This window comes from Pseudomonas sp. NPDC089569, from assembly GCF_050280625.1.
Classification (GTDB): domain Bacteria; phylum Pseudomonadota; class Gammaproteobacteria; order Pseudomonadales; family Pseudomonadaceae; genus Aquipseudomonas.
This window is the reverse complement of record NZ_JBNNVQ010000011.1, coordinates 1-111,046: the sequence shown is the minus strand read 5'-3', so window position 1 is coordinate 111,046 and position 111,046 is coordinate 1. Positions and strand designations below refer to the sequence as shown.

The following is a 111,046-nucleotide window of genomic DNA, read 5'->3' as shown; positions in this document are numbered from 1 at the left end:
CGGCGAACGCCAGCGCGTGGCAATCGCCCGGGCCTTGCTGGTCAATCCAAAACTGCTGATTTGCGATGAAATCCTCTCGGCGCTCGATGTATCGGTGCAGACCAGAATCGTCGAACTGCTCATGACGCTCAAGGAGCAGCATTCGGTGGCCATGTTGTTCATCTCCCATGACCTTGCGGTCGTGCGGCAGCTGGCGGACAGAATCGCGGTGCTGTATCGCGGCGAACTGATGCAGATGGTCGATTCAGACGCTCTCTTCAATTCACCTTTGCACCCCTACACGGAAATGCTGCTGCATGCGGCGCCCGGCCTGCGCAAGGACGATTACGTTGCGCAAGCACCGGCGATGCCGGACTCGCGATCCATTGCCGGCAGCGGTTGCCCGCTGGCGGGCCGCTGTCCAAGACAGTTGGGCGAAGTCTGTGCACAAAGCCGTCCGCCAGCGCAAGCCACGCCTTACGGGTTCATCCGCTGCCATATCCCGGTCAGTGAGCTGATTTATCGAACGGACGACACGGCAAACCTGCGATTTCCGCTGGTAACAGGGCGATCATCTCCCACTTTGCAAATCCGCTAAAGCGATTGATCCCAAGGGGGCGAGCTTGCTCGCTCCTACAGGGTTTGGGTTATGGCTTATCAGTCACGCCAACCACATGCTGAGGAACATGCGTACAACTTCCTGGGCGACTGGAACGGTAAGCTGGTATGCGATGACTTCGCTGGTTATGTTGCGGCCTAAGTCATGTTGTGGTGGTCAGAGGCGCCGTCTCCCAATTGGGTGCCCGATCCGTTAAGGGATTAAAGATGCGGAAATAACCCCTAAGACTGTCCCAATTGTGCGCGTTTTTCGATCATAAAATCGATTAATGCTCGCACCTTGGCCGGCATTTGCGCTCGTGTCGGCGTATAGAGATAAAACCCTGCAAACGGCTGGCACCAAGGCTGTAACACCCGCACCAGCTCGCCTGAGGCCAATTGCTCGCGAATGCAGATGTCGAGGTATTTGATCAGTCCCACTCCCTGTAACGCCGCCTTCAGCATGCTCTCGTCGTCATTGAATACGGCGCTTCCGCGTGGCTCGAATACCTGGGTGTGCCCACCAGCATCCGGCGTACTGAAAGACCAGCGATCAATTGTCCCACTGCTCGTAAAGCGATAGGCAAGGCAGTTGTGCTGGATCAGTTCAGCGGGCGTTTGAGGGATACCGTAACGCTTGAAGTAAGTCGGCGACCCGACAACTGCCATCTCAATGCGGGGAGTTATCGGTACTGCCACCATGTGCTCATCCAGACTTTCTCCTAATCGGATACCCACATCCGCACCGTCGGAAATGATATTGGCGAATCCGTCATTGAGCGTCATTTCCAGACGCAAGCCTGGGTAACGCTCGAAGAGTTCGCCCAGATGAGGTTCAAGCAAAGTCCTGGCCGCGATACGGGAGGTATTCACTCTGATCAGCCCGGCCGGAGCGGACTGCACCTCCCCTAGCTCAGTAACGGCGGTGTCGATCATTTTCAGCGCAGGGGCCACCGCATCGTATAGACGTTGACCTTCCTCGGTTAGCGACATGTCGCGTGTTGTACGGTGTAAAAGCCGTACATTCAGCTGTTGTTCGAGTCCTTTGAGGTGTTGTGACAGCGCCGCGCGGGACATCTCCATTTCCATTGCAGCCTTGGTGAAACTGCGGTGACGGGCGATATGGACGAACCAGGCGAGTGCCGGAAGTAATGTGGGATTGATAGACATATTGTTCAGTATTCCTGACGAGTCAGTTCAATTTTTGCTCATTTTTTCATATCAAATCTCAGACTACTATCCTTTCATCGAGCGACATCTTGCCGTTCACACCAGGAGCCAGCGTCATGCAAAACTTCCGTATCCACAGTCTTAACGGCCAGGGCATCACGCTCGCCGCCGTTATCCATCAGCCTGTCGGATTTGATGTAAGCAAACAGTACCCGGTGATCGTCGTTGCGCATCCTGGCGGGGGCGTAAAGGAACAGGCGTCCGGTCTTTACGCTCAAAAGCTGGCTGAGCAAGGGCTGCTGGCCATCGCCTTCGATGCTTCTTATCAAGGTGAAAGTACCGGTTTTCCGCGCCAGCTGGAAAACCCGTATATCCGTACCGAAGACATCAGCGCTGTAGTCGATTACCTGACCACCCTGCCCTATGTTGATCAGAATCGAATTGCTGCCATGGGCATATGTGCCGGTGCTGGCTACGCCGCCAATGCGGCCATCAATGACCGGCGTATCAAAGCCGTCGGCACGGTGAGCGCGGTCAATATTGGCCAGATGTTCCGTAATGGTTGGGAAAACACCGTCAAGGACAGTGAGGCCCTGCCATACCTTGAGCACGGTTCGCAGGCTCGTACCGGCGATGCCAGCGAAACCGAACTGGCCATTCTGCCGCTGGCCCCCATGCGCGAGGAAGATGCCCCCAATGAGGAGTTGCGGGAGGCCTGGGAGTATTACCACACCCCGCGCTGCCAGCACCCTAATGCTCCGGGTTTCATGACAGCTCGCAGTTTGACTCAGATCATCCCTTACGACGCCTACCATAAAGCCGAAGCGTTTTTGACCCAGCCTTTACAGATCGTTGCTGGTAGCCAGGCCGGAAGCAAATGGATGAGCGACGATCTATTCTCCCGTGCCGCCAGCAACGATAAGCACATGCATTTGATCGAGGGTGCCAACCACATGTCACTGTACGACAAGCAGCCCTACGTGGACGAAGCGATCACAGTGCTGACCTCGTTCTTTCTTAGCCGCCTTTGATCCCCTTTTGCCTGGTCAGCGCGACGGGGCTGTGCAGCGCATCATCTCCGTTGCGCTGCATCTTTTTGATGCTCAAATCTTGCTTCGAGCGCTCAAAATTGCACAACTGGTCATGACCAGAGAAAAAGCCAGCACCATCGGTGCGATGCCAAACGTGTGGACGAATGCGCCCAGTACGAGCGGGAAAATAGTCTGAAGGCAGTTGTTAACGGTCATTGATAACCCCACCGATTCATTCACTCGGTCTGCGGGCGCAGCGTCATAAATCATTGCCAAGGAGACCGGGACACCGACGCCCAATGGCATCCCGAGCGCGCAGCTCAGGATGCTGAGGGTCACCATTTGATGGGCAAAGGGTATCACCGCATAGATGGTCGCCCCGGTGATCATCGCAGCGACCAACGTCGCTCGTGGCTTGGCAAATCGAGTAAGGACAGGTGTGAAAAATCTTGAGATAAATGCGCCACCGGCAAAAGCTCCGAGCAACCAACCCGCATCGGTAGGAGAAAGGCCAACGGCCACAGTATGCAGTGACACCACAAACGGGAAGATCGTTTGCGCCGCAAAAAACAGACTGCTCACCAATATCCAGACCATAAGACCAGGTACGCGAAACAAGGGCGAGATGCCTTGGCGTGGCGGACTGACGACAGGCCTACGTCTTTCATGCCGGAAATGATGCATACGAAGACAAATCGCGAGAACCGATAGGATGGAGAACCCTCCTACCAGCGTGATTGCAGCTTTTGAACCATGATGTTGATAGGTTGCTCCCACCAAGACAGGAGCAATCAACTGGAATAACGAGTAACTGAGAACCAGGTATCCCAGATAGCGAGGTCTCTGCTCCTCAGTCGCGATTGAGCCAACAGCGCGGGTGGCAGCCATATGCGTGAAGACCGCCCCCGCACCTACAAGTCCCGAAACAAATACCAGCGCGTACCTGTTCGGGTACAGGCAAAACATCACAGTTGCGACAACGATGAGCAGCGCTGCGCTGATCATCGGTATCAAGGTTCCCGCGCGATCCAGCCAGCGCCCGTATGGCACACTCAGCACCATGGGCACAGCAGTGAAGGCCGCTGCAATGCCCCCCACAAGCGTAGCGCTGGCCCCCAGTGAAAGAGCTATCAGCGGCACCACCAGGCGAGCCGAACCCAGGGCTGAAATATTCAGCCCCGCGATCGCCAACGTGCCCATGAAACTCACCAGACCACGAACATTCAAACAGTCTGGTCGATGCCGATGGATTTGACCCATAAGACTCGCTCCATCTCAATTCACATCGCTACCAGACGGCAGCACTACAACACTTTCTTGGGAATCAGCGCGACGAAGACCGCAGCGATCACCGCCGGAATAGCGAAGGCATAGAAGCTCCATTGCAGCCCCAGGTTCATGCCGATGATCCAGCCCCCCAACATTGGGCCGAGAATGGAGCCCGTTCGACCGATGCCCAGGATGGCCCCCACTGCGGCACCTCGGCAGGATGCGGGGAAATGCGCGGCGATGAATCCGTAGATCAAGGTGTATGCACCGAGGATGCCGAACCCAGCTCCGACCACGGCCGCCATCAATGCGTTGAAGCCCAGCTTCTGGCTCAACAACAGCAGGGACGATGCGCCGACCAGGAACAACGGCACCGCGACTTTTTTTGCGCCAAACCTGTCAGCTAAAGTTGAGCCGCCCAGCATGCCCGCTACTGCACCACATTGGAGTAACAGCAGAAATTGCAAGGACGATCCGAGTGGATAGCCGGCCTCTCGCATCAAGTGCGGCAACCACATGTTGAGGCCATAAATGACCAGTTGTGAACAGAACATGACTACGACGAACATCGCTGTCGCAGGGCGGAAGGCAGGGTTCAACAGCAGTCGGTAGCCACGCGACTTTTGTTGCAGCCGGTGCGAGCTCTCCTCCCTGAGTAATGCGTCCAGGTCAATCGAGTATTGATCCGCCAACTTCCTTGCTTCATCAAGGCGCCCCCGGCCTGCCAGATAGCTGACAGACTCGGGTAGATAGAAATACATCACTGGAAGGATCAGCATATACAAGCCGCCGATACCATACAGGACTCGCCAGCTGTGATCGGGTAGGAGCCAGAGGGCAAGAAGCGCTGAGACGATGCCGCCCACCGAGTAGCCGGTTAACATGAAACCGTTGTAGAGCTGACGGCGATTTCTCGGCGCAAACTCGACCGTTAGGGCGACCGTGCAAGGGATCACGCCGCCGAGACCGATGCCGGTCATGAATCGGGCGATACCCAACGCCTGCGCCGAAGGTGCAAGGGCGCACGCTATCGAACCGATGGAAAACCAGAAAATTCCAGCAAGGATGAGTTTACGACGTCCAATCCGATCGGTGAGCCAACCAGCCAACAAGAACCCTACCATCAACCCTGCCAACGTCCAGCCGCCTATCATGCCTGCGATCGCGGGCGTCATGTTCCAGCCAGGCTCAAGCAAGAGACTTGGAACAGTGGCGCCGTAGACAATAAGATCGTAGCCATCAGCCACGATCGTCATGAAACACAATATCGCCACAAACAGACCACTACGCGTACGGGTAATCGTGTGCTGCATCTCGCCTCCATCCAAGCTTGTCAGATGCGTCAAAGCGCAACGTGATGCCTGGTTATTGTTGTTGGATGGCGAGATGTTTAGCGATTGTGTTTGATTATCCAATTGGCAATGCATGAAGTACCGCTTCTCTCGCTACGAATCGAGCTCGAACCAATGCATGCCAGGCATTCCCTTGCCTAAAGAAGGCCGGGCGCTTAGAGAACGTTGAGAGTGTTTATTTCGAAACGTAAGGTTTGGAGATGTCCCCCGCCCTCTTCGCTTGAGCAAACTTGATCTGAAGGAGGTGTGCTGAAGTGGATACCTGCGAGCAGCGTCGAAGTATCAGCACGTGACGAGAGCAAGGCTGCTCTCGTTATCGTTTAGTGACGTTGATCGTGCGCGCCTACGCTTGCCAAAGCTAACTGGCTACCAGGCAAGGGTGGTAAAACGCGTCGACAGCGACGATGAAGATGATGCTCCACTGCGAACGTCGATCATTACGTGCGGATAGGTATGTCCGCGAGTCGGAAGAATAGATATGCGGTCACTCGGCTTAAGAGGCGCCGCAATGGATGCGAGCGCCCTGCCGATCAATAGCCAGGCACAATCGTCGAAGGTCAGGCCAGTACGATGGTTTTCGATTCCATGAATGCCATCAAGCCTTCTACGCCACCCTCTCGGCCAATTCCCGACTGTTTGAACCCACCAAAGCCGATTGAAAAATCGGTGCGAGGTCCATTGTGGCCTACTGTGCCTGATCGAATCTGTCGCGCCACGTGCAATGCCTTTTCACGGTCATTGGTGAAGACCGCAGCGTTAAGCCCAAATGGCGTGTCGTTCGCCATGCGAATGGCATCAGCTTCACTATCTGCAGGAATGACGCAAAGCACCGGTCCAAAAATCTCTTCCTGGGCAATGGTGGAGCGATTGTCGACATTGGCGAAGACTGTAGGCTCGAAGAAAAATCCTTTGTCCAGATGCTCGGGACGCTTCCCCCCGGTCATGAGGGTGCTGCCCTCGGCGATGCCTTTCGCTACAAATCGCTCAACGGTTTCCCGCTGACGAGCACTTGCAAGCGGGCCTGAGGTGGTATCGGTGGCAAACGGATCGCCGATGACGATCTTGCTCGCGATGTCCGACAGTGCTTGCGCCATTTGATCATGCTTGGCACGTGGCACTATTACGCGGGTCAGGCTATGACAGATCTGGCCGGTGTTGTAGCCAAAGTAGGAGTTACCCAAGGTGGCCGCAGCCGTTGCGATGTCATAGTCGTCGAGTACCAGCGCCGGCGATTTGCCCCCCAGTTCCAAGGTAACGCGCGCGACCCGGTCACCGGCGATGGACGCGATCCTGCGACCGGCAGCCGTGGATCCGGTAAAGGTGATCTTGTCCACGCCCGGATGACGGACCAATTCTTCAGACACATCCCGGTCCGCTGTGACAACGTTGATCACACCAGGTGGAAGCCCGATATCTTCACAGATTTCTGCGAGCAGGTAGGCGGAGCACGGTGCTTCAGGTGGTGACTTGATCACCATTGTGCAGCCTGCCAGGAGTGCCGGTGCTGTTTTATAGGCCATCAATCCCGCCGGACCATTCCAGGGGATTATCTGCCCAACAACGCCGACCGGCTCATAAACGCGATAGGCCGGATTTCCAGTCACTGACCGATGTTCTTCGCTAAAGGCAAAGGTTGAGGCCATCGATGCGTATTGTCGAAACGCTCCACTAATGAACAGGCCGATGCGCGGCTGGGCGATCTTGTAGACAATGCCTGTTTCGATCGACCAGATGCGCGCGAAACTGTCATTCAGTGCCTCGAGACGCTCGGCAATTTTTTCAAGATAGACGCCACGCTCCTGCGGACTCAGGCGAGGCCAGGGGCCTCGGTCGAACGCCTCACGCGCTGCCGCGATCGCCCGTTGCATATCCTGAGAAGACGCTTTTGCCACAGTGGCGACGACTTCCTCGGTTGAGCAATCAAGTACATCAAATGTTTCCGATGTGGCAGGCACAACCCACTCACCGCCAATGAACAGGCGATCGGGGTGTTTCAGTGAAATGGTTTTTTTCGTCATGACAATCTCCAATTGACGCAAATAGCGCTATTGATCGGCTTGGCCGGAGCAAGGTTCAGTCAGAACACGAACACGCCTTTGCCGCCCGTTTGATTGTTGAAGTCGGCATAGGCTTCGCCGGCTTGCTCGAGTGTCCATTCATGGGTAAACAGCCTGTCTACCTCGACACCATGGGCGGCGATAAAGTGCGCGCAGTCCTTCATGCCAACCTCCGATACCGTGAACGAGCCCACCAATGTTCGTTGTTTACCGATCAGATCCTTCATGACATCCAGACTCAGATTTCCGCCTACCGACACCAAGGCAATCCGTCCCCATATGCTGGTACTACGGACGGCCTGGCCCCGGGGAATCTCGCCGCCGGCACACTCCATGGCGCAAGAAACCCCTTTGCCGAGTGTGAGCTTATGGATCTCCTCGACCGGGTCGAATCTGCTGGCATCGATGGCATGCGTTACACCAAACGCTTTCGCGTTACGTAAACGATCGGCATTGATGTCAACGCCAATAACCTCGACACCCATCGCTGCCGCTAGTTGTGCAGCGGAAAGCCCGACAGGCCCCAGGCCGTAAATGGCCAGCGTATCGCGCGCCGTGACGCCAAGGCGCAGCAAAGCGCCATAGGCAGTACCTGTACCACAAGCAATGGCGGCGCCGCCTTTGAACGAAATGTCTTGGGGAAGGTGAATCAGGGATGAAACCGGAACCTTCATGTAGTTGGCGTGACCACCATGGTTCAGCACGCCGTAAATATCGGCGCCGTGATCACACAGCTGGGTCCAGCCGGTACGGCAATGGTCACAGTGACTGCAACCTTTGTAGTGAAAGACAATCACGCGGTCACCGGGCTTGAATGCCCGCTCGTCAACACCGGCGCCGACTGCGGCAATCACCCCACAGGGCTCATGCCCACCAATGATGTCGCCGGCACGTGCTCGATCCTTCAGACCCAGCATGCCGAGGGCTTCATACATGCCATGGCGGTAGTAATGCAGGTCGGTGCCACACATCCCGGAGGCTTTCATCTCAATGATGGCCTCTCCGGGCCCCGGTGTCGGGTCAGCAAAATCCATGACCTCGACTTCGCATTGCCCCTTGAAAATCATGCCTCGCATTTATCGCCCTCAGCATCGTTTGATTATTGTTGGTAGTGACGTGCCGACGCTTTGTTCACGCAATCCTTCAGGTTTGCCCATGAGCGAAATTGGTCGAGCACAAGGCCAGCAGCGGGCCTGGCTATATCTCTTCTGATTTGAGCCTAAGAGCACTCATCACTGGGAAGCAAACGCTATAAATCGAATCGCCGATTCATCAAGCGTGAAGCAGAACCCCCATTACGAAATGTTCAGCCGAAACATCAGCCGTGGCTGACCGCAGAAGTGGCGCCTTGCCTTCTTCCCGCAGAGAGAAACTTCAGCACACTCGAATCAGGACTTCGTAAAGCACAAGTTGGAAGGAAGCGTATCGGGACCTACCCTTGGATCTGCCACTCATCAAAAACCTGCGCGGTGCATGGCACCGGCAGCCTCGACAATGCAGTTAAGGGCTCGTCAGCAATGAACAATCTCGAAGGTAAAGTCGCCATCGTAACCGGCGGTACTGGCGGTATCGGTAAGGGGGTGGCATTGCAGCTCGCTGCTCGTGGTGCTCGGGTCGTCATCAACGGTAGGAATGAAGAGAAGGCGCAGGCCGTACTTGAGCAAATCCGCGCGCTGGGTGGCGAGGGCTGCTTTGTTGCAGGGGACGTGCGATCCAGAAGCGATATGGAGACAGTAGCAGCTGAAGCGGTACGCCGCTTCGGTGGGATCGACATCGTAGTGCCTAACGCCGGGGGCAACGATGATGAAGCTCGGCAACCGCAAGTACGCGGGCGATTCACTGATATCGACCTGGAGCGAGTCACTCAATTTGTTGCACAAGCCGTTTCGGCAAAGCTGCTGGTCGTGCAAGCCGCGGTGCCCTACATGCGCCAGCGTGGTGGCGGTAGCGTCGTGTTCGTAACCTCCGAAGGCGGCAGGTCTCCAACCCCCGGACAAACTGCCATCGCTACATTCTCGGGCGGGTTGATTATGGCGAGCAAGGTCCTGTCAAAAGAGCTGGCCAGAGACAAGATCCGGGTCAACTGCGTCTGTGTCACGGTTGTTCGTGACACCCCCTCGTGGGACGCCGCCTGGGGCCAGGAAGGAGGCATTTCCGAGCATCACCGCAAGCAGTACGAAAAGATCGTGGCCAGCAGCCCATTCGGTGTCGCAGCGCCAGGGGATATCGGTGGGGTCGTGGCGTTCCTGGCTTCAGAGGATGCGGCCTATCTCACAGGCGCCACGATCAGCCCTACAGGCGGCCTGACAATTCATTGAGTCGGCATGTTTACCAGCGCTTGTTGTTTCAGCATTTCGAATGATCGTTCGCAAACTGCAAGTTGGTCTGAATCGCCTCGAAACTTGCGCTGATACCCATCTCAATGCCACGTCAGGTTTTCGCCTGGTGCAATTACAAGAACAGGAGCAATGCGGTATGTCGAATCAATGTGCGAGTGATGCATCCCGAACAGAACAAAACAAACTCTTCGGCCCTCTGACCGGTATCCGGGTGCTGGATCTCACCTCAAATTTCATGGGGCCTTATGCATCTCTCCTTCTGGGGGACATGGGTGCGGACATATGCAAAATCGAGGCTCCTGAAGGCGATACGACTCGAAATGTCGGGCCCAGCCGCAACAAGGGCATGGCGGCAATTTTCCTGCACTTGAACCGCAACAAACGCAGCCTCGTTTTGAACCTGAAGCAACCCAGTGGGCTCGACGCACTTAAACGCATGATCATCACCGCTGATGTGCTTCTCTTTAGCCTTCGTCCCAATGCGATGGCGCGGCTAGGGCTCTCCTATGAGCAGGTTAAGGCACTCAATCCACGGATCATTTACTGCGGTGCCTTCGGGTTTGGACAGCGCGGCCCCTACGCTGAACGTCCGGCATATGACAATTTGATACAGGCCGCCGTTGGTGTGCCGATGGTGCAAAGCCGCAAGACCGATGGTCCTCCCAGTTATGTCGGCACAGCGATTGCCGATCGCATCGTCGGTATGGCCACCAGCAACGCGATCCTGGCAGCCCTGCACTTTCGTGGACAGACAGGCCAGGGCCAATCGGTGTCGGTGCCCATGTTCGAAACATTTGCCCACTTCGTTATGGGTGACCATATGTATGGTCATACGTTTGTCCCACCGCTTGGGGATTGGGGTTATGCGCGCATGACCAGCCCCGAGCGGCGGCCGTTTCCTACCAAGGACAGCTATCTGAGCGTGGAGATCTATACTGACCGTCATTGGCAACGTCTGTTTGAAGCCGTTGGCCGGCCGGATATGGCCCAGGACGAACGTTATATCGACGTTCACAGCCGGGCACAGCATATGAGCGAGTTGTACGAGTTCCTTTCGCACACTTTCAAGACCAGAACCAGCGCCGAATGGGTAGATCTGCTCATAGAGGCAGATATTTGCGTGATGCAAATGAACACGCCTGAATCGTTGCTTGATGATGAGCACATGAAGGCCGTGAATTTCTTTGAAGAGCAGGATCACCCTAGTGAAGGGCGAATTCGCACCATCGGCCTTGCTCACGAATGGAGTGCCAGCCCAGGAACACTGCGTTTCCCCGCGCCACGCCTGGGCGAACATACCATCGAACTATTACGCGAATACGGCTTCGCACAGGACGAAGTCGCAGTAGTGCTGGAAGCGGGAGGTGCCATGGCGATTACCAACTGAATAATCGCGCTAATGAAGCGATAGTCAGCACAACTCATGCTGAGTTACAGGCTATCGCCCTGCTCCACTGTCATCCTGCAATTGCCTTCACCCGCAACCACACGGGTTTACGCCGTGTCCACACTGACCACGTTCTACGAGGTGCATGTCCATGGAAACTGTCAACGTCCCCAACCTGAACTGGAACATCGCGGCCGACATCCTTTTTCCACCCGGTTTCGATGCACAGAAAAAATACCCAGCCATCATCAGTGCCCATCCCATTGGCAGTTGCAAGGAGCAAACCTCCGGTAATGTCTACGGTGCAGCCCTGGCCAAAGAAGGTTTTGTAGTCATCGCGTTCGATGCCAGCTTCCAGGGTGCCAGTGGTGGTGAACCTCGCTTCATCGAAGATCCAAGTCACCGTGTCGAGGATTTCCGCGTGGTGGCCGACTACTTGATGACCCTGCCTTACGTGGACGAACAACGCATCGGGGTGCTGGGTATCTGTGGCGGCGGTGGTTACTCGATCAATGCCGCCATGACCGAGCGACGCATCAAGGCGGTGGCGACCATTACCGGTGTGAACTACGGCCGCCTGATGCGCGAGGGGTTCAGTGGTTTCAATCCGATCGCCCTGCTGGAGTCGATCGCGGCACAGCGCACTGCGGAGGTCAGAGGTGCGGAACGGCGCGTGGACGATCTGTTGCCGCCTTCGCCGGAAGATGCCAAGCGCATGGGGGCGACCGAGATCGACGTGTACGAGGCAACCGAGTATTACCGCACGCCACGTGGCCAGAAGCCCAATGGCCGCAACCGTTCTCTGCTGTCGCATCAGGGCAATGCCGTGGGCTGGGATGCGTTCCACCTTGCCGAGGTGTTGCTGACCCAACCTCTCATGGTCGTCGTGGGCGACAAGGTCGGCGCGTTCGGTGCCTACCGTGACGGCTGCGAGATCATCGGTCGCGCGGCCTCGAAAAACAAAGAACTGGTGGTGGTACCGGGTTGGTCGCACTACGACCTGTACGACAAACCTGAGCCGGTGGGCCAGGCCCTCGCTAAGCTGGTTCCGTTCTTTAAAGACAACCTGTGAAGCTTTGATACTCCCTTCGACAGATGGCACCCGCGGGTGCCATCTGCACAGTTTCTCTTTACATAAAGCCAGGTTTGTCCCCATCCGAGTTGGGCTTATTGACCCCGATGTTCCCCCTGGCGAAGTGCTCCGGGTGCTCAATAATATCGGTGACCAGCGCCGCTACGCTTTTACGCGATACCTCTGTTCCTTTGAAGGAATCATTTTTGCCCGTCGTCTCATAGTCGACCTCGTCCAAGTCGCTCAGCCAGGCAGCCCGGAGAATCGTGTAGTTCACGCTGGACTTCTCGATCAGATCAGCAGACCGACGATAAGGTGGAAGGTACTGTCCGATCTCGGTTCGATTCCACTCACCGAACGCACCCGGTACTTCATCATAAATACCTAAGGAGTTTACAAAGATAAGTCGCGACACTCCCGTAGCCTGCATCGCCGCCAGAATATGCTCTGTCTGTAAATCCACTTCACCTGCCAGGTTGGCATAGACGATATCCTGCCCCTTCATTATCTGTGGGAGCAGGGTCTTATCCAGCACATCGCCGATCACGACGTGCGCGTTCCTGGGTTCGGTACCCGAGAGTTTGCCCGGGTTACGCACCAGCAACGTCATTGCAATATCAGAACGGTCGGCCAGCATCTGGACAACCCATCGAGCAATTTGTCCGCTGGCACCGAGGATGAGTACGTTCTTCATGGTTTGACCTCGTAAAGGGAAATCGGTGGGTTCAGCACCCTCAAAACGGGTATCAATTCAGTCGCCAGCGTGTCGACGCAGAGGAAACCAACCCGTCGTTGCTTGTATTGTCATCCAAAGATTGTCAGGAATATCCAGATCATCTACATCACTACTACTCAGCTCTGTTGTGAGCGGCGCTTGCTGCATGGCTTGTTCAACCCATTGTGGATTCATTACCAGGCCCTTGCCGATCGCGACCAGTGTCAAGCCAAGTGCAAGGGCTTCATCTGCCTGATCTGGAGTCCTGATTTGTCCTGCGGCGATGACAGGGACGCGTTGAGCGACGTGTTCGACAATCAGGCTCGCAGTCAATCGTCCGCTGGCGGCATCGAGCGGCGTGGCACGTAATACATCGACCAGCGACGCGTGGATGTAGTCAATGCCGTTGTCGATCAGTCGGTCGATCAGTGTGCATGTGTCATCGAGACGTAGCCCATCCTCTCCAGACTCTTCAGGAGAAAGACGATAACCCACCAGAAATGGTCGAACGGCATGCGCGTCAATCACACGCTTTACCTCGCGTAAAACTGCGAGAGGAAAACTCAAGCGTCCCTCAAGAGAACCGCCCCACTCATCGTTGCGCTGATTGAATTTGGGCGACAGGAAGTTCTGCAAGAGAAATCCATGAGCGCCATGCAGCTCAATCCCATCGAATCCCGCCTCAATGGCGCGACGTGTCGTCTGGCCAAAGGCACGAACAACTGAAACGACCTCGTCGCTGCTCAGTGCCCGTGGTACCACGTCACCGCTGTTGAAGGGCCCCGTGAAGGCATTCAGAGCGCTGGCGCTGACGACGTCGCCATTGGGAGTCAGGCCTGGATTTGCCTTATTACCGGCGTGGAAGATCTGCAGTATTGCGACCGCTCCTCCGCTCTTGGCCGCCTCAGCCAGACGACGCAGGCTCGGTACGAAGCGATCCTCGTGACCCGCGAACTCATCCGTAAAACCGATGCCGTTATCCATGACATGCGTACATCCGGTAAGAACAAGTCCGACACCCGTTGCACGACGGCGGTAATAAGCGATTTCCTGATCCGAGATGGTTCCATCCGGGTTTGCTGACCAAGTGGTCATGGGGGCCATCGCAACGCGATTGCGCAGGGTAATGCCGTTAGTGAAAACAATGGGGTCGAACAACGATGAAGTGGAAGGTTTCACGCTCATAAAACTCTCTTTGATCGCATACCGCAGCATTACTCAACGGCGGGTATGATCTTGCAAATCGGGGGAAGTACACGGTGAGCACATCAAGCCACTGCTCGGGCTCACCCGCTTGGCCAGTCACAGCTATGCCCGTGTCCGGCTTGCGGGTGAGCCGGTTGCATCACAGGTTGTCTTTGAAGAACGGAACCAGTTTAGCGAGGGCCTGGCCGACTGGCTCAGGCTTGTCGTACAGGTCGTAGTGCGACCAGCCCGGGATCACCACCAGCTCTTTGTTTTTCGAGGCCGCACGACCGATGATCTCGCAGCCGTCACGGTAAGCGCCAAACGCCCCGACCTTATCGCCCACGACCACCATCAACGGTTGAGTGAGCAGCACTTCGGCAAGGTGGAACGCATCCCAGCCCACGGCATTACCCTGGTGCGACGGCATCGATCGGTTAAGGCCATGAGGCTTCTGGCCTCGTGGAGTGCGGTAATACTCGGTTGCCTCGTACACGTCGATCTCGATCGCCCCCACGCGCTTGGCGTCTTCCGGCGAAGGCGGCAACAGATCGTCCACGCGCCGTTCCGCACCTCTGACCTCCGCGGTGCGCTGTGCCGCGATCGACTCCAGCAGGGCGATCGGATTGAAACCACTGAACCCCTCGCGCATCAGGCGGCCGTAGTTCACACCGGTAATGGTCGCCACCGCCTTGATGCGTCGCTCGGTCATGGCGGCATTGATCGAGTAACCACCGCCACCGCAGATACCCAGCACCCCGATGCGCTGCTCGTCCACGTAAGGCAGGGTCATCAAGTAGTCAGCCACCACCCGGAAATCCTCGACACGATGACTTGGATCTTCGATGAAGCGAGGCTCACCACCACTGGCACCCTGGAAGCTGGCATCGAACGCGATGACCACAAAACCTTCTTTGGCCAGGGCTGCACCGTAGACATTACCGGACGTTTGTTCCTTGCAGCTGCCAATGGGATGGGCACTGATGATGGCGGGGTATTTTTTCTGCGCATCGAAGCCGGGTGGAAAGTGGATGTCGGCCGCGATGTTCCAGTACAGGTTGGGGATGCTGACAGTTTCCATTGACGTTCACCTCGTAAAGCGTTGGGAGGCCAACCGTTCGGTGGCCCTGCTGTGTGAACGAAATGGTAGGAGCCTAATTGGCTTTGAACAAGACCATAATAACCACAGCTGTGTTAAGTAATAATTTACAATCTGACGATTTTTTCTCGGGCACGGCACGCTTGCCTTCGCTCTGAACGTTCGCTCAAGTCGCTCGCAACAGAAATATCGCAAACCCTATCTGGAGCAATTCGTCAGCCGCGAATCCAGACTTGCGGAATATTCATTTGTTCGCTGCAGCTGCAAAGCCAACCATCTGAGCAACAACAGATCTGGACAAGCTGAGCGCCCCTATGAACACATCCGTTACCCATCTTCCTCCCCAATCTTTGGACTTGCGCAGGTTCATTCGGCCAGGCGATACCCTCATGTGGGGACAAGCCAACGCCGAGCCGCTTACCCTGATTCGCGAGTTGGTGGCGCAGCGTCATTCCCTGGGCCAAATACGCCTGTTTCTGGGCATTGGTCATAACAGACTGCTCGAACCTGAACACCTCGACACCTTCGACTTTTTGGCCTATTGCGCAACAGGATCGAACCGCAAGCTGGCTGAGGCCGGGGTGTTGGATATCATGCCTGCGCACTATTCGCAGTTCCCCCGCCTGATCGAGCAAGGTCCAATGCGCGTCGATGTGCTGATGCTCCAGGTGTCCCCGCCAGATGCCTTGGGACGCTATAGCCTTGGGATGGCCCGGGAGTACCTGATTCCTGCGATAGAGTCAGCGCGAATGATTATTGCCGAGGTCGATCCCCAAACTCCGTGGACCTACGGGGGCCCTTACTTGCGGGAGGACGATTTTGATCTGCTGGTTCCCTCCACTCTTCAAGCCCCCTCCTCTAAAGCAGTGGTGCCTGGGCCGGTCGAAATCGCGATCGGTCGCAATGTCGCCAGCTTCATCGAAGACGGCGCAACCCTGCAAACCGGCATAGGCAGCATCCCCGATGCCGTACTGGCGCAGTTGAGTGACCGCCGCGAACTCGGCGTGCACTCCGGCGCGATTGGCGATGGGATTGCCGAATTATCATTGGCAGGCGTCATCACCAACAGTTGCAAGAGTATCGATGCCGGCGTATCCATCGGTGGCGTACTGATTGGTAGCGATACAGTACGTCGCTATGCGCACTTGAATAGCGCACTGGAACTACGCAGCACCCAGTACACGCACAACCCTCGTGTACTAGGAAAGCTCAATCGCTTCGTGGCAATCAACTCAGCCATCGAGGTCGATCTTGTTGGCCAGGTGAATTCGGAAGTTGCGGGGGGACGTTACGTAGGCGGGATTGGCGGCATTCTGGATTTTCTTCGTGCAGCCCAATCGAGTCGGGGCGGCGTTCCGATCATCGCCCTGCCCTCCACGGCCGGAAACCGAAGCCGGATCGTCACCACGTTGTCAGGGCCGGTCACGGTACCTCGTAGCGACGGCTGCGTCATCATCACCGAACACGGCATAGCCGACCTTCGAGGGTTGTCGCTCAACCAACGGGCTGCAAGGCTTATTGCAGTAGCGGCTCCTGAGCATCGCGAGGCGCTCGAACGTCAGATACACGCTGGTAACCCCCACGGCAAGTGAGCACCTGATGAGCGCTGGTGTGGCATGGCCGTGGACCGTATCGTCCACGGCACGAAGGATTATTCTTCTCGAGTGACCGGGCTGCTACCTGCCAGGTACTCCAGCAATGTGCGAGCAGCCGGGCTCGGCAAGCGACCGTGGGGCGTGGCGATGGAGATAATGCGGTTAGCCCAGGGTTCTGCAAGATCGAGGACCGCGATGGTGTCCAGCATTTCCCGGCTGACATGGCATTCCGGTTGTACCGTTACACCGAACCCCGCCTGCACGAGGCTGATCGCCACACCAGTGCTTCGAACATTGAACCGTGGCTGGAATTCACGCCCCAGTCGTTTCGCTGCCACCCGGAAAGCCGGCATCATGGCTTTCACCGCAATGACGTTTTCAGATATCAGGTCTTCGAAGGATACGCTCTCCCTTCCTGCAAGCGAGTGCTCACGTGGCACGATGGCCACCATCCGGTCCTTGCGATAGGGTGTTACGTCGACGCCACTCAGATCCATTTCATTAGCCATCGCGAAAACGCCTACGTCCGCTTCGCCATGAGCGACGATGCGCACAATCTCGGAATTTTCCACCTCACTCAGAAGCAGTTCGATCAGCGGATAATCATGGGCATAGCTGCCTAGCTCTCGTGCCAGGAAAGGAGCGATGATGGAACGCGCCGAAGCGACATGAACTTCGCCACGAACGCCCTCGGTGAAAGAGGAAATCTCTGCACGCATATCATCCAGCTGCCCGAAGATCGAACGCAGGTAGCGCACCAACACTGCGCCGGCCGGGCTTGGCTGTACACCCTTGGGATTACGCTCCAGAAGCTTCACACCCGCGATTTCTTCAAGGTCCTGAATTCGCTTTGTCGCTGTCGAAGCCGCAATGTTTTCGCGAATGGCTGCGAGGCCAATCTGCTGCTCTTCAACGGCAGACAGGAACAGCTTCAAGGTAAATAGATCTACCTGACGGATAAGGTGCATCTTGTTGAAAGTCATAGGCGCTCTGAAGGTGTCTTATCTTGTTTTATCGGCAGCCGACGACCTGAACATACGTTAAAGCCATCGTCTTCTGCTGCTTCACACTTGTACCGACTATACCCCTTGGCACGCTTCGTCGCCTATCTATTGCTTGGCGAAAAAACTCAGTGAAAGCATAGTCAGCAGCGCTGATTTCCAGCCTGCACGGGCGATTCACGAACATAGAATCGCAGCTTCAGGAATGGCCACTTGAGCTGTCTTGCTGACGCTCCAATAGTTACCCCGACGGACCGGCCCCATGCGCAGGTGTTTAGTCATCACACCTCGCCCGTTATCCGAAATGAACAGCTGATTCACGCCGGCAATTTTATTTGCCGACGCGGGTATGCGCTCACCTGAAAAAAATAAAAAGAGGGTTGTAACGTGGCTGAATCAAAGCAACTTCCGATTGTCCTGATCATGACGATCGGTCCCTTCCTACCGCTGACCGCCAGTGCGGACTTCATAGCTGACAGCAAACTCAACCTGGGTTTTCGCACGCTTTATTACAACAATGACTACCGCGACAACACCAGTGGCCCATCCAAGACTGCTGAATGGGCGCAAGGCTTCAAACTGGATTTTCAGTCTGGCTACACCGAGGGACCGATAGGCGTAGGTGTAGATGTACTGGGTCTGCAAGGCGTAACGCTGGATAGCGGCAGAGGACGTCACCAAGGTAGCACCATGATTCCCTCGGACGGCGACCATCCTGTGGACGAGTGGAGCAGACTGGGTCTGACCTTCAAGATGAAGGCATCCAAGACAGAGCTCCTGGCGGGCACGCTGTTCCCCAAGCTCCCTATTCTCGTCGCCAATGATGGTCGCCTGCTGCAACAGACTTTTCAGGGCGCAATGATCACATCCAACGACTTTGACGGACTTACCTTAGTCGGGGGCAAACTGAACAAGGTGACAGGTCGCGGCTCAAGTGACCGGACGGGACTCGCTGTTGCTGGCGGGCGTGAACAAAGCGATAACTTCACCTTCGCAGGTGTCGATTACAAGCTGGGTAGCAACCTTCTGCTGCAGTATTACCACTCGTCACTCGAAGACTACTATCGCCAGGACTTTCTTGGGGCGGTGCATGTGCTTCCTATTGGTGACACACAGAAACTCAAGACGGACTTGCGTTACTTCCGTAGCAGAGCACAGGGCGCAAACGCCGCCGACAAACCAGGTTTTCAAGTCGCGGGTTTCACTGAAGGCGGTGACGGTGAAATCGATAACGATACCTGGAGCGCTACCTTCACCTATACCGTCAATGGTCACAGCCTGCTAGCCGGATACCAGAAGGTTTCCGATAACAGTGCGTTCGTCCAGCCTAACCAGGCCAGCTTGGGAGGTGGTGTCGATGCGGGAGGTTCCAGTACTTATCTCTACACCGATCGGTTGGCATCCAACTTCACCCGTGCTGGCCAAGCCACGCGCTACGCGCAGTACGGATTCGATTTTGCCGCGGTCGGAGTTCCTGGATTGAATGCATCCGTCATGTACCTGGATTCAGATTCCATCAAGACTGCAACAGCGAGCAACCTGCGGGAGTGGGAACGTGACATCTCACTTGGCTACGTCATCCAGAGCGGTCGATTGAAAGGGCTCGGTTTCCTGTGGCTCAACGGCCTGCTACACAGTGAAGTCGTACCAAACCAGGATCAGAATCGCCTTCTCGTCACTTACACCCTTTCTCTGTTCTGAATACAACAGCCCCTTGATCGGGGCTGTCTGTTCCCTGTTCCATGTCATGAACGGGTCTGGCGAATGAACTCGATCGCCACGTCGCCGAAGGCATCGTTGTCGTCACCTGTCAGCATGTGCCCTACTCCCGCAACCTCGATATACGAGGCGCAAGGGCACAACGACAAAAACTCCCGCACTGTCTCGGGCGCCAGCACATCAGAGTGTTCTCCACGTACCAACAACGTGGGCACATTGAGCCGGCGGGCGCGCGCTCCAAGCCGCATGGCCCGCTCAACCAAGTCACCGCGCGCATCAAGAAACCGCGGATCCCAATGCCAGTACAATCGTCCATCGCTAGCAAGCCGCAGGTTCTTCCCCACCCCACTCAAACTGCCCGTGGATGAGTGGCTGCCACGGTACCCTGCTATCACCTCGGCCGCCTCTTCCACCGAGGCGAAGCCTTGAGCGTGGCGCGCCATGAAGCCGCGTACCCGACCAACGCCTCCCTTCGATGCCGCATGTGCCACGTCGGCGAGAATCACCGCAGCTGCATCCACCACATTGCTTCCAACAGCCTCGAGGCACGTCATTCCACCCATCGAAGCACCGATAAGAACCGGTCGACCGTTCAGTGTGCGAACTACACAGGCAAGATCTTGCGCCATGGCCTCATCACTGTAGTCGCCATCGTTCAACCAACTGGAATCACCATGCCCGCGTGCATCAAAAGCCACCGCATGGAACCCGGCCAGCGCGAGCCGGTTTGCTGTATGCCGCCACGCATGCCGCGTCTGGCCACCACCGTGCAGCAGTACGACCGGAGGTGCTGAGGGATCTCCCCAACTGTCGCCGTAAAGGCTATTGCCGTGAGCACCAGTCCAAGCGTGCATCGGGATAGGCGTACCGGGGAGTGTTGAGCGTAGGGTCATGGTTCGAAGGACCAATTCAAGGCGTCAAGGGAAGCGGAAACTGCCGAAAATCAATCTGTTGCGCGACAGTCGCGCGTGTTGCAGTCGCCAGCCCGCAGTAAAGGACCATCTTCGGGATTCTGTCTGCCACCTCCAAGTCATGTTTTCCGAATCCGCACTTCAGAAATCATCAAGTCAATCACACTGCGCAGCTTGAATGCTGTCTGCTAGGTTGACTGCCAAAATAAAAACAAGGAGACACCATGGACCATTTCATGGGTCAGGGTGCCAACGTGAATGCCTTGAAGGCCGAGGCTCGCGATGGAAACCTATAACTACATTGTTGTCGGGGCCGGCTCATCGGGTTGCGTCGTAGCGAACCGCCTTTCGGAGGATCCTCGGGTTCGCGTGTTGCTGATTGAAGCCGGCGGCAGCATGAACAATTTCTGGGTCAACACACCTGCGGGTATGGCCAAGTTGTTCGGCAGCGAGCGTTTCAATTGGCGCTTCAAGACCGCCGCCGTGCCGACACTGGAAGGGCGACAGGTGCAATGGGATCGAGGCAAAGGCCTGGGTGGCAGCAGCTCCATCAATGGCATGATTTACATGCGCGGCCAACCTGAGGATTACGACCAATGGGCTGAGCTCGGCAACCCGGGGTGGAGCTGGAACGAAGTGCTGCCCTTTTTCAAGCGCTCGGAAAACAACATACGAGGTGCCGATGCCTTCCATGGTGACCAAGGTCCACTTTGTGTATCGGACCCGGTCGAAATCCACTCTACCGCTCAAGACTTCATCGCTTCCTGCGTGAGTGCGGGCATCGCACCTTCCAATGATTTGAACGCACCGCCATACCCTGCCGTCGGTGTGCGCCAATACACCATCAAGGGTGGGCAACGTCACTCGGCCTATAAAGCCTTTATCGAGCCCGTGCGCCATCGCTCCAACCTTGTAATCCTGACCGATGCGCACGTCTCACGCGTGCTGTTCGACGGCAAAGAGGCCACGGGTGTGGAAATTATTCAGGGAGGTCTGCGTCGCGCAATCTCAGCCACGCACGAGGTGATCCTGAGCGCCGGTGCACTGGCCTCGCCACAGTTGTTGATGCTCTCAGGCGTCGGCGGCATGGAGCAGTTACAACGCCATCAAATTGCCGTTCGCCACGAATTACCTGGTGTGGGCCGCAACCTGCAAGATCATTGGTATGTTTCCTTTACGTGGCGCTGCACCCCAGAAAGCTCGGTCAACCACCGTTTAAGTGGGCTGCGCAAGTACCTGGAAGGCGCACGCTATGTACTGACACATGGCGGCTATCTGGCCTTGGGGGCGGCACCTGTGACGGCCTATGTGAGAAGTGAGCCGGACACTCGCGTCGATTTGCAGCTGTCTCTCAACCCCATGAGTTTCTCGGCTGCACCTTCCGGCGAAGTAGCCGCCGATAGCTACCCTGGCATGTCCGCCTCGGTGTTGCTGCTTACACCAAAGTCGCGCGGGTATATGGATCTGGCGAGCAACAACCCCCTGGATGCACCGCTGCTGTACCCTAACTACTTCAGTGACGAGAGCGATGTGCGCCGTCACGTTGCTGGGTTGCGCCTATTGCGTCAGATCATCCAACTACCGCCACTGGGATTGCGCGTAATCGAGGAAATGAAGCCCGGCCCTGACTGCGCCAGCGATGAACAGCTTTTTGATTATCTCAAACGTTTCGGAAGCACAGGCTGGCACCCGGTAGGCACCTGTAAGATGGGCAGTGATAGTGACGCAGTGGTCGATACCAGGTTACGTGTGCATGGCCTGCGGCGATTGCGCGTGATCGACGCGTCAATCATGCCGGTCATCCCTGCAGGCAACACCAATGCACCTTGCATCATGATCGGTGAAAAAGGCGCGGACATGATCCGCGAGGATGCAATCGCACCACGGAAAATAGCTATCTGACCTTAAGGAAAACGCCCGATAACGACCCCGTCCGGATTGAACATACCTCAAACCAATAGTCGCTTTATGGGCGGTAAATGGGTCGCGCCCTCGCCCCTTGAAACCTCCGCTGTACAAGATTTCGCTACCGATGAAGTCGCCACTCACGTGGGGGTATAAACACGTTCTTTCATTGCTATCCGGATTGCTTATCCGATGGACCAGGAATGTGCGTTAAAACACGAAGAGAGAAACAAATTACAGCCACTTCAAGTTCATAGAAATGCAGCTTCGAAATTCGCAACTTGGTTTGCAAGGCTCTGCGGCCTAGCTTACGGGGTGTCTACTCAACAACACAAAAGGACACCCGGCCATGGCCAACTTCCTCGACCAATCGCAACAGATGTGGCTCGACAGCGTGAACCGTTTCATGGACAACGAAGTCACCGTCGAATACATCCGCAAGTGCGACCAAAATCGCGACTACCCCTACGAGGCCTACGAGAAGATTGCCCAGCAGGGCTGGCTCGGCCTGCTGTTCTCCGAAGAGGAAGGCGGCGCCGGCGGCAGCATCTTCGACTACGTACTGATGTCCGAAGGACTGGGCAAATACGGATTCGACTTCGCCGCCGCCATCCTGGTGCCGACCTTCACAGCGATGAATATCGCCAAGTACGGCACCCAGGCGCAGCGTGACAAGTACATCCAGCCCTTCATCGAAGGCAAGATCCGCTTCTCGGTGTCGATGACCGAGCCCGACGCAGGTTCGGACGTGTTCGCCACCAAGACCCATGCTCGCCGCAACGAGAACGGCGACTGGGTCATCAACGGCGCGAAGATGTTCTGCTCCGGTGCACAGGCCGACAACACCGTCATCGCGATGCTCGTGCGCACCGACATGAAGGACAAGCACGGCGGCCTCACCATGCTGCTCATCCCGAACGACACGCCAGGCATGGTCATCAACAAGCTGCCTACACTGTCTCGCCATGCGACCGGCACCACCGAGATCTTCCTGGACGACGTCATCGTGCCCGGGGACGCGATCCTGGGTGTCGAAGGCCAGGGTCACGAGATCATTCTCAACCACCTGGAGCTTGAGCGCTGCGCCGTTGCCGGTGCCTACACCGGCAACGCGCAGGAAGCGGTGAACAACGCCAATCGCTACGCACACCAGCGCACCCAGTTCGGTCAGCCGATCTTCACCTTCCAGGTGCTCAAGCACATGCTGGCCGAGAACCAGACCCGCGTCGACGCGGCTCGTCTGCTCGTCTACCGCGCTGCAGCGCTCAAGTCCGAAGGACTGCCCGCGCCGAGAGAAACGTCCATGGCCAAGCTGTACGCCTCCGAAACCCTCAAGCAGTGCGCGCTCGACGGCATGCAGATTCTCGGTGGGTTCGCCAACCTGCCCGAGGCGGACATGGAGCGCTACCTGCGCGAAAGTGTCCAATGCACCATCGGTGGCGGCACTTCGCAGATCCAGCGAACCATCATCGCCAAATCCATGCGTCTGAATTAATGCCGTAGTCAGTCACCAACCAAGGAAACAGCCATGAGTCTGATCAACAACCAGATCAACCAGACCTTCGACGAACTAGAAGAAGGTCAGGTCTTCAATTCCGGTGGCCGCACTATTACCGAGACCGACGTAGTGAACTACTGCGCGCTGACTGGTAACTGGATCGCGATCCATTCGAACACCCTATATGCATCCAAGACTCGCTTCGGCAAGCGCCTGGTGCAGGGTGCACTGACCTACTCGATCGCCACCGGCCTGATTCAATTCGGCTTGGGGTTTCAGGCTAACTACGGTATCGACAACATGCGCTTTCTCAAGCCCGTGCTGATCGACGATACCGTGTTCGCCCGCGCCTCCGTGATCGGCAAAAAGGAAAAAGACGACAAGTACGGCGTCATCAGGTTTCTGATGCAGGTCCTGAACCAGGACGGAGATGTGGTGCAGCAAGGTGAATGGAGCCTGCTGATGTTGCGCAAGCGCGAAGACCTCGATGCACTGGTGGCTTCCACCTTGCCAGCACCAAAGGCCTGATTGCCATGAAGACAATCCGTATCGGCTCCGGTAGCGGGTTCTGGGGTGACAACCTCGACCCTGCGATCGAGATCGCCAAGCACGGCAACGTGCAGTACCTGGCTTATGACTTCCTCGGTGAGCCAACCATTCCACTTCTGCAGAAGATGCGCCAGAAGAACCCGGATCACGGCTTCGTGCCGGCTATTCGCGCCGTGGTACGCGGGGTGCTGCCGATCTGCCTGGACAAAGGTATCAAGATCCTCACCAACGCAGGCGCAGCTAATCCACAGGCATGCGCCGACACTATCCTGGCAGCAGCAAAAGAGGTGGGCATTACCAAACTCAAGGTCGGTATCGTCACCACCAACGACATCCAGCAAAAGGTCGAGGATCTGCTCGACAAGGGCATGAAGTTCACCAACCTGGATACCGGGGACAATGACTTGGGCCGGGTGCGCGAACGCATCGTCGGCTCCTACGTCTACTCTGGCGCCTACGGCTACGTGGAAGCACTTCAGGCAGGTTGCGACATCATCATTTCAGACCGCGCGACCGACGACGCAGCCATTCTGGCGCCGCTGGTGTATGAGTTCGGCTGGAAATGGGACGACTGGGATCGACTCGCGATCGGCATCACCGCAGGCCACCTGATCGAATGCGGTGCAGCTTGCTCCGGCGGTATCAGCGGATTGTGGAAAGAAGTGCCTGAGCCGTGGAACATTGGCTACCCCATTGCCGAGGTCAATGAAGAGGGCGAACTGTTCATCACCAAAGTGGACGGTACCGGTGGCCTGATCAACAAAATTACGCTGACTGAACACCTGCTCTACGAAGTGCATGACCCAAGCAACTACCTGATGCCCGAGGTGATCAGCGACTTCACCAACGTTCAGATGGAAGAAGTGGCCAAGGATCGTGTGAAGGTCTGGGGCGCGAAAGGCAAACCCGCACCGGCCACGCTCAAAGCGGGCATTGCCTACACCGACGGATACATCGGTGAGGTCGAATCCTCCGTGACCTGGCCAGATGCCGTGGCCAAGGCACGACGCTCGTTCGAAATCATCAAGAAGCGTTTCGAGATGGTCAATCTCAAGGCCGAGGAAGTGCGTTTCGACATGATCGGCGTTGACTCCTGTCACTGGTCGGCCTCCCCCGAGCCCGACGAGGACATCAACGAGGTGCGCATCCGCGTGGCCGCCAAGTGCGCCAACCGTGCCGAAGCCAGCAAAGTCGCCCGTGAGTGCGTGATGCTGATGGGCACCGGCCCGATCGGATCAACCGGTCAATTGAATACACCTGCCCCGCGCGAGGTATTCGCCCTTTGGCCAACGCTGATCGCACGCGAGCAAGTCGTGCAGAACGTCGAGATACGGGAGCTTTGACATGGCCAAGCTACAACTGAAAGACCTGGTATATGCCCGTTCGGGCGACAAGGGTGACATCAGCAACATAGCCGTGATCGCCAAGGAACCACGCTTTTATCCCTTGCTGCAAAAGCACCTGACGGCAGAGCGAGTGAAGGCGTTCTTCGGCGAGATGTCCAAGGGCTCGGTGGACCGCTACGAGGTCCGGACACTGCACGCGATGAACTTCGTGCTGCGCAACTCGCTCGGCGGCGGCGCTACCCGCAGCCTGCGTATCGACTTCACCGGCAAGACCATGTGTCAGGCAATCCTGCGTATCGTCCTGGACGTCGATGAAAACGATCTGCAGCTGATGCACTGATGGAGAACCGACATGAGCAATAAAGCCAGAATCATTGGCGTCAACATGGTCAAGTTCGCCAAGCCAGGCGCACATGAACCTTACGAGGTCATGGGCGCCAAGGCCATCCGCGGCGCGCTGGAAGATGCCGGCATCCGGTATGACCAGGTGCAACAGGCATTCGCCGGCTACGTGTACGGCGACAGCACCTGCGGCCAGCGGGTAGCCTATAGCGTGGGCATGAGTGGTATCCCGGTGTTCAACCTGAACAACTACTGCGCCTCGGGTTCGTCGGCGCTGTTCCTGGCACGCCAGGCCGTAGAGGCAGGGATCGTCGAATGCGCGCTGGCCTTCGGCTTCGAGGAGATGAAACCCGGGGCACTTGCCAGTGCCTTCGGCGATCGCACCTCCCCCGTTGGCTGGATCTACGAACGGCAGCAGGAACTGGCCCCACAGCTCCCGCAGGATGCGCCACGCGCCATCAAGGCCTTCGGCTCGGCAGGCTGGGAATACATCAATCGCTACGGCGCCAATCCCGACATCTTTGCCAAGGTGGCAGTGAAGACGCGCAGTCATGCGGTAAACAACCCCTACTCGCTCTTCAACAAGCCACTGACCGTTGAAGAGGTGATGGGCGCGACGCCGATGTATCCTCATCTCACTCGCTTGATGGCCTGCCCACCGACCTGTGGTGCTGCAGCTGCCATCGTGTGCAGCGAAGCGTTCGCGGCCAGGCATGGCATCAGCAACGCCGTCGAGATCGTGGCGCAGTCGATGACCACCGACACAGAAGCCAGCAAGCTCGATCTGCTGAATCTGGTAGGTGCCGACATGACACGTCGCGCCGCCCAGGAGGTGTACGAGGCGGCGGGTATCGGCCCGCAAGATGTGAATGTCGTGGAGTTGCACGACTGTTTCACGCCGAACGAGGTCATCAGTTATGAGGGCCTGGGCCTATGCCCTGAAGGGGGCGCCGAGAAGTTCATCGCCGACAGGGACAATACCTATGGTGGCAAGTACGTCATTAATCCTTCGGGCGGCCTGATGTCCAAGGGCCACCCATTGGGTGCCACAGGCTTGGCCCAATGCACCGAGTTGGTGTGGCACCTGCGCGGCCAGGCCGGGCAGCGGCAGGTTGAGAATGCACGAATCGCCTTGCAGCACAACATTGGCCTGGGTGGCGCCTGCGTCGTAACGATGTACCGGCGTACCTGACCCAGCCCCGAGCGGAACGGGCCATCAGGGCCGCTCCGCTCGAACGGCAAGCAAGTAGCCGCTATTTTTGATGTCCCATAACAATAATCGGAGTAAGCGACATGGCAGGACCACTTGCCGGGGTACGGGTACTGGACCTGACCTCGAATTTCATGGGCCCCTATGCCTCGCTGCTAATGGCAGACATGGGCGCGGATATCTGCAAGATCGAGGCGCCCGGTGGCGACCCTACGCGAGGCGTCGGGCCCTGCCGCAACCCTGGCATGAGCGCGATCTTCCTGCACCTGAACCGCAACAAGCGCAGCGCCGTGCTGGACCTCAAGCACCCAGAGGCGGCACAGGCGCTCCAGCACATGCTGGCCTCGGCCGACGTGGTGCTACACAGCCTGCGTCCCAAGGCCATGGCCAAGCTCGGCTTGACCTATGACGAGGTCAGGAAGATCAACCCACGCATCATCTACTGCGGCGCCTTCGGCTTCGGGCAGAACGGCCCCTACGCCGATCGCCCCGCCTACGACGACCTGATCCAGGCTGCAGTGGGCATGCCGGTGCTTCAAGCGCGCAAAGTTGGCCCCCCCTCCTACGTCGCCACCGCCATCGCTGACCGAATCGTCGGAATGGCAACCTGCAACGCGGTGGCGATGGCGCTGTATTACCGCGAAAAGACCGGGCACGGGCAATCGGTGGAGGTGCCCATGTTCGAAACCTTCGCCCATTTCGTCCTGGGCGATCACCTGTACGGCCACACCTTCGAGCCGCCGATCGGCGACTGGGGCTACGCCCGCATGATGAGCGCCGAACGCCGCCCGTACCAGACGCAGGATGGCTACCTGGGCGTCAATATCTACACCGACCGCCACTGGCAGCGCTTCTTCCTCGCCGTCGGTCGCCCCGACATGGCCGACGACCCACGCTACGGCACGATCTTCGGCCGCACGGAAAACATCGGTTACCTCTACAAGTTCCTGGCCGACACCTTCGAGACCAAGACAACGGCACAGTGGTTGAGCATCCTCACCGAAGCCGACATTCCCGTCATCGAGATGAACACCCCCGAAACACTGCTGCATGACCCGCACATGGAAGCCGTCAACTTCTTCCAGGTGCAGCAGCACCCCAGCGAAGGCCTGCTGCGCATGCTGGGCATCCCCCAGCAATGGAGCGAGAGCCACCCCGAGCAGCGCTACCCCGCTCCACGCCTGGGTGAGCACACCGTGCAACTGCTGACCGAGTACGGATTGACCACGGCGCAGGCACAACAGGTCGTGACGTCCGGCGGAGCCGTGCAGGCCCCCGACGAACCCACAGCCAGCGCGTGAACAAGGAGACAGCAATGGAAAATGATCCACGAGCTGACCTGCCCCTGGCAGGCATTACCGTCGTCGAGCTCGGTGACAGTGCTTCTGCTCCGTTCGCCGGCCATGTGCTCACCGGTCTGGGTGCACAGGTCTGGAAGGTGGAGCGCCCGGCCGGTGACTCCTCGCGCGGCTGGGGGCCCAGCCAATGGAAAGGCAGCGGCGCCGCGTTCCACGCCATCAACCGGGGCAAGCGTTCCATCTGCCTGGACATCAAGGACCCGGTGCAACTGGCCACGCTGCACAACCTCATCGAGGGCCACGCCGATGTCTTCCTGCACAACCTGCGCCCGGGCAGCGCCGACCAGTACCACCTCGACCCCGAGAGCCTGCGCCAGCGCAAGCCTGGATTGGTGGTTTGCGAGGTGGGTGCCTACGGGCACCTGGGGCCCTTGAGCAAGCTGCCTGGCTACGACCCGCTGATGCAGGCCTTCTCCGGCATCATGACGCTCACCGGCGAGGACGGTCAGGCGCCTGTGCGCGCGGGTGTCTCCATCTGCGACTTCGGCACCGGCATGTGGGCGGTGATCGGCATCGTCGCCGCCCTCCTGCGCCGTGAGCGCAAGCAGATCGGCGCGACAGTCAACAGCTCGCTGCTGGAGACCGCAATCGCCTGGATGTCCATTGGCATCGCCAACTACGCCGCAGACGGCAACCCTGGTGGCCGCCATGGTTCGGGCGTGGCGTTCATCGTACCGCACCGTGCCTATGAGGCAGCGGACGGCCACGCCATCATCAGTGCTGCCAATGACACGCTGTTTGCCCGCCTGTGCGATGCCCTGGGTCATTCCGAGTGGGCCACCGACACCAGGTTCGCCACCAATGCCGGGCGCATCGCCAATCGCAGGGAAATCGACGGGCTGATCGCCGAGCGCATGAAACAACACACCCGCGCCCATTGGCAGAAACACTTCGATACCCTCGGCCTGCCCTGCGCCTCGGTGCAAACCACCGAAGAGCTCTACGCCCATGAACAGACCCGCGCCCTTGGCATTCTGGGCAGAACGAGCGAAGACGAGATCGAGCTGGTGGGCATGCCCCTGTCGTTCGACCGCCAGCGCCCACCCGCCCTGGGCTCGGCTCCCGAAATCGGCCAGGATAACGCACGCCTCTACCAGTTGCTGCAAGGTGCCTGACCAACGCGGGCGCCGGTGCACCTTCATTCCTCATTGGATGGTTTCATGAACAAGCAAGCTCAAGGCCCGTTGAAGGGTGTCAAGATCGTCGAAGTAGGTGGCATCGGCCCAGCCCCGTTCTGCTGCATGCTGCTGGCCGACCTGGGCGCGGAGGTCGTGCGCATCGACCGGCCAGCGGGCCATGACGGCGGCGCGCCTATCGATGCCCGTTTCGACCTGCTCAACCGCAGCAGGCGCAGCGTACAGATGAACCTCAAGCAACCCGAGGCCGTGGCCGCGGTGATGCGCATGGTGGAACAGGCCGACGTGCTGGTCGAAGGTTTTCGCCCGGGCGTGATGGAGCGCCTGGGGCTGGGCCCCGAGGCCTGTCTGAACGCCAACCCACGCCTGGTATATGGCCGCATGACCGGTTGGGGTCAGGACGGCCCGTTGGCCCAGGCGCCAGGGCATGACGTCAACTACATCTCTCTGACCGGCGCTTTGCATGCCATAGGCCGGGCTGGCGAGGCCCCGGCGATTCCGCTGAACCTAGTGGGCGACTTCGGCGGTGGCTCGCTCTACCTCGCATTGGGCATCCTCAGTGCCCTGCTCGAGGTGCGTACGTCAGGCCAGGGCCAGGTGGTGGATGCGGCCATGGTCGACGGTGCAGCCTCGTTGATGACCTTGGTCTACGGCTTCCATGCCGCCGGCTACTGGAAGGATGAGCGCGGCACCAACCGGCTCGACTCCGGCGCCCCTTGGTACAACGTCTATGAGACCCAGGACGGCAAGCACGTCAGCATCGCCGCCAACGAAGGGCGTTTCTACCGCGAAGCCCTGGGCGTGCTGGACCTGGCGGAGCAAGATCTGCCAGCGCAGCACGACCAGGCCGGCTGGCCACTGATGAAGCAGCGCTTCGCCGAGGTGTTCAAGACCCGCACGCGTGATGAGTGGACCGCGCTGGCCGCTGGCACCCAGTCCTGCATCGTTCCGGTGCTGTCACTCGCTGAAGCGCCGCAGCACACCCACATCCAGCAGCGCGGCAGCTTCCAGGAAGTCGCGGGTGTGCTCCAACCGGCGCCCGCGCCGCGCTTTAGCCGCACCCCGGGGGCCATCCAGAACCCACCGCCTCATCCAGGCCAGGATGCCCAGGCGGTATTGACCGATTGGGGTTTCTCCGCCGATGAGCAACAACGCCTACGCGCGGCAGGGGCCGTGCTGTAGGGCCACCCCTACCCGAGCCGCCTTGCGGCCCTTCGCGGGTAAACCCGCTCCTGCAGCCCAGGTGTTACCCACGATATACGCCGTCACTGCTGGAGCGGGTCTACCCGCGAAGGGCTGCCAACCCGCCTGATTCGAAAACACAACATCGCCGCTGATCGAGGAGACAGCCATGCGCATTGCCATCATTGGAACAAGCGGTTTCATTGGCTCCGCCTTGCTTACCGAAGCCCTCATGCGGGGCCATCAGGTCACTGGCCTGGTGCGTCACCTCGAGCGCTTGGACGCTCACCTACGACTGACCGCGAAACTGTGCAATGCATACAGGTGCATCCGGTGGTCGATGCCTGCGGCGGGCTGAGTGAGCGCACCGAACAGGCCTCGTTGCGACGCATGGAGGCGGCAGGTGTGGTGATGACCTCCGTCGTCTCGATGGCGGGGGGATTTCAGGCGACTTTGTCACCTCGCCGGGCCGTGAAGCCATCGGCGTGGTCTACCAACTGATCGCGGCCGGCTACGGCCGTTGATCCACCAGAGCGGGTAGCCACCATGCAAGAAAACTTTTCGCTGGCCTCTCAATTGCGGGCTCTGTTGCGTCCCGGCGATACCCTTTGGTGGGGCCAGGCCATGGCCGAACCCCTCACGCTCACGCGTGCCCTGGTGCAACACCGGCACGCGCTCGCCCAAGGCGGCCGGCTGAGAATCTTCGTCAGCTACGGCAGCTCCCACACGCTGCTCCCGGAACAGTCCGACGTGTTCGACTTTGCTGGGTGCATCGCCGGTGGCACGCACCGCAAGCTGGCTGCGGCCGGTGTGTTCGATATCTACCCCGGCCACTACTCGCAGATCCCCGAGCTGATTCGCAGCCGGACCCTGGCGGTGGACGTGGTGCTGGTCCAAGTCTCGCCCGCCGATGCGCAGGGCCGCCATAGCCTGGGGCTGATCCAAGAGTACCTGCCCGCCGCCCTGGAGCGGGCACGCGTCATCATTGGCGAGGTGAACCCGGATATCCCCTGGACGCACGGCGGCGTGCATCTGAAGGCAGAAGACTTCGATCTGCTCGTCGATGCCGAATGTGCGCCTCTCGATGCCGAGCGCTCCGATCCAAGCCCGACCGAACAGGCCATCGCACGGCACATCGCCGCACACATCCAGGACGGTGCGACACTGCAGATCGGCATCGGCAAGTTGCCCGAGGCCGTGCTGGCGTTGCTGCATGACCGCCGTGACCTGGGCCTGCACAGCGGCGCGGCCGGCGACGGCATCGTGAGCCTGGCCGAAGCGGGAGTACTGACCAATGCGCGCAAAGGCCGCGATGTAGGTGTCAGCGTGGCCGGCATCCTGATGGGCACCGAGCGCCTGCGTCACTGGGCCGATCGCAACCCCGCCCTGGCCCTGCGCGGCACCGAGTACACCCATGACCCGGCGGTGCTCGCCAGCCTGCAGCAACTGGTGGCCATCAATGGCGCGATCGAGGTGGACATCACCGGGCAGGTCAATTCCGAGGTCGCCGGCGGCTTGTATGTCGGGGGCGTGGGCGGCTCGGTGGACTTTCTGCGTGGCGCGGCGCGTAGCAAGGGCGGACTGCCCATCGTCGCCCTGCCCTCCACGGCCAAAGGCACGACGCGCATCGTGGCGCAACTGAGTGGACCGGTGAGCACACCGCGCTGCGACGCAGGCCTGATCGTCACCGAACACGGCATGGCGGACCTGCGCGGGCAGCCGTTGTCACGACGTGTACAGCGCATGATCGATATCGCAGCCCCCGAGCACCGGGCCGAGCTGCAGCGCCAGGCCGATGAGACCTTACGCTGCTGCGGCATGGCCCGCCTGCTGTAGGTGATTATCTAGCTTGTTGCGCCGCCCCTGCAGGTAGCTGCATAACCTGATAGCTCTCGCCGGGCGGGTGGAGATCCTTGGGGAAGCAACTGTCTTTTGTTGCCTGCCTCGGTCCATTCGCGGGCAAGACCGCTCCTGCACCCAGGTGTGACGTAAAAAAACGCCCCGGGGAAAAACCCCGGGACGCTGGAGCAACCGGTCAGACTTCCTGGCAGCTCTTGCCCACCCCGTCCGCTGCGTCGGGCCTTGAATCAGGGTTTGGGATGAGGGTCACGACCATCGCCGCCACCACCGCCGGCAGCGCGAAGGCATAGAAATTCCACTGATGATCAAGGTTGGCGCCCACGATCCAGCCACCGATCATCGGCCCCAGGATCGCGCCGGCCCGCCCGATGCCCAGCGCAGCCCCCACCGCTGCGCCTCGGCATGAGGTCGGGAAATAAGCGGCGAGGAAACCGTACAGCAAGGTGCTCGAGCCGATGGTGCCCAGGCCAGCGCCAAACACCGCGCACATCAGCCAGAAGGCATCGGGTTTCTGGCTCAATGCCAAGAGCGATAGCCCACCGATCAGGTAATAAGGCACAACCACCCGCTTCGACCCGAGGCGGTCGGCAAACGCGGCACCGGCCAAGGTGCCGATCACCGCCCCCATTTGCAGCACCAACAAAAACTGCAACGAAGACCCCAGCGGATAGCCTGCATGACGCATCAGCTGCGGCAGCCAGGTATTGAGCCCATAGATGATCAGCTGGGTGCAGAACATCCCGCAGATGAACAACACAGCCACACCGCGAAAACCGCTGGAAAACAGCAACCGATAGCCAATCCTCCCCTCGGTGACAGGTTGTGCCTTGTGATGGGAGGCCTGCTCCTGCAGCACCTGGTCGAAATCCATCCCATATCGCTGTGCCAGTGTTCGCGCCTCATCGAGACGCCCACGGCCGACCAGGTAGTTCACCGACTCAGGCAGCAGGAAGTACATGACCGGCAGAATCACGATGTACAACCCACCCAACGCATACAGCGTGCGCCAGCTGTGCTCTGGCAGCAGGGCCAGTGCGGCCAGCGCCGAGACGATCCCGCCCACCGAATACCCGGTCAGCATCAGGCCGTTGTACAACTGCCGACGCTGCCGCGGGGCGTACTCGATCGTCAAGGCCACCGCGCACGGCACTACACCGCCAAGGCCGATGCCACTCAGAAAGCGGAAAATACCCAGCATCTGCGGCGACTGTGCCGTGGCGCACAGGGCCGAGCCCACCGAAAACCAGAGCACGCCAATCATGATCAGGTTGCGACGACCGAGCCGGTCGGTCAGCCACCCCGTAAGGAGGAAGCCCACCATCAGACCGGCCAGCGTCCAGCCCCCGATCATCCCAGCCAACGCCGGTGTCATGCTCCAGCCAGGTTCTTCCATCAGGCTAGGGACAGTCGCCCCATAGATGATCAGGTCGTAGCCGTCCGCCACGATCGTCAGGAAACACAAGATGACCACGAGCAGCCCACTGCGAGTTGAAACCTTTGCTTGCCTCATTGCGCTTGCCTCCGGCCAGGCACGGCCCCCCTGACCGCAAAGGACAAGTAGGACCGGGCCCAACATTTCAGGTATTTGTTTTTGTTGTTCGATGGGTACCGACCAGAAGGCCACCCCACCCTCGTGGCAAACCGTTCTTTGTGAAGCGTGACAAGCGTTCTGCCTATCGCTCCACGCGCTCGAAGATGGCGGCCAAGCCCTGGCCACCGCCGATGCACATGGTCTCCAGGGCATAACGCCCCTGGCGACGCTGCAGCTCATGCAACACCGAGGTCATGATGCGCATGCCCGTTGCGCCCACCGGATGGCCCAGGGAGATGCCCGAGCCGTTCACGTTGAGCCGGTCGGGGTCGTTCCAGCCCCAACCCTTGAGCACCGCCAGCACCTGGCAGGCAAAAGCTTCGTTGACCTCCACCAGGTCCATCTGCTCGAAGCCAAGGCCGGTACGGGCGAACAGTTTGTTCACCGCCGGCACCGGGCCAATGCCCATGGTCGCCGGCTCGCAACCGGCCGCCGCCCAGCTGTGCAGGTAGCCGATCGGCTCCAGGCCCAGCTCGTCCAGCTTGTCCTCGGCCACCACCAGACAGGCTGCCGCGGCATCGTTCTGCTGCGAGGCGTTGCCGGCGGTGACCGTGCCGCCCTGGGTCAAGGTGCGCAGGCCGGCCAGCTTTTCCAGCGTGGTGTCGCCACGCACGCCTTCATCACGGGTCACCAACAGCGGCTCGCCGCGCTTCTGCGGCACGCTGATCGGTACGATCTCGGCATCAAAACGCCCCGCCTCCCAGGCCGCGGCGGCGCGTTGCTGGCTGCGCGCGGCGAAGGCGTCGGAGGCTTCACGGCTGATGCCGTACTCGCGGGCCAGGTTCTCGGCGGTCTCGATCATCCCCGAGATGCGCCCGAAGCGGTGCTCTGGCTGTGAACGTTCACGGCCACGGTCCAGGCGGTCGTGCAGGGTCACGGAACCGGCCTTGGAGCCCCAACGCATGTCAGTGCTGTAGTACTCGATGTTGCTCATGCTCTCCACGCCGCCGGCAAGTACCACGTCCGCGGCACCGGTCTGCACCATCATCGCGGCGCTGACCAGAGCCTGCAGACCACCACCACAACGGCGGTCCAGTTGCATGCCCGGTACGCTAACCGGCAGGCCCGCTTCCAGGGCGATCCAACGGCCAACGCAGGGCGTTTCGGAACTGGCGTAGGACTGGGCGAAGATCACGTCATCGATACGCTCAGGGTTCAATTTGGTCTGTGCCAGGATGGCCCGTACCACCTCGGCGCCCAGACGTTCAACCGGCACGCCGCGCAGGCTGCCGCCAAATGACCCCACCGGCGTGCGCCGTGGTGCCACGATCGCTGCTCTTCTCATGGTTGCCTCTCCTCAGAGCGCGTTTTGTAGTTGAGGCACAATTTCGAACAGATCGCCCACCAGCCCGTAGTCGGCTACTTGGAAGATCGGGGCCTCTTCGTCCTTGTTGATCGCCACGATCACCTTTGAGTCCTTCATGCCTGCCAGGTGCTGGATCGCTCCGGAGATACCGACGGCGATGTATAACTGCGGCGCAACGATTTTGCCGGTCTGCCCGACCTGCATGTCGTTGGGCGCATAACCCGCGTCGACCGCGGCACGCGATGCACCCACTGCGGCCCCCAGCGTGTCTGCGAGACTGTAAAGCAGGCCGAAGTTGTCACCGCTCTGCATGCCCCGGCCACCGGAAACCACAATTTTGGCTCCGGTCAGCTCTGGACGGTCCGACTTGGCCAGTTGCTCGCCTACGAAACGGGACAGACCTTGCTGGAAAGATGCGCCAACCGCTTCAATGATTGCGCTCCCACCTTCTGCCGCCACAGGGTCGAAGCCGGTCGCACGTACACTGATGACCTTGACCGCCGCTGTAGATTGCACGGTGGCGATGGCATTGCCGGCGTAGATCGGGCGCTTGAAGGTATCTGGGCTGACCACTTCGATAATCTCGGAGATCTGGTCGACATCCAGCAATGCCGCTGCTCGCGGCAAATAGTTCTTGCCGTTGGTGGTTGCCGGCGCGAGCACATGGCTAAAGCCCTTGCCCAGCGACGCAATCAATGGAGCAATGTTCTCTGCGAGGAGATAAGCGTAAGCCTCGTTATCAGCCACCAATACCTTGGTGACCGTATCGATCTTTGACGCGACCTCGGCGACCGGCCCGACATGGTGACCCGCCACCAGGATCGCGATGTTATCGTCTATCTTCCGGGCGGCTGCCACGGTGTTCAATGTTACGGCGCTCAAGACGCCATTGCTGTGCTCAGCGATTACCAGGACGGCCATCAGATCACCTTCGCTTCGTTCTTGAGTTTCTCGACCAGTTCGGCCACGGATTTCACTTTGATACCGCCACTGCGAGCTGCTGGAGCCTCGACTTTTAAAACTTTGACCGTTGAGGCGATGGAGACACCAAGCGCAGCTGGAGTAAGGGTCTCCAGTGGTTTTTTCTTGGCCTTCATGATGTTTGGCAGCGACGCGTAGCGCGGCTCATTCAGACGCAGGTCCGTGGTGATCACGGCCGGCAGGCTCAGTTCAATGGTCTGCAGACCGCCATCAACTTCACGGGTGACGTTTAATCTGTCGCCGACCACTTCGATCTTGGAGGCGAAGGTACCCTGGGCGTAACCGGTCAGCGCAGCCAGCATCTGGCCGGTCTGGTTGTTATCACTGTCGATGGCCTGCTTGCCGAGGATCAGTAGTTGTGGCTGCTCCTTATCTGCCACAGCCTTGAGACACTTGGCGATGGCCAGGGCGCTCAGCTCTTCGCCGGTCTCTACCAGGATGGCTCGGTCGGCACCCAGCGCCAATGCGGTTCGCAACTGCTCCTGAGTGGCGCTTGAGCCCACGGCTACTACCACCACTTCAGTGGCTACGCCTTGTTCCTTGAGCCTTACCGCCTCTTCCACGGCAATTTCACAGAAGGGGTTGAGCGCCATTTTCACACTGGCCAGTTCAACGCCGGAGTTGTCCGCCTTGACGCGAACTTTGACGTTGAAATCAACCACGCGCTTTACTGCAACGAGGACTTTCATGTTTCTGAATCTCCAACAGGGCTGGAACGGAAAAGAATGCGGCGAGCGCGTTCGATCAACGGACGATCGACCATTGCGCCATCGACTTGCACTGCGCCGCCATTGCGCACGGCCTCAAGGACTCTGCGAGCCCAAGTCACGGTTTGCGTATCGGGTAGAAAAGCCTTAGTGATCGGCGCCACTTGGCGTGGATGAATAGCAAGCTTGCCGCCAAAACCCAGGTTGCTTGCCCTCAGTGCTTCCTGGTGCACCAGGGACGAGTCATCGAAGCTTGGCGTGACCCCTTCCAGGGGGGGCGGCAAACCAGCCAGGCGTGACTGCAGGACCAGAACGCTACGGAAATAAGCCAACGCCTCCCAGCTCGGCTGACAGGCCAGGTCCAGAGCCAGATCCAGCGAACCAAAAGCGCCTTGGACCACCCCCGGTTCACGTAACAGACTGGCCAGATCCTCAAAGGCCGCGGCGGTTTCCACCAGTACGATCACGGGCACTTGGCGTCCCACCAAGGCATGTATCAGGCGAACGTCGGCTGCGGTTTCGGCCTTCGCCAGCATCAGCGCATCGAAATGAGCATCTTTCAGGGCGATTACATCGGCCTGGAAGTCAGCGGTATTCGTCGCATTGATTCGCACGATGACCGGTACGCTCTCGATGCCATGTCGGACCACCGCTTCACGGGCAACGACCCGATTACCGGCACCCACGGCATCTTCAAGATCGAGGATCACAGCGTCGGCGCCGCTGGCGGCGGCCTTGGCGAAGCGCTCTGGCCGGTCACCCGGCACGAACAGCGGTGCCAGAGGGGCATGGAAGTCAGTCAACATGTCGCGCTGGCCTCCATGTTCAGGTTGCCATCGGTATCCTGTGTCCAGGCCTGCAAGCTGTCGCCCTGCTCTTTCCAGGAAACCGCCGCACGGAACGTACGCCCAGCAATCAGCGGCACCTGGCCACGATAGGCGAAGCGCACTGGCACCCGTCCGGCATGACTGGCCGCCATGTTGAACAACAGACTCGCCTGCAGCGGCCCGTGTACCACGAGACCTTGGTAGCCCTCCACCTCGGTGGCGTAAGGCAGGTCGTAGTGGATACGGTGGGCGTTGAAGGTCAACGCCGAGTAACGCATCAGCAAGGTCGGCGGTGTCTCGACCCAGTGCTGCAACTCGCCCACGCGTTCCGGCCCCCCCACAGGTGCAGTTCCCGGCACGCCGGCTGCACGGTAGACGATGTCCTGCCGTTCCCGAATGGCCAGGATGCCCCCACAGGACAACGCGTGCTCGACGGTGACAAAGCACAGTTTGCCGCTGCGCCCTTCCTTGAAACGGATGTCATGAATGGTTGACAACCGCTGGATAGGTACGCCAATCGGCAACGGTGCGATCGTCTCCACCTCACCACCTGCCCACATGCGTCGTGGTAGCAGCACCGGTGGCAGGAACCCGCCGCGCCGCGGATGGCCATCCTCGCCCAGTTCTTCCATGCTTGCCGCTGCCGGGCTCGGTGCCAGGCACCAGTGCAACCCCGGCGGTGCGTAGCCTTCAGACTCCCACAAATGCGGCGCCAGAGTGGCACGGTAGGCGTCAAGCATTTGTGGTGTGATGATCGCCTCGCAGCGCTCCTGGCGCCCTAGCCAGCTCTGCAATTGGCCCAGATCGTTATCACTCATGATCGTGGCCTCAATAGGAGCGTGGCATGCCCAGCAGGTGCTCGGCGACGTAGCTAAGGATCAGGTTGGTTGAGATTGGTGCTACCTGGTACAGGCGCGTCTCACGGAACTTGCGCTCCACGTCGTATTCGTTGGCAAAACCAAATCCTCCGTGGGTTTGCAGGCACGCATTGGCCGCCTCCCAACTGGCCTTGGCCGCCAGGTACTTGGCCATGTTGGCCGCAGCACCCGCGTTCCGGCCACTGTCGTAGTCTTCACAGGCGCGCCAGCGCATCAGGTCAGCCGCCTCGATCTCGATGTGTGCCTCGGCGATGGGGAACTGAACTCCCTGGTTCTGACCAATCGGACGATCGAATACCACCCGCTCGCGTGCGTACTGAGTGGCCTTCTCGACGAACCAACGGCCATCTCCAATGCATTCGGCAGCGATCAGTGTGCGCTCGGCATTCAAGCCATCAAGGATGTAGCGAAAGCCCTTGCCCTCTTCACCGATCAGGCTGCTGGCAGGTATTTCCAGGTTGTCGAAGAACAGCTCGTTGGTCTCATGATTGACCAGGTTGGCGATCGGCTGGACGGTCAGGCCATTGCCGATTGCCTCGCGCAGGTCGACGAGGAAGATCGACATGCCATCGACCTTCTTCTTCACTTCGGCCAACGGCGTCGTGCGCGCTAGCAGGATCATCAGGTCGGAATGCTGTACACGTGAAATCCAGACCTTTTGGCCGTTGATCAGGTACTTGTCACCCTTGCGCACGGCGGTGGTTTTGATTCTGGTGGTGTCAGTGCCTGTGGTTGGCTCAGTCACTCCCATCGATTGCAGACGCAACTCGCCGCTGGCCAGCTTCGGCAGGTAGTAGCGCTTCTGCTCCTCGCTGCCGTTACGCAGCAGGGTGAACATGTTGTACATCTGCCCATGGATGGTGCCGGAGTTGCCACCGCAGTGGTTGACCTCCTCCAGGATCAACGACGCCTCCGCAAGGCCCAGGCCCGAACCGCCATACTCCTCCGGGATCATCGCTGACAACCAGCCTGCTTCAGTCATGGCCTTGACGAAGGCTTCCGGAAAGCCTTTTTGCTCGTCAATTTTGCGCCAATACTCAGCCGGGTACTCCGCACACAGAGCACGTACGCCCTCACGAATTTCCTGATAGCCCTCGCGAGCACTCATCGCATTCATAAAACTCAACCTCGTAAATTCGTTAACCGCGGGTAGATCAAACAGGGTCCCAACAGAACACGTCAGCGCTGACCTGCAACGGGGTGAAGGAGCCAGACAGAGCCGGCATGCCATGTTCGGCAATGGCTTGGGCAGTCCAGCCGTCGCCCTGCTGTACCGAACGAACCGGGCGGTTCTGACCCATAAGGAAGATTTCATTGCGGCGTACAGTGAATATCTGACCGTTGACGTCCTTGGCCTGGTCCGACAGCAGATACACTGCCAGTGCCGCGTTCTTTTCCGGGGTCATTTGCTTCAGACGCTCGACGCGTGCCTTCTCCTCCGGTGTCACATCCGGGATGGCACTGGTCATGCGACTCCACGCAAAAGGCGCCAGGCAGTTCGAGCGTACGTTGAAGCGCTGCATGTCCAGAGCAATGGACTTGCTCAAGGCAACCATGCCCAGCTTGGCCGCCGAGTAGTTGGCCTGACCGACGTTGCCGATCAGCGCCGAGGTGCTGACCATGTGCACGAAGGCGCCACTGTTCTGGGCGCGGAAGCGCTCGGCGGCCGCACGGCTGACGAAGAAACTGCCGTTCAGGTGCACTTGGATCACGGACTGCCAGTCCTCGACGCTCATCTTGTGGAAGATGACGTCACGGATGATCCCGGCGTTGTTCACCACACCATCGATACGGCCAAAGCTGTCCATGGCGCAGGTGATGATGTTCTGGGCACCGTTCCAGTCGGCGACGCTGTCGGTGTTGATTACCGCGCGACCGCCAAGGGCTTCGATCAACTTCTGCGTTTCCTGGGCCGGGGTGGACGAGCCGCCCTCGCCCCCCAGCGAAACACCCACGTCGTTGATCACCACTGAGGCACCGGCGCGCGCCATCTCCACTGCCAAGGCCCGGCCGATACCACCGCCGGCACCGGTGACCACTACTACTTTGTTGTCGAGCATGTCGTTCTCTCCGTCGTTCGGTTACAGGCCGAGCATCGCCTTGGCCAGGATGTTGCGCTGGATCTCCGAGCTGCCGCCGTAAATGGTCGCGGGGCGCGCCTGGAGGAACAGACCGGTAGGGTTAAGGTTGCCGTTGCCCTCGATCGGGTCCAGGTAAGCCGCGTACTCCCCGGCGATCTCCAACATGTAATCGGTGATGCGCTGGAACAGCTCGGTCTGATGCACCTTGAGCAGCGATACGTCGGCACCCAAGCTCTCACCGCGACGCAGGCGCTCGGCGAAGGTCTCGAACAACAGCTTGTGGTCGTCCAGATCCAGACGCAGTCGGGTCAGGTTGTCGCGAAAACCTGTGTCATCGCACAGGCCCAGGTGCTTGCCCAACACCGCGAGGCGTGTCAGCGCATTCGCCGACTGTTTGGGAGAGCCGAGGAAGATCCGTTCAAAGCCCAGTAGCGCCTTGGCCATGGTCCAGCCGGCGTTCATCTCACCAACCAGGTTGGCTTTCGGCACGCGCACGTCGTCAAAGAACACTTCGCACAGCTCATCGTGTAAATCGAGGTTGAGGATCGGCCGTACAGTCACGCCGGGACTGTCCATTGGCACCAGAAGGAAGCTGATGCCCTCCTGTTTCTTGGCGGCCTTGTCAGTGCGTACCAGGAGGAAAATCCAGTCGGCATCAGTGGCCAGCGTGGTCCAGATTTTTTGGCCGTTAACCACCCACTCGTCGCCGTCCAGCACTGCCTCGGTACGCAAGCTGGCGAGGTCGGACCCTGCGTTAGGCTCGCTGTAACCCTGGCACCAGATGTGCTCGCCCGAAAGAATGCGCGGCAGGAAGTATTGCTGCTGCTCGGGCGAACCGTAACGGATCAGCAGTGGGCCGAGCAGCATCATTCCGTGATCAGGGGTACGGGCCACTCCGTAATTTTCGAACTCCTCGGTGTACACCAGTTGTTTGGCCGCCGACAGGCCCATGCCGCCAAATTCACGGGGCCAACCCGGGCATAACCAACCGTGCTGGGAAAGGGTCATATACCAGCCTTTCACTTCTTCCCAATGCAGGCGCTTGGGCAGGTCGCGCAGTTCTTCAGGGAAATACGCCTGCAGGAACTCACGGACCGCCTGGCGGAACTGGTCGTCGCTCAGGGCATTGAAATCGGGTAATTGCAGTTTGTCGCTCATAGTGGTGTCCTCAAGCGCTGGTCAGGCGTGGCATGCAGGCGTCGTAGCGGCGCCGGTGCTGGTCGGAAGAGCCGTAGAGGTTGGCAAGGGTCATGGCCTTGCGCAGGTAGAGGCCGACATCGCACTCGTCGGTGTAACCAATGGCCCCATGCAACTGGACGCACTGGCGGGTCACCAGCAAAGCAGCATCAGCGGCGCGGGCTTTGGCGCGGGAAACCGCTGCACGACGCTGGGTGGCGGGCGCGCCGACGTCGCAACAGGCGGCCGCTGCTTCCACGCTGGCGCGCCAGAGGGCGAGTTGCAGTTTGAGGTCCACTGCCCTGTGTTGAAGGGCCTGAAAGTTGCCAATGGTCTGCCCGAACTGTTTGCGGGTACGCAGGTAGTCCAGCGTCAGGACGAAGGCCTGTTCGGCGACGCCCAACAGGTAGGCGGCAGTACCCAGCGCGGCTTCGTCGAAGGCGTCGACCAAAGACTGGGTCTGCAGTGGCAGTGCTTCGGCGGGGACATTGTCCAGATGCAGGTTGCCGAAGTGTCCACCGTCTTGGGTGGTGACGATGTCCAGATTCAGGCCAAGCGCGTTGGCTTCCACCAGCGCCAGGCCCTCTGGTGTGCTGACCAGAAAACCGTCGGCCGCGGCGGCCATGGGGATGCTCAGCTTGCGCCCGCTTACCTTGCCTTTGCTCAGGTGGGCCCAGCCCTGCGTGGTGTACAGGCTGCCGATTTCCTCCTGAAGGGCCGGTAGCAACAGGCGTTCACCGGCCAATTGCGCAGCCAGTTGCTCACCGTCAAGCAGACGCGCGGCGAGCACTCCCGGGACGAAGGGTTCGGGCAGCAGCGCGGCGCCGAACACTTCCAGCAAGGCACAGAACTCGGCCATACCCAGACCGGCACCGCCTTTCGCCTCTGGGATCGACAGACCCAGCCAGCCGTTGCCGGCCATCTCTTGCCAGACAGTGTCATCGAACCCAGGCACTTTGTAGCGCAGGCCGCGCACCCGGGCCAGCTCGCCAGCGGGAGCAAAAGCCGCTGCGCTGTCGCGAATCATGCGGATGTTTTCCAAACGTTCATCAACCGAATGCATTTCGATCTCCTGATAGCCTGTAGTGAATTCAGTCATGAGTGGAAGTCGCGGCGAACGTCACCAGGCCGTTGCTCACCACCACGGCGTCACGCTCCAGAACACGTGCTCGGAACGAACCGTCGCGCCAGATCTCACTTCGAATGGTTTCGCCCGGCAGCACCGGAGCAGAGAAACGCAACTCCATGCTGCGCAGGCGTGAAGCGTCGTAGTCACCAAGGGTTTTGAGCAGTGCGTGGCAGACGGTGCCGAAGGTACATAGGCCATGCAGGATTGGCCGACTGAAGCCTGCAGCCATGGCGACAGAGGGGTCCGCGTGCAACGGATTGTCGTCACCGTTGATGCGGTAATAGAGGGCTTGTTCAGGGCGGGTGGGCATATCGACGCAGAAGTCGGGCTCACTGCCTGGCACCTGATGACTGCTCCGTAGAGGCGTGCTGTCGCCACCAAAACCGCCGCCGCCACGTAGAAATATGGTGTTCAGCGTGCTCGCCAGTAGCAGCCCATCCTCGGCATTGCGCACCTCCTTGCGGGTGTAGAGCAAGGCGCCCTGCCCCGGTCCTTTGTCTACCACTCCAATGATTTTCGTCTCACCGATGATCTGACCTTCAACAGGGAGCGCGCCATGCACGGTGATCTCCTGCTCACCATGCACAACACATTTGGGGTCGACGCCCGATCGCGGATCGGCCAACCAGAAGCCCGGATGGCCCAGTACCAAGGCCATTGAAGGCATGGCTCGCAAATTGCGGCGGAAGTCGACGTAATCCAGTTGCCGCTCATCCAATGGATCGTGACCCACCCCAACAGACAGCGCGTAAAACGCCGTCTGGTTCCGGGTCAGTGTCTGACGGACTGCCGGGATCGGGTAATCAAGCAGCTTTTCAATCTCGATGGGCATCGCGCCATCCCCTTGTTCTTGTCGCTGTTCATGACTTGAGGGGATGTTTCAGTAAGAGAACTTTCAATTCAATTTACGAATTCGAAAGTGCCTCCTCGGTGAAATCGCATTGCAATCTGAGGATATTCAGGGTGCCGAAACCTCGTAACTGATAAGGCATCGGTTTAGTTGTTGTTCGCTGGATCGGAAGTGCCACTTTGACTTTCGTAAATTGAATTCCTGCTTTGCCTATCGAATCATTCTGTTCAATGAGCCGAGCCAGAGCATGCACTGGCGGGTATCAAATCGTCACAGAGAGGTCGAGAAGTGGAACGTGAATCAATGGAGTTCGATGTTGTCATCGTGGGCGCCGGTCCCGCCGGTTTGTCTGCAGCTTGCCGGCTGAAACAGAAGGCTCTGGAGTCTGGCCAGGAGATCAGTGTCTGCGTTGTCGAGAAAGGCTCCGAGGTGGGGGCCCATATTCTCTCCGGAGCCATTTTCGAACCACGCGCATTAACCGAGCTCTTCCCTGATTGGCAGGCGCTTGGCGCACCGCTGATCACGCAAGTGAAACGTGACGATATCTACTTTCTTCGCGACGCCGAACGAGCAAACAAAGTCCCTGGCTTCTTCGTTCCCCGCCCGATGCACAACGAAGGAAACTACATCATTTCCCTCGGCAACCTGTGCCGCTGGCTCGCTCAGCAGGCCGAAGCTCTCGGTGTCGAGATCTATCCCGGCTTCGCTGCCCAGGAAGCACTGATCGATGAGAATGGCAGCGTCTGCGGCATCGTCACCGGCGACCTGGGCGTGGACCGCGACGGGCAACCCAAGCCGGGCTACTACACCCCTGGGATGGAACTGCGCGGCAAGTACACCCTTTTTGCAGAAGGCTGCCGCGGGCATCTCGGTAAACAATTAATCAAGCACTTCGACCTTGACGCTGCTGCCGATGCCCAGCACTACGGACTAGGCATCAAGGAAATCTGGGATATCGATCCGGCGCGGCACGAACAGGGTTTGGTCGTGCACACTGCTGGCTGGCCGCTGGACGACGAGAATCCCGGCGGCTCGTTCCTCTACCACCTGGAGAACAACCAGGTGGTCGTCGGCCTGATCGTAGATCTGTCCTACAGCAACCCTCACCTATCGCCGTTCGACGAATTCCAGCGCTATAAGCATCACCCGGTCATTAGCCAGTACCTGGAGGGGGGAAAACGTGTCAGCTATGGCGCCCGTGCGATCTGCAAAGGGGGCCTGAACTCGCTGCCGAAGATGGTCTTCGCTGGCGGCGCGCTGATTGGCTGCGACTTGGGCACCTTGAACTTCGCCAAAATCAAAGGCAGTCACACCGCGATGAAGTCCGGCATGCTCGCCGCAGAGGCCATCGCGCAAGCACTACATGATGGGCGTTGCGGAGGGGATGAACTGCACGAGTATGTCGAAGGCTTCAAGGCCAGCTGGCTCTACGAAGAACTGCAACGCAGCCGCAATTTCGGTGCCGCCCTCCACAAGTTTGGAGCAGTTGCCGGGGGAGCATTCAACTTCATCGACCAGAACCTATTTGCCGGCAAGCTCCCATTCACACTTCGAGACACCCGCCCGGACCACAGTTGCCTCAAACCCGCCAGTGAAGCTCCGAGGATCGAGTACCCAAAGCCTGACGGCAAGCTCAGCTTCGACAAGTTGTCATCGGTATTTCTCTCCAGTACCAACCATGAGGAGGACCAGCCCGTTCACCTCAAACTGTCCGATCCGAATCTGCCAATCACCCATAACCTGTCGATCTACGACGAGCCCGCGCAGCGCTACTGCCCTGCCGGGGTATATGAAATCGTTCCAGCCAATGACGAAGGCAAGCAACTGCAAATCAATGCGCAGAACTGTCTGCACTGCAAGACCTGCGACATCAAGGATCCCGCTCAGAACATTACATGGATCGCCCCGGAAGGCACCGGCGGTCCCAACTATCCCAATATGTAACCTACGCATCACAGGAAGCAAAATATGAAAACGTTCGCAGCCATCATCACAACTTTGGCACTGGCCGGTTGTTCCCAAGGTTTCCTGGAGTCGCACTCCACCGGTTTTACCGAGAAGAGTAAAAAAAGTGCACAGGATTACGTGCAGTGCCTGGAGCCGAAATGGCAAGCCCCTGCCACCTCCATTTCGAAGATCAAGACACGTACGGGTTACTCACTGGAAATTTCCTCGACGCACATCGGGCCTATTGCCCTGGCAGTTGTGACTGAAGAAAACCCGGGGATCAATGTTGACGTCTTTCTACCTACTGCACAGGGCAGAGCCGAACGCTGGGAAGATGCTGCCCGGGCTTGCCTTTAAAACCTGACACGTTGCCCTGCGTCGCGAAGCACGTTGATGGATCACCTCCCTGGGTTGCCGAGCGCCTCGTCAACCCATTGCTGGCCCACCATGACAGACTCTGTAAATACCCATGAATACCTATGCCCCCGTTCAGCCTGGCCCAGCTGAAACCAAATCGACCAGTTGGCGCTCCTTTTTGTTTCCATTGGCAATCGCGCTGTCAGTTGGATTGGACTACTTCGATAACTCGGCTTTTTCGTTTTTCATCGGTGAGATCGCGGGTGGTATTGGCGCACCGCCTGACGAGTTGATCTGGTCATCCAGCGCCTACGCCGTGGCCAGTGTGCTGGGCATCCTGCAACATCAATGGTGGGTGGAGCGTCTTGGCAACCGCAACTACATCGGACTGTGCTTGCTGTTATGCGCTGCTGGTTCGCTTGCCTGCACCTTGAGTGATTCGCCTCTAGAACTGGCCATGGCTCGCGCGCTTCAGGGCTATGTGATGGGACCAATGCTCGGTGCTTGCCGCATCCTTCTGCAACTCGGCTTCGCACCGGTAAGACGTGCCGGCGCAGTACGGATCTTCCTGTTGATGATTTTGCTCTGCAGTGCACTGGCACCCTTGGCCGGTGGTTACCTGGTAGCGGCGTTCGGTTGGCGGGCAATTTTTTTCTGCACGATGTTCGCGGGACTATTGGTCGCCGTATTGGTACTACTGGTAGTCCCTGCCAGCGGCCGGGTGCCGGCTCATGAACGCGAGCAACCACCGCTGTGGCCTTACGTGGGTGCTGCTCTGGCGCTGGCAGCTCTGCAAATTGTGCTGCAACAACTGCGTTATACGCCATTCAGCGAATCGCCGGGGTTAGAGGCGCTAACACTGGCCGGGCTGCTGATGTTGGGAGGTTTCATCTGGCACCAATGGCGTCACCCGCATCCGCTTCTACGCCTGCAAGGCCTTAAGGAGGCAACCTTCCGCACCGGTCTGATTCTCTATGCACTGTATTACTTCATCAGTAACGCACTGGGTTACCTGGTCTCACGACTGCTCCAGGTGGGGCTCGACTATCCGGTGCAGAATGCCGGCCAATTAGTGGGTATGACCTCGCTGGCATCCTTAGGCGCAGCGGTCATCTATTTCCGGTATTCGGGTCGTCTGGCCCGCAAGAAATGGTTGTTCGTACCCGGTTTTCTGCTGGCCGCCGGCATCAGTGGCTGGCTAGCCAGTATGCCCCCCGACGTGAGCATGAGCTGGTTGCTGCTGCCATTGACGCTGCGTGGCCTGCTGCTCTTGTTCGTTGCGCTGCCGGTCGCCAATCTCGCGTATCAATCCTTCACCACCGACCTTTACCCGCACAGTTACCGGATCAAAAACATCGTCAAGCAGGTAGCCTATTCACTGTCGACCGCAACAATAATTGTCGTTGAACAGCACCGACTCGTGTTCCACCAGACAGTCCTTGCAGCCAACGTTTCACCCGGCAACCCGGCATTACGCGAGTTTCTTGCCCCTCTCACCCAGCACTTCGTACAGGCGGGTTATTCCGTTTCGGCTGCCAATGCGCTGGCCATGGCGGAAGTGGAAACGTTAATTACGCATCAGGCTAATTTTATGGGTTTTCTGGATGGGTTCATGCTGCTGGCAGCGTTGTCGGTCGGTGCCGCGCTGTTTGCATTGTGGCAGCGCCGTATCCATTGATTCCTCTGCGGATTTGCGACGCAAGTGGTGCAGTTCGCGAGTGATTGATTGACTGTTTTTGGTAGTCGAAATTGGGCCTTGTCATGTTCTCGCGGCTTGTGTGGGTTCAGCGGTCACCGTATCCCGGACATCACCTTTCGATCTTCATCGATTTCAGGGGGCGTCACACCTGAGAGCCAAGAGTTTTGTGCTCCGCCGAAGTAGAAAAACATGTGTTGCGCTAAATCGTGCATGCAGTTGAACGGCACGCCAAGCGAAGTCGTGACCTTGAACCGCCGCGATGTCGATCAGCTAAGCTTGGATATGGAATTGCAACAGATGGCGGGCAACAGCCTTCCTGCGAGCTCAATCCGTAATTGACCCTGCCTGGCAGCCCGTCTGGCAAACCGGTAGTAGCGGATACATGTGAGGAACGTAGCAACAAGAACCCGGTGCCCCTGCCTCGTGGGTGAGTGAACATGAACATTCGATGCAGTGCCCTGCAGTGTTTGTTTCTCTGTCTACTGCAGTGTGTCATCAACGCCTCGTTCGCTGCGACGCTACTCGACCTGCCTGCTGTCGAACTGGCCCCAGCCGAAGAAGTCGACCTCGGCACCAGCCACGCCCACCCGCTGTACAGAGGTGCCAACGGCACCCTGGACCTCAACCTGGAGGTGACAGCCTCACCCTTCTACAGCTCGTTCGACTACGCAGGTGCCGATGAAACGTCGGTGAAATGGATAGAAAGCTACTTCCGCGGCGGCTTGAGCGGCACCATGCGGGGATTGGGGGGGACCGTCTACGGTGGTGTCGGCATCATCTCCTCCAAGCTGTTTGGCGATGGCGACGCCGCCGGCACCTCCACCGGCCACGAATACCGCACCGACTTTGACAGCGCCTATGCCGGTTGGAAGAACAACTGGCTGGACCTCTCCGCCGGGCGCCAAAAATACTTGATGGGCGACGCCTTCCTGATTGCCGGAGACCAGTTTAACTTCGGTGAGCGCATCGGCAACGGCTTCAACCGCGGCGGGCTGTACTATCTCGCCGGCAGGGCGTCCTTCGCCAACACCGGCATCGTCAGGGTGCTTCCGTTGAAGGGCCTTTCGGTGGAAGGCTTTCACCTTGAGTCCAACAACAACGGTCAGGGTTCGCCGCATCTCGATGGGGTCAATAGTGAATACAGCCCGGCCCCTGGAAACACCCTGGGCGCAGCCTGGTTCCAGGTGAACAACGTCGACACCGAGCGCGCCGGAGGGCTGTTCGCCCTGCGCAAGGACCTGGACGTCTACAACCTGCGCGGTACGACCAACCTGGGCCTCACCCCGCTCTCCATTGCCGGCGGATATGCCGCCGAGCGTTCAAGCGATGTGGACGCCTACGCCTGGTACGCCAGCATCGACTACCAGTTTGCCGATGTACCGCTGGCGCCGCAGATCGGCTACCGCTACTCGCGCTTTTCCGGTGACGATCCCAGCACAAGCAAATCCGAAACCTTCGACCCACTGTTCTATGGTTCTACACTGGGCAATCCGGCATGGGTCCAGGGTGAGGTGGCGGGCAATTTCGCTGGCCCGTTCAACAGCAACGCCCGGGTGAGCCGGATTTCGCTGCAAACCATCATCAATGACAAGCTGGCCATCAGCGCCATGGCTTACCGCTTTGACAGCGAACGGGATTCGGAGCATCTGGCCGACGAACTGGACCTGTACTTCCAGACCGCCCCGACGCCGAATTTGCTGTTCATCCCGATCATCGGCCTGTGGAAACCCCGTCAGGGCGCTGAAGCGGTATATGGCGTCACCGACACACAAACTTTCGTGGCGTTTGTCACTTCCTTCACTTACTAATACTGGGGGGCCGCGATGCGACCACCCTTCGACAATAATTCTCGGCGGATGGGTCCATCACCGGCCTGGCAACCTTACCCAAGTGATGCCACAGATGCGCAGACCTCTCGGCTGCCTCCATTTCGCTGGAAGCGACATTGCGGTGATCGGTGCCGGTGGTATCGAGGGGCCCATCGAGACTGGCGCCAAGGCCGCCTGTGAGATTGCTCGCGCATTGGCTGGAGCTGGCCATTGACCGCACCTGTTGTCGATGGCTTTGGGCACATGCATGACAGGACTTCCTGGAGCAATTCCCGCCACGCGTATGCCATCGCGCGCCAACCTTAAAGCGCACCGGGCATGCCCGTTGTGCGAGAAGATTGCCAGCAGCCAGCACCATGGTGACTCTGCGGCGTACAGGCAGACCTGCATGGATCGGCTCTAGATTTGCCTCATGAGGTTTTGGAGAGTGCCGACGAAACCAGTGAATCCCTCAAGCCTTAATTGAATCATTATTTGATCAAATGGATGCCATGTGCTCACATTTCCTTCACAATAGCCGCACAACATGCCGTGTGGAATATTTTGATGCACCTTCCGATCACCGACGAGCGTCTACTCAAAGCGTTGGCCGATGCGATTGTCGTCCACCCCCGCGCCACATTGAAGGAACTGGCCGAGGCAGCAGGCGTTAGCAAGGCTACTCTGCACCGATTCTGTGGAACCCGTGACAATCTGGTGAGCATGCTGGAAAACTACGGGGAACAGATCCTCAATCAAGTCCTGGGTAATGCAGATCTAAACAGTTCCGACCCGGTAACGGCCCTCCGTCGTCTCATCATCGAGCACCTCAAGCATCGAGAGATGATGATCTTCTTGCTCTTCCAGTACCGTCCAGACTCCTTCGACGATAGCGAGGCAAACCGCCCGTGGCGGGCGTATGCGGACGTCCTGGATACCTTCTTTCTGCGCGGTCAACAGGCCGGAGCTTTCCGCATCGACATCAGCGCTGCAGTATTCACTGAAATGTTCTTGAGTATGGTGTACGGCATCGTTGACGCCGAACGCCGCGGGCGGGCGGCCAGCGCTACGTCCGTACAGACACTTGAACTACTCTTCCTCGAGGGCGCTTGCGCACCCGCTCGCTAAGCTGCCTTCGCGAGTCAAAAAAGGCCCCGGGGCACGACTCCCCGGGACCAAGCGACTGGTTCTACCAACCAGGGGAGGAAGCTTCACCCCTTGTCCGACCACCCGCCGCCGAGTGCGCGGAACAGGTCGACCAGGGCCAGTTGGCGCTGGGTGCTGGCCTCGATGAAGGCCGCTTCGTTCACGTAACTGCTGCGCTGCGCATCTAGGTAGCGCAGGTGATTGTCCACCCCACCCTCGTAACGTGCCTTGGCCAGCGCCAAGGTCGCTCGGCTGGTATCGGCCAGGGCGCGACGCGCGGCCTCCTCGCGACGCAGGGTGTCTGTGGCGGCCAGGGCATCGGCCACTTCGCGGAAGGCGGTCTGGATCGTCCCTTCATAAGCGGCCACCGCCGAATCCTTGCGTGCCTCGGCCAGGCTCAGCCCGGCACGGTTGCGCCCAGCATCGAATAACGGCAGCGACAGCTGCGGCATGAAGCTCCAGCTACGCGAGCCACCATCGAACAGCCCGGACATCTGCGCACTGGAAGTACCAAAGGTACCGGTCAGGCTGATGCGCGGGAAAAACGCCGCCCGCGCCGCGCCGATATCGGCATTGCGTGCCCGCAGTTGGTGCTCGGCGGCGAGGATGTCCGGTCGGCGCTCGATCAGTGCCGACGGCGCGCCCGGCGCGATGTCATGCAGCACCATTGGCTCATCCGGACGCTCACCGGGAATCGCCTTCGCCGCATCGGCACTGCCCAGCAACAGCACGAGTGCATTGTAGGCCTGGCGCTGCTGGCGCACGGTCGACTCGAGTTCCGCCCGGGACTGTTCGACCAGCCCCAGCGCCTCCTGGTGATCCAGCGCTGTGGCCGTGCCGGCGGAATGGCGCTGGCCGACCAGGGCCAGCGAATCCTCGCGGCTGGCCAGGGTCTGGCGGGTTAGCGCCAGACGCCGTTCGGCGCCGTCCAGGGTCAGATAGGCCTGGCTCACCTCGGCGATCAGGGCGATGCGCGCGGCACGGCCAACCTCCTCGGTGGACAAGTACTGCTCCAGGGCCGCATCGCTCAGGCTCTTGACCCGACCGAACAGGTCCACTTCATACTCAGGCAGTGACAGCCCCACCTGATAGGCACTGCTGACGCCAGCGCGGCCATCGTTCGACAGGTCCGAGGGCACATTCTGACGGTTGCCGGAGGCCCCGGCATTCACGCCCGGTACCTGGTCGGCGCGCTGGATCCGGTACTGCGCACGGGCCTGATCGATGTCGAGCAGGGTCTGGCGCAGGGAACGGTTGTTGTCCAGCGCGGTGCCGACCAGATGGCGCAGCGTTGGGTCGACGATGAACGCCTGCCAACCCAACTGTTCCACCGGCCGGCCCTGGTGACCGGCGGCATTGCCCCACTCGGCAGCCACCGGCGCCTCGGGACGCTGATAGGTCGGCGTCAGGGAGCAGCCGGCCAGAGTGAAAACCAGGACGAACGCAAGCACACGATTAGCCATGATCATCACTTCGCTACCTCGACAGACTGTTGCACAGGGGCAGGCTTACGCTTGAACAGCGTCAGCACCCAGACAAAACAGATCGGCACGAACACCACGCCCAGCAAGGTGGCACTGAGCATGCCGCCGATCACGCCGGTACCGATGGCGCGCTGGCTTGCCGCACCGGCGCCGGAGGCGATGGCCAGCGGCACCACGCCGAGGATGAAGGCCATGGAGGTCATCACTATCGGGCGGAAACGCAGGCGAGCGGCTTCGATGGCGGCGTCACGCAGACTGTAACCCTTCTCCCACAGCTCCTTGGCGAACTCGACGATCAGGATGGCGTTCTTCGCGGCCAGGCCAATGATGGTGATCAAACCAACCTTGAAGTACACGTCGTTGGGCATGCCGGTGAGCATCACCGCCCACACTGCGCCCAGGGCACCGATCGGCACGATCAGCATGACCGTCAGCGGAATCGCCCAGCTCTCGTATAGCGCCACCAGCAGCAGGAATACCACCAGGATGGCCAGGGCGAACAGGCCGGCGGCCTGGCCACTGGAAACCTTTTCCTGGTACGAAAGGCCAGTCCAGGCATAGCCGATACCCGGCGGCAGCTCGCTGACCAGACGTTCCATTTCAGCCATTGCCTGGCCGGTACTGTGCCCCGGCGAAGCGTCGCCGGCGATGCGGATCGACGGGTAGCCGTTATAGCGCACCAACTGCACCGGGCCTTCTTCCCACTGGGTGGTGAGAAAGGCGCTGAACGGCACCTGCTCGCCGTTGGCGTTTGGTGCATAGAGGCGCAGTACGCTTTCCGGAGTCATGCGTTCGCCCTGTTCGGCCTGCACCACCACGCGCTGCTGGCGCCCGGCATTGGTAAAGTCGTTGATCACCGCCGAACCGAAGGCAGTGGCCAGGGTGCTGTTGATAGCCTCGAAGCTCACGCCCAGCGCGCGAGCCTTCTCACGGTCGATCTGCACGCGCAGCTGCGGCGCCTCGGCCAGACCTTCCATCATCGTGTAGAGAATCACCGGGTTGCCGTTTGCACGGGTCAGCAGTTGGTCGCGGGCCGCCAGGAGCGCTTCGCGCCCGAGACCGCCACGGTCCATCAGGCGCAGGGCGAAACCGCCGGAGTTGCCCAGACCGTCGATCGGCGGTGGCATGACCGCGGTGATGGTGCCGTCGCCATTGGCCGCGAACTGCGCATTGATCGCTGCGGTTTCCGCGTCCGCCGACTGCTCCTTGCCACGCTGCGACCAGTCCTTATAGGTCGGGAACGCCAGCGCGGCGTTGTCACCCTGGCCCGAGAAACTGAAACCGCTGACGATGAATGAGTTCGCCACCGCGTCACGGGACATCAGAAACTTCTCCAAAGCTACTGCGGTGTGATCGGTGCGTGGCCGGCTGGCACCCGGCGGCAGCTGCACGTCGACGACGCTGTAGCCAAGGTCCTCGGCCGGCACGAAGGCCTCCGGCAGACGCAGGTAGGAATAGCCGAGCACCACCAGGATGCCGACATAGGCCAGCATCCAGCGGCCGGCACAGGCCACCAACTCACTGTTGAGCAGCGAATAGCGCTCGGTCACACGGGCGAAGCTACGGTTGAAGGCGCCGAAAAAGCCGCCCTTCTCGTGGTGACCATGGGGTACTGGCTTGAGCAATGTGGCGCACAGCGCCGGGGTGAAGGTCAGCGCCAGGAAACCGGAGAACAGGATCGACACCGCCAGCGACACGGAGAACTGCTGGTAGATCACCCCCACCGAACCGGACATGAACGCCAACGGCAGGAACACCGCGGCCAGCACCAGGGTGATGCCGATGATCGCCCCGGACACCTGCCCCATCGCCTTGATGGTCGCGTCCACCGGCGACAGGCCTTCCTCGGCCATCAACCGTTCGACGTTCTCAACCACCACGATGGCATCGTCCACCAGAATGCCGATGGCCAGCACCATGCCGAACATGGTCATCATGTTCACCGAGAAGCCGAGCAACTTCATCATCATCAGCGTACCGAGCAGACAAACCGGTACCACGATCGAAGGGATCAGGGTGTAACGGACGTTCTGCAAGAACAGGAACATCACCAGGAACACCAGGACCATGGCTTCGACCAGAGTGTGGATCACCTTCTCGATGGCCACGTCGACGAAGCGCGACGTATCGTACGGCACCGAATATTCGACGCCATCCGGGAAGAACTGTGACAACTCGGCCAGACGCTCCTTGACCAGCGTTGCGGTCTGGATGGCGTTGGCGCCCGGCGCCAGCTGTACCGCGCCAGCCACGGCCGGCTGACCGTTCAGGCGCGCGGACAGGTTGTAGTTCTCGCTACCGATGGCCATGCGCGCGACGTCGCCCAAGCGCACGCTGGAACCGTCCGGATTGGCGCGCAGGACTATGCCGGCGAAGGCCTCGGGGGTGTCGAGAGTGCCCTGCACTGCCAAGGTCGCAGTCAGTTCCTGCTCGCTGGCACCCGGTGTGCCGCCAAAGCTGCCCGCCGGTACCTGGACGTTCTGGCCACGAATCGCATTGTTGATGTCGTCGATGGACAGGCCAAAACCCACCAGTTTCTGCGGATCGACCCAGACTCGCATGGCCGCTTCCGAGGCGAAGAACTGCAGCTTGCCCACACCGGGCACGCGCAGCAGTTCGTTGTTGATGTTGCGCGCGGCGTAGTCAGCCAGGGCCGTGGTATCGCCAGGATCTCCGGCCTTGCTGGTCAGGGCGTAGATCAGCAGGAAGCCGGAACTGGCCTGCTCCACCTTGAGCCCCTGGGTCAGCACAGGCTGAGGCATACGTGCCTCGGCTTGTTTCAATCGGTTCTGTACGTCGACCTGGGCCATGTCCGGATCAGTACCCGGCTCGAAGGTCACTATCACCTCGGCCACGCCGTTGGAGTTGTTGGTGGACTCGTAGTACAGCAGCCCCCTGGCTCCGTTGAGCGACTCCTCGATGATGCTGGTCACCGACTCCACCATAACCTTGGCCGAAGCACCCGGGTAGGAAGCAGTGATGGAAATCTGCGGTGGCGCTACGTTGGGGTACTGAGCCACGGGCAGGGATGGAATCACCAGCAAACCTGCCAGGGAAATGAACAACGCCACAACCCAGGCGAAATTCGGGCGTTGGATGAAAAATCTAGACATCTCGCTTGCCTCGCATCAGTCAGCGGCAGCTGCTTGTTTCAGGGTTGGTGTCACCGGCATACCTGCGGCCAGCCCTGCTGGTGTGCCAACGATGACCTGATCACCCGGCTTGAGCCCCTCTTTGATTTGCCAGCGAGCGCCCTGCATCACTCCGGTTTGTACGATGCGTGCTTCGGCGATGCCATGCGCGGCCACCAAGACCCGCGCCTGACCATCACTGCCGCGCTGAACGGCGCGCTGGGGAACAAAAATGGCTTGGTTATCGGTACCTTGAGGCGTGCGCACGCGCACATACATTCCCGGCAGGAGAGTGCCGTCGGCGTTGTCGAAACGGCCGCGCAGAATGACTTGGCCGGTGCCACGATCCACAGTGACGTCGGTGAACATGAGTTCGCCCGAGCGCTGGATATCCGTACCCTCCACTTGCGCCGTCAAACGCCCGCTGTCGGCCGCTAGCGTGCCATCCATCACTGCTTGTCGCAGGCGCAGAGCGTCGGCGGCGGACTGCGTGAAGTCAACGTAGATCGGGTCAAGCTGCTGGATGCGTGCCATCAGCGTCGCGTCACCCTGCCCTACCAACGCGCCTTCGGTAGCCAAGGCACGGCCAATGCGCCCGGAGATCGGCGCGGTAACCGTGGCGTAGCCCAGGTTCAGGCGTGCGGCCTGCACATCGGCCTGACCAGAACGTACGGCCGCCTGGGCGCTGTTCAACTCGGCGGTGGCGCTGTCGAAGTCCTGTTGGCTGACCGCCTCGATCTTGACCAGCGGCTCATAGCGCTTCACCCGCGCCAGGGCTTCCTGCTGCACAGCCTGGGTACGGGCCAGGTCGGCCTCAGCACGGGCCAGGGCCGTCTTGAACGGCGCCGGATCAATCTGGAAGAGCACATCGCCAGCTTTGACGTCAGCCCCCTCCTCGAATCGTTTATGCAAAACGATACCTGGCACCCGTGCCCGCACCTCAGCGACGCGCATCGGCTCGACCCGGCCCGGCAGTTCAGCGGCCAATGTCACCTGCTCGGAGACTAACGTCACGACCTCTACCGGGTAACTGGCATTGGCTGCACTGTCCTGCTCCGCGGCGGGGCTGCAACCTGCCAAGGCAATCGCTGCCGCCAGTACGCCCACTCTTATCGAACCTGTCTTGCCCATCACACACCCAAGCCTTGATTAAAAACGACCCGAATGCTACGTTTCAAATCTAAATGAGTCAATAATGACTCATTAAGCTCACATAATACTCCTGATGGACTCCATGATCTCAGGCGCTGATTTCACAAGACCACTTCTGCCAGACAAGCTACTGAACGCCCTCCACACCGCTGTCGCCTTACGACCAGGAGCATCCATGGGCGAGCTGGCTGCGCTTACGGGCATCAGCCGAGCAACCCTGCATCGTTACAGCGGTACAAGAGATAACCTGGATAGCCAGCTCGGACAGCACGCAAAAGAAGCCCTCCTGCAGATCCTTGACAACATCGATCTGCTGACCACACAGCCCTTGGCTGCCGTGCGCCAGCTGATTCAGGAACACCTGGCCCAAGGTGAGCTGATCGCGTTTCTAGCGTCCCGTTACCCTGTGCACATGGGAGTTCAGGGGGAGACAGACCTGCAGTTCTATCTGGAAAGGCTCGATGCGTTGTTTTTCAACGGCCAGCAACAGGGTGTATTTCGGGTGGATGTCACCGCTACTTTGCTGACGGAGATGTTCGTATCGTTGCTGCATGGCGCCGTCGATGCTCGCCAACGAGGCCGCACGCCAAGAGAGTGCAGCAAAATTCTGGAGAGCGTTTTTTTACGGGGCATTGCGACGCAGGCGCTCAATTGAGCGCTCGCGAACAGGCGCACTGCGACAACACAGGGAAGAGAGACGGTGGCTATTGCTCGCCGTCTTCCAGCGGCGTACTCCAGATCACCAGCTCAAGGGCAGCGGAAATCTGGATGCGATGGTCAGCAAGCGGGATAGGCAACAGGTCCTGGGCGCGCTCCAGCCGGCGCAGCAATGTATTGCGGTGGGTACCGAGCACTTCAGCGGTCTGAGTGATATTGCAGCCATTGGCCAGGAAAGCGTGCAACGAGTTCTGAAGAGCTGCGGGCTCGGTCGCCAGGCGCCCTAGCGTACTCAAGACAAACTGCCTGGCCGCGCGGGCATCGTGGGTCATCAGGGACACCATCCTCACCTGATCGATCGTGGCAATGGCGGGTGCGCCAGCCAACCGGCCCATCAATCTCTGGGTGGTCAAGGCTTCCAGGTGCGATCGACGGAAGCCGTTCATTCCCGCGCCTGGGGAGCCGATTGCCGCGCGTATCTTTGGAAACTGCCGAGCGACGCCTTGCAGCAGGTTCAGGTCCAGCGGCTTTGCCGCATTGCTCCAGACCCACAGGGTCGCTGGACCTGCGAACACGATCAGGGGCGCTACCGTGCCAGTGAGATGCGCCAGCGCGCGCGCCATCTCTTCCAGCGGGCGGATCTCTGCGTTCGGGGTTTCGCTCCAGACGAGGCAAGCATGGTGCTTCTGGGAAAGGCTGTAGCCCAGTCGCCTGCCGAACTGCTCTGCATCCACGTCTCTGCCATCGAGCAACCGACTGACCAGGGTGCGTCTGTCGACAGGGTCGTCATGGGCTAGGGCGCTCTTTTCTTCCAGGATGATCTGGGTCACCACACGCATGTTGCTGTCGATGAACTCCGAGATCGAGCGCGTCGAGACTTCCAGGAACTCCTCGAGCACCACAGGATCCTGCGTCAGGCTGAACGCCATCTTCATCCACAGCTCCCAGGCTGCGTTTTGTGTCGACCTTGCGACGTTCATCAGCAGTTCGGACAACCCCCTGCGGGCGAGCTCCCTGGCTGTGTCCACCATGTCAGCAGATACGTATGGTTCCACCGGCTCTCCAGGGCGCTGCAGATTTGCATTCGCCCAGTGCAGCAACTCTGCCCGATTGGCGCGCCGGCACGCCGCGAGGATGACCGGGTCCTCCAGCAGCTTCGCATCTTCCGGTGAAGAGAAAAGCGCCTGATTCAGGCGCTCGATCCACTCCGGCGGCAGCGTCTGAGCGAGCTCGGCGCCTTTGCGCATGAGCTCACGAACGGCTTCCGATGGGCGTGGCCAGGGGGATGGCGTGCTGGTCATGGGCAGTGCAAATCACTCAAAAATCTTAGGGAAAATGGTGCAGTTTGTACCTTGGCACCTAGCAAGGGGAAACCTAGCATGAACTCACTGCCTGAACAAAAAAAAACAAGGAGGCACCGTGACGCTCCATGTTCTTTTTTTGGGTTTAGCGCAGTGGCAAGCGGGTCTGTTCTTTGATGCCCATTGACGGGGCATCAATCCACCTGCGCCAACCGATCCTTTTAATCTGGAGTGTTCTCAATGTCAGCCTCTCGCGACTCCTTGCCAAGTCTGCCCATCGTAACCCGATCGACTTCAGCGCAAGAGATTGTTCTGCTGAGTGATCAGGCGGGTGCAGTCATCATCCGTAACTTCATGACGCCTGAACAAGTAGTACGGATCAACGACGAACTCGAAGCACCACTTGCCACGCTGGATGCGGGTTCCAAGCACGAACACGAATTGATTGCAGCGTTCCATGGCCAACAAACCAAAAGGCTTACCAACCTCGTTACCTACAGCAAGACCTTTCGTGAGGAAATCCTGGATGACGACCTCTTTCACGATTTGGGGCGAGTGCTTTTCGAGCCAGAGTGTGGTGACTGGTGGTTGACAACCGCTCAACTGATCGAGATCGGCCCGGGCAATAAAGCTCAAATGCTGCATCGTGACATGGCGCAGTATCAACCGTTTGTGGCCATGAACAAGAATGCGCCACGCGCCATTGCGAACCTGATGCTGGCCCTGACGGATTTCACCGAGGAAAACGGCGCTACGCGCTTGATTCCGGGGAGCCAGGACTGGGATGACTTCGAAGATGTGGGAACGCCAGAGATGACGATCCCAGCGCTGTTGAAAGCTGGGGATGCCGTGCTGTTCGGTGGGAAAGTCGTTCATGGTGGCGGGGCCAACGTAACGACTGACCAGTACCGTCGCGGGCTGACGATCCCGATGCAAGCTTCGATTATCACGCCTGAAGAAGCCTATCCGTTGATCGTGCCTCTAGAAGTGGTCAGGACGCTGACTCCGCGTGTGCAGAAGATCCTCGGTTTCCGTTCTCAGTACCCCAATGGCAGCCCTGGCTTGTGGCAACATAATTACGCAGACTTGGCGGATTATCTCCAGCTCTAGAAACGTCCAAAGTTGACCTGTCTGGTCCTGGAAGTGCTACACCGTCAAAACACCCAGACAACCAACGAGGCCAGGCATCGGCTTGCGATGCCTGGCCTCTGAGCGAGTGGCGGTAAACGTCTCATGGCCAGCGTGCCGCAGGCAGTTCGCCCATCGGCGCGCTGGGCAATGAGCGACCCTTCACTCCTGGTAGGGTACGAGCCCACGACGTGAAAACAGAACAGGTGTCCCGTCGGCATTGAACAGCGCCGCCGTCAGCGAAACACCATCAGCGGACTGTTTTTCCTGGAAACTGTGTCCACCATCGCTGCTCTGTACCATCAGCCCGTCCAGCCCGACCGCCAGCACTCGAGGGCCCGCTACCGCTACGGAGGTGACCGAACCTTTGCTTTGCGTTGGCAACCTGCGGAAGCCCTTGCCGTGCATTGAACCCTGCAGCAAGGTGCCACGCTGGCCTCCTAGCAGCAGGCTTCCATCGGCCAGTACCGCGCCGGACCAAAGGGTGCCTTCGTAGCCGGTATCCAGATAACGCCAGCTTTTTCCATGGTCTTCGGAGTGCAACACCTGCCCATGTTCGGCCGTGGCGTAGAGCGTGCCGCGGCTATCGGCAAAAAGCCCCATCAAGTTAAGGTCAGCCTTCTTGGCGCCCGGTGGTGCCTGCACGGACTGCTCCGTCCAGGTCTGCCCACCATCCTCGGTAGTCAACACCAGAGACCAGAGGCCCACTGCAACGCCCTGTTCGGCATTGAAAAAATGCACTGCGAACAGGGGCCGATCCTCTGCGCTGGACAGGTGCTGGATCTGCCAGGATTCACCGCCATCGATGGTGGACAGAATCGCTCCCCAGTGGCCAACCGCCCACCCCCGCTTGGCATCCACGAAAGACACCCCCGTCAACGGCGTGGACAACGGTACCGAGCTCGCCTGACGGAAACTCTTACCGTGATCATCGGACAACAACACGACGCCGTGATCGCCGACACCAACCACCCGCTCCCCTGCCCATACGGCATCCAGCATGGTGGCCTGCGTGGCATTGATCGAGTGGACGGCGGGTACTGGCTGTAGCAGCGCGGCCTGGAGAGACACCAGCGGCAACGCTGTAGCGAGCAAAGCCGCCGTTAATGAAACCATGTATCGCATGTTTCTCTCCTTAGTGCACAAGCGCACCGATCATGCGCACAGGGCGCCTACGCGGGAACACCCGCTCCAGCCATACGGCAAAGGCCGGCAACACGGTCATGGCCATGACCATGTTGACGATAAACATAAAGGCGAGCAGCTTGCCCATGTCAGCCTGGAACTTCAGATCGGAGAACGCCCAGGTGGCGACGCCGACTGCCAGGGTGATTGCGGTGAAAATAGTGGCGACACCTACCTCGAGCAGCGCGTACTCGACCGCCTTGGTGATCGACTGGCCATGGGCCTGGTGCAGTTGCAGGCGGTTGTAGATGTAGAAGGCGTAATCGACGCCAATGCCAACCGCCAGCACCATCACCGGCAAGGTGGCGATGGTCAGGCCGATCTGCAGTTCCTTCATGAACCAGTAGCCAATGAAAGTACCTATGGTCAAAGGCAGACAGCACACCAGGACCGCTCGCCAGTCGCGATAGACAACGAACACCAGCAGTGCGATGGCGGCATAGACATAAAGCAACATGGGGGTTTCGCTTTTCTCCACCTCTTCGTTGATGGCTGCCAGGACACCGGCGTTGCCTGAAGCTAGGCGAACCGAAATGCCAGGCATCGGATACTCGCTTCGGAAAGCCTTGGTGGCTTCGACCACCTTGTTGATGGTGGTGGCTTTGTGATCTGCCAGATACAGGTGTACGGCGGACATGCTGCAGTCGGTACGCGTCAGCCCAGGCGTACGTGCAACCTCGGTGGCCAGCGCGGCGTAGTTCATCGAATCGATGGGAACCGCGGCCATCTTTGGATTGCCTTCGTTGTATCCCTCGTTGAACTGACGCATGTTGGTGGAGAAGGAATTGATCGACAGTACGCCAGGCACCCCCTGCATGGCCCACACGAAGCGATCCTGATACTGACCCAGCGCCACATTTTCACAAGCAACCGTGGCGTCTTCGCCGGAGGTGTTCCGGTCGACCTCGAAAACCACACTGAGCCAGTCCAGACCGATGTCGTAGTTGCTGGCGATGGAGACCGCATCACGATTGAAGCGTGAGTCCTCGCGTAACTCCGGCGCACCCGCCTGCAATGTGCCAACGACCCGGTCATGGCTTTGCCAGATCGCCACCAGGAACACGACCAGTGCAACGCCAAGCACCCACTGCGCGTTGCGTCGCTCGGCGAGCCGAGACAGGCCGTGCAGCCAGCGTGTACGGCGCTGTCGCGAGATTTCCTGCGCGGCGGCGTAATTGTCATCGACCCGTAGCAATGACGCCACCAAAGGTAACATCAGCAGATTGGTGATGATCTTGTAAGCCACGCCCAGAGACGCAGTAATGGCCAGTTCCCGCACCATCGGGATGGGGATCAAGAGCAGCGTCACGAAGGAAACCAAGGCGGTCACCAGCGCCAGCGTCCCAGGGATCAGCAAGCCGCTGAAGCTTGAGCGGGCCGCCTGCTCAACGCTTTTGCCGATGGAGATTTCACGGACGATGAAGTTGATTTGCTGCACACCATGGGAGACCCCGATGGCGAATACCAGGAAGGGTACCAGGACCGCCAGCGGATCGAGGCCGTAACCCAATAAGCGCAGGCTGCCGAATTGCCATACCAGTGAAGCTAGCGAACACACCAGCGCCAGCAGCATGAAGCGCAGCGAGTGGCAATACCAGTAGACCGCACCCGCCGTCAGCAACAAGGCCAACAAACAGAACTCCAATACGGCTGAAGCACCGTCAGCGATGTCACCGATCTGCTTGGCGAAGCCGATGATCTGGATTTCGAAGTCGCCATCCTCGAACTGCTGGCGGATCTGTTTCTCCAGCACATGGTTGAAAGCGACATAGTCCAGGTGGGCTCCGTTGGCGTCATACTCATTGAGCTCCACGGTGATCATCGCGCTGCTCTGGTCACGGGAAACCAGCGTACCAATGAAGCCTCCCTGCGCGGTGGAGTTGGAGATCGTGGCGATGATCTCGTCATTCAAGTGCTCGGGAGACACCGTTCCCGGCACCAGTGGATCGGCACGGAATCCCTCTTCAGTGATCTCGTTGACGAAGGCATTGGGCGTCCACAACGAACGCACACTGCTGCGGGAAACACCGGGGAGGAAGGTAACCGCCTGGGTGACGTCGTAGAGCCGCTTCAGGCCCGGGGCGCTCCAGATACCGCCGTTGCGGGCCCTGACCACGATGGTCAAACGATTCGCCCCCAGCAGGTCATTGCGGTACGCCTCGAATGTCTTGATGTATTCGTGGCCTATCGGCAATTGCTTTTCGAAGCCAGCATCCATGCGCAGTTGCACAGCGAACCAGGCCATGATCAGAGTGAAAACGGCCAGACTCGCCAGCACCAGCCGGCGATGCCCGAACAAGACGCCCTCGACGCGTGATAGCACGCCACGCGCCCGGATTTCAGATAGTTTTACAGAACCGTTCACGGCAGGCCTCACAAGGTGCGGGAGATCGCGACACCGACATAGTCGCGGTCACGGTACAGCTGGTCGTAGGGGGTATCGCCCCCCATGAACTTCGCGTAGTTGAGAGAAATCTGCCAACTGGCTGGGTTTCGCACGAAGTTAAGGTAGAGATTCATGCTGCTCGCATCTTCAGTGAAGGTTGCGGTGACGTTCGGTGTACGTCCCCCCAGCGACCGTGAGTAGAAGACGCCAGGCGTAACCTGCCACCCCGGCAACAATGTGCCGTCATAGGTCAGACTGAGGTCCAGATTGATACCCGATGAGGTCTTGTCGCCATGCGCCTTCGGCGGTGTCGCGGGGTCCAGCTGCCATGTGTTCAGGCCGGCAGCGATTGGCTCACCATTGACCTCGTCATGCAGCCCCGGGTATTTGATGACCACCAACTCAGTCAGCAAGGTGCCCGTGCTGGCCCCGGTAAATTCGAGAAGCGCCGGGGAGTTGGAAGGGGTAAAGCTATACAGACCTGTCAGGTGCCACTGGAATTTCTTCTCGTCCTTCCAGCATTTGCCACCATTGTTCGCACACAGATCGATAGCAGGGTTGAGCGGTACGGAGTCCTTCGGTCGGTACGACAGCTCTGTTCCGACCGCCCAGTCGCCAATCGGCATGTTGGCGCTGATGCCATACAGCATTCGATCTTCCTGATACCTCCAGATCGGTGCCGCCGCGAAGGTGTTCGGATCAAGAATGTCTACACTCAGTGACGCCAGCTTGTCGTGATAACGCATCACGTAGAGTCCGTAGTTGACGTCGCTGTCCTCCGGTTGCCAACGCAGAGAAATACCCCATTGGCCGCTATCGCGAGCGTCCTTGTCGGAGAAGCCGTATGCCCCCTTGCCCGCACCGAGTCCGTTGGTTGTGGACCAGTAGCTGCCCACCGGTGGCAATTCGCTCTTGTTCCAAGCGAATTGATAGTAAGCCTCGATATTCACCCCGGCACCCAGGCCCGACGCGACGCTAAGCATTGGCGCCGGCAGCACGGCTTCCTTGAGCTGCACGCCAGGACGCGCCAAGGCTTGATAGTCGTAGGCGTTGGTATTATTGATACCACCGGCCACGAACAGGCTTTCGCCCCAGTTGATCACTTGATTGCCCAAGCGAGCCCGGACCCGCTGCCCGCTCAGATCGAAGCCTTTGCTCACCCACAGATCAAGCAGGCGAGCCTTGAAGGCGAGGTCGTCGTGAGCGTTGTCGCTCAGGCCGTCGCTGCCGACACTCTCGGGCGTGTTGAACGACAGCGTGCCAGTGGTATCCGTTGCGGCAAAGTCGCGGATCCAGGAGCCTCGCGCCATGAGGGTGAAGTCCTCGGGCATCTTCAGCAACAGCTCATGCGTACCTTTGAGGTAGTTGGTGAAGAGATCGCCCCGGTCGTAGTTCAGGTCGCCCTGGTCAGCCACACCCGAGGTCTGTGCCAGGCAGCCAGAGGGCACGTTGTGCCCGCTGGCTCCCTGGTTGATCAGGTTGCAGCCCCGCGACTCCGTACGCACGCCCATGCCTGCGGTGATCGTGGAGTCGAACGAACCACGGATAGTTTCGGTTTCAAATGTGAACCCCATTGCCAATGGGGTTGCGCACGCGATGACAAAGCCTGACGTTTTCGTAATTATTTTATTCATGCTGGCTCTCGATCTGACGTCGTGTTAGCGCTCGCTGATGGCTCGCAGGTTATCGGAGGTGAAGAAGTCGCGTTTCAGGCGGGGGTTGCCACTTTCGTCGGTGATCCAGCGAATATCGTTCTTGCCCGCCCCGATCGATGTCATATCGAAGAGATAACGACCATCGGCCAGGTTGTACTGGACCTGGGCTTCCACGTCGCAAGCACCCGTCTCGTACACGGGAATCGAGAGCCCTTCGCGCACCTTCCAGATCTGCCCTTGCTTGTCATAGTCAACGGCCATCAAAGCGTTCCAGCTGTCCTCATCGATATAGAACATGCGCTTTGGCGCCTGGTGGCGCATACCTTGGCGGACATTGGCCTCGACCACCCAGACGCGATGCAGCTCATAGCGACGCGACTGCGGCGCAACCGAGTCGTTGCCAGCAAAACTCTCTGCCTTGGCGGAAGTGTCATAGGCGCCGAAAACGTTGTAAGGCACTAGCAGTTCCTGCTTGCCAATCAGTTTCCAGTCGAAGCGGTCCATTGCCCCGAAGAAGACGTTCGCTTCATCGACTGTGTACTGGTTGTCCAGGCCAATCTGCGGCGCGTCGTAGGAGTAGGACGGCATGCGCCGCACGCGACGCTGGCCAGGGAAGTAGTAGAAGGTAGTGGCCTGTTCGCCGGCCACGGCAGTCTGCACCGCGGCCTGACCGGCCAGAGCAGCGGGTTCCTGGAAGCTGAAAAAGGTGGCGTTTTCCAGGCGACCGACAGATGAGAAGAGTGCACTCCCCTTTTTGCCCCATGGTGTGAAGAAGACCGTGTCTGTCGATTGGCGTAACCATTCCCCACCCTTGCGCGGCGATATCCCGGAAATGCTCCGTGGGAGTTCGACGCCAACGCCGCGATAGCGCATCTTCATGTTCCACATCACCTCGGCACCGGTGCTGGGCATGGGGAACGGGATACCCGGAATATGGGCTTCCTCGAGGGCGACACCAGTAGAATCAAGCTTGGCGAAGCCAACGTTCTGCCTGGTGTTCTCGACCACGAAGTCTGGAGCGCTGCAGGTACGACGGGTCGGATAGACATCCATGCGATAGTCTGGAACTTTCTTGAACAGTTCAAGCTGACCAGGTGACAGCTTGCTCGCATGCTGCGCCACATTGCTCGAGTCGATACTGTAGAGGGGCTTATCGCCCTTGAACTTCCAGTGCTCCCCTCGTACCTGGCCGTAGCTCCATCCCGTCCCCTGCTGACCAGGTTGCGTCCAGGTCGGAATGTCCCCACCCGAACTTGCTGCGATCTCACCACCCAGAGGAGTCAGCTTCGAGCCCAGCGCTTCAGGCCCCATGGTCGCAGCCTGAACCGAGCAAATCGCGGTCGATGCCGCAAGAGTAGCGAGCAGCTGCCTGAAAATACGGCGGACGGATACTTCACCTTCCGGCCGTGCAGTTACTTCTTTCATTGGAGGATCCTCAAACAAAGGGGTTGGACCGGCTGCTCGACCTTCCGGATGGGAAAATCGGCGCCTGCAAATCTTGATCACCTGACATGATCAATTGATCATGTCAGGTGATCAACACGCAATCCATATGCCAGAAATTCGAATTAGTGGATTACACTAGATAAATCAGCTAGTTAGATTTATTTCTCGATCCATGCCCGCCACTTTCCCGCGCCATCATGGGAACTAAAGAAACATGTGTTACCAATAGATGCTCGCCCATGGAGCACCACTTAGACATAAGCACTCTTCGTAACTTGCAGAGGTTAATTGCGCCCGACCTCTATATATTTATCGCTCATCCAACTGGTACCAATGAGTACGGCTGATTCACCCATAAAAAAACCGCCCCGAGGGGCGGTAAAGAAGCAGGCTTTCGGCCCGCCATGGAGTTGCATCTGAGCTAAAACCATTGTCTACATTGAAGCGACGCATACAGTCAGTAACAGAAAAGCGCGTCACCTGTTGAACGACTCAACTGGAATGGAGCATTGCGCGAGAAGACACTTTCCTTGAACGCTGAAGTGCACAATAGGCATAGAACAACTGCACAATCGAATATGACCAGGTCAGGAAGGCGAAGGTCATGAAGATCATCTTCGTGTCATCACCCGGAATCGGGAAGAAGTCATACCGCAGTGCCACCGTCAACCCCGCCGCCCCGCCCAGGCTGGTGGCCACCGCATGCAGAAGCTCGCCTGCACGCGCTAGCCGCCAGGTAAAGTAGGACAGGTATAACGTGTAAGCCGACCACATCAGTACATAGAAATAGGGAAGTGACTCTTTAAATGCACTCGACAGAAAGTAAATGACCGCAGCGATAAAACCACCCAAAAACAGGAGGGCGTCCTTCCCGGCAGACGGCTTGTAATTGTGCGTTACCGCCATCAGCCCGAGTGTTGCAATAATAGGTACTCCGACCCCTCGGGAAAACGCATCGAGAAAGATGGCAATATTATAATTGGTTTGCCAGCCTGTAGCGATGAAGGTCGTGAAGTTCGTCGCAGAGATCCCTACAATCAAAAACTCCACACCAAGCAGATAGTTTTTACGTTTAATAAATGCCGCGCCATAATATAGGCCGCACACCACCAGCATTACGCATGAGACCAGCGCAAACAAATCTCTCAGTTCCACGATAACAGCCTCTTTATATAGGGACGCATCACTTTCCTGCAGCAACTTTCACAGGGCGACTACTTCGCGTTGCGCTCAGCCTTTCATGGCTTTGTATTGACGCACTTTTCTGTCAGTCCATGCATCCAGCAACTTGGCCGCCGCAAACGCAGACTGTATGGCGCACCATTGCAATGGCTCGGGCAGCATGGACGGTGTCTTGTGTTGCAGCGCAGCCAGCAACTCAGGCGCTTTACCGTTGATTTGCGCGGCAAAAAGCGATCCTACGAACGATTGAGTAGCCAGCCCGTGACCCGCGCAGCCGGTCGTGTAGAAAATATTCTGTTTCGCGCCCATTGCACCGATCACCGGCAGAAAGTCATAGGCGCCACTGACGTAACCACTCCAACAGTGCTGGATGCCAACGCCTTGCAATGCCGGATAGCGCTCGCGCAGTACCTGTGCCAATGCCGTGTAGGCGCCTTGGTCAGGGACATTGGGCGTCCTCGAGCCGTAGGCATAACCCAACTTCTTTACGGTCAACACCATGGTGCCGTGCGCCGTCAGGCGGTGGCTCTCCATGGTGTAGTGCGGCGTGATGATCCCTTCCCGCCCTTGCCACCCCAGGGCAGCCAGCTGCTCCGTCGATAGCGGTTGCGTTTCGATTGCCGACACCCGAATCGCCGCGACCTTGTTGCGCAACACCCCCAGCTGAGGGGTATAGGCATTGGTTGCCAGTACCATCACCGGGGCGGTTGCACTGCCGTGCGCAGTCTTGCAGGTGATGACTGGCCCTTCGCTGAAGGAAAGCAATGGCGTGCGTTCGTAGAGTTTCACACCCGCCTCGATGGCCGCACGCCGCAGACCGCCGACGTATTTCCCAGGATTCAAGGTGCCGCCGCACTGCTCTGTGCCGAACAGAAAGGCAGGCGGGATCCCCCGCGCACGCATCTCGGCACCGTCCACGAAGCGGGTCACCGCCCCCAGTTTCTGACCCAGCGCCATGTTTTGCCGCAAGCGTTTTTCCTGGCTGGGATGAACACCCGCCCGGATCACGCCCGAAGGGTTGTAGTCACAGTCGATACCCAATGTTTTCAATCGGCCTTCAACGTAGGGCACGGCCTCGTCGTAGAACCTGACGAACTGCGTTGCCTGCTCCACCCCCACCCGATTGACGAAGACATCGCACTCGACCCCCATGCTGCCTAGCAGGTAGCCCGCGTTGCGACCACTGGCACCGAAACCCGCGAACTCCTGCTCCAGCACGATGACATCCGCCCCGAGCGCCCTCAGCTCCAACGCAGTCGACAGGCCGGCAAAGCCGGCGCCGACCACAATGACATCGGCCTGCGCGTGTCCTTTGAGCGTTGGCTGCAAATCGCCCGGCCGCTCTATCCATCCACCCAGACTGCGAAACTTCAACGGCGCTGCGTCACCGTGGGCTGCTTCGTTCAACGCATTCATTTACATGACTCCCAGAATATGGACCGCTGCTCCCACCATGGGCCGTCCCATGGCTGCGCGGGATCGTCAGAACCCTTTTCCCGGCTCGGAGAATGCAGACATGCCCAGGAGCTCTTGCGGGTCTCGCATCTGGCCATCGATTTCCACCCAACCCAGCAGCGTGGAGCTGACACTCCAGCCCAACAGGCGTTGCATTTCTGCAGGGAGCTGGCGAACGCGTTCAACGGGAATGGAAAGGAAGTGATTCTCTTCAAGACGCAGGAAGGCCAGGTCATAAGCCATCGTCAGGCCGGTGCGAGGAGACGCAGAGGTGTTGGCGCCACCGCCGTGATACACCGACCCCATCCATAGCAGTGCGGAGCCTGCCTTCATTTCCGCCGCGACGGTTTCTTCCTGGGTCGGCATTCGCTCGTCATCCCATTGGTGACTACCGGGAATCACACGCGTTGCACCGTTCTCTTCGGTGAAATCTGAAATGGCCAGCATGATTTGCAGCCGGGCCTCACGACCGTACTGGGGGTGCCGCCAGAGCGACGTGGCATCGTCACGATGCAGTGGTTGAAGGCCTTGGCCCGGACCAATCTGAATCGCCTGGGTAATGCTGAGTTGAATGTCAGGCTCGATCTCGACGCGATCGCTCCCCACCCAGACGTGGGTAGGTGTCTGCAGGATCTTCCTGGCGGCCCCGATGAACAGCGGGTTCAGTGCCAACTCCACGGCCGTGTCGCTGCGCCCGATGATGCGGGCGACACGTCGTGTCTGCGTGCCTGCGAAATAAGGATCCACTCCACAAGGCGTGACATTCAAGTAGGTGTCCAGCTCTTCGGTAAGGGACTTCAGCGTTGCTGGTGAGACAAAGTCGGAAATGATGACCCCGCCGTCACGCCTGATGATCTCCACCACCTGCTCGATCGATGTATCGCTGCTGACCGTCGAGAGTTTTCGTGTATCCATCTGCTTTCTACCTGTCTGATTTTGTCATTGTTCTATTCAGTGAGCCGGGGCAACCAGGCTCAGCTCACCCACTGCTAGCCACAGTGGCGGCTCTCTTTCCGATTGCTTCGCCACCGCAGACCAGCGATGCCAAGCTGGAGATTTCATAATTATCGAATATAGTCATTTGATCAAGTCGTTTGATCATATTATTTACATGTGGCTATTCAGCCTCGGTCGATGCCTTTTCAATTCAACGCGACGAGGGTGCGGCCGTACCTTGTTGCGCCTCTCCCCCTGGAATGGCTATCGCACACCGAGTGCCTTCATACCCATTGGAAAAGGGAGCGCATCGACTCATGGATTGAAGAGTGACCTTGCGATAGCATTCGTAACCCTCGACGCCGGACCAGGGCCGGCGGCAACACCGAAAAAGGAGAACGTTCAATGGCTCGGATAGGTGCTGAAGAGCGCAGGCAGGACTTTATTGAGGCCACCGTGAAGGTGATCGCGGAACACGGGGTAGCCAACGCCACCACCCGGCGCATCGCAGCGGCGGCAGATTCTCCGCTGGCTTCGTTGCACTATGTCTTCCACACCAAGGACGAGTTGTTCTATGCGGTCTACGAGTCCTTGATCAACATGCCGCAACAGTCGTTGCAGCTTGCTCCAACAGGCGCCACGACAGCAGAATCGGTGGGGGAGATGTTGCGCCAGCTGGTCCAGTGGTTCACCGCTCACCCTGAACTGGCCACCACACAGTTCGAACTCTTCTTCTGGAACCTGCGCAACAACCCGGCCATGGCAGCCAAGATCTATACCGTTTCCATCGATGCGACCCAACAGGCCATCGAAAAGGTTACCGGCGCGGCACTGGATCAGACGGCACTGACCACCATCAGTCGCCTGCTTATCAACCTCTTCGACGGCTTGTTGCTCGCGTGGTCTGCCCATGGCGACCGTGAGCGCCTGGAGATCGAGACCGAGACGGCCTGCCAGGCGGTAAAGCTGCTGGTGGCCAGCTACTGAGACCCATCCGGGCACGCTGTACTTCGGCGCGCCACGGCATCCGAACGTCTGGAAGGTTTTTGACAGGCCGGCGGGCGAGCGTACCTTGTCGCTCACTCGCCCGCCGGTCACCGCCCCCACACCTTTCGTAGTAACGACGCGACTCTCTCCTCACGAAGGTCTGGCGTGAACGCCACTCCCACCTTCAAGAACATGCACTTTACCTACGGCTAGAGGAGCGCCCCGCTCCCAGCACCTCAATCACGATGCCTCCTTGATGGCCGATCTGGTCAACGGCCCAGGCCACTCAGGTGCAAATCATCCCAAATCGATATTGACCTGGTGCATTTTGCACCTTGCTACGCACAATCGGCAGCCCTATTCTTGGTCGCGTGATCAAGTCAATAGATCAGTCTCTATAACACAACAAAAAGGAGGCGACATGTCCTCTCACACTGCTCTTCCGGTTGAGCCGCTCGATGTATTGATCATGGGAGCCGGTGTGTCTGGCATCGGCGCGGCGGCCTACCTGCGACGCAATCAACCAAACAAGGCTTTTGCAATTCTCGAGTCCCGTGAGCGAATGGGCGGCACCTGGGACCTGTTTCGTTATCCCGGCATCCGTTCCGACTCGGACCTGTACACCTTCGGCTTCGACTTCAAGCCCTGGACCAAGGCTAAGTCCCTGGCCGACGCAGCGGACATTCTCGAGTATCTGCGTGAAGCCATCGACGAGCATGAGCTGGACCCCTTCATCCAGTACAAGCAGAAAGTCATCTCGGCGAACTGGCAAACTGACAAGGGCCTGTGGGCGGTGCGCGTAGAGGATGGCCACACGGGGCTGATCCGCATGATCGAATGCCGCTGGCTGTTCAGCGCAGGCGGTTACTATCGCTATGACCAGGGCTTCAGCCCTCGCTTCGAGGGCACCGAACAGTTCAAGGGACAAATCATTCATCCGCAACACTGGCCAGAGCAATTGGACTACACGGGCAAGCGCGTCGTAGTCATCGGCAGTGGCGCAACGGCGGTGACCCTCATTCCAGCCATGGCGGACAAGGTTGCCAGCATCACCATGCTGCAGCGTACGCCCTCCTACATCATCAATCAGCCCGCCAATGATGGGGTTGCAGCGTTTCTGCGGAAAATTCTGCCCGCGCAAACCGCCTACTCCCTGACGCGCTACAAGAACGCCAAGATTACCCTGGCCTTCTGGGGATTCTGCCAGCGCTTCCCCAAGCTTTCCCGGAAACTGCTCCTGTGGCTGACCCGCAAGGAGTTGCCAAAAGACTACCCGGTCGACGTGCATTTCAACCCGCCGTACAACCCTTGGGATCAGCGTTTGTGTTCTGTACCCGAAGGCGATTTGTTCAAAGCCATCAGCGCGGGTAAAGCCGACGTCGTCACCGATCATATCGAGCGGTTCACCGAATCCGGTGTATTGCTCAAATCGGGCAAGACGCTGAAGGCCGACATCATCGTTACCGCCACGGGGCTGAACGTGCAGCTGTTCGGTGGCATTACCCTGCACAAGGACGGTAAACCGGTAGTGCTCAGCGAGACCCTCGCTTACAAAGGCATGATGCTCTCCGGCGTACCCAATTTCGCGTTTGCGGTGGGCTACACCAACTCTTCCTGGACCTTGAAAGTCTGCCTGCTGTGCGACCACTTCTGTCGTTTGCTGGGGTTCATGGAGCGCAAAGGCTACAACGTCTGCGAGCCCAAGGCGCCGGACGGGATTGAAACCCGCCCCTTGCTGGACTTTGGTGCCGGATACGTGCAACGCGCGCTGGACAGCATGCCGCGGCAAGGGCCGCGCGAGCCGTGGGTGATGTCGATGGACTACTTCCGCGATGTCAAAGTGCTGCGCCGCGACACAGTGGCCGACAAGTGCCTCGCGTTCACGACAGTGCCCAATGCGCCCTTGCACGCCGACGTCGTGCTGCAGCAGCAAGGTAGCCGCCAATGAGCACCGATCGCTTTTGCGAGCTACCGGGGGAACGCAAGCTCTGCTATCGCAGCCACGGCCCCGAAGACGCCCCGGCGGTCATTCTGATCGTCGGCCTGGGGCTGCAGCTGACCTACTGGCCGCAACCGCTCATAGCCGGCCTGGTTGAGCAGGGATGGCGCGTCATCACCTTGGACAACCGTGACTCGGGCAGGTCGTTCTTTACCAAAGTGACGCCCCCCACGGTCATGCAGCAGTTCTTGCGCAAGCGGACTCCCGGTTATGACCTGGGTGACATGGCCAGCGACGTGATTGGGCTCATGAACGGCTTGAAACTGGAAACGGCGCACGTCGTGGGGATGTCGATGGGAGGCATGATCGCCCAGACACTCGCCGCGCGTTACCCGGAGCGCGTCAGGACCCTCACCTCCATCTTCTCGACAACCGGCTCGCTGCGCGTAGGCCAACCAGCGCTAAAAGCCATTTTACAGCTTCTGCGCCGCCCTCCGCGCAATCAGCAGGAAAGCGTCAGGGACTATCTGGACATCATGGGTCTGATTGGCTCGACACTCGAGTGGAATGAGCAAGCAATGCGTGACTATGCCATGGAGGCCTGGGAGCGAGGTGGTGGTGAGGCGAGCAACCTCGGTACCGCCAGGCAGATTGGCGCAATCATCAACTCAGGTGACCGCACCAAGGAGCTACAGCAGATTTGTTGCAGCACGCTGGTCATCCATGGGGATAAAGACCGCATGGTCGCGACCGACGGAGGGTTCGCCACGGCCGCGGCGATTCGTCGGTCAAGCTTGGTCCTGTTGCCTGGAATGGGGCATGACTTCCCGTCTTGCCTGTCAGGCACGCTGCAATCCCTTCTGGCAGGACACATGCGTTAGCACTGCTTCCCTTTTTTAGGGGTGTGTCGCTTGGCCGCCCCTCTTTTTATCCCACTGGAGGCTTCCCGCAGCACGTTCCACCCGAACACAAAACAACAAGACTACGGCTTGTGCGCAACCGTCAAGCCACACATCACACGCCTGAGCTGTTACGACGGCCCGGCGCGGGTGCTCCTCAACTGCCCTTTCAACAATGACAACAATTGAGCAAGAGGTACGTATGGAATTCAAGTTCTTACTCCCCACCAAGGTCGTGATGGAACCAGGCCTGCGTGAGCGCACCGGCGAGCATCTGCGTGAGCTTGGCCTTGAGCGCATCCTGATCGTGACCGATGCCGGGGTGAAGGCAGCAGGTCTACTGAACGGCGTCTATGCCAGCCTGGAAAAAACGGGGATTGCGTTCGATGAAATATCGGACGTCAAGGCAAACCCTCGCAGCGAAGACATCAACCACGTTGCCCAGATGTACCGGGGTAAAGGTATCGATGGCTTGCTGGCCGTTGGTGGCGGCAGCGCGATGGATGCGGCCAAGGCCATCAGCCTGCTGCTGACTCACGAAGGTCGTATCGAGGACTACGAAGGGTCGTTCACGCTCAAGCATGCCATACCGCCTATCGTCGCCATCCCGACCACAGCAGGCACCGGTAGCGAGGTGACATGCTTCTCAGTGATCACCGACACCGCCCGTCATTTCAAGATGAATGTCCTGGATTATCGAATCGGCCCGGTGCTGGCCCTGCTCGATTCACACATCACCAACACCCTACCGTCGTCAATTGCCGCCGCGACTGGGATGGATGCCCTCACCCACGCCATCGAAGCTTATACCTGTCGCGTATCGAACCCGATCAGCGACGGCCTGGCGCTGCATGCCATCCGCCTGATCAGTGAGCATCTCAAGGCTGCAGTGCAAGCACCGGACAACCAGCAAGCCCGTGAGCAAATGCTGGTGGCCAGCCTGATCGCCGGCATGGCATTCGGCAACGCGGACGTAGGCAGTGTGCACTGTATTTCCGAGGCAATCGGCGGCATGTACGACACGCCGCACGGCGTGGGCAACGCGATCTTCCTGCCCTTTGTGTTCGGTCACAACCGTGATGCCGATATCGTCCGCCACGCCCAGGTTGCCTACGCGCTGGGGATCGATCCCACGCTTTCGCCGGTCGACGCCGCCGAAGCAGCTGTCGGCCGCCTGTTCCAGATGAGCAAGGACCTGGGCATCCCCCGCTTCGCCGAGGTGAGGGGTGTGCGCGAGGAAGACTTCCTGACCATTGCCGAAAAGTCCAAGCAGAACTTTTCAGACGCCAGCAATGCCAAGGCAATGTCCGTGCAGGCCTACCACGACATTATTACCACCGCTTACAAGTTCGTAGCGTGAGGTGCCCGTCATGACTCAATCGACTTCCAACGCCTCATTGAGGCGCACCCTGGGCCCGTTTTCCGTTCTGCTGTTCGGCTTGGCATTTCTGGCCCCATTGATCGTCTTCGGCACCTACGGCGTGATCTCGCAAGCAAGCGGGAACACCACGGCGATGGCCTACCTGGTTGCCGCAACCGGTGTGATTTTCACGGCATTGAGCTACGGCCGGCTGGTCAAGGTGTTCCCGGTAGCCGGTTCGGCCTATACCTATACCCGCAAGATGCTGAGCGCGAATCTCGGGTTCATGGTGGGCTGGGCTGCCTTGCTCGACTACTTCTTCATCCCGATGCTGATCTGGCTGCTCGGCGCCAGCTACCTCAACATGGCATTTCCAGAGGTACCCCAGTGGGTGTGGATCACAGGGTTCATCGTCTCCACATCGCTGCTGAATGTCCTGGGCATTCAGGTGGCCAACCGGTTCAACGTGCTGTTGATGGTGGTTCAGCTTGTCATCATCGCCATGTTCATCGGGCTGTGCGGGCATTACATCGTTGCTGCCAACGGTCCTGGCGGGCTGCTGTCGGCCAGGCCGTTCTTCGATCAGGACGTGCCGTTCGCCACCACCATGGCCGGTGCCGCCATTGCCGCGTATTCCTTTCTGGGCTTTGACGCGCTGTCCACGCTGAGCGAGGAAACCCGCGACCCAGGCCGGACGCTTCCGCGTGCCATCCTGCTGGTCGCGTTGATCGGCGGCACGGTGTACGTCGGCTCCTCGTACTTCATGTACCTGGCGCACCCTTCTCTCACGTTCGAGAATCTGGATGGTGCCGCCTTCGAGATTGCCCGGATGATCGGGGGAGACCTGTTCTTCGCAGTGGTCCTGGCGGGCATCATCATCGCCCACTTCGCCGCAGGGATGTCGTTCCAGGCAAGCGTGGGTCGATTGCTGTACGCCCTCGGCCGGGACAACCAACTACCACGAGCGTTGTTCGGTGCCCTCCACCCTCGCTACAAGACACCGGCCTTCAACATCCTGCTCTGCGGTGTTTTTGGCACCGCAGGGTTTGGCTTGACGATTGCCACCGCGACGTCACTGGTCAATTTCGGCGCTTTTCTCGCCTTCACTGCAGTCAACCTTTGCGCGTTGCGGCTCACCTTCGATGCACGCGTCAAGGATGGGGCCGGCTTGTTGCGCGGCGTGCTCTTCCCACTCATCGGCCTGGTCACCGCCGGGTGGATGCTGGCCAGCCTGGATAAAGACGCACTGATCATGGGCTGCAGCTGGCTTGGCCTGGGTGCGGTTTATCTCGCCTGCCGAACCAGCCTCTTCCGCAACCCGGTACCTGACGCTCTGGTATAGCGACCACCTTCCAATCGAACGCTCTGACGACAACCACAAGGCAAGCCACAGGCCTTGCCGCTCAATGGTGAGTAACGACATGCAAACAAAACTCCTGATCAATGGCGCCCTCGTCGCCGGCGAAGGCGAAAACCTGGCCGTGTACAACCCGTCCCTGGGCCGTGTACTGGTACAGACCAGCGAGGCCAGTCGCGCCCAGGTCCATGCCGCAGTCCAGAGTGCGGATGCGGCCTTTGAAGCCTGGTCACAGACACCTCCCAAGGACCGTGCGGCACTGTTGCTCAAGCTCGCCGACAGCATCGACGCACAGGCGCAGGACTTCGCACGCCTGGAAGCGGACAACTGCGGCAAGCCTTTCGCTGCCGTGCTGCAGGACGAATTGCCCGCCGTATCGGACGTGTTCCGCTTCTTTGCCGGCGCCGTTCGCTGCCTGCAGGGCTCGGCGGCGGGCGAGTACCTTGCGGGCCACACCTCGATGATCCGTCGCGACCCGGTAGGCGTCGTCGCCTCCATCGCGCCGTGGAACTACCCCTTGCTGATGGCCGCGTGGAAACTCGGCCCGGCATTGGCCGGCGGGAACACCGTTGTACTGAAACCCTCGGAACACACCCCGATGAGCACCTTGAAACTGGGGGAACTGCTCGCCGACATCTTCCCCGCCGGCGTGGTCAACATCGTCCATGGGCGAGGTGCCTCGGTGGGTGAACCGTTGACCAGCCACGCTCAGGTTCGCATGGTGTCTCTGACTGGCTCCGTTCGTACAGGCAGCCGGATCATCGAAGGCACGGCCGACAGTGTGAAACGGATGCACATGGAGCTGGGTGGCAAGGCGCCCGTGCTGATCTTCGATGACGCCGACATCGACGCCGCCGTCGAAGGCATCCGCGCCTTCGGTTTCTACAACGCAGGCCAGGACTGTACCGCTGCGTGCCGCCTCTATGTACAGAAGGCGGTCTATCCGGAGTTCGTTCGCAAGCTCGGCGAAGCCGTGTCCAGCATCAAATGCGGACTTCAGGATGACCCGGCAACCGAAATGGGCCCTCTGATCACCCAAGAGCATCTGGAACGTGTCGAGGGCTTTGTGAACCGTGCCAGGGAGCTTCCCCACATCGAGGTCGTCACGGGCGGCAAGCGCGCCGCGGGTGCCGGGTTCTTCTTCGAGCCTACGGTCCTGGCCGGCACCCGGCAGGAGGACGAGGTGGTGTCCCGTGAAATCTTCGGCCCAGTGGTGACGGTTTCGCCATTCGAGGACGAAGCCCAGGTACTGGCTTGGGCCAATGAATCGGACTACGGCCTGGCCTCTTCGGTGTGGACTGCCGATGTGGGGCGAGCCCATCGACTGGCCGCACGCCTGCAATACGGCTGCACCTGGGTCAATACACACTTCATGCTGGTCAGCGAGATGCCCCATGGCGGGGTGAAGCTATCCGGATACGGCAAGGACCTGTCCATGTACGGGCTCGAAGACTACACCGTGGTGCGGCATGTGATGTTCAAGCACTGACACCGTAAGCCCATGAACAACGCTGCCTGGAACTTTCAAGAGGTTATGTATGAACAACATCGAGACTTTCGAGAGACTCGAATCCAACGTGCGGATGTATTGCCGTGACCTGCCACTGGTATTCGACACTGCTCAAGGGAGCAGGATCCACGCCGAGGATGGCCGCGAATACCTGGACTTCTTCGCCGGCGCCGGCGCCCTGAACTATGGCCACAACGACCCGCGCATGCGCGATGCCCTGATCGAGTATCTTTCGGCTAACGGCGTGACCCATGGCCTGGACTTGCACACCAGCACCAAGCGTCAGTTCCTTGAGTCGATCGAGCGTGACCTGTTCAAGCCACGTGGCTGGGACTACAAGGTTCAATTCACAGGTCCAACCGGTGCCGATGCTGTCGAGGCAGCACTGAAGCTTGCGCGCAAGGCAACCGGGCGCACCAAGATCGTATCGTTCTACGGTGCCTACCACGGCATGACAGCCGGGGCCCTGGCGATCACCGGCAACCGGACTCGCCGAGGCCCCGGGTTGTCCAGCGACGTGGTTTTCGTTCCGTACGAAGACAGCCCTTACGGCGAGTTCGACAGCATTGGCTTCCTCGAACGCCTGGCCAACGACCAGGGCAGCGGATCGGAACTCCCTGCGGCCGTGATCGTGGAATCCGTCCAGATCCAGGCGGGTGTCTATGCGGCATCCAATACATGGTTGCAACGGTTGCGCAAGTGGACCAGCGATCACGGAGTGTTGCTCATCTGCGATGAAATCCAGGCGGGCTGCGGCCGGACCGGCGACTTCTTCGGCTTCGAGCGTTCCGGGATTCAGCCAGATCTGGTCACCTGTGCGAAATCGATCGGCGGCTTTGGCCTGCCAATGGCGATCGTGTTGATTCGCGCTGAGCTGGATGTATGGCAACCCGGCGATCACATCGGCACGTTCCGCGGCAACCAGCTGGCGTTCCTCACAGCCCGGATCGCGCTCGGCTATTGGCGCGATGAGCAGTTCCTGAAGTTGCTTGCCGACAACTGCGCGACGATGGAGCGCGAGGTTGCCGGATTCGCAGAGACTCCTGGCGTAGCGTCCGCGCGCTGTCGCGGCATGATCGCAGGCATCGACTTCGGCCGCGGCAACGTTGCGTTCGCCAAGGATGCCCAGCAGCGCGCGCTGCAGGCGGGTGTACTGGTAGATCGCTGCGGCCCGAACGGTGAAATCATCAAGCTGATGCCACCTGTGAATACCCCGACCGATCAGCTTGAAGCAGGCCTGAAAGCATTCGGCGAATCAGTCGCGGCAGCGCTGAACAAGTAACTGCATCGGTCTACCGTGCGGCGCCGGTAATCAATGCGTCGTACGCAGACCTGTGACATGTAGTCGCCAATCCGTTTCCGGCAGGAAAACAAGCCAATGAGCAAGGTCACTTCAACCGTACAGAACGATATGTCTTCCCTCATCCACCCGTACACCAACCTGGCACAACACCGCGAGGTGGGCCCTTTCGTGATCGCCGGAGGCGACGGCGTGCGGGTTTTCGATGACAAGGGCAATGCCTACATCGAAGCCATGTCGGGCTTGTGGTGTACAGCGTTGGGGTTCAGTGAAAAGCGCCTGGTCGACGCCGCCATCGAGCAGTTCCAACAGCTGCCGTACTATCACAGCTTCAGCCACAAGACGAATGCTCCGGCGTCGGCGCTCGCCGCCAAACTGGCCGAGCTGACGCCTGGCGATCTCAATCATGTGTTCTTCACCAACTCGGGTTCCGAGGCCTGCGACTCGATGGTGAAGGTGGTCTGGTACGTGAACAACGCGCTGGGCAAACCCGGCAAGAAGAAATTCATCTCTCGCCAGCAGGCCTATCACGGAACCACCGTAGCCTCCGCGAGCTTGACCGGAATACCCTCGATTCATCGCGATTTCGATCTGCCTGCCATACCTGTCCACCACCTGACATGTCCGAACTTTTACCGGTTTGCCCATCCAGATGAAACCGAAGAAGCCTTTTCGGCCCGACTGGCAAATGAACTGGAGCGCCAGATCCTCGCTGAAGGGCCGGAAACCATCGCCGCATTCATCGGCGAACCGGTCATCGCGGCGGGTGGCGTGATCCCGCCGCCCAAAGGCTACTGGGCCGCGATCCAGACGGTGTGCAAACGCTACGACATCCTCGTGGTGATCGATGAAATCGTCACGGGTTTTGGCAGGCTCGGCACGATGTTCGGCGCTCAACTGTACGACATCCAGCCCGATATCATGTTGCTCTCCAAGCAGCTCACCTCTTCCTATCAACCGCTGGCGGCCCTGGTGGTATCCGATGCCATCAATGACGTCCTGGTGAGCCAGAGCCAGCGGCTGGGTGCGTTCGTGCATGGCTTGACCTGCACGGGTCATCCCGTCGCCACCGCCGTTGCGCTGGAAAACATCCGCATCATCGAGGAGCGCGACCTGGTTGGCCATGTCCAGCGCTTGGCCCCCGTGTTCCAGGGCCGTCTGCGCGCTTTCGAAGACCACCCGTTGGTAGGCAACGTCCGAGGCGTCGGGCTGATGGGTGGGATCGAACTGGTTGCGGACAAGGCCACCCGCCAACCCTTCGCCCAGCCAGGTGCGTTGGGAGGCTACGTATTTAAACAGGCTCACAAGCACGGGCTGATCATTCGCGCCATCTACGACACGATCGCGTTCTGTCCGCCATTGATTACCACGGAGGACGATATCGAGGCGATCTTCAGCGCATTCGAGCGGACGCTGGCTGACGCGACGGACTGGGCTCGATCACAGCACCTGCCATGAGCAAAAAACGGCTCCTGTTGGATATCACGTAAAACAACAATCATGAGGGTTTGACCGTGCGTGAACAAAATGATGAAAGCTTCGAGTTCGATGTGTCCGTGATCGGGCTCGGTGCCATGGGAACGATCATGGCCCAAGCGTTGCTCCAGCAAGGCAAGCGCGTCGCGATCTGGAATCGATCACCCGGCAAGGCCGCGGCGCTCGTCGCCGCTGGCGCTCACCTCTGCGACAGTGCCGAAGCCGCGCTGAGCGCAAGCCCGGCCACGATCTTCGTCCTTCTGGACAACCACGCGACCCACGGGGTGCTCGGGATGCCGGGTGTGATGCGTGCACTCGCCAATCGTACGATCGTCGATTACACGACTATCGCAACAGACGAGGGCCTAGCGCTTCAGGGCCTCGTCAATCGGACGGGCGGCCATTATGTCAAAGGGATGATCGTGGCCTACCCCCGCAACGTCGGCCATCGCGAAAGCCACAGCATTCATACCGGTGATCGTGAAGCCTTCGAGCGGCATCGGGCGCTGCTGGAAGGGCTCGCTGGCCATACGGTGTTCCTTCCCTGGGACGAAGCAATGGCCTTTGCGACCGTGCTCCACGCGCATGCGTTTGCGGCGATGGTGACTTTCTTCGAGGCCGTGGGTGCGAGCGAGCGGTTTGGCCTGCCGGTTTCGAAAACGGCCCGGCTCCTGCTCGACACCTCACGCTTTTTCGTCGCCGATGCACTCGAGGAAGCGGTACGCCGGCTCGAAGCAGGGGATTTCGCAGGCGATCAGGCGAGGCTCGATGTGCATGCGGACGCCTTCGCGCACATTGCCGAATCCCTGCACACACAAGGGGCCTGGACACCGGTCTTCGACGCGGTGTGTCAGGTCGTGCAGCGCGCGGCATCCATGGGCTATGGCGACCAGGACATCGCGGCCACCACCCAGTTGTTCGCCCGCGAGTGCGACACCTCGAAAGAGACAGGGCAATAACTGCGCGTATACAGACCTTTCGGATCGAACTCGAAGACAACAACTATAAAAATACCGCTGGAGGATCATATGCGCCGATTTGGTTTTCTACTGGCCGGTTTGACGCTGGCTATTTTCTTGAGCGCCCTTTTCGCCCCCAAGCCTTCCCACGCCAACCGTGGGACAGCACAGCACATGGGGCATCCCGTTACCAGCATCGGGGAGATCTTCAGGGGCTACTAGCCGGGTGTTCGCTGCATAGGTAATGGCAGCTCTTCCTTACATGCATGGAGAGACAAGCAGATTCAAGAAACATGTTACGCGGCCGCTGACACTCATCCGTCAGCGGCCGCTTGCGTTTCAATGATCGATTGCCCCGAGGCCCGTCTGGCCCCATACGAACTGGCCCGCGAATGCCTCCCTTCAACCCTTGGCTCGCGCTGTCCGGTACAACCGGGAAACGGTACACGCCACCAAAAACGCCAATGGCATGGAAAACAGCGCAGGCTGGGTATAGGGGAACAGCGGCCCGGAGATGTGCAAGACATCACCCCAAGGCCCGGGTAGCAGCAAGGACAAAGGCAGTAGTTTCTTCATGCGCCCTGCTCCTCTTCCAGCCCGGTGACCAGCGCCTGGGTCAGGCGATCGAACTCACGGTTGGCACGGTACACATAGAACCCCGACAACGCACAGAAGAACGGGAACGGGAGCACGCTGGAAGCGACGCCGAAGGTCATGTTTGATCCCTGGGCCAGAGGCCTGGCAATCAGCTCGGGTCAGAACGACACCAACGCGACATAGCCATAGAACATGACCAGGATCAGAAGGACCGGCTCAGGGTAAACCGGTTCTGCGCGCCACCAGTTGCCGGAACCGGGCACTGGCACGAACACGCGCGCATAACAGGCTGGACATGAGACACCTCGGGCAACGTACTTGTTGTTAACCGATGTGCGGGTGCTGCAGGTCGATCAGTGTTCGGCGCCGGTGGTCTCAGCCTCCTGTTGCCGGGCCCACTCGCGCAAGACGAACTTCTGGATCTTGCCGGTGGCGGTCTTGGGCAGTGCCACCAGCGAGACATGGCGCGGCGCCTTGAAATGCGCCAGGCGCTCGCGGCACCAGCGGATCAGGTCGTCACCGGTGATACTGGCCTGGGCATCGGCGCGCAGGGTGACGAAGGCATGGGGTGTCTCGCCCCAGCGTGAGTCGGGACGTGCCACCACGGCGGCCTCGACCACTTCGGGGTGTTGGTAAAGCACCTCCTCGATCTCCAGCGAGCTGATATTCTCGCCGCCGGAAATGATGATGTCCTTGGCTCGGTCCTTGATTTCCACATAACCGTCCGGATGCAGCACAGCCAGGTCGCCGGTGTGCAGCCAGCCGTTGGCCAGCGCGCGGCGGGTGGCATCCGGACTGTGCAGGTAGCCTTTCATCACCGTGTTGCCACGCACCACCAGTTCGCCCAGGGTGATGCCGTCGGCCGGGACCGGGCAACCGGTGTCGATATCCAGCACCGTGACTTCCTCGAGCATCGGGTGGGCGACACCCTGTCGGCTCATGAACCGGGCGCGGGCCTCCAGAGGCAACTCGTCGATGCCCGGTTGCCATAGGCACAGGGTGCTGGGGCCATAGCTTTCGGTCATGCCGTAGGCGTGGGTGATGCTGTAGCCGCGCGCCTCCATGGCGGCGATCACCGCGCTGGGCGGCGCGGCGCCGCCGGTGATCACCGACACCGGATTGGGAAGCACACCGGCATGCTCGGCGTGGAGCAGCATCGACATCACCACCGGTGCGGCGCTCAGGTGGGTCACGGCATGCTCGGCGATGGCGGCGTGGATAGCCTGGGGCTGGACCTTGCGCAGGCACACATGGGTGCCGCCTGAAAGGGTCACTGCCCAGGTATGGCTCCAGCCATTGCAGTGGAACATCGGCAAGGTCCACAGATATACACTGCGCGGCCCGAACTGGAAGACCAACGCCCCGGCGCAGGCATTGAGGTAGGCGCCACGGTGATGCAGGACCACACCCTTGGGATCACCGGTGGTGCCAGAGGTGTAGTTGATGGCGATCGACTGCCATTCGTTGTGGGGCGCGCTCAACGGTCGGTCGGGATCGCCCTGGGCCAGGAAGCTCTCGTAGTCGAGGTCATGGGCCAGGTCGAAATCCTCCGCCTGGGCATCGTCGATGCCCACCAGCAGCGGCGGCGCTTCGAGCATCGCCAGCGCCTGGTGGACCACCGCGCCGAACTCGCGATCGCAGATCAGGACCTTGGCCGCGCAATGGCGCAGGATAAAGGCGATGCTGCGCGCCTCCAGACGAATATTGATGCTCACGAGCACGGCGCCCGCGCCGGGCACACCGTAGTGCGCCTCCAGCATCTCGGGGATGTTCGGCGCCAGTATCGCCACCCGCTCGCCCGTCTGCACGCCGACTCGCTCCAGGGCGCTGGCCAGGGCGCGGCTGCGCTGGTGCAACTGCTGGTAGCTGTAGCGCCGGGCGCCGTAGACCACCGCATCGCGCTGCGGATACACCTGGGCAGCGCGCTTGAGGAACGACAGCGGCGAAAGCGGCACATGGTTGGCTTCGTTGGGGGCAAGCTCATGCTCGAAGGTCGGGGTCATCATGACAGGCACCCCATCAGCACGCTGCCCAGGCATTGAACGTACATACACATCTCCTGTTTCTTGTTGTTCTTGCTTCGGTGCGTTTTACAGGCTGCCGCACAGATGGCCGCCATCGACCACGATCTCCGCGCCGCTCATGGCCCGCCCGGCATCGCTGGCGAGCAGCAGCAAGGCGCCATCCAGGTCCGCCGGCTGGCTGAAGCGCCGACTGGGGATGCGCGAGCGCAGCTTCTCCCCGGCCTCGCTGGCCAGGAACGCTTCGTTCAGATCGGTCATCACGTACCCTGGTGCCAGGGCGTTCACACGGATGCCATGACGCGCCAGCTCCAGGGCCATGGCGCGGGTCAGGTGCGCCAGGCCAGCCTTGGCCGCGAGATAGGGGCCGACGGCACCGGCCACGCGGCTGGCGAGGATCGAGGTGACATTGATCAGGCTGCCACCCTGCCCCGCGGCGATCATCCGCCGGGCGCTTTCCTGGGCCACCACCCAGGCGCCCTTGAGGTTGGTGTCGAGCACACGGTCCCAGCTTTCATCGTCGCAATCGAGCAAGGGCTGGCTGTCGCTCACCCCCGCGTTGTTGACCAGCACATCCAGCGGGCCCGCGGCGTCGAGCACCCGGCACACATCGTCACGGCAGGTCACATCGAGGGCGAAGGCCCGGGAGCGACCACCGGCCAGCTCGATGGATTCGACCAGGCTCTGCAGTGGTGCCAACCGCCTGGCGGTCACCACCACCTCTGCACCCGCCGCAGCCAGTGTCATGGCGAAATGTCGGCCAAGGCCGCTGGAGGCGCCGGTCACCAGGGCACGGCGCCCATCAAGGGCGAACAGTCGGGCAAGGGTTGGCTGCATCAGTGTGCTCCCTGACGCTGGTCGAGGAGCTTTTTCGCCAGGCTCATGCGGTGCACTTCGCTCGGGCCGTCGTAGATGCGGAACGGGCGTATATCGCGGAAGATCCGCTCGACCACGGTATCCCCGGTCACCCCGCGCCCGCCGAGGACTTGCACGCAACGATCAACCACCCGCCACAACGCTTCCGCGCTGATCACCTTCGCCATGCTCGAGTCGACATTGGCGCGCTGGCCCTGGTCCAGCACCCAGGCGCAGTGCCAGACCGCCAGGCGCACCACGTGCAAGTCCATCATGTTGTCGGCCAGCATGAAGCCTACGCCCTGATGCTCGCCCAGCGGCTTGCCGAAGGCGTCGCGGGTGCGCGCATAGTCGCAGGCGATGTCATGGGCACGTCGAGCGGCCCCCAGCCAGCGCATGCAGTGGGTGAGCCGCGCGGGCGCCAGACGCACCTGGGCATACCGGAAACCCTTGCCGATCTCGCCCAGCACATCGCTTGCCGGCACCCGCAGGTTGTCGAAGCGCAACTGCCCGTGGCCGCCGGTGAAGCAGCTGTCCAGCGTATTGAGCTGACGTTCGTGGATGATCCCGTCACGCTGCATATCGGTCAGGAACATGGTCGCCGAGCCGTCCTCCATGCGCGCCATGATGATGCCGAAGTCAGCGCCCTCGGCCCCGGTGATCAGCCATTTGCGGCCATTGATCAGGTAGTCGTCGCCATCGCGGGTGGCGCTGGTGCGCAGCATCGACGGATCGGAGCCCGAGCCCGGCGCCGGTTCGGTCATAGCGAAGCAGGATCGGGCATGGCCCTGGACCAGCGGGCGCAGCCAGCGGTCCTTCTGGGCGTCGGTGGCCACCACGTCCATCAGGTGGATATTGCCTTCGTCCGGGGCGTGAATATTCAGCGCCACCGGCCCCAGTGGCGAATAACCGGCCTCTTCGAAGACGATTGCCTTGGCCACATGGCTCAGGCCCAGGCCACCCATTTCGGGGCTGGCGTGGGGTGTCAGCAGACCGGCGGTGCGAGCCTTGGCCAGCAGGTCTTGGCGCAGGGCGTCGCTGGGGCCGTGGGTATCGTGGCGAGGGTCGTTCTCGAACGGGATGACCTGTTCGGCGATGAAATCGCGGGTTTTGGCCTGCAATGCAAGCAGTTCGTCCGGTAGGGTGAAATTCATGACTGTCCTTCTTTATTCCTGTCGGTCCGGGGAAAAGGTACGGTTCGTTGTGCTCAGGGCATGGCCTTAGGGTTGCTGATCGCCAATCGGGCGAGGGTCACCTCGCGCAATGCTTCTATCAGGGTGCGCTGACACTGCGGGTCGTCATGGCATCCCTGGCGAATGTCGCGGGCCAATTGACGGCGGGTCTCGTGCAAGTGCGCACTTGCCCCGTCGACCAGGATGGCCAGATGCGCCTGCTCCTGAATGCAGGTGCGCGCTTGCAGGCGACTTTCGCGGGCAGCGATGGCCATGGCATTGGCGATCATCAGCGTCGGGTAACGCAGCTCCCCGGCCAACGCAGGCAGAACCTGCTCCAGCAAGGTCAGGCGAGCGATCTCGAGTAGTTCATGGGCGTGCGGCTGAGTCATGGCGCATCTCCACCAGTCATGTTCAAGATGTCGAGCTCGAGCTCCGGCAGCAGGCACGCGGTCAGCGCCAGTTCAAGGGAAGGTTCTTCGCCGGACAGGTGGCGCTGCCCTTGCTGGAGGGCGATCACTGCCCAGCGCAGGGTCGCCATGACCTGCCAGTAGTGCAGTTCGCTGCGCTCGATGCGCAGCGGGGACACCTGGTGGTAGCCGCGCAGGAAGTCCTCCAGCAGGCCGATGCCACCGGCTTCGAGGTCAGGGCGCGTGAAACGCCAGCAGCGGGCGGTGAACCAGCCGAGGTCTTCGCAAGGGTCGCCCCAGCCGGTGAATTCCCAGTCGAGCACAGCTTCCAACCCCTGCTCGCTGGCCAAATAGTTACCGGTGCGGTAGTCGCGGTGCAGCAGACAAAGGGCGCTGCTGTGCGGCGCATGTAGTTCGCACCAGCGTAGGCCCCATTCCAGTACCGGATAGGCATCGGCGAGGGTGTCAAGGTAGCGGCGATAGGCGCTGACGGTGGCCAGGGCCGGCGAACCGTCCGGAACCGGCAGGAAGTCCAGCGCTGCGCACGGCGGGTGCACCTGATGCAGGCGCGCCAGGTTGGCGCCGAGCTGCGTCGCCAGCCGCGCCTGGCCATTGTCTCCGGCATCCGCGCTGAGCAGGCGTCCGGCAGCGACACCTGGCATGTACTCCATCAGGAAGAACACTCGCCCGTGGACACGCACATCGCGGCACAACCAGAGCGGCCGCGGCACTTTCACCCCGGCCTTGTGGACCACTTGCAGCACAGCGAACTCCTGCTCTCGGTTGAGGCTGGCCGGCAGCGCGGAGAGCGCATCGCTGCGCAACACCCAGCGCCGGGCGCCGGCCCATGGGCCGCCCTCGATCAGCAGTCCGAGCAGCCAGTTTTCCTGGATGGCACCGCCGCTCAAGCGTTTGCGAGCCTGGATGACAACGCGTGTCGCCAAAGCATGCTCACGGATGAAGTCGACCAGGCGGTGATCGTCAGTCATGGCCGCGACTGCATCGCTGGCCGGAGAATTCGTAGAGGAACTGCTCATGAATCAATGGATCCTGCCTTTGGTTTTGAGGTGCAGGTCACCTGGAGCAATGCTTGGGCCAACTCCGCATGATTCGGCTGGAGGCCCCGTAAAACCTGGCGTCCGGTATTTCCTGGCGAACTATGGATATGCGCAATATTTCATATGTGAAACGAATTAGTTCATCATGGAAGCATTGCATTTTTGAACGGACCCCACCATGAACGCCCCCACCTCTCAGGTCGTCGTGCTGATCAGCCACCTGCAACGCCCCCGGCAACGCAGCCGGCTCGCCCATGTGGTGGCCGGGCTTACGATGGACTACCCCGACACCCATATCGAAGTGCTCGACACTTCGGTGTCTGAAGCGCTGCAGACCGCCCGCGAGATGGAACAGCGTGGCGAGGTCGACGTGTTTGTCTGCGCCGGCGCCACTGCCGCCTACTTGCGCAAGCACCTGGCACGACCGGTACTGACGATGCAGGTTGGCGGCGGTGATCTGCTGCGTGCGCTGGGGCAGGCCCGGGAGCACTCCTCGCAGGTAGCCTTGCTCAGCTACAACCACATCGACCACGACCTGCAGGCCATCAGCGCGCTGTTCACCGTAAAGGTTCACCAGGCCGCTTACACGTCCCTCGAAGAGGCCCGTCAGGCAGTCGAGCAGGCAGCCCAACTGGATTGCCGCAGCATCATCGGCTCGTCGACGGTGGTGGAGCTAGCGGAACAGGCAGGACTGCACGGTGTGCTGTCGCTGAGCGAGGACACGATACGCAAGGCGCTCGAGGAAGCCTTGGGCATCCTTGACAGCCAACGCATCGAGATCGCCAAACGGCGGCACTTGAATGCCGTACTGCAACACATCCCCACCGGCGTGGCGGCGGTCGACAACCAGGGTGTGGTGCAGTCGCTCAACCCGGCCCTGGCCCAATTGCTGGAGTTGCCGGTCAGCGCCGCGCTGGGCCGGCCACTGCAGCAGCTGTGTCCGGAACTGGACTTGCAGCAGGCGTTGCAGGATGGCGGTGGCGAGGAAAACCGGGTGATCCGGCTCGGCTCGCATGCAGTGGTCAGCAATCTGCTGCCTGTCCTGGAGAACGGCCAGCGTACCGGCCTCGTCTTGACCTGCCAGGACACCACCGCCGTGCAGCGGGCGGACCAGCGCATCCGGTCCACCCGCCGCCCGGGTGCGTTCATCGCCCGCTACCGGCTCGAACAGCTAAGCGGCAACAGCAAGGTCAACCGCGACATGCTACAGCTGGCCAAGCGTTTCGCCGCCAGCCATTCGACTATCCTGATCACCGGTGAGAGCGGCACCGGCAAGGAGTTGCTGGCCCAAGGCATCCATAACGAGAGCCCACGCCGCCAGGGTCCCTTCGTCGCCATCAACTGCGCGGCGTTTCCAGAGTCGCTGCTGGAAAGCGAACTGTTCGGCTACGAGGAAGGCGCCTTCAGCGGCTCGCGCAAAGGCGGCAAGCCCGGTCTGCTCGAAGCGGCGCACCGCGGCACGCTGTTTCTCGACGAGATCGGTGACATGCCTGTATCACTGCAAACACGCCTGCTACGTGTGCTGCAGGAACGTGAGGTACTGCGCCTGGGCGGCACCGAACCGATTTCCATCGACGTACGCATCATCGCCGCCACTCACCAGGACTTGCGTGCCGCCATGGATGATGGCGAGTTTCGTACCGATCTGTACTACCGGCTGAACATTCTGCGCCTACAGACCACACCATTGCGTGAGCGGCCTGAGGATATCGCCCTGATCTGCCAGGGCATCAGCCAGCGCCTGCTGGTTCAGGGCCAGCCGCCAGGCGCCGCAGACATACCGGCCGCCCTGCTGCCGTACCTGACACGTTACGCCTGGCCAGGCAATGTTCGGGAACTGGAAAACGTGATCGAGCGCGCGATGCTCTCGGCCCGCGAACTGCTACGCGAGCACGGCATGGATGAACAGTATCTGGCTCGCGTGCTACCCGAACTGTGTGAAGACCCGCCCCTGTCTCCCGCCCGGAAAAAGTCGCCACGCGAAACCGATCTGCACACGATCGGCAAGGCCGCACAGCTACGCCATGTACAGGAGACGCTGGAAAGCTGCCAGGGCAATCTCGACGAAGCTGCGCGTCGCCTTGGCATCAGCCGGACCACCTTGTGGCGACGGCTCCGGTCCGCGCATTGAGTGAGCCATGAGCGTAATCCACCCTTCATGAGCCTGCGCAGCTGGAACTTAACCACAGCCATGTTGCTCAGTGACCTGGCGCACCGAAGGCAGCGGCTCCCGGGCTTGCGCAGCAAAAGCACAGCCGGCAGCGAAGAGAGCGACACAAATCAGATGCCCAGGTATCAGTTGACTGCTTTTGCATTGGCTAAAAAGTGATGACGCAATCACTGCATGGCTTCCTTAAGCGAGATCCTCGGCGCCCACTCCAGCCACTTTTCGTCTACCGCATCGAACAGGGGGTAGGTCTGGCCCGGCTTGGCCAGTTCGCCCATTTCCCCGTTGTCCGGCGTGGCGAAGGCGATGCCGCCTGCCACCATGGCCTCCAGGGACTCGGTGCGCACCGAAACGCCCTTGAACAGGTCAGCCTCGAACCCGACGCCGCTGGCGTTCCAGAAGCGGCTGCCGGTGCGCACCAGAGGCGCATAACGCGGTTCGATGAGAATGCTGATCAGCACCCGGTCTGCCTGCTGCCCCAGGCTCATGTCGATGACCTTGCCCACCGGCATTTTACGGTAGGTCACCGGGCTGCCGAGCTTGATCGAGCCCTTGTCCGCGGCGCTGAGGGTCAGCCGCAGGCCATTGCCAAGCCCCAAGAGGTTCGGTGCTTCGGCCAGGGTCTGAAAGCGCGTCTGGCGCTCACCCGGACGATGACTGGCCAAGGCCTCGATATAGGGTCCGCTGACCAGGGTGCCGAGGTTTTCCGTGCGCAGCAGACCGAGCGCCGGACGCACCACCCAGAAGCGCGTGCCGCTACGGGCGAACTGTTCGCCGCTGGCCAACAGGCGCGCCTTGAGCTGCACGCCGGACAGGTCGGTTTCCAAATCGATACTCTCGACCTTGCCGATCGCCAGCCCCTTGAAACGAATCGGTGTGCCTTCGCGCAACCCTTCGCCATCCTCGACGCTCAGCTGGATTTCCACTCCCCGGGCCATGGCGGCTTCTTCACTGTCGTAGAGGGAGAAACGTCGCTCCTTGCCCGAGGCCGGCGCCTTCGGGTCAAGAGTGTCGAAAGAGATCCCGCCATTGATCAGGGTCTGCAACGACTCGCTCTTGACCTTCAGCCCTGTGAGGTCACCGCTCAGGGTCACGCCGCTGGCGTTCCAGAAGCGCGTGGAGCTGTTCACCAGGCGAGTGAACTCGGGCTCGATATGCACCCCGATCATCACCTGCTGATTGTTCGCCGACAGCTGGTAACTCTGCACGCTGCCGACGCGGATCTGCCGGTAGAGCACGGGCGCACCGACCTCGACTGAGCCACGCCTGTCGCTGGTCAACACCAGGTGCAGGCCAGGCACGTTCATATCCATGGGCGGTGCCTTGGAGCGGATGCTGAACTCGCGCCGCGGCGCTCCGTTCCTGGCGAAACGCACGGCGATATAGTTGCCCTTGACCAAGGCGTCCAGGCCGGTGATCCCGGCCAGCGAGATATTCGGCTTCACAGCCCAGAACTCGGTGCCCTCCAGCAGCAGGGCCTCGACCCGCGGGTCCATCGCCAGCTCGGCGGTGGCGCCGCTGAAGTCCTGGTTCATGTCGACGTTTTTGACCAGGCCGACCTGCACGCCGTTGTACATAACTTGCGTTTGTCCCGGCTGAATGTCGCTCAGGTCCTTCATCTTCAGCGTCACCCGCAGGCCGACCTGGGCCGCGTCATAGTCCTCGTACAAGCGGAAGGGCTTGCTGGAGTCAGTTGGCGGACTGTCGCGATGGTTGTCCGGAGTCGCGAAGGAAATGCCACCGGCGGCCAGGGTCAGCAGCGATTCGCTGCGCACCTTGAACCCCGACAGGCCACCGGAGATCGAGATCCCGCTGGCGTTCCAGAAACGCGTGTGCTTGCGCACCAGATCCGCATAACCCGGCTCGATATGCACCTTGATCTCGATGGTGCGCCGGTCCTCGCCAAGCTGGAAGTTCTTCACCTGGCCCACCAGGATCTGCTTGTAGAACACCGGACTGCCCTGCTCGATGGAGCCCAGACGCTCGGCCTTGAGAGTGATGTGCAGGCCCGGAACCTTTTCCGACATCGGTGGCGGTTCCTTCAAGGCCGTGAAGGAACGAACCCCTTGATCGCCCTTATCCCCCTTTGCCGGATCCACCGCGATGTAGACCCCGGAGACCAGGGTCTCCAGGCCGGTGACGCCGGCCAGGGACACCCGCGGCTTGACCAGCCAGAAGTGAGTATCTTCATTTAGATACCTCTGTGTTTCCTTGGTCATTTCGATGGAGGCAAGGACTCCCTTGATGTCGTCACTGACACTCAGATCCACCACCTTGCCGACCGAAATGCCCTTGTACAGCACCTCGGTCTTCCTGGCCTGGATACCGTCGCCACTCTCGAAGCGCACCTGGATGATCGGGCCGGCCTCGTCGTAGGCACGCCAGGCCAGCCAGGCACCAATGACCAGGGCCAACAGGGGCAGGATCCAGATCGCTGACCAGTTGGAGGTTGGGTGTTTTTTTGGGATGGGCAGGTCACTCATTTTCATTGTCCAAGTTGGTGTTGTCCCATATCAGCCGGGGATCGAAAGTCACTGCGGCCAGCATGGTCAGTACCACCACGCTGGCGAAGGCGGCGGCGCCGAGATTGGCCTCGATGCGCGCCAGGTTGCCGAAGTTCACCAGTGCCACCAGGATGGCGATGACAAAGATGTCGAGCATCGACCAGCGCCCCACCCCTTCGATGAAGCGGTACATGATGATCCGCTGGCGGGCAGACATCGGCGGGTATCGCTGCACCGAAAAGAGCAGCAGCGCAATCCCCGCCAACTTGAAGGTGGGCACCACGATACTGGCCACGAACACCACCAGGGCGATGGGGATCATCCCCAGCTGCAACAGGCTTACCACCCCGCTCATGATGGTGGCCGGTGCCCCCTTGCCAAAGACACTGACGGTCATGATCGGCAGCAGGTTGGCCGGGATGTAGAGAAGCATTGCCGTGATCAGCAAGGCCCAGGTCCGCCTGATGCTGTCGGGGCGGCGCACATGCAACAGCGCCTGACATCGACTGCAATACGCAGGCTGCCGGTGGTCGATGGGGTTGAGTTGATGGCATTCGCCGCAGACCTGGATACAGGCATCGATTGCACGCATGGCTACCCTCCTCGGGTGACGCCCGCCTGACGGGCCCCGGCGGGCGTCGAACACTCATTCAGGGCTTGTGTCCCTGCCATTCCTACTGCGCGCAAATTGCCCATGACTTACCTAAGGCTTGATTGAAAAGGGCGCGAATGGTACTTTTCAAGACCTAATGAGTCAACAATGGCTCATTTGAATAATATTTTCTCTGAACCCGCGCTCTTCTGGAGACCGACTGGTCCTATGCCCCAAACCTACACCGGCAACTTGACGAACCTTCCCTTGGAAGCGCTGGTCGCTTGCCATGAATGCGACCTGCTGATGCGCCGGGAACCGCTCGAACCCGGCGAAAAAAGCTGCTGCCCGCGTTGTGGCTTCGAGCTGGCTGTGCACCGCCAGCAGTGGCAACGTCGCTGCTTCGCCCTAGTCCTGACCGCCCTGCTTCTCTACATCCCGGCCAACTTCCTGCCGATCATGCACCTGACCCTTCTCGGGCAGACCCGCAGCGAAACGGTCTGGACCGGAGTGCTCGGGCTGTTCGAAAGCGGTATGCCGGGGGTCGCCGTGCTGGTGCTGTTGAGTAGCATGGCGATCCCCCTGGTCAAGCTGCTGTGCCAGTTGCTGGTGCTGTTGAGCCTGCGGTTCAAGGTGGCGCGCGGTACCGGCATGCGGCTCTACCGCGCTTATCACCACCTGCGCGAATGGGGCATGCTCGAGGTCTACCTGTTCGCGATCCTGGTATCCATCGTCAAGTTGATTGACATTGCCGACCTGAGCCTGGGCATAGGCCTGGCCTGCTTCGTCGCGCTGCTGCTCACCCAGGTCTGGCTGGAGCTGAATATGTCGTCCTATCAGGTGTGGGAAACTCTATCCAGCGAGTAGCCTTGGTGTTACTGGCTCGGATCAAACGCTATCGCGTCCCGGAGTTGCACAAGAAAACCAAGGAGGTTAGTCAGAAAGTGGCGCCTCAATGCAGTTGACTTTGTCCAATGTGAGATATGTTCAAGTCAATGGCGCCGCCAGCTGCGCACGCGTGGTGGACTTTTAGTCAGCCATGGCCAAGGCAGATCGTCCTAACTGGATTGAATTGCCTTAAAAACGAAGACGCTCACTGACAACGATTGACCGACTACCGCCTGAAGCATCGGGCAGAGAACGGCCAAAAGCGCCCCCCCTAACAAGTGAAAACTTTTTGTTTTCCGTCAGGTTGCAAAGATCAATCTCTAAGCGTTAGGCAAGTATCAATCCCCTCTAACACCATCTGAAGCTTCTGCCTTAGCAATGGGAGCTCCGATGCAGTCAATGCATGCGGTCTCTCTGCCATTCCGAGAAACGCAGCTAAGGCATGGTCAGAGTGCTTCACCAGTGCCACCAAATGCTCGCCTCGAGGGCCATTGACTCCGGCCAGCCAATTCTTAACTGTCCGCTCGTTTGCGCTTGTCCAACGCATCAATGTTTTCGTCGCCTGATGCGTTTCACCAAGCTCCGCATGAAGAGCTTTAGCAATCTCCGCTGCATACTGCTCTGGAGTCAGAAAAGAATTGCCCGTTTTCGTGAACATTTTTCTCTCCCCGATCTTCTACCTTCAATGGAGCTATTTCGAAAAAACGTGGCGACTAATCACGGCTTTGATATCGCCCTATTAGCCGTGGGTTAGATTGAGGATGTTGTCGATGCACACGCTCATTGGCGCGGGTGATGATCACAATGGATCAAGCACGACCTTGGCAGCCGCGTACGTCCGCATGTCCACTGAGCACCAGCAGTACTCGACCGAAAATCAGCTCGACGTCATTCGCATTTATGCGGCTACCCACGCCCTTGAGATCGTTAAGGTCTACACGGATATGGGTAAAAGTGGTCTTCGCTTGGAGGGTCGAGATGCGCTGAAGCAACTGTTCTTCGACGTGGAGAGTGGTCGTGCCGACTATTCAACAGTTCTGGTCTATGACGTTAGCCGCTGGGGGCGCTTCCAAGATCCAGACGTCAGCGCCAGCTATGAAGTTCGCTGTCGCCAAGCAAGCGTCTCTGTTCAGTACTGTGCGGAGCAGTTCACCAACGATGGTTCGCCGGTATCCAACATAGTCAAAAGCGTGAAGCGGATGATGGCTGGTGAGTACAGCCGGGAACTGTCTGTGAAGGTCTTTGCAGGACAATCTCGTCTCATTGAGCTCGGTTATCGTCAGGGCGGTCCAGCAGGATTTGGACTCAGGCGGCAATTAATCGACAGTACCGGGTCGCCCAAAAACGAACTGAATATAGGTGAACATAAAAGCATTCAAACAGACCGTGTAATTTTAGTTCCAGGCCCACCCAACGAAGTCGAAATGGTCTTGCACATATACCGATTGTTCGTGGAGGAAGGCAGAAGCGAGCGTGAGATCGCCGATTGGTTAAATGCTAAAGGCGTACTCAATGATCGTTCTAGAAAATGGTCTAGGGGAGCCGTGCACCAAGTACTAATCAACGAGAAGTACGTCGGCAATAACGTGTGGAACCATCGCTCGTTCAAACTTAAACAGACGCGAACCCAAAATCCGCCTGAAGAGTGGGTTCGGGCGAATGGTGCCTTCAGCCCTATCGTCAATTCGATCCTATTTCAAGCCGCCCAGTCGATCATCCAAGCGCGCTCATATCGAATGCCCGATGAGGAAATGCTGCACGTATTGAAGGCCATCTATGAACGTCGAGGTTTTTTGTCGGGTCTTGTCATTGATGAGGCAGAGGGGTGTCCTTCAAGTAGTGCCTACCAGCATCGATTTGGAAGCTTGCTTCGCTGTTATGCCCTAATCGGTTACACACCTGCGCGCGACTACCAGTACATCGAAGCTAATAAAAGACTTCGCGAGATGCACCCTAAGCTGCTTCAGCAAACCATTTTGAAAATAGCAGAAGTGGGTGGCGAGGTTACGGTTGATCCGCACACCGCCCTCATGCTGGTTAACCAGGAGTTATCCATTTCTCTCGTACTGTGTCGCTGCCAGGTTTCAATCGCTGGCTATAAACGCTGGAACATTCGTTTCGATTTAGGCCTGAATCCTGACCTGACCGTCGCCGTACGAATGAAAGAGCTCGAAGAAGAAGCTCAGGACTACTACATCCTGCCCACCATCGACATGGCATCCCCACACTTACGTCTGACGGAAAACAATCAGGCCTGTCTCGAGATTTACCGGTTCGAGACATTGGACATCCTCTCGGAACTGACGCGCCGTGCTGATTACAGGAGGGTGGCATGACAGTAATTCAAACCCCTCACAGAGCCCGGATGCATGTCGCGGAGGAGTCGACGATTCGTCTCATTCCATTGGACGACATCCGTGTACTCAACCCCCGGGCACGTAACAAACAAGTCTTTGCCAAATTGGTCGAGAACATCTCAGCCTTAGGCCTTAAGCGTCCGATCACGGTTGCTCCCACGACCAGCGGCACTGAGGCGTTTGAGATCGTTTGTGGCCAGGGTCGCTTTGAGGCATTTCAAGCATTAGGTGAGCAAAAAATACCCTGCATCGTTGTGAGTGCTAGCGAGGCGGATCGATACCTGATCGGTCTCGTGGAGAACCTGGCGCGCAGGAAACATTCCAATCGCGAGCTTTTGACTGCGATCCAAATTCTTTCGGAACGCGGCTATACCTGTCAGCAGATAGCCGGAAAAACTTGCCTCGATAGTGGCTACATCCAAGGAATTCTAGTGTTGTTACGCCAAGGAGAGGAGCGACTTATTGCTGCAGTCGAGAAAGGGTGGCTGTCCATAAAACTGGCCATAGACATCGCCCGTTCTAAGGACAGTGAAGTCCAACAAGCCATGATTGACGCCTACGAAAGCGGTCTACTGAAAGGCGAGCAGCTGATGAAGGTACGCCGTTTGATTGATAGACGGAAAATCTTCGGCAAGCAGTATGGACAAATGCCGGTCAGCACGGAGAAAACAACACCTCAGAAGCTCCTTAACACTTATCAAAAGGAAGTGCGGCGCCAGAAAATCATGATCAAAAAGTCGGACATCAACGAGCAACGGCTGCTGATCATCGTTACGGCCATGCGAAAATTAATGGCCGACGACTACTTCAGCACCCTGCTTCGCAACGAAGAAATCCCCGATTTACCCAAGCCTCTCGCAGATCGAATATTTGGGGAGAAGCAGTGATGGCTGAGATCAAGCAGGCTTTTGAGCAACGTGTCATCGCGATTCCAGTGGAACTGATTCTTCCATCACGGAAGGTCGATCACCTGATGTCAGGTAGTAAAAAATACGCAAGCATTTTGAGTTCGATAAAAGAGCTAGGCGTGATTGAACCATTGGTGGTTCATCCCAAGCAGGTCATCGCTGGTGGGATATCTTCGTTCATGCTGTTGGACGGACACCTTCGACTTGAAGCACTCAAGTCACTCGGTGCGACTGAGGCCCTTTGTCTGATTTCTACGGATGACGAGGGTTTTACCTACAACCGGCAAATCAACCGACTAACGCCGATACAAGAACATAAAATGATCGTCTCTGCGTTGAAAAAGGGTATCGAAGCCTCTCGTATTGCAACAGTGCTAGGGATCAATGTGGATCGAGTCCACGCACGAGAAAATCTACTGCGGGGCATCGCACCAGAGGCGGCGGAGATGCTAAAGGTTCGCATGGTGTCGCAGGAAGTATTTCGCTGCCTACGTCAGATGAAACCGATTCGGCAGATCGAAACGGTTGAAATGATGATCTCGGCCAATTGCTTCACCAGGAATTACGCTCAAATGGTGTTAGCAGCCTCTCGTCCTGAGATGCTGATTGAACAAAAGAAAAAGCCAACCAATGAAATTAGTGCAGTGGACATTGCACGCATGGAGCGGGAAATGGAAAACCTGCAACACGACTACAAACAAGTCGAAGATACCTTGGGTGAAACGATGCTGGTATTGGTTGTGGCCAAAGGGTACCTCATGCGTCTTCTTCGAAATCAAGCCATTGCTCTCTACCTGACACACCACTACGCAGTACTGCTTGAGGAACTGGTTTCAATAATGGAGGCGGTGACATCAGATGCCCGCCAGTTAGAGCGAGAATAACAATACGGCATTGATGGACTACGCTGATCTTTTCCACGGAGGAATCGAGATGTCCAACGCAGACCTGCTCCCATCCCTGCTTTTCAAAATTAACGAGAACCAACTAGCCCTCGAGGCCGCTATCATGGAGCTCACGTTATGGGCAGAACAGCGTGGTGCGAGTGAAGTATCGGGCAACGTTCGGGGTGCGCTTGAGGCTATTGGTCGAAACGAGGAGTTTATAAAAATGACTCTTGCCGTGCTCATGACGCCGGAGTAACTACATAGAAACAAACATCTGCTGCTCAACAGATGCCTGTCATGAATGCTTGCTTTGGGTCTATCTCTGCCCTTCACGAAGGGCAGCTTTTGGCCGACTCCTGCCGATCGATACCGGAAGAAGCCCGCCAATAACGGCCTACCAATGGCGCTCTTTGGGGGCATTGGAGAAAACTATTGCACCGAATACACGCCGCGAAACCATCAAAGTGCAGGCCAAGCGCTTACGCGATTTGTTCGCTGCAGAGCAGTAGCGCCGGGTAGAGCGTGTCCTGGACGCCCAGCAGCATTTTTTGACCCTGTATGAGCGCCTGATAGGCCTGCTAACTTGGCCGATGAATTGGACGCTGTGAGGGCCAGTTCTGACCGGAGGCTGAGGGGTGACCGGGGTGATCTAGGTCATCCAAGATGGTGACAGCAGATAGACACAGTGATTATTGATTGACTACTATTCATTTGCGCCTAGGCGTGAACTACAGGGTGGTTACAGGGATTTTCGGATCGCACCCCGCTTCTGATGAAAATCAGATGGCCCAGTGCCAGGTAACAGCGTCCTGCCCCGTCGAACGCATACAATCGACGGCTGAGAATCCCGCCTAGAGCGGGATTCGCCGTTTCTGGCCATTCACTTTTGCTGCGTCGACCGATTCCGTACTTCCTCGAAGCCATTGGGATCTCTTTGCGTACCCCTACGAACTACGGAGGCATCAAAAATAAACGGGGCTCGATGGCGATACGCATGATGAAATTCAGTGTCGAATCCAGAGATATATCCCCAAAGGAGTCCTACTCTGGCGCGCTACAGAATCTCGACCGAGTAATCCTGGGTTAGGGAAAAGCCTTTTCCTTTTGCAGCAGCGGCCAGTGGATGAAGAGCTTGGATGACTACATCACAAGTTCATTGGCTCGGTATGAAATAGAGAAAGCGAATCTCTTTCAAAAAACAAATGGCACGGCCCAGCGTAGGATGTTGGGGGTAAGGCTGCTTGCAGCGGTCCACTCGGAGCCCAGAGAAGCGGAGTGACCGCTTTTGGCTGTGGGTTCCACCGGTCGACGCAACTCGAATGCAGATACTCCAAGCCTGACCTAACTCTATCTCCACTGCCGGCTATGGGCAGCACTTGCCGACTTTAACTCGTTTCCTGCGGCGCTGTGCGCGGTCGCCGCGGGCGCACTGCGGCGGCCGGACTGCGGTTGACCGCAGCCAACTGCTCACTCAACGTTGTCGCGCGGGATTGCGCTGCAGCAGTCTGTACACGTGCGTTGGCCAACTCCGTTTCGGCATGCTGCAGGCGCTGTTGCAGGACGTGGTGTTGTTCCACTGCGTCAGCACCCGATTGGCGGTACTGTTCCAGCTGGTCGCGCAGGGCGAGGACTTGAGTTTGAGCGGTAGCGCGTTGTTCGCGGGACTCAGCAAGGTCATGCTGGCTCGCAAGCAGCGTCTGTTGCATGGCCTGCAATCGGCCATTGGCCTCCTTTAGCTGGGCACTTACCGTTTTGCTTTCTTCACGGGCCCGATCAATCTCACGAAATGCCCGATCCTCCACGTCGCGGGTGTAGTGCTGCTGCTCAAGCCGCACCTGCTCAGCCTGCTGCAGGCCGTCCTGTAGCTGCTGGCGCAACTCGGCCAACTGCAGGTGCGCCCCGTCGCGCTGACTGAGCAGTTCCTCTCGCTGCTGGCGCAGATCATCAATCTGCACCTGCCGCTGGGCCAGCAGTTGTTCAAGGTCGGCCAAGCGGGTCTCGGCACCCTGCCGTGCGGCGAGCGCTTCGGCGCTCTGCTGGCGCGCCTGGGCCGCCTCCAGTCGCATCCGCGCCTCCTGCGTAGCCAGCTGCTCGCGCTCATCGGCCAGTACCTGGCGCTGACTGGCGAGCGACTGCTCGACCACCCCCTGGGCCAACGTGGTGGCCTGCTGCCAGATGGCGACAAAGGCTTGCGCGACTTCCGCCGGCAACCCGGGGAGACGGGTTTCGCCGCGCAAGCGCCCGGCCAGCTGCTCCCACCACTGATCGAGCAACGCGCCGACCCGCGCCGGGCTGCCGCGGCCCAGTTCCAGGCGCACGCGCTCCACCGTTGGCCGTTCGCCGCGGGCCAACACCGCATCCGCCGCGGCAAACACCTCGTGTTCCGGCACCCCTACTGCCATGGCTGCTCTCCAGGTATATTAGGTCTGATAATGAAAGATTATCCGACGTTATATTTTGAATAATGGGATTATTATACGTTGAACGTAATAGATATTACAGATCAACTGCCACTGGTCGACGAAACCCCGCTCGACCTGCATGTCCTGGCTACAAACGCCCAGGAGGCGGCTGCCGCCTTTGTCGCCGCCGGCACGGCGGCCAATACAGTACGCAGTTACCGCAGCGCCCTCGCCTACTGGTCGGCCTGGCTGCAACTGCGTTACGGCCAGGTCCTCGGTGACGCCCCGCTGCCGCCGACGGTGGCGATTCAGTTTGTCCTCGACCACCTGTCCCGTCCCCTGGAGAACGGTACCTGGGTCCACCTGCTGCCGCCGTCGATCGATGCGGCGCTGGTCGCTGCCAGGGTCAAAGCCCAGTTGGGGCCACTGGCGTTCAACACCGTGAGTCACCGCCTTTCGGTGCTGGGTAAGTGGCACCGGATCAAGGAGTGGGACAGTCCCTGCGAGGCGCCGGCGCTGAAGACCCTGCTGCGCGACGCGCGCAAGGCCCAGGCCCGCCAAGGCCTTTCGGTGCGCAAGAAGACTGCGATCGTGCTTGAACCGTTGCAGGCGCTGCTCGCCACCTGCAGCGACGGTATGCGCGGCGTGCGCGATCGCGCCCTGCTCTTGCTGGCCTGGAGTGGCGGCGGACGGCGGCGCTCAGAAGTGGTGGGCCTGCAGGTGGGCGATGTCCGACAACTGGATGCCGACACTTGGCTGTATGTGCTCGGTGCGACCAAGACCGACACCGGTGGCGTCCGCCGTGAGAAGCCGCTGCGCGGGCCGGCGGCACAGGCTCTGTCCGCTTGGTTGGCGGTCGCCCCCGCCGACGCCGGCCCGCTGTTTCGGCGGCTGTACAAGGGCGGCAAGGTCAGTACTCAGGGCCTGTCGACGGACCAAATCGCGCGCATCGTGCAGCGTCGGGCCCAGCTCGCCGGACTGAAGGGCGACTGGGCCGCACACAGCCTGCGCTCCGGCTTCGTCACTGAGGCCGGGCGCCAGGGCATCCCCTTGGGCGAAGTCATGGCCATGACCGAACACCGCAGTGTGAGCACAGTGATGGGGTATTTTCAGGCAGGCTCATTGCTCAGTAGCCGTGCCACGACACTGATGGCGACTGCTGAGAATAATGCAGGGAATGTTGAAACAACCGCGGCGTCTGACAATTGTGTCTAACAGCCAATTTGCGACGTATTTTGTTAGCGATACTCTGCTGCAGGCCACTAAGTGTCAGCTTGCATGGCATTGATAGGTTGGGAAACGCGGGGGACGCCCGTTGCTTCCTGTGCCTCCATCTGCACGCGCGCCAATAGGGACTCCAGACTCTGATGAGAGTCGAGCGCCACAAAGCTTTCCGCGATCAGAGTCAAGGGGTGAACGCCAAGGACCGAAGCGAGTTCAACCACCTTGTCCAGCGTTGGGCATTTCATGCCGCGCTCCAATGTACTCAGATAGGTTCGGCTACTCACGTCCGAAAAATCCTCTTGAGTCAGTTGACGCTGCAGGCGCCGAGCCTTTAGCGCCCGACCGAAGGCTTGTCTCATGTCCATTTGTGCGACTCACAAAAGGAACGATGAAGCCTTTTTGAATACTTTAGGACTACAATCTATAGGGTTCGTTTTGCGAGGAGTCTCGAATGTTTTTTACTCAGCCCGCTGCGGAGCGCCGTTCTACGGCACCTCTTGACCGAACAATCAAGTGCTGGGGCGTGATCGAGCGCGACCTGGAAACCCCTTGGTTTTATGTGAGTCTTCGACTGTGCGAAGACGGAGTTGATTTTGGCCACACACTACTGGTAGCGGATATAGCGCAACTGGACGCACTGCTCGGACAATTACCGGATAACACTTCCGTTCACTCGGTAATGATGGTCACCCCACCCCTGATGAATCTTTCACAGCATTGGCGCATGGAACGCGTGCTACGCGTGCACACCAACCCAATTGACACATCCACCGTCCTCACCTGCCGGATCGAAATAGAGGGTGGCAGAACGTACACGCTTAATGGTTTGGATCTGTTTCGCAGTACAGGGCTCAAACCAAGGTGTATTTATGAGGAGACACCATAGCCCCAAACCTGCAGCTCCAAAATAACCGTCGTGTCAGCTAACGTATTTCAGCCCCTCAACACATCGCTTTTATGGATCGTAGATCGGGTTGGTAGAGGCGCAATGGCATAAATATTACAGTTACTTAAGTGCAGAGTGTGTCAACACCTCCGCTACCGGTTGTAACAAAGCTTCAGTTACAGCTCTGATCGACAGCGTCACATCTCATGTCAATTCAACCAGTCACGAACTGGTAACGGCGAACGTTTTACCTGACCTAGCGGAGCATTTGCCTAGACACGCCCTGATGGATCATTCAGCAAGTAACGAAAGTGCTCCTTAATTGAAGGATTCCAACCAGTTGCGCGTTGTTTTAACCACTGCAAATAACTGGGCTGTCGATCCGCATCGCTGTGCATGCCACGCCAAAATCGCTCAATATACCTGTCATCGAGCATTGTGTCTCTTCCGAGTTGCCATACGCGTACGCATCCTGGCAATTTCAAAAACAAGCCCAGCAGGGCGAACATGGCCATACGGATTTTAGGGGGATGCTCACCTATATCTACACAGAGAAAAGGTTCACAGCCCCCGGCAGGCGAAAAGCTTGAGCTCAGGGTCGACCAAGACTTGAGGTCGAGCAGTCGAGCGATGTACGACTTTCGATCGAATGGATAACTTCGCTTTTTACCAATTATCGCCAAAAGATCTCCCATAAACAGATGCCACTCATCGATAGTTGCCGCGATACGAATGTTGCCAATAACAAACTCTCCTCGCTTTAATGATCGCAGATACCAATGCTGAAAATACAATGCCATAGCCCGCAGTTTTTTGAACGGCACGAGCGCCTGATTCATTCGTCGCCAAGGAAAAGGAGTGGTTGGCGTATACCAGGGCGCATACCGATGCTCCAGATGCTCCAGGTGGTCCATCAGCACATCCCGCTGGAGAAGACCAAACAACGCGTCTGAAGCAGAAAAGCCTGTTTCCGGAGGGAGTGAACTCATATTTTCTAATAGGAGGCAGCCATGCACCGGACAGACGTTAAACCACCAATAGAACCAGGTGTTTCTCAGCGCCGGATGCCGATCTGTGCGAAAATCGTCATACAAGCAGTGCTCACAGACTTGATTACGTCTAAAAGGTGGCATTTTCAGCCAGTCACTGGGTGCAGGAAATGATTGCTGAAAGCATTCAACCGGAAGGCCGAGGGTTTTGGATAAATTCCCCTCAACTTTAGCGCTAAGTGTTGCGTCCGCGTCTATGGCACCATGCCGAGTGAGGCACTCGGTAGCCCGTAAAAAGGGAAGATAGTTTTTCGATCGCCCACCTCTCACAAGCCACGACGACAAAGCCTCTTGAGGCAATGGTTTCAGCAAGCCCCTGTAGAGCGCGCTACGTCTCACGATCCTATCACTCAATATAAGGTGGGATATCGGCGGCTTTTTCCAAACACTCCAAGTCTATTGCCTCCTTTCTATCCAAAATCGCCCACACTGCTCCGCGAGTAATTCGCTTAACAATATTACCTGTAATGCCGCCAGACGAACCGAGCAAAGACTTAACCTTGTCTTTCCGCGACAGTTCCGATGGCCTTCTTAACGGCAAAATACTCTCGTAGGCCGCCAAGAAAGACCTGAATTTTTCATCTTCTTTCCAGTGTGGTAAATTATATATTTGAAAGCGTCGATCTAACTGATCGTCTCCTCGAATTGCAAATTCGGCATCATCAATGCCGAGTGCAACAATCGAAAGCGACAAGGGAGGTCCACTGATTGCCCTTAATAAGGCAAGGCTCTTACGCTGATCCATCCTGCTTGCATTGAGAAGATTATGTACTTCATCAATCACTATCATGCGGAGGTTTCTCAGGTGGGCAAGTCGGCTAAACGTCTTAGGTATGACACCGTTGCGTATTTTACCAATGGGCACTCCAAGTACCTCACCGACAATGTCTTCAAAGCCGCTAAAAGTGGGATCTGCGGGCATGCTGAATGAAATACAACCACCGTGACTTTGATCACGCTTCCGGAGTGTTTCTATATCTGACTCTATTCGAGTGAAAAGACTGGTCTTGCCCATACCGGAGTGGCCGGAAACCAAAATGCACTGCGCCTGGATATTGCGGGGCATTTCATATACCGCCCTGACTACCGACCGGATCGAATTCACTTCAGGATAGTTTATCCAACGATCCGTATAGATGCTGACGATTCGCTGCTTGTCATCCAGGAGTGCCGTCTTTCGATGCGACGGGGCAATATGCTCTAAGTTCGGTTTGACTTTCATCGATGCTCACCTTGTGATCGGTTTGGAACTCTACTCTTCGATATCATAGGGCTGAGGCTGCACGCTGTAGTCTGGAGAGGTAGACGTGTCCGGTTGTATATTTTCCTCATTCAACGGGTGGGCTGGATCGGTCAGTCGCGCCTTTTTTCGCTCCCTTATTTTACGCATGTCCTTACTAACCGCGACTGCACGGCTCACAAGCGCATCATTCTTCCTGATCAGTTTGAAAACTTCGGCGGCGGGTACCCTGCGCTCACTATCAGCTCTTAACTTAGTTCTTGCTCGCTTAAACTCTGATAATGATGTGTTTGGCAATCTAAGGTCAGCGTACCCTACTTCAATGTAATTCTGCTCACCTGTGGGCAACACCCAAATTTTGTTTATGGCCTCAGGATCGTAACGCACTATACACTTCGTACCGATATTGAAATGCTTCAAAATTGGCGAATAGTACTCAATTGTATTTAGTTTAATCCCCGCACGACCGAGCACTCGCCTTTTAACTGGCATAAAGTCAATTAGCAAACGCTTTTGATCATCAATGATGGGCGGATAGGAGAAGCTTCCATCTTTTTTTTGAAAGTGCTTTTCCCACATAAGCAAAGGTGAACAGTCGAGTTCAGATTGCGTTTTTTTATGGTAGATTTCGATCTCTCGAGTGATCCACTCTCTGAGTTCGAAAAATGACAACGCGGCGTGCTTCTCACTTTTATATTGACGTTTAGTTTTTGTCGAGGACATGGTTGTGCCCGGCAACAAATGCACCCGAGTCATCAAAGTACCTGCGTAGCGCTCAATATGCGCTCCATTGTAGGGAATTCCCTTGGGTCTCCAGGTCAATTCAATGCCATATTTTCGGCAACTATCTTGTAGATTTTTGGATACGAACTCCTTGGCATTATCGACATGTATCCGCTTTGGAACTCCATAGAACGGATATTCCCCATCCGGCATGCCAATTAGCCTCAGCCAACGCTCCTTTGGCAAGATCGCGTGGGAAATACACAAGGCCACTGACATTGTCGATGGATGCCATAAGGATAAATAAAACCCAAGAATTACCCGTGTATAGACATCAATTGCAAGTGTCACCCACGGTCGAATCAATGACCGCCGCTGCTCGCTGTCGACAATGATGCAATCAACTTCAGCGTGATCTATTTGAATCAGTTCAAGGGGCTCTTCAGGAAGAACCTTTCCTCCACGAACCTCGTACTCCTGACTCGCGGCTTTGCTTCCGTATTTTTTTGCCAGTAGCGCTCGTGGATTCACTGCCCTTAGTCTACTGGCTATGGTGGCTGCACTTGGGGGCGAAATACATTTTAAAGAGCATCGATCTATAACTTTTTCGATAATCACCTGATAGGTAATTCCAGGGCCGGTGTAGAACTCTTCAATGACTTCTTGAATAATATCCTCGGCGTCAGCTTCAATTAGTTTTGTCCCTTTTACCCGTCCTCGGCGCTGCGGAAGCAGACTCAATGCACCTATATTGATATCGAGTCTATCCAGAAGTCTATACACTTGGGACGCACTGAGTTTGAGTGCTTCAGTGCATTGAGTCACGTCTGTTTTAGAAAGCGGCCGTTTGCCGGCCATCGGCAATAGCACGTCATAGCGCTCTGACGCCAATTGGATATCAGCTTCGCTCGCACTTTCGATGAGAGAATTTCTTTCGGACTGGCCGGAATCAGGGTTTGAGAACAATGTATTTTTTTTGATCTCAAAATCTATATCTCCTGGTGAAATCAGCAGCGTTTCCCCAGTAAAGAGGTCCCTGACCCGTATCTTGCTCGAAGAAACCGAATCGATGATTTCTAATTGCTTATTACCAGCAAGCACTAGAACGCCAGGTTTTATGCTGATTCCTTGCATGGCCTCACCCATAACAAAAAATGCGAAACATGGCTAAAATCTAGCTAAATATGCGAAAAAATCCAGATTTAGAGAGTAATGCAGAAAGAAGAATCGAAAAAAACGTTATTTTTCAATTGAATATTGGCGTCGCTGATTTAACAAATCGTGACAATGGTGGATTACAAACCATGCCGCCATTAACGCTGCGTTCGCATTCTGTCTGATGAGTTCAGCGTCATTATGATCGCTCGATGATCTGCGCTGGTGCCCCATACCATGCCCATGCTCATTTTGGTCTCCATTGGTCCTCGTGGTCTCAGTTTAAAGATTTCACTTGCTGGGCCCGCGCCGGTCTATCTCCAAGACGACGCTGTGTGAAATCTGAAGCCTGCAGCATGGTGTTGATGCGCAGATTTCAAGGACTGCAATACACGAAAAAGACAAACGCCGGAGCCCTCAGAAGTAATCGTGTAAATCGAGCCTGATGTCTTTTATTCGCGGATATTCTTACAGCTCGGTTGTCCGGTTGTCGCCTGAACGCTCATGGTTCTAACAAGGTTCATGCTACTTGCGTAAATTCTTCAACTTTCAGCGCTTTACTACTGCTCGGATTTCAAGGACTGTCACTCGTGGCAAGGATTAATGACTGCGGAATTCGACTCTGATAATGGTCACAGAGCCAGTGCAGTCACCAGGCACTCTGGTGGTTGCCCCAGGATTGGGTTCAGTAAAAAGCATCAGTGCGTGCTGGTGCGTTTCCGTTGTAAATCAGCTTTCTACCTTGTAAATCACCTTACTTAACAAGGTAAAAATCAGATTTACAGCATGCTAAGAATCTACTTCATTAACATCTTTAGCGACGCCAGCAATTGAAAACCGGCACTTTAGACCCCTTCGAGGTACAAATTGACCAGTCAATAAATATAACTAAACTAAACGTTCATTTAGTTGAGTTGTCGATCTCGCTGCCTCCATGAAAACCAAACTGCGTAAATTCAGCATTTTTTGACGTCTTCAACTAACCCTTTTGTACACGGCATCCAATTTTCCACCAAATGGCTGTATTCAGAGTGGTCAAAGTCAACTACCCCGATGACTAGGCGACCGAGATCTAACTGTTTTAATTCAATCATGCCTATTCGTACTTACTCATTATTCCAAGCTATTGGGCGCAGCGAAGCAGAACTGGAATCCATTTGAGTGCGTCAACGTCAGCTCTTTCACGCGTTCCCCCTGCCCTGCCCCCCAACACCATGCGCTGCGGCATCGATATTCGTGAGCGTCAAATCAGCCATGGGTACGATCTAATCCAGATACGGCTCCAACACCTGCTCCAGCCATGCAACGAGGGTTCGAAGGCGGCGGGACAGGTTTCGTTGATGCGCAACAACGAAGAAAACCGGCAAGGGCGCCGCGCGAAAATCCGGCAACACTTCGACCAGCGCACCGCTTGCCAGGTGATGACCGATTCCGGAAAGAGGCGCCTGTATCAGCCCCATGCCCGCTAATCCGGCAGCATGGTAGGCCTGTACGCTATTGACGTGCAGTCGGCCCGGCAGACTCAAGGTGGCGTAGTCATTGCCAAGCGGGTACTCCCACATGTCCGGCTTGGTACCAAACCTTCGTGTGTAGTGCACCGTTCGATGCCCTTGCCCCTGAAGATCACTGATCTCGAGCGGTATTCCGTAACGTCGCAGATACTCGGGACTGGCCGCATTGCACATGCGCAACTGTCCAAGAGAGATGGCCACCAGTGACTCATCGCCGACCTGACCGATGCGCAGTACGCCGTCAAAGCCCTCCTGAACGAGATCGACTCTCCTGTCAGTGCAAGAGAGTTCAAGTTCCAGCAGTGGGTGACTGTCCATCAATGCAGGTAAACACGGAATGATCGTGCTGCGCGCTACCTCGGTTGGCAGATCAATCCGTAGCGTTCCTTTCATCTCGCTGGCATTGAACATCGATTCAAGCTCGTCAGAATCGGCCAGCAGATTCTGTGCCCGAGCGAGGAAACTCTTGCCGTCTTCGGTCAGATGCACATTGCGAGTCGTTCGATGCAAAAGGCGCACACCCACCTTAGTCTCGAGTTCTCGAATGACGATCGATACTCGCCCTTTTTGCATATTCAGGCTCTCGGCTGCCCGAGTGAAGCTCGCCATCTCTGCGACTTTCACAAAAATCCTAATGGTCTCAAGACTTTGCATCATCCCCTCGATTGTTCACCGTAACCGACACAATGAGTTTTCCCTGTGCAGATTTATCAACTGTGGGTGTCGGGTTACCGTGCGCCAGTGTAAAGCAGGGGGCTGGAACAATGGACCACGTTGTTCGAGCAACCTCATATTTTGATGAGGACGATCAGATGAAGTACAAGCAACTGGGGCGTACCGGCCTCTTCGTATCCGAATTCTGCCTTGGGACCATGACACTCGGTGGCAATGCCGACGCCGGTATCTGGAAGGCGATTGGTGGTCTGGGTCAACCGGAGGCGGATGATTTGATCCGTCACGCAGTCCAGGCCGGCATCAATTTTATCGACACCGCGGATGTATATTCCTTCGGACAATCCGAACGCCTTGTCGGGCAGGCGTTGCGCAATCTTGATATCAAAAGAAGTGACGTCGTACTGTCCACCAAGACCTCTGCTCCAGTGGGGACCCGGCCGAACGACCAGGGTGCCTCTCGCGGTCACATCATGGACTCAGTGCAGTGCAGCCTTGAGCGTTTGCAAACGGATCACATCGATCTTTATCACATCCACGCCGATGACCCTGTCACTCCGATCGAAGAAACCTTGCGCGCAATTGACGACCTGATTCGCCAGGGCCTTGTTCGATATGCCGGCGTATCGAACTGGCGTGCCGGGAAGATCGGCAAAGCGCTGGGACTCAGCGCATCGGGCAACACCGCGCGATTGGAAACCGCACAGGTCTACTACTCGATCGCCGGTCGAGACATCGAACGCGAACTGGTGCCTCTGGCCGTAGACGAAAAGCTGAGCCTGCTAGTCTGGTCGCCGCTGGCCGGTGGACTGCTCTCCGGGAAGTTTGGGCCTGGAACACCTGAAAACCAAAACTCGCGTCGTGCAACCTTCGACTTCCCGCCCATAGACAAGGACCGCGCATGGGCATGCGTGGCACAAATGCGCGCCATCGGCGAAACGCGCGGTGCAACGGTGGCGCAGGTCGCGTTGGCGTGGCTGCTTGCACAACCCCACGTGACAAGCGTCATCGTTGGCGCAAAACGGGTTGAACAACTCGATGAGAATCTTCGCGCAAGCGAAATCGAGTTGTCGAGCGAGGAAATCACGCGCCTGAATGCTATCAGCCAGCTGCCTGACGAATACCCGGGCTGGATGATCGAGCATCAGACGTCCGGGCGTTTTCCAAAGGATTCCTCGGCAGACGCTTAAGAATCAAGCGATGTTCGCCGTTGTCCATCAGGTTTCCAGAACAGACTGCGGTTTAAGGTTAAGCATCACTCGACGCCGACCGGACGATATCCAGATTTCACGCCATAACCTGGATAACTCCCTCCTTTTCGTACCGGTCGGCTCTTAGATGATCAGGCAGCGCTCATGCTCCGGTGCGTGTCGACCAGGTGCAGCACGACGCTTGGATCGGCCAACGTGGAGATATCCCCCAACCCTTCATATTCAGCAGCGGCAATCTTGCGCAGAATCCGCCGCATGATCTTGCCCGAACGCGTCTTCGGCAGGCCCGGCGCCCACTGGATCACATCCGGCGAGGCAATCGGGC

The 111,046-nt window shown here is 58.7% G+C and carries 92 protein-coding genes; 43 read left to right on the top strand and 49 right to left on the bottom strand.

The window, feature by feature from the left end; all coding sequences use genetic code 11:
• Positions 1 to 577 (top strand): oligopeptide/dipeptide ABC transporter ATP-binding protein (locus ACQKP2_RS08100; protein ID WP_427575740.1); only part of this gene is annotated, 577 nt, incomplete at its 5' end.
• Between the two features lie 242 nt (positions 578 to 819).
• Here the strand turns inward: ACQKP2_RS08100 and ACQKP2_RS08095 are convergent.
• Positions 820 to 1,746: a LysR family transcriptional regulator gene (locus ACQKP2_RS08095; protein ID WP_427575739.1), complete on the bottom strand. Its 927-nt coding sequence runs from the start codon at positions 1,744 to 1,746 to the stop codon at positions 820 to 822.
• Positions 1,747 to 1,862: 116 nt separating this feature from the next.
• Between ACQKP2_RS08095 and ACQKP2_RS08090 the strand changes: the two genes are divergently transcribed.
• Complete coding sequence (locus tag ACQKP2_RS08090; protein ID WP_427575738.1) at positions 1,863 to 2,777, top strand: alpha/beta hydrolase; 915 nt, start codon at positions 1,863 to 1,865, stop codon at positions 2,775 to 2,777.
• Between the two features lie 72 nt (positions 2,778 to 2,849).
• Here ACQKP2_RS08090 and ACQKP2_RS08085 read toward each other — a convergent pair whose 3' ends face one another.
• The 4 genes from ACQKP2_RS08085 to ACQKP2_RS08070 form a co-directional block, all read right to left on the bottom strand.
• Positions 2,850 to 4,037, bottom strand: a complete 1,188-nt coding sequence (locus tag ACQKP2_RS08085; RefSeq protein ID WP_427575737.1) for an MFS transporter — start codon at positions 4,035 to 4,037, stop codon at positions 2,850 to 2,852.
• 44 nt (positions 4,038 to 4,081) lie between these two features.
• Positions 4,082 to 5,359 carry an MFS transporter gene (locus tag ACQKP2_RS08080; protein WP_427575736.1) on the bottom strand — a complete coding sequence of 426 codons (1,278 nt, stop codon included), beginning with the start codon at positions 5,357 to 5,359 and terminating at the stop codon, positions 4,082 to 4,084.
• Positions 5,360 to 5,955: 596 nt separating this feature from the next.
• On the bottom strand, positions 5,956 to 7,416 hold the full coding sequence (locus tag ACQKP2_RS08075; RefSeq protein WP_427575735.1) for an aldehyde dehydrogenase: 1,461 nt from the start codon (positions 7,414 to 7,416) through the stop codon (positions 5,956 to 5,958).
• Between the two features lie 59 nt (positions 7,417 to 7,475).
• A complete protein-coding gene (locus ACQKP2_RS08070) occupies positions 7,476 to 8,531 on the bottom strand; it encodes a zinc-dependent alcohol dehydrogenase family protein (protein WP_427575734.1) in 1,056 nt (351 codons plus the stop codon).
• A gap of 441 nt (positions 8,532 to 8,972) precedes the next feature.
• Here ACQKP2_RS08070 and ACQKP2_RS08065 point away from each other — a divergent pair, with 441 nt between their 5' ends.
• The 3 genes from ACQKP2_RS08065 to ACQKP2_RS08055 all read left to right on the top strand — a co-directional run bounded on the left by ACQKP2_RS08065 (position 8,973) and on the right by ACQKP2_RS08055 (position 12,253).
• On the top strand, positions 8,973 to 9,773 hold the full coding sequence (locus ACQKP2_RS08065) for an SDR family NAD(P)-dependent oxidoreductase (RefSeq protein WP_427575733.1): 801 nt from the start codon (positions 8,973 to 8,975) through the stop codon (positions 9,771 to 9,773).
• A 40-nt stretch (positions 9,774 to 9,813) separates the two neighbouring features.
• Positions 9,814 to 11,181 (top strand): CaiB/BaiF CoA transferase family protein, encoded by a 1,368-nt coding sequence (locus ACQKP2_RS08060; RefSeq protein ID WP_427575732.1) that lies wholly within the window; start codon positions 9,814 to 9,816, stop codon positions 11,179 to 11,181.
• Between the two features lie 151 nt (positions 11,182 to 11,332).
• The gene (locus ACQKP2_RS08055; protein WP_427575731.1) at positions 11,333 to 12,253 is read left to right on the top strand and encodes an alpha/beta hydrolase; all 921 of its coding nucleotides are present in this window, start codon (positions 11,333 to 11,335) and stop codon (positions 12,251 to 12,253) included.
• Between the two features lie 58 nt (positions 12,254 to 12,311).
• Here the strand turns inward: ACQKP2_RS08055 and ACQKP2_RS08050 are convergent, their stop codons facing one another.
• The 3 genes from ACQKP2_RS08050 to ACQKP2_RS08040 all read right to left on the bottom strand — a co-directional run bounded on the left by ACQKP2_RS08050 (position 12,312) and on the right by ACQKP2_RS08040 (position 15,234).
• Positions 12,312 to 12,947 (bottom strand): SDR family oxidoreductase, encoded by a 636-nt coding sequence (locus ACQKP2_RS08050; protein WP_427575730.1) that lies wholly within the window; start codon positions 12,945 to 12,947, stop codon positions 12,312 to 12,314.
• Between the two features lie 57 nt (positions 12,948 to 13,004).
• Positions 13,005 to 14,153, bottom strand: coding sequence for an NADH-dependent flavin oxidoreductase (locus ACQKP2_RS08045; RefSeq protein ID WP_427575729.1), 1,149 nt, complete (start codon positions 14,151 to 14,153; stop codon positions 13,005 to 13,007).
• 160 nt (positions 14,154 to 14,313) lie between these two features.
• Complete coding sequence (locus ACQKP2_RS08040) at positions 14,314 to 15,234, bottom strand: alpha/beta hydrolase (protein ID WP_427575728.1); 921 nt, start codon at positions 15,232 to 15,234, stop codon at positions 14,314 to 14,316.
• 332 nt (positions 15,235 to 15,566) lie between these two features.
• Between ACQKP2_RS08040 and ACQKP2_RS08035 the strand changes: the two genes are divergently transcribed.
• Positions 15,567 to 16,844 (top strand): acetyl-CoA hydrolase/transferase family protein, encoded by a 1,278-nt coding sequence (locus tag ACQKP2_RS08035; protein WP_427575727.1) that lies wholly within the window; start codon positions 15,567 to 15,569, stop codon positions 16,842 to 16,844.
• A 59-nt stretch (positions 16,845 to 16,903) separates the two neighbouring features.
• Here ACQKP2_RS08035 and ACQKP2_RS08030 read toward each other — a convergent pair whose 3' ends face one another.
• A complete protein-coding gene (locus ACQKP2_RS08030) occupies positions 16,904 to 17,830 on the bottom strand; it encodes a LysR family transcriptional regulator (RefSeq protein ID WP_427575726.1) in 927 nt (308 codons plus the stop codon).
• 441 nt (positions 17,831 to 18,271) lie between these two features.
• On the opposite strand from ACQKP2_RS08030, the gene ACQKP2_RS08025 reads away from it, so the two are divergent.
• The gene (locus ACQKP2_RS08025; RefSeq protein ID WP_427575745.1) at positions 18,272 to 19,549 is read left to right on the top strand and encodes an OprD family porin; all 1,278 of its coding nucleotides are present in this window, start codon (positions 18,272 to 18,274) and stop codon (positions 19,547 to 19,549) included.
• Positions 19,550 to 19,593: 44 nt separating this feature from the next.
• Here the strand turns inward: ACQKP2_RS08025 and ACQKP2_RS08020 are convergent, their stop codons facing one another.
• Positions 19,594 to 20,421, bottom strand: a complete 828-nt coding sequence (locus tag ACQKP2_RS08020) for an alpha/beta fold hydrolase (RefSeq protein ID WP_427575725.1) — start codon at positions 20,419 to 20,421, stop codon at positions 19,594 to 19,596.
• Positions 20,422 to 20,760: 339 nt separating this feature from the next.
• Here ACQKP2_RS08020 and ACQKP2_RS08015 point away from each other — a divergent pair, with 339 nt between their 5' ends.
• The 11 genes from ACQKP2_RS08015 to ACQKP2_RS07965 all read left to right on the top strand — a co-directional run bounded on the left by ACQKP2_RS08015 (position 20,761) and on the right by ACQKP2_RS07965 (position 32,840).
• Positions 20,761 to 22,380, top strand: a complete 1,620-nt coding sequence (locus tag ACQKP2_RS08015; protein WP_427575724.1) for a GMC family oxidoreductase — start codon at positions 20,761 to 20,763, stop codon at positions 22,378 to 22,380.
• Positions 22,381 to 22,732: 352 nt separating this feature from the next.
• Positions 22,733 to 23,878, top strand: a complete 1,146-nt coding sequence (locus ACQKP2_RS08010; protein WP_427575723.1) for an acyl-CoA dehydrogenase family protein — start codon at positions 22,733 to 22,735, stop codon at positions 23,876 to 23,878.
• A 33-nt stretch (positions 23,879 to 23,911) separates the two neighbouring features.
• Complete coding sequence (locus tag ACQKP2_RS08005; RefSeq protein WP_427575722.1) at positions 23,912 to 24,409, top strand: MaoC/PaaZ C-terminal domain-containing protein; 498 nt, start codon at positions 23,912 to 23,914, stop codon at positions 24,407 to 24,409.
• 5 nt (positions 24,410 to 24,414) lie between these two features.
• Entirely contained in the window at positions 24,415 to 25,773 is a 1,359-nt protein-coding gene (locus ACQKP2_RS08000) for an acyclic terpene utilization AtuA family protein (protein WP_427575721.1), read from the top strand.
• 1 nt (position 25,774) lies between these two features.
• The gene (locus ACQKP2_RS07995; protein ID WP_427575720.1) at positions 25,775 to 26,116 is read left to right on the top strand and encodes an AtuA-related protein; all 342 of its coding nucleotides are present in this window, start codon (positions 25,775 to 25,777) and stop codon (positions 26,114 to 26,116) included.
• Between the two features lie 12 nt (positions 26,117 to 26,128).
• Complete coding sequence (locus ACQKP2_RS07990) at positions 26,129 to 27,310, top strand: lipid-transfer protein (protein ID WP_427575719.1); 1,182 nt, start codon at positions 26,129 to 26,131, stop codon at positions 27,308 to 27,310.
• A 101-nt stretch (positions 27,311 to 27,411) separates the two neighbouring features.
• A complete protein-coding gene (locus ACQKP2_RS07985; protein WP_427575718.1) occupies positions 27,412 to 28,629 on the top strand; it encodes a CaiB/BaiF CoA transferase family protein in 1,218 nt (405 codons plus the stop codon).
• 14 nt (positions 28,630 to 28,643) lie between these two features.
• Positions 28,644 to 29,801 (top strand): CaiB/BaiF CoA transferase family protein, encoded by a 1,158-nt coding sequence (locus ACQKP2_RS07980; RefSeq protein ID WP_427575717.1) that lies wholly within the window; start codon positions 28,644 to 28,646, stop codon positions 29,799 to 29,801.
• Positions 29,802 to 29,846: 45 nt separating this feature from the next.
• Positions 29,847 to 31,004 (top strand): CaiB/BaiF CoA transferase family protein, encoded by a 1,158-nt coding sequence (locus tag ACQKP2_RS07975; protein ID WP_427575716.1) that lies wholly within the window; start codon positions 29,847 to 29,849, stop codon positions 31,002 to 31,004.
• Between the two features lie 169 nt (positions 31,005 to 31,173).
• The gene (locus tag ACQKP2_RS07970) at positions 31,174 to 31,362 is read left to right on the top strand and encodes an NAD-dependent epimerase/dehydratase family protein (protein WP_427575715.1); all 189 of its coding nucleotides are present in this window, start codon (positions 31,174 to 31,176) and stop codon (positions 31,360 to 31,362) included.
• 188 nt (positions 31,363 to 31,550) lie between these two features.
• Positions 31,551 to 32,840, top strand: a complete 1,290-nt coding sequence (locus tag ACQKP2_RS07965) for an acetyl-CoA hydrolase/transferase family protein (RefSeq protein WP_427575714.1) — start codon at positions 31,551 to 31,553, stop codon at positions 32,838 to 32,840.
• A 199-nt stretch (positions 32,841 to 33,039) separates the two neighbouring features.
• Here the strand turns inward: ACQKP2_RS07965 and ACQKP2_RS07960 are convergent, their stop codons facing one another.
• The 11 genes from ACQKP2_RS07960 to ACQKP2_RS07910 form a co-directional block, all read right to left on the bottom strand.
• Positions 33,040 to 34,374, bottom strand: coding sequence for an MFS transporter (locus ACQKP2_RS07960; RefSeq protein ID WP_427575713.1), 1,335 nt, complete (start codon positions 34,372 to 34,374; stop codon positions 33,040 to 33,042).
• Positions 34,375 to 34,537: 163 nt separating this feature from the next.
• Positions 34,538 to 35,740, bottom strand: a complete 1,203-nt coding sequence (locus tag ACQKP2_RS07955) for an acetyl-CoA C-acetyltransferase (RefSeq protein ID WP_427575712.1) — start codon at positions 35,738 to 35,740, stop codon at positions 34,538 to 34,540.
• A 12-nt stretch (positions 35,741 to 35,752) separates the two neighbouring features.
• The gene (locus tag ACQKP2_RS07950; RefSeq protein ID WP_427575711.1) at positions 35,753 to 36,682 is read right to left on the bottom strand and encodes an electron transfer flavoprotein subunit alpha/FixB family protein; all 930 of its coding nucleotides are present in this window, start codon (positions 36,680 to 36,682) and stop codon (positions 35,753 to 35,755) included.
• Complete coding sequence (locus ACQKP2_RS07945; protein WP_427575710.1) at positions 36,682 to 37,431, bottom strand: electron transfer flavoprotein subunit beta/FixA family protein; 750 nt, start codon at positions 37,429 to 37,431, stop codon at positions 36,682 to 36,684. The genes ACQKP2_RS07950 and ACQKP2_RS07945 overlap by 1 nt, the downstream gene beginning before the upstream one ends.
• Positions 37,428 to 38,255 (bottom strand): HpcH/HpaI aldolase/citrate lyase family protein, encoded by an 828-nt coding sequence (locus tag ACQKP2_RS07940; protein WP_427575709.1) that lies wholly within the window; start codon positions 38,253 to 38,255, stop codon positions 37,428 to 37,430. The genes ACQKP2_RS07945 and ACQKP2_RS07940 overlap by 4 nt, the downstream gene beginning before the upstream one ends.
• Positions 38,249 to 39,094: an FAS1-like dehydratase domain-containing protein gene (locus tag ACQKP2_RS07935; protein WP_427575708.1), complete on the bottom strand. Its 846-nt coding sequence runs from the start codon at positions 39,092 to 39,094 to the stop codon at positions 38,249 to 38,251. Before ACQKP2_RS07935 ends, ACQKP2_RS07940 begins: the two co-directional genes overlap by 7 nt.
• Positions 39,095 to 39,104: 10 nt before the next feature.
• Positions 39,105 to 40,262, bottom strand: coding sequence for an acyl-CoA dehydrogenase family protein (locus ACQKP2_RS07930; RefSeq protein WP_427575744.1), 1,158 nt, complete (start codon positions 40,260 to 40,262; stop codon positions 39,105 to 39,107).
• Positions 40,263 to 40,308: 46 nt separating this feature from the next.
• On the bottom strand, positions 40,309 to 41,214 hold the full coding sequence (locus ACQKP2_RS07925; RefSeq protein ID WP_427575707.1) for an SDR family oxidoreductase: 906 nt from the start codon (positions 41,212 to 41,214) through the stop codon (positions 40,309 to 40,311).
• A gap of 21 nt (positions 41,215 to 41,235) precedes the next feature.
• On the bottom strand, positions 41,236 to 42,393 hold the full coding sequence (locus ACQKP2_RS07920; protein ID WP_427575706.1) for an acyl-CoA dehydrogenase family protein: 1,158 nt from the start codon (positions 42,391 to 42,393) through the stop codon (positions 41,236 to 41,238).
• Between the two features lie 10 nt (positions 42,394 to 42,403).
• Positions 42,404 to 43,474 (bottom strand): acyl-CoA dehydrogenase family protein, encoded by a 1,071-nt coding sequence (locus ACQKP2_RS07915; protein ID WP_427575705.1) that lies wholly within the window; start codon positions 43,472 to 43,474, stop codon positions 42,404 to 42,406.
• Positions 43,475 to 43,502: 28 nt separating this feature from the next.
• Positions 43,503 to 44,372: a MaoC/PaaZ C-terminal domain-containing protein gene (locus tag ACQKP2_RS07910; RefSeq protein ID WP_427575704.1), complete on the bottom strand. Its 870-nt coding sequence runs from the start codon at positions 44,370 to 44,372 to the stop codon at positions 43,503 to 43,505.
• 306 nt (positions 44,373 to 44,678) lie between these two features.
• Here ACQKP2_RS07910 and ACQKP2_RS07905 point away from each other — a divergent pair, with 306 nt between their 5' ends.
• From ACQKP2_RS07905 to ACQKP2_RS07885, 5 genes are all read left to right on the top strand, one after another.
• Positions 44,679 to 46,334, top strand: coding sequence for an electron transfer flavoprotein-ubiquinone oxidoreductase (locus ACQKP2_RS07905; protein ID WP_427575703.1), 1,656 nt, complete (start codon positions 44,679 to 44,681; stop codon positions 46,332 to 46,334).
• A gap of 24 nt (positions 46,335 to 46,358) precedes the next feature.
• Positions 46,359 to 46,694, top strand: coding sequence for a hypothetical protein (locus ACQKP2_RS07900; protein ID WP_427575702.1), 336 nt, complete (start codon positions 46,359 to 46,361; stop codon positions 46,692 to 46,694).
• Positions 46,695 to 46,806: 112 nt separating this feature from the next.
• The gene (locus ACQKP2_RS07895) at positions 46,807 to 48,372 is read left to right on the top strand and encodes an MFS transporter (RefSeq protein WP_427575701.1); all 1,566 of its coding nucleotides are present in this window, start codon (positions 46,807 to 46,809) and stop codon (positions 48,370 to 48,372) included.
• Positions 48,373 to 48,830: 458 nt separating this feature from the next.
• Complete coding sequence (locus ACQKP2_RS07890; RefSeq protein ID WP_427575700.1) at positions 48,831 to 50,201, top strand: alginate export family protein; 1,371 nt, start codon at positions 48,831 to 48,833, stop codon at positions 50,199 to 50,201.
• 567 nt (positions 50,202 to 50,768) lie between these two features.
• Positions 50,769 to 51,329, top strand: coding sequence for a TetR/AcrR family transcriptional regulator (locus ACQKP2_RS07885; protein WP_427575699.1), 561 nt, complete (start codon positions 50,769 to 50,771; stop codon positions 51,327 to 51,329).
• Positions 51,330 to 51,412: 83 nt separating this feature from the next.
• Here the strand turns inward: ACQKP2_RS07885 and ACQKP2_RS07880 are convergent, their stop codons facing one another.
• From ACQKP2_RS07880 to ACQKP2_RS07870, 3 genes are read right to left on the bottom strand one after another with little or no spacing between them, the layout of a single operon-like run.
• Positions 51,413 to 52,816, bottom strand: a complete 1,404-nt coding sequence (locus tag ACQKP2_RS07880; RefSeq protein WP_427575698.1) for an efflux transporter outer membrane subunit — start codon at positions 52,814 to 52,816, stop codon at positions 51,413 to 51,415.
• Complete coding sequence (locus ACQKP2_RS07875; RefSeq protein ID WP_427575697.1) at positions 52,816 to 55,944, bottom strand: multidrug efflux RND transporter permease subunit; 3,129 nt, start codon at positions 55,942 to 55,944, stop codon at positions 52,816 to 52,818. The genes ACQKP2_RS07880 and ACQKP2_RS07875 overlap by 1 nt, the downstream gene beginning before the upstream one ends.
• 15 nt (positions 55,945 to 55,959) lie before the next feature.
• Complete coding sequence (locus ACQKP2_RS07870) at positions 55,960 to 57,093, bottom strand: MexC family multidrug efflux RND transporter periplasmic adaptor subunit (protein WP_427575696.1); 1,134 nt, start codon at positions 57,091 to 57,093, stop codon at positions 55,960 to 55,962.
• Positions 57,094 to 57,289: 196 nt separating this feature from the next.
• On the opposite strand from ACQKP2_RS07870, the gene ACQKP2_RS07865 reads away from it, so the two are divergent.
• Complete coding sequence (locus ACQKP2_RS07865; protein ID WP_427575695.1) at positions 57,290 to 57,769, top strand: TetR/AcrR family transcriptional regulator; 480 nt, start codon at positions 57,290 to 57,292, stop codon at positions 57,767 to 57,769.
• Positions 57,770 to 57,818: 49 nt separating this feature from the next.
• Here the strand turns inward: ACQKP2_RS07865 and ACQKP2_RS07860 are convergent, their stop codons facing one another.
• The gene (locus ACQKP2_RS07860) at positions 57,819 to 59,018 is read right to left on the bottom strand and encodes a PucR family transcriptional regulator (RefSeq protein WP_427575694.1); all 1,200 of its coding nucleotides are present in this window, start codon (positions 59,016 to 59,018) and stop codon (positions 57,819 to 57,821) included.
• A gap of 294 nt (positions 59,019 to 59,312) precedes the next feature.
• Between ACQKP2_RS07860 and ACQKP2_RS07855 the strand changes: the two genes are divergently transcribed.
• Positions 59,313 to 60,182, top strand: a complete 870-nt coding sequence (locus ACQKP2_RS07855; protein WP_427575693.1) for a phytanoyl-CoA dioxygenase family protein — start codon at positions 59,313 to 59,315, stop codon at positions 60,180 to 60,182.
• 180 nt (positions 60,183 to 60,362) lie between these two features.
• Here ACQKP2_RS07855 and ACQKP2_RS07850 read toward each other — a convergent pair whose 3' ends face one another.
• The 7 genes from ACQKP2_RS07850 to ACQKP2_RS07820 all read right to left on the bottom strand — a co-directional run bounded on the left by ACQKP2_RS07850 (position 60,363) and on the right by ACQKP2_RS07820 (position 70,424).
• Positions 60,363 to 61,325, bottom strand: a complete 963-nt coding sequence (locus ACQKP2_RS07850) for a WD40/YVTN/BNR-like repeat-containing protein (protein ID WP_427575692.1) — start codon at positions 61,323 to 61,325, stop codon at positions 60,363 to 60,365.
• 10 nt (positions 61,326 to 61,335) lie between these two features.
• Complete coding sequence (locus ACQKP2_RS07845; protein ID WP_427575691.1) at positions 61,336 to 63,750, bottom strand: efflux RND transporter permease subunit; 2,415 nt, start codon at positions 63,748 to 63,750, stop codon at positions 61,336 to 61,338.
• A gap of 8 nt (positions 63,751 to 63,758) precedes the next feature.
• A complete protein-coding gene (locus ACQKP2_RS07840) occupies positions 63,759 to 65,405 on the bottom strand; it encodes a DUF1302 domain-containing protein (RefSeq protein ID WP_427575690.1) in 1,647 nt (548 codons plus the stop codon).
• Between the two features lie 24 nt (positions 65,406 to 65,429).
• Positions 65,430 to 66,851, bottom strand: a complete 1,422-nt coding sequence (locus tag ACQKP2_RS07835; protein WP_427575689.1) for a DUF1329 domain-containing protein — start codon at positions 66,849 to 66,851, stop codon at positions 65,430 to 65,432.
• Between the two features lie 513 nt (positions 66,852 to 67,364).
• The gene (locus tag ACQKP2_RS07830; RefSeq protein ID WP_427575743.1) at positions 67,365 to 68,012 is read right to left on the bottom strand and encodes a hypothetical protein; all 648 of its coding nucleotides are present in this window, start codon (positions 68,010 to 68,012) and stop codon (positions 67,365 to 67,367) included.
• Between the two features lie 90 nt (positions 68,013 to 68,102).
• On the bottom strand, positions 68,103 to 69,470 hold the full coding sequence (locus ACQKP2_RS07825; RefSeq protein WP_427575688.1) for an FAD-dependent oxidoreductase: 1,368 nt from the start codon (positions 69,468 to 69,470) through the stop codon (positions 68,103 to 68,105).
• Positions 69,471 to 69,536: 66 nt separating this feature from the next.
• Positions 69,537 to 70,424, bottom strand: a complete 888-nt coding sequence (locus ACQKP2_RS07820) for a phytanoyl-CoA dioxygenase family protein (protein WP_427575687.1) — start codon at positions 70,422 to 70,424, stop codon at positions 69,537 to 69,539.
• A gap of 426 nt (positions 70,425 to 70,850) precedes the next feature.
• Here ACQKP2_RS07820 and ACQKP2_RS07815 point away from each other — a divergent pair, with 426 nt between their 5' ends.
• The 9 genes from ACQKP2_RS07815 to ACQKP2_RS07775 all read left to right on the top strand — a co-directional run bounded on the left by ACQKP2_RS07815 (position 70,851) and on the right by ACQKP2_RS07775 (position 82,232).
• Positions 70,851 to 71,432: a TetR/AcrR family transcriptional regulator gene (locus ACQKP2_RS07815; protein ID WP_427575686.1), complete on the top strand. Its 582-nt coding sequence runs from the start codon at positions 70,851 to 70,853 to the stop codon at positions 71,430 to 71,432.
• A gap of 421 nt (positions 71,433 to 71,853) precedes the next feature.
• Positions 71,854 to 73,380, top strand: a complete 1,527-nt coding sequence (locus ACQKP2_RS07810; protein ID WP_427575685.1) for a flavin-containing monooxygenase — start codon at positions 71,854 to 71,856, stop codon at positions 73,378 to 73,380.
• Positions 73,377 to 74,252 carry an alpha/beta fold hydrolase gene (locus ACQKP2_RS07805; protein WP_427575684.1) on the top strand — a complete coding sequence of 292 codons (876 nt, stop codon included), beginning with the start codon at positions 73,377 to 73,379 and terminating at the stop codon, positions 74,250 to 74,252. The genes ACQKP2_RS07810 and ACQKP2_RS07805 overlap by 4 nt, the downstream gene beginning before the upstream one ends.
• Positions 74,253 to 74,472: 220 nt before the next feature.
• Entirely contained in the window at positions 74,473 to 75,630 is a 1,158-nt protein-coding gene (locus tag ACQKP2_RS07800; RefSeq protein WP_427575683.1) for an iron-containing alcohol dehydrogenase, read from the top strand.
• A gap of 10 nt (positions 75,631 to 75,640) precedes the next feature.
• Positions 75,641 to 76,972: an APC family permease gene (locus tag ACQKP2_RS07795; RefSeq protein ID WP_427575682.1), complete on the top strand. Its 1,332-nt coding sequence runs from the start codon at positions 75,641 to 75,643 to the stop codon at positions 76,970 to 76,972.
• A 79-nt stretch (positions 76,973 to 77,051) separates the two neighbouring features.
• Complete coding sequence (locus ACQKP2_RS07790; RefSeq protein ID WP_427575681.1) at positions 77,052 to 78,476, top strand: gamma-aminobutyraldehyde dehydrogenase; 1,425 nt, start codon at positions 77,052 to 77,054, stop codon at positions 78,474 to 78,476.
• Positions 78,477 to 78,525: 49 nt separating this feature from the next.
• Positions 78,526 to 79,779, top strand: a complete 1,254-nt coding sequence (locus ACQKP2_RS07785) for an aspartate aminotransferase family protein (RefSeq protein WP_427575680.1) — start codon at positions 78,526 to 78,528, stop codon at positions 79,777 to 79,779.
• A gap of 96 nt (positions 79,780 to 79,875) precedes the next feature.
• Positions 79,876 to 81,255 carry an aspartate aminotransferase family protein gene (locus ACQKP2_RS07780; RefSeq protein WP_427575679.1) on the top strand — a complete coding sequence of 460 codons (1,380 nt, stop codon included), beginning with the start codon at positions 79,876 to 79,878 and terminating at the stop codon, positions 81,253 to 81,255.
• A gap of 56 nt (positions 81,256 to 81,311) precedes the next feature.
• Positions 81,312 to 82,232, top strand: coding sequence for an NAD(P)-dependent oxidoreductase (locus ACQKP2_RS07775; RefSeq protein WP_427575678.1), 921 nt, complete (start codon positions 81,312 to 81,314; stop codon positions 82,230 to 82,232).
• 402 nt (positions 82,233 to 82,634) lie between these two features.
• Here ACQKP2_RS07775 and ACQKP2_RS07770 read toward each other — a convergent pair whose 3' ends face one another.
• From ACQKP2_RS07770 to ACQKP2_RS07740, 7 genes are all read right to left on the bottom strand, one after another.
• Entirely contained in the window at positions 82,635 to 82,808 is a 174-nt protein-coding gene (locus tag ACQKP2_RS07770) for a hypothetical protein (protein WP_427575677.1), read from the bottom strand.
• Positions 82,805 to 82,948 (bottom strand): DUF485 domain-containing protein, encoded by a 144-nt coding sequence (locus ACQKP2_RS07765; protein ID WP_427575676.1) that lies wholly within the window; start codon positions 82,946 to 82,948, stop codon positions 82,805 to 82,807. Before ACQKP2_RS07765 ends, ACQKP2_RS07770 begins: the two co-directional genes overlap by 4 nt.
• Before the next feature lie 234 nt (positions 82,949 to 83,182).
• A complete protein-coding gene (locus tag ACQKP2_RS07760; RefSeq protein WP_427575675.1) occupies positions 83,183 to 84,835 on the bottom strand; it encodes a long-chain-fatty-acid--CoA ligase in 1,653 nt (550 codons plus the stop codon).
• Positions 84,836 to 84,919: 84 nt separating this feature from the next.
• Entirely contained in the window at positions 84,920 to 85,687 is a 768-nt protein-coding gene (locus ACQKP2_RS07755; protein ID WP_427575674.1) for an SDR family NAD(P)-dependent oxidoreductase, read from the bottom strand.
• On the bottom strand, positions 85,687 to 86,859 hold the full coding sequence (locus tag ACQKP2_RS07750) for an acyl-CoA dehydrogenase family protein (RefSeq protein ID WP_427575673.1): 1,173 nt from the start codon (positions 86,857 to 86,859) through the stop codon (positions 85,687 to 85,689). The genes ACQKP2_RS07755 and ACQKP2_RS07750 overlap by 1 nt, the downstream gene beginning before the upstream one ends.
• A 53-nt stretch (positions 86,860 to 86,912) precedes the next feature.
• A complete protein-coding gene (locus ACQKP2_RS07745) occupies positions 86,913 to 87,269 on the bottom strand; it encodes a DUF6285 domain-containing protein (RefSeq protein ID WP_427575672.1) in 357 nt (118 codons plus the stop codon).
• Positions 87,266 to 88,324, bottom strand: coding sequence for a phosphotransferase family protein (locus ACQKP2_RS07740; RefSeq protein WP_427575671.1), 1,059 nt, complete (start codon positions 88,322 to 88,324; stop codon positions 87,266 to 87,268). Before ACQKP2_RS07740 ends, ACQKP2_RS07745 begins: the two co-directional genes overlap by 4 nt.
• A 199-nt stretch (positions 88,325 to 88,523) precedes the next feature.
• Between ACQKP2_RS07740 and prpR the strand changes: the two genes are divergently transcribed.
• Positions 88,524 to 90,476, top strand: a complete 1,953-nt coding sequence (prpR, locus tag ACQKP2_RS07735) for a propionate catabolism operon regulatory protein PrpR (protein WP_427575670.1) — start codon at positions 88,524 to 88,526, stop codon at positions 90,474 to 90,476.
• Between the two features lie 206 nt (positions 90,477 to 90,682).
• On the opposite strand, the gene ACQKP2_RS07730 is transcribed toward prpR, so the two are convergent.
• Together ACQKP2_RS07730 and ACQKP2_RS07725 are read right to left on the bottom strand one after the other, a co-directional pair.
• Positions 90,683 to 92,995: an MlaD family protein gene (locus tag ACQKP2_RS07730; RefSeq protein ID WP_427575669.1), complete on the bottom strand. Its 2,313-nt coding sequence runs from the start codon at positions 92,993 to 92,995 to the stop codon at positions 90,683 to 90,685.
• The gene (locus ACQKP2_RS07725; protein WP_427575668.1) at positions 92,988 to 93,608 is read right to left on the bottom strand and encodes a paraquat-inducible protein A; all 621 of its coding nucleotides are present in this window, start codon (positions 93,606 to 93,608) and stop codon (positions 92,988 to 92,990) included. Before ACQKP2_RS07725 ends, ACQKP2_RS07730 begins: the two co-directional genes overlap by 8 nt.
• 228 nt (positions 93,609 to 93,836) lie before the next feature.
• Here ACQKP2_RS07725 and ACQKP2_RS07720 point away from each other — a divergent pair, with 228 nt between their 5' ends.
• On the top strand, positions 93,837 to 94,475 hold the full coding sequence (locus ACQKP2_RS07720) for a paraquat-inducible protein A (protein ID WP_427575742.1): 639 nt from the start codon (positions 93,837 to 93,839) through the stop codon (positions 94,473 to 94,475).
• A 334-nt stretch (positions 94,476 to 94,809) separates the two neighbouring features.
• On the opposite strand, the gene ACQKP2_RS07715 is transcribed toward ACQKP2_RS07720, so the two are convergent.
• Positions 94,810 to 95,154: a hypothetical protein gene (locus ACQKP2_RS07715; protein ID WP_427575667.1), complete on the bottom strand. Its 345-nt coding sequence runs from the start codon at positions 95,152 to 95,154 to the stop codon at positions 94,810 to 94,812.
• A gap of 112 nt (positions 95,155 to 95,266) precedes the next feature.
• On the opposite strand from ACQKP2_RS07715, the gene ACQKP2_RS07710 reads away from it, so the two are divergent.
• Genes ACQKP2_RS07710 through ACQKP2_RS07695 form a run of 4 tightly spaced genes read left to right on the top strand, consistent with a single transcriptional unit; the run spans position 95,267 to position 98,904 of the window.
• Entirely contained in the window at positions 95,267 to 96,832 is a 1,566-nt protein-coding gene (locus ACQKP2_RS07710) for a recombinase family protein (RefSeq protein ID WP_427575666.1), read from the top strand.
• Positions 96,829 to 97,740 (top strand): ParB/RepB/Spo0J family partition protein, encoded by a 912-nt coding sequence (locus ACQKP2_RS07705; protein ID WP_427575665.1) that lies wholly within the window; start codon positions 96,829 to 96,831, stop codon positions 97,738 to 97,740. Before ACQKP2_RS07710 ends, ACQKP2_RS07705 begins: the two co-directional genes overlap by 4 nt.
• Positions 97,740 to 98,645 carry a plasmid partitioning protein RepB C-terminal domain-containing protein gene (locus ACQKP2_RS07700; RefSeq protein WP_427575664.1) on the top strand — a complete coding sequence of 302 codons (906 nt, stop codon included), beginning with the start codon at positions 97,740 to 97,742 and terminating at the stop codon, positions 98,643 to 98,645. The genes ACQKP2_RS07705 and ACQKP2_RS07700 overlap by 1 nt, the downstream gene beginning before the upstream one ends.
• A 49-nt stretch (positions 98,646 to 98,694) precedes the next feature.
• A complete protein-coding gene (locus ACQKP2_RS07695; RefSeq protein WP_427575663.1) occupies positions 98,695 to 98,904 on the top strand; it encodes a hypothetical protein in 210 nt (69 codons plus the stop codon).
• Positions 98,905 to 100,033: 1,129 nt separating this feature from the next.
• Here the strand turns inward: ACQKP2_RS07695 and ACQKP2_RS07690 are convergent.
• Positions 100,034 to 101,050: a DNA-binding protein gene (locus tag ACQKP2_RS07690; RefSeq protein ID WP_427575662.1), complete on the bottom strand. Its 1,017-nt coding sequence runs from the start codon at positions 101,048 to 101,050 to the stop codon at positions 100,034 to 100,036.
• 78 nt (positions 101,051 to 101,128) lie between these two features.
• Here ACQKP2_RS07690 and ACQKP2_RS07685 point away from each other — a divergent pair, with 78 nt between their 5' ends.
• Complete coding sequence (locus ACQKP2_RS07685; protein ID WP_427575661.1) at positions 101,129 to 102,265, top strand: site-specific integrase; 1,137 nt, start codon at positions 101,129 to 101,131, stop codon at positions 102,263 to 102,265.
• A gap of 47 nt (positions 102,266 to 102,312) precedes the next feature.
• On the opposite strand, the gene ACQKP2_RS07680 is transcribed toward ACQKP2_RS07685, so the two are convergent.
• A complete protein-coding gene (locus ACQKP2_RS07680) occupies positions 102,313 to 102,639 on the bottom strand; it encodes a helix-turn-helix domain-containing protein (RefSeq protein WP_427575660.1) in 327 nt (108 codons plus the stop codon).
• An 86-nt stretch (positions 102,640 to 102,725) separates the two neighbouring features.
• Between ACQKP2_RS07680 and ACQKP2_RS07675 the strand changes: the two genes are divergently transcribed.
• Positions 102,726 to 103,160, top strand: a complete 435-nt coding sequence (locus ACQKP2_RS07675) for a hypothetical protein (protein WP_427575659.1) — start codon at positions 102,726 to 102,728, stop codon at positions 103,158 to 103,160.
• Positions 103,161 to 103,432: 272 nt separating this feature from the next.
• Here ACQKP2_RS07675 and ACQKP2_RS07670 read toward each other — a convergent pair whose 3' ends face one another.
• The 4 genes from ACQKP2_RS07670 to ACQKP2_RS07655 form a co-directional block, all read right to left on the bottom strand.
• On the bottom strand, positions 103,433 to 104,548 hold the full coding sequence (locus ACQKP2_RS07670) for a TniQ family protein (protein WP_427575658.1): 1,116 nt from the start codon (positions 104,546 to 104,548) through the stop codon (positions 103,433 to 103,435).
• A gap of 7 nt (positions 104,549 to 104,555) precedes the next feature.
• A complete protein-coding gene (locus ACQKP2_RS07665; RefSeq protein WP_427575657.1) occupies positions 104,556 to 105,431 on the bottom strand; it encodes a TniB family NTP-binding protein in 876 nt (291 codons plus the stop codon).
• A 30-nt stretch (positions 105,432 to 105,461) separates the two neighbouring features.
• A complete protein-coding gene (locus ACQKP2_RS07660; protein WP_427575656.1) occupies positions 105,462 to 107,306 on the bottom strand; it encodes a transposase in 1,845 nt (614 codons plus the stop codon).
• Positions 107,307 to 108,592: 1,286 nt separating this feature from the next.
• A complete protein-coding gene (locus ACQKP2_RS07655) occupies positions 108,593 to 109,492 on the bottom strand; it encodes a LysR family transcriptional regulator (protein ID WP_427575655.1) in 900 nt (299 codons plus the stop codon).
• Positions 109,493 to 109,650: 158 nt separating this feature from the next.
• On the opposite strand from ACQKP2_RS07655, the gene ACQKP2_RS07650 reads away from it, so the two are divergent.
• A complete protein-coding gene (locus ACQKP2_RS07650; protein WP_427575741.1) occupies positions 109,651 to 110,700 on the top strand; it encodes an aldo/keto reductase in 1,050 nt (349 codons plus the stop codon).
• Positions 110,701 to 110,852: 152 nt separating this feature from the next.
• Here ACQKP2_RS07650 and ACQKP2_RS07645 read toward each other — a convergent pair.
• Positions 110,853 to 111,046, bottom strand: a 194-nt coding sequence (locus ACQKP2_RS07645) for a hypothetical protein (RefSeq protein WP_427575654.1), incomplete at its 5' end; no start/stop codon positions are given.

Excerpts from the sequence above, each read along its gene's own strand:
- ACQKP2_RS08095 (WP_427575739.1), bottom strand. The coding sequence starts at position 1,746 with ATGTCTATCAATCCCACATTACTTCCGGCACTCGCCTGGTTCGTCCAT.
- ACQKP2_RS08090 (WP_427575738.1), top strand. The coding sequence starts at position 1,863 with ATGCAAAACTTCCGTATCCACAGTCTTAACGGCCAGGGCATCACGCTC.
- ACQKP2_RS08085 (WP_427575737.1), bottom strand. The coding sequence starts at position 4,037 with ATGGGTCAAATCCATCGGCATCGACCAGACTGTTTGAATGTTCGTGGT.
- ACQKP2_RS08080 (WP_427575736.1), bottom strand. The coding sequence starts at position 5,359 with ATGCAGCACACGATTACCCGTACGCGTAGTGGTCTGTTTGTGGCGATA.
- ACQKP2_RS08075 (WP_427575735.1), bottom strand. The coding sequence starts at position 7,416 with ATGACGAAAAAAACCATTTCACTGAAACACCCCGATCGCCTGTTCATT.
- ACQKP2_RS08070 (WP_427575734.1), bottom strand. The coding sequence starts at position 8,531 with ATGCGAGGCATGATTTTCAAGGGGCAATGCGAAGTCGAGGTCATGGAT.
- ACQKP2_RS08065 (WP_427575733.1), top strand. The coding sequence starts at position 8,973 with ATGAACAATCTCGAAGGTAAAGTCGCCATCGTAACCGGCGGTACTGGC.
- ACQKP2_RS08060 (WP_427575732.1), top strand. The coding sequence starts at position 9,814 with ATGATCGTTCGCAAACTGCAAGTTGGTCTGAATCGCCTCGAAACTTGC.
- ACQKP2_RS08055 (WP_427575731.1), top strand. The coding sequence starts at position 11,333 with ATGGAAACTGTCAACGTCCCCAACCTGAACTGGAACATCGCGGCCGAC.
- ACQKP2_RS08050 (WP_427575730.1), bottom strand. The coding sequence starts at position 12,947 with ATGAAGAACGTACTCATCCTCGGTGCCAGCGGACAAATTGCTCGATGG.
- ACQKP2_RS08045 (WP_427575729.1), bottom strand. The coding sequence starts at position 14,153 with ATGAGCGTGAAACCTTCCACTTCATCGTTGTTCGACCCCATTGTTTTC.
- ACQKP2_RS08040 (WP_427575728.1), bottom strand. The coding sequence starts at position 15,234 with ATGGAAACTGTCAGCATCCCCAACCTGTACTGGAACATCGCGGCCGAC.
- ACQKP2_RS08035 (WP_427575727.1), top strand. The coding sequence starts at position 15,567 with ATGAACACATCCGTTACCCATCTTCCTCCCCAATCTTTGGACTTGCGC.
- ACQKP2_RS08030 (WP_427575726.1), bottom strand. The coding sequence starts at position 17,830 with ATGACTTTCAACAAGATGCACCTTATCCGTCAGGTAGATCTATTTACC.
- ACQKP2_RS08025 (WP_427575745.1), top strand. The coding sequence starts at position 18,272 with ATGACGATCGGTCCCTTCCTACCGCTGACCGCCAGTGCGGACTTCATA.
- ACQKP2_RS08020 (WP_427575725.1), bottom strand. The coding sequence starts at position 20,421 with ATGCACGCTTGGACTGGTGCTCACGGCAATAGCCTTTACGGCGACAGT.
- ACQKP2_RS08015 (WP_427575724.1), top strand. The coding sequence starts at position 20,761 with ATGGAAACCTATAACTACATTGTTGTCGGGGCCGGCTCATCGGGTTGC.
- ACQKP2_RS08010 (WP_427575723.1), top strand. The coding sequence starts at position 22,733 with ATGGCCAACTTCCTCGACCAATCGCAACAGATGTGGCTCGACAGCGTG.
- ACQKP2_RS08005 (WP_427575722.1), top strand. The coding sequence starts at position 23,912 with ATGAGTCTGATCAACAACCAGATCAACCAGACCTTCGACGAACTAGAA.
- ACQKP2_RS08000 (WP_427575721.1), top strand. The coding sequence starts at position 24,415 with ATGAAGACAATCCGTATCGGCTCCGGTAGCGGGTTCTGGGGTGACAAC.
- ACQKP2_RS07995 (WP_427575720.1), top strand. The coding sequence starts at position 25,775 with ATGGCCAAGCTACAACTGAAAGACCTGGTATATGCCCGTTCGGGCGAC.
- ACQKP2_RS07990 (WP_427575719.1), top strand. The coding sequence starts at position 26,129 with ATGAGCAATAAAGCCAGAATCATTGGCGTCAACATGGTCAAGTTCGCC.
- ACQKP2_RS07985 (WP_427575718.1), top strand. The coding sequence starts at position 27,412 with ATGGCAGGACCACTTGCCGGGGTACGGGTACTGGACCTGACCTCGAAT.
- ACQKP2_RS07980 (WP_427575717.1), top strand. The coding sequence starts at position 28,644 with ATGGAAAATGATCCACGAGCTGACCTGCCCCTGGCAGGCATTACCGTC.
- ACQKP2_RS07975 (WP_427575716.1), top strand. The coding sequence starts at position 29,847 with ATGAACAAGCAAGCTCAAGGCCCGTTGAAGGGTGTCAAGATCGTCGAA.
- ACQKP2_RS07970 (WP_427575715.1), top strand. The coding sequence starts at position 31,174 with ATGCGCATTGCCATCATTGGAACAAGCGGTTTCATTGGCTCCGCCTTG.
- ACQKP2_RS07965 (WP_427575714.1), top strand. The coding sequence starts at position 31,551 with ATGCAAGAAAACTTTTCGCTGGCCTCTCAATTGCGGGCTCTGTTGCGT.
- ACQKP2_RS07960 (WP_427575713.1), bottom strand. The coding sequence starts at position 34,374 with ATGAGGCAAGCAAAGGTTTCAACTCGCAGTGGGCTGCTCGTGGTCATC.
- ACQKP2_RS07955 (WP_427575712.1), bottom strand. The coding sequence starts at position 35,740 with ATGAGAAGAGCAGCGATCGTGGCACCACGGCGCACGCCGGTGGGGTCA.
- ACQKP2_RS07950 (WP_427575711.1), bottom strand. The coding sequence starts at position 36,682 with ATGGCCGTCCTGGTAATCGCTGAGCACAGCAATGGCGTCTTGAGCGCC.
- ACQKP2_RS07945 (WP_427575710.1), bottom strand. The coding sequence starts at position 37,431 with ATGAAAGTCCTCGTTGCAGTAAAGCGCGTGGTTGATTTCAACGTCAAA.
- ACQKP2_RS07940 (WP_427575709.1), bottom strand. The coding sequence starts at position 38,255 with ATGTTGACTGACTTCCATGCCCCTCTGGCACCGCTGTTCGTGCCGGGT.
- ACQKP2_RS07935 (WP_427575708.1), bottom strand. The coding sequence starts at position 39,094 with ATGAGTGATAACGATCTGGGCCAATTGCAGAGCTGGCTAGGGCGCCAG.
- ACQKP2_RS07930 (WP_427575744.1), bottom strand. The coding sequence starts at position 40,262 with ATGAGTGCTCGCGAGGGCTATCAGGAAATTCGTGAGGGCGTACGTGCT.
- ACQKP2_RS07925 (WP_427575707.1), bottom strand. The coding sequence starts at position 41,214 with ATGCTCGACAACAAAGTAGTAGTGGTCACCGGTGCCGGCGGTGGTATC.
- ACQKP2_RS07920 (WP_427575706.1), bottom strand. The coding sequence starts at position 42,393 with ATGAGCGACAAACTGCAATTACCCGATTTCAATGCCCTGAGCGACGAC.
- ACQKP2_RS07915 (WP_427575705.1), bottom strand. The coding sequence starts at position 43,474 with ATGCATTCGGTTGATGAACGTTTGGAAAACATCCGCATGATTCGCGAC.
- ACQKP2_RS07910 (WP_427575704.1), bottom strand. The coding sequence starts at position 44,372 with ATGCCCATCGAGATTGAAAAGCTGCTTGATTACCCGATCCCGGCAGTC.
- ACQKP2_RS07900 (WP_427575702.1), top strand. The coding sequence starts at position 46,359 with ATGAAAACGTTCGCAGCCATCATCACAACTTTGGCACTGGCCGGTTGT.
- ACQKP2_RS07895 (WP_427575701.1), top strand. The coding sequence starts at position 46,807 with ATGAATACCTATGCCCCCGTTCAGCCTGGCCCAGCTGAAACCAAATCG.
- ACQKP2_RS07890 (WP_427575700.1), top strand. The coding sequence starts at position 48,831 with ATGAACATTCGATGCAGTGCCCTGCAGTGTTTGTTTCTCTGTCTACTG.
- ACQKP2_RS07885 (WP_427575699.1), top strand. The coding sequence starts at position 50,769 with ATGCACCTTCCGATCACCGACGAGCGTCTACTCAAAGCGTTGGCCGAT.
- ACQKP2_RS07880 (WP_427575698.1), bottom strand. The coding sequence starts at position 52,816 with ATGATCATGGCTAATCGTGTGCTTGCGTTCGTCCTGGTTTTCACTCTG.
- ACQKP2_RS07875 (WP_427575697.1), bottom strand. The coding sequence starts at position 55,944 with ATGTCTAGATTTTTCATCCAACGCCCGAATTTCGCCTGGGTTGTGGCG.
- ACQKP2_RS07870 (WP_427575696.1), bottom strand. The coding sequence starts at position 57,093 with ATGGGCAAGACAGGTTCGATAAGAGTGGGCGTACTGGCGGCAGCGATT.
- ACQKP2_RS07865 (WP_427575695.1), top strand. The coding sequence starts at position 57,290 with ATGGGCGAGCTGGCTGCGCTTACGGGCATCAGCCGAGCAACCCTGCAT.
- ACQKP2_RS07860 (WP_427575694.1), bottom strand. The coding sequence starts at position 59,018 with ATGCGCAAAGGCGCCGAGCTCGCTCAGACGCTGCCGCCGGAGTGGATC.
- ACQKP2_RS07855 (WP_427575693.1), top strand. The coding sequence starts at position 59,313 with ATGTCAGCCTCTCGCGACTCCTTGCCAAGTCTGCCCATCGTAACCCGA.
- ACQKP2_RS07850 (WP_427575692.1), bottom strand. The coding sequence starts at position 61,325 with ATGCGATACATGGTTTCATTAACGGCGGCTTTGCTCGCTACAGCGTTG.
- ACQKP2_RS07840 (WP_427575690.1), bottom strand. The coding sequence starts at position 65,405 with ATGAATAAAATAATTACGAAAACGTCAGGCTTTGTCATCGCGTGCGCA.
- ACQKP2_RS07835 (WP_427575689.1), bottom strand. The coding sequence starts at position 66,851 with ATGAAAGAAGTAACTGCACGGCCGGAAGGTGAAGTATCCGTCCGCCGT.
- ACQKP2_RS07825 (WP_427575688.1), bottom strand. The coding sequence starts at position 69,470 with ATGAATGCGTTGAACGAAGCAGCCCACGGTGACGCAGCGCCGTTGAAG.
- ACQKP2_RS07820 (WP_427575687.1), bottom strand. The coding sequence starts at position 70,424 with ATGGATACACGAAAACTCTCGACGGTCAGCAGCGATACATCGATCGAG.
- ACQKP2_RS07815 (WP_427575686.1), top strand. The coding sequence starts at position 70,851 with ATGGCTCGGATAGGTGCTGAAGAGCGCAGGCAGGACTTTATTGAGGCC.
- ACQKP2_RS07810 (WP_427575685.1), top strand. The coding sequence starts at position 71,854 with ATGTCCTCTCACACTGCTCTTCCGGTTGAGCCGCTCGATGTATTGATC.
- ACQKP2_RS07805 (WP_427575684.1), top strand. The coding sequence starts at position 73,377 with ATGAGCACCGATCGCTTTTGCGAGCTACCGGGGGAACGCAAGCTCTGC.
- ACQKP2_RS07800 (WP_427575683.1), top strand. The coding sequence starts at position 74,473 with ATGGAATTCAAGTTCTTACTCCCCACCAAGGTCGTGATGGAACCAGGC.
- ACQKP2_RS07795 (WP_427575682.1), top strand. The coding sequence starts at position 75,641 with ATGACTCAATCGACTTCCAACGCCTCATTGAGGCGCACCCTGGGCCCG.
- ACQKP2_RS07790 (WP_427575681.1), top strand. The coding sequence starts at position 77,052 with ATGCAAACAAAACTCCTGATCAATGGCGCCCTCGTCGCCGGCGAAGGC.
- ACQKP2_RS07785 (WP_427575680.1), top strand. The coding sequence starts at position 78,526 with ATGAACAACATCGAGACTTTCGAGAGACTCGAATCCAACGTGCGGATG.
- ACQKP2_RS07780 (WP_427575679.1), top strand. The coding sequence starts at position 79,876 with ATGAGCAAGGTCACTTCAACCGTACAGAACGATATGTCTTCCCTCATC.
- ACQKP2_RS07770 (WP_427575677.1), bottom strand. The coding sequence starts at position 82,808 with ATGAAGAAACTACTGCCTTTGTCCTTGCTGCTACCCGGGCCTTGGGGT.
- ACQKP2_RS07765 (WP_427575676.1), bottom strand. The coding sequence starts at position 82,948 with ATGACCTTCGGCGTCGCTTCCAGCGTGCTCCCGTTCCCGTTCTTCTGT.
- ACQKP2_RS07760 (WP_427575675.1), bottom strand. The coding sequence starts at position 84,835 with ATGATGACCCCGACCTTCGAGCATGAGCTTGCCCCCAACGAAGCCAAC.
- ACQKP2_RS07755 (WP_427575674.1), bottom strand. The coding sequence starts at position 85,687 with ATGCAGCCAACCCTTGCCCGACTGTTCGCCCTTGATGGGCGCCGTGCC.
- ACQKP2_RS07750 (WP_427575673.1), bottom strand. The coding sequence starts at position 86,859 with ATGAATTTCACCCTACCGGACGAACTGCTTGCATTGCAGGCCAAAACC.
- ACQKP2_RS07745 (WP_427575672.1), bottom strand. The coding sequence starts at position 87,269 with ATGACTCAGCCGCACGCCCATGAACTACTCGAGATCGCTCGCCTGACC.
- ACQKP2_RS07740 (WP_427575671.1), bottom strand. The coding sequence starts at position 88,324 with ATGAGCAGTTCCTCTACGAATTCTCCGGCCAGCGATGCAGTCGCGGCC.
- prpR (WP_427575670.1), top strand. The coding sequence starts at position 88,524 with ATGAACGCCCCCACCTCTCAGGTCGTCGTGCTGATCAGCCACCTGCAA.
- ACQKP2_RS07730 (WP_427575669.1), bottom strand. The coding sequence starts at position 92,995 with ATGAGTGACCTGCCCATCCCAAAAAAACACCCAACCTCCAACTGGTCA.
- ACQKP2_RS07725 (WP_427575668.1), bottom strand. The coding sequence starts at position 93,608 with ATGCGTGCAATCGATGCCTGTATCCAGGTCTGCGGCGAATGCCATCAA.
- ACQKP2_RS07720 (WP_427575742.1), top strand. The coding sequence starts at position 93,837 with ATGCCCCAAACCTACACCGGCAACTTGACGAACCTTCCCTTGGAAGCG.
- ACQKP2_RS07715 (WP_427575667.1), bottom strand. The coding sequence starts at position 95,154 with ATGTTCACGAAAACGGGCAATTCTTTTCTGACTCCAGAGCAGTATGCA.
- ACQKP2_RS07710 (WP_427575666.1), top strand. The coding sequence starts at position 95,267 with ATGCACACGCTCATTGGCGCGGGTGATGATCACAATGGATCAAGCACG.
- ACQKP2_RS07705 (WP_427575665.1), top strand. The coding sequence starts at position 96,829 with ATGACAGTAATTCAAACCCCTCACAGAGCCCGGATGCATGTCGCGGAG.
- ACQKP2_RS07700 (WP_427575664.1), top strand. The coding sequence starts at position 97,740 with ATGGCTGAGATCAAGCAGGCTTTTGAGCAACGTGTCATCGCGATTCCA.
- ACQKP2_RS07695 (WP_427575663.1), top strand. The coding sequence starts at position 98,695 with ATGTCCAACGCAGACCTGCTCCCATCCCTGCTTTTCAAAATTAACGAG.
- ACQKP2_RS07690 (WP_427575662.1), bottom strand. The coding sequence starts at position 101,050 with ATGGCAGTAGGGGTGCCGGAACACGAGGTGTTTGCCGCGGCGGATGCG.
- ACQKP2_RS07680 (WP_427575660.1), bottom strand. The coding sequence starts at position 102,639 with ATGGACATGAGACAAGCCTTCGGTCGGGCGCTAAAGGCTCGGCGCCTG.
- ACQKP2_RS07675 (WP_427575659.1), top strand. The coding sequence starts at position 102,726 with ATGTTTTTTACTCAGCCCGCTGCGGAGCGCCGTTCTACGGCACCTCTT.
- ACQKP2_RS07665 (WP_427575657.1), bottom strand. The coding sequence starts at position 105,431 with ATGAAAGTCAAACCGAACTTAGAGCATATTGCCCCGTCGCATCGAAAG.
- ACQKP2_RS07660 (WP_427575656.1), bottom strand. The coding sequence starts at position 107,306 with ATGCAAGGAATCAGCATAAAACCTGGCGTTCTAGTGCTTGCTGGTAAT.
- ACQKP2_RS07655 (WP_427575655.1), bottom strand. The coding sequence starts at position 109,492 with ATGCAAAGTCTTGAGACCATTAGGATTTTTGTGAAAGTCGCAGAGATG.
- ACQKP2_RS07650 (WP_427575741.1), top strand. The coding sequence starts at position 109,651 with ATGAAGTACAAGCAACTGGGGCGTACCGGCCTCTTCGTATCCGAATTC.